Here is a 111,345-nt window from a genome sequence, read left to right as displayed (position 1 = left end):
TGAGAATGCCGGTGGCAATGCCGAGCAACAGCGGCGCCAGCGGCGAGATATAAAGGCCCGAGCGGTAGAAGCGCCACCGCAGCGGCAGGCTGGCGACAAGCGGATGGTGGCGGCGCTTGCGGGCAGGCAGCGGCTGGCCAGTCTTCTGCGCGCGCAGGGCGGTGATGCTTTCGTGCGCCATCAACCCGCCGATGCCGCCAAGCATCAGCACGTAGAGGATGTTGATCACCGTATCGATCTGGCCGAGCGACTGCAGCAGGCGGAACAGCAGCGAGCCAAGCCCGGTGCCGATCACCCCGCCCGCCACCAGCACTGCGCCGATGTGATAATCGATCCCGCCCCGCCGGGCCTGGGCGAACGCGCCGGAAACGCTGGCGCCGGTCACCTGGCTGGCAGCCGATGCGGCGGCGACGGTGGGGGGCACGCCATAGAAGATCAGCAACGGCGTGGTCAGAAACCCGCCGCCGACGCCGAACATGCCCGAAAGCAGCCCGGTCAGCGCGCCGAGGCCGACGATGACCAGCCCGTTGACCGACAGGTTCGCGATGGGGAGATAGACGTCCATTGCCGTGTCAACGCTAGGCCGGGCGGTGCGTGCCAGCAACCCCGCCGAGCCGGTTTGCGGCCAAAAAACTGTGGCTCAGAAGGCGGAGGTGACCGTCATGGTCGGGCCGCTGCCGGGCCGGGCGTTTCCGGCGATGCGGAAGCGCCAGTCGAGCGCGACGCGGGTCGGTCCGACAAGCTGCCCGCCTTCGAGCCGGAAGGCCACGCGCGGGCCCACATCAAGCCGCACGGCTCCTTCCTGCCCGCCTGACCACATGCCGACCCCGGCGCGCAGATCGCCATTGCGCGAAACGACGCGCCGGACCGGATGATCGAGCAGCGCCTGCGCATCGAAGAAGGCGGTGGCGCCCTTGCCACCGGCGTAACCGGCCTGCCCATAAGCCTCGAGCCGGAAGCCGTGCGGCAGGCGCTGCCAGGGCAGTTCGGTGATCAGTGTGGCGACCGGGCGCACCTGCATCGACGAGCGGGTGGTATCCTGAAGGCGCGCTTCGACGAGGGCGCGGACAGGCAGGCGGCCGACCGGGCGGATGCCGAGGCCCAGCGCGACCTCCTTGTCCTTGCCGGGGGCGTTGATGGCGAGCGAGGTGCGCAGATAGCCATAGGAATCCTGCGGCTCGCCCTTGCCGAAGCGGTAGCGGACGATGGCACCTGCCTGGCTGGCACCATACGACGCCGCACCGGGGGCCTGCGCCGCCGAACCGCTGCCGGCGCGCATCAGCAGCCAGTTCTCGCCGCTCCAGCGCGGATCGTCCTTGGGCACGAGAGGCTCGTAGAATTCCTGCGGATCGGCGGGTTGGCTTCGGGCTGGGGCGACGACGGCGGTGCGGGGCGGCAATGGTGCGAGCAGGGGGTGTCGAGGCAGGAACAACGGGACAGGCGCGGGGGACGGGAGCGATGGTCCTTGTGGCGACGCAGCAGCCGGCCGGACGGAAGCTGGCTGCGGGGAGATGCTTGTCATGGGTGGATGAGGGCGGGCACGGTGGGTGGGCAGCACCTGACGGGCATGCAAGGGCTGGCGCGGCAATGGCGGTGCGCTGGCGGTGATAGTGGGCGGTTCAGTCAGGGCATCGTGCCGCAGGGTCAAGGCGCGACCGGCGATCCAGCCGACAAGCACGAGGGCGAGCGCGAGCAGGGGCTGGCCCCGCCGCGTCGCCGCGGGACCTGCCATCATGCCGCAACCGGCAAAGGCCGCTGCTGCGGATCCGCGTCAAGCTTGGGAGCCTGGCTGACGTGGACGTGATGGACCGTGTGTTCCCAGCGCAGAACGCCGCCTGCCAGCACCCGCACGTAGGCAGTTATGGCGCGACGCGCGGCGAGGACGGCGATGATGTTGCCCACGGGAAACCGGAACACTGCGCGCACGGCTTCGGCGGGGCCGTACTCGCGCCCTGTGAAGAGCGCGCGCATCATCAGCCGCCAGATCAGGCTGGCGAGGTTGAAGGCAAGCAGGCCGCTGAGCAGCGGGCCATCCTCGACCGGGACAGCCAGGCCCGCAGCTTTTGCGAGCACGACCACTGGCCACAGCATGATCAGGAGATATGCGGCGGCCAGGACGAGCGCTACCAGCGGCCCGCGGCGATCGCGCAGACGCATCCAGATATCGCCGGGCGCGCATTTCCAGCCCAGTCGGTCCCAGCCCTGAAAGGCGATCCCGTGGACCCAGCGCGTCTTCTGCCGGACCGAGGCGACGAGATCTGCCGGAAAGAACTCCCGCGTGGCGACGAGCGCGCCAGAGCTGTCGCGCACGCGCAGGAATGCAGACCGCCCGCCGGTCTGATGGACGAGGAGACCGCTTTCGTAATCCTCGGTCAGGCATTCGGCGGCAAAAGGCTCGGTGCTGGAGCGGGCGATGAGGATGCGGTCAATCGCGCGGCGCGAAAAGGCGCATCCCACCCCTGCCGATGGCAGGGCAGCGCCGATGTGGTGTCGGACCACCATGTCGCGCGCGTGAGCCTCGGCAAATTCGTCGCAGTAGTGGCCCGCGATCCAGGGACTTGCGCGTTGTGGTTCCGGGCGGACAGGGAGTTGCACGAAATCCGCCTGATCGAGCGCGCGGTCCATCAGCGTGAGCGCGGCGGGGTGGACCATGTCCTCGGCATCGTGGAGTATCAGCGCGCGCACGCGCTGGGCGCTGCGCCGTTCATCCTCGCAGATCGCACGATAGATGCGATTGAGGCAGTCGGCCTTCGTCGTCGGGCCATCACGATCATGGATGATGACCCGCAGGCGAGGATCGGGCGCCAGCGCGACAAGCACGGAAATGGTGGCCAGGTCATTGCGATAGCAGCCGACGTAGAGGCGAAAGTTGCGCTGCGGCCAGCTTTGCAGGGTATGGCGCACCATCGGCCCGATCACGCGCGATTCCAGCCATGCGGGAACCAGAACCACGGCAAGGCCATTGAGTTCGGCATTGCAGGGGTGCGAGAGGCGCGGGGTGCGCAGCTTGCCGGTCAGGCGCAGGCGCAGCCACGCGAGGTCCACGGCCAGTTCGTCGATCGCGAAGAGCGCAAACCAGATTGCGGCAAACAGCAGCAATTCGTGCTCGACAACCGCGAGCCATTGCAGCGCGGGATAGGTCGGCCATGGTGACAAGAGCTTGCCCCTGTTTGACGTGCCAGACCCCCGTCGGCACAAGGGAATGCTAGGCCCAAGGCCTGAGTTTCGTGAACACGGGATGATTCGAGAATGGCAGGAAATTCAGGGCGCAAGCGGGCTTTGCACAAGCTGACGCACAGCGAGGCAGCGCCGGGCATAGTTCTGATGACCTGTGCTGCGATTGCCCTTGTCCTGGCCAATTCGCCCTTGGCTGATCCTTGGCACGAGCTGTTCCACCACACGTTGCCATGGACGCCCGTGCCCAAGCTCGACACGTTGCACCTGTGGATCAACGATGCGCTGATGGCGGTGTTCTTCTTTGTCGTCGGGCTGGAGATCAAGCGCGAGATCCTTGACGGCGAGCTTTCGAGTGCCAGTCGCCGCCGTCTGCCGGTGATTGCAGCCGTCGCCGGCATGGTGGTGCCCGCGCTGATCTACCTGGGCATAGCCGGTGGCGATCCGGCGCTGCATCGCGGCTGGGCGATTCCTTCCGCCACCGACATCGCCTTTGCCATCGGCGTGCTGGCACTGGCTGGAAAAGGACTGCCGTCGTCGCTGCGGCTGTTCCTGCTGACCGTGGCGATCGTCGATGATCTTGGCGCGGTTCTGGTCATCGCGTTTTTCTACACGACAGGGCTGGACCTGATGTGGCTGGGCATTGCCGCCGCCATCTTTCTGGCGCTGGTGGTCGTGAACCGAGCCGGTGTCAGCTCGCTGATTCCCTATATCCTCGGGGCCGTCGCGCTGTGGTTTGCTGTGCTCCATTCGGGCGTCCATGCAACCATTGCCGGCGTTCTCGCCGCGTTGACCGTGCCACTGGCACTCAACCGGGAGCATGACAGCCCGTTGCTGCGGCTCGAACATGCGCTGGTCGCGCCCAACGGCTTCCTGATCGTGCCACTGTTCGGCCTGGCCAATGCCGGAGTTGCGCTTGGCTCGATCGATGGAGGGCCGCTGGCGCTGCCGATTGCAATTGCCGCGGGCCTGCTGATCGGCAAGCAGGTGGGCATCCTTGGCAGCATCGTGGCAGCGGAAAAGCTGGGTATCGCCAAGCGGCCAGCCGGCGCCACGATTCGCCAGCTTTGGGGCCTCTCCCTGCTCTGCGGGATCGGCTTCACGATGAGCCTTTTCATCGCCAGCCTCGCTTTCCCGCAAAGCCCGCTGCTGGTCGAAGAGGCGAAGCTGGGTATTCTGGGCGGATCGATAATCTCCGCGCTGGCCGGACTGTTTCTGCTGAAAGGGAGCGTGAAGAGCCAAGCATGATTGACGAATTCGATCAATATTGCCGTATCATTGCATGAAACCTTTCAGTGGATCTGGCGTATAAGGGGCTCAATCCACCCGGACACGAAAGGGGAATGTCATGCCCGGCGACAATGCGAAGAAGGCCCTGATCGACAGCATGAACGGTCTGCTGGCCGATTACTTCACGCTCTACCTGAAGACCAAGAACTACCACTGGCACGTGGCTGGCCCGCAGTTCCGCGAACTGCACCTGCTGTTTGATGAACAGGCTGCCGAGCTGTTCGCGCTGACCGACGTGATTGCCGAGCGCGTGCGCAAGAACGGTGGCGACACGCTGACCGGCATCGGTGCCATTGCCGGCAAGGCTTCGATCAAGGACGACGACCGCAGCAAGGTTGACGCGATGGAAATGGTCAAGGCCTTGCGCGACGACAACGTGGCGCTGGTCAAGGCGATCCGCGCGGTCAAGGAAGCGGCCAGCGAGGCGGGCGACAATGCCACCGAGGGCATGGCCGACGACTGGACCGATCAGGCCGAACAGCGGGCCTGGTTCCTGACGCAGACGCTTGCCTGAGAGCCTTGCGGCCTGAGCCTCAGAAGGTTCCACCCGTCACGATGCCGACACCATCGGGACGGGTGTCGAACCCCGAGGACTTCAGCGCATCGGCAGTTTCCTGGGGCAGACCTGCCAGCGCAAGGTCTGCCTGCCAGCGTCCGTCGCCGCCGAGCTTGAGTGTCAGGCGTTCCATGCCCTGCAGACCGCGCATCGGTACGACCAGCGCACCCTTTTCACAACGTGCCTGGCCCGAGACAACCATCGCATCGGGCAGAAGCGGGCCAAGCGAAGCCAGAGTCAGGCTGAGGGTGCCTTGCGCCTCGCGGCACTGGCCATTGGCCATGACGACCGAGAAATCGCCGAAGCCAAGCGAGGTTACGGGCAGACCGCCGAGGCCATCGGGCAGGAGTACCGAGCCGTTTGCGCCGGTAAGGCGCGACGGTGCAATCCGCGCGGAAAAGCCTTCTCTCGAGAGGGCGAACTGAGCGCGGCCAATCAGCAATGGCAGCGGCTCCAACCCGGCATCGACGGTGCCGAGGGGCAGTGGACCTGCATTCAGATCGGCAATCCGCCCGCTCCAGACGCTGCCCTCGACGCTACGAGCGGAGATCGAATCAGGCAGCGCCATGCCTAGCACCAGCCGCAGCGGGAGCAGAACGAGCAGGGCAGCCACGAACAACGCGCCCAGCGCCAGCCAGCCACGGCGGCCCATCGCAGCGCCGCGGATGAATATCCACCGCCCGATCACGATGCCGCCTTTCGCACCGTGACGTTGACCGAGACCGTGCCGTCGGGGGCGGGCGTCAGGGTGAGCTGTTCCACCGCCAGCCCCTGACCACCCAGTGCATCGAGCCAGGCAAGCACGGCCGAAGGACGCGCGGTCGGGATGACCAGAACGGCCATGTCGGACCCGCGCCGTTCGTTCGACTGCACCACGAAACCGGCTTCCTGCGCACTTGCCCCGGCGATCTGTTCGACCGGCCCTGCCAGCACCGGGGCGCGGGCGGCGGGGGCACGCTTGAGCGCCTCGATGCCAGCGGTGATGCGGCCCGCCCGCTCGGTCGCCTCGCGATGGCGGGTGGCGGCCTCGTCCAGCGCGTTGCCGACAGGAAGCACGATCCCGTAGATCAGCAGGATCACCGCGGCGAGCGCGCCGGCCACGCCCACCAGAACGCGCTCGCGCTGGGTCAGGCCGATGTACCAGAGGGACACGCGCTGCATCATGGTGCCCTTACGGTGATGGCGGCGACGGTTGCGCCAGTGGGATCGGGGGCAAGGGCAGGCGGAACGGTGACTTTCCAGCCATTGTTCTGCAGCGCGATCAGCACGGCGTTGACGTCCTCTGCGCGGGGCGCGGCGGCGGTGAAGCGCAAGGTTCCGTCAGCGGCGTAGCCCAGATCGCGCAGCTTCACGCCGGGCACCGGACGCATCGCGTCGAGAACGGCGGCAGCCGGGGCGGCAAAGCTCGCAGCCCCTTCGCCGCGCTTGGCGAGTTCTGCGGCGAGCATGCGCTCGGCCGTGTCGAGATCGGTTGCAGCGGGAAAGCGCTTCTGCGCGAGGCCCAAGGCCCGGGCTTCCTCGGCGCTGCTGTCGAGGTTCCATTTCACGATCCATACCATCATCAGCAACAGGGCGAGCAAGGCCGCCACTGCAGCCATGCGGACTAGGCCAAGCCAATTGGCGGTGCGGAACACCGAGACGCGGCGCGGGGCATAGGCGCCTTGCCGCAGGTTCAGCGGCGGTGCGGCATGAATTTGCGCAAGCCGTTCTGTCAGCGCGTCGTCATCGAGCGCGGTCTGGTCCAGACCTTCTCCCAGCGCTTCGACCAGTGCCTCTTCTGCGGCAAAGGCGGCTGCCGGGGTGCGGGCGAGCAGCTGATCGCCCAAGGCACCAAGCACCAGGGCCCCGTCCTGCCGGGGAAGAACGAGGGCTGCGGGGACGATGGTTTGCGGATCGATTCCGGCCTGCGCCAGCGTGGCCAGCCAATGATCCATGTCGGAAGCGGAAAGGCGGCTGGAGAGCAGGCGGCCTTCCGCTGCGGCGACTGCGACGTGGCGCTCCGTGGCAAGGCCGCCTTGCGCGAGCGCGAGACGTTCAGCCGCAAGCGCCTGCGCCACCGGCATTGCGGGCAGGGGCTTGTCCACGACGGGGGCAAGGGAACTGGGAACAAGCACGGTGACGGCACCGTGGATCGGCAGGTCGGCCGAATATTCCTCCGGCCCGACGCCAGTCTCGTCCACGCGGCGCCAGCGCCAGGGATCACCCTGCGTGGGCGGCAGGAGCAGGATCAACCCGTCAGCAGGAGGAGAGCCGGTGGAGGCCATGGGCGAGCGTCAGTTCTGCCCGGCGTAGATGTCGGCGTTCAGATCGCTGCCGCCGGGCTGACCATCGGCGCCCAGGGAGAAGATCTCGAACGGCCTGCCGTCACGACCCGGCGTCTGGTACTGGTAGGGGCGGCCCCAGGGATCGTTCGGGATGTCCTTCACGTAGCCGCCGGAGCGATAGTTCTGCGGCTGGGCCAGATTTGCGGGGGGGGACTTCAGGGCGCCCAGTCCTTCGGCGAGGCCGGGATAGCTGGCCATGTCGAGGCGGTACATCTCCATACCCTGCTCGAGCGTGGCGATATCGCTGCGCGCCTTGACCACCATCGCCTTGTCCTGACTGGGCAGGACGTTGATCAGCACCACCGTGGCCAGCAGGCCGATGATGAAGATGACGACCATCAGTTCGACAAGGCTGAAGCCGTTGCGACGGCGCTCTTCCTCGGTCTCAGGCGTCTGGGCAGGCGTAGCTTCGGTCATGGTCATCACAGTCCGGTGAGGTTCTGGAGCTGCAGGATCGGCAGCAGGATGGCGAGGATGATCAGCGCGACGGCTGTGCCCATCACCACGATGATCGCGGGTTCGAGCAAGGCCATGGCGGCGGCGGTGAAAGCTTCGAACTCGCGTTCGAGATAGTCTGCGGCGCGTTCGAGCATGGTGCCAAGCTGGCCCGCCGCTTCGCCGCTGGCAGCAAGGTAGACAAGCAGCGGCGGAAAGGTGCCCGCTTCGCGCAGGGCGGTGGAGAGCGAGCCGCCGGCGCGGACCTTCTCGCTGATCTGGGCGAGCGATTGCGCCTGGACCGCGTTCGACACCGTGCGGGTGGACAGACGCAGGCCATCGACCAGCGGCAGGCGAGCCTCGATCATCGTGGCCAGCGTGCGCGCGAGGCTGGCGGCGTGGACATCGCGGATCAACTTGCCGACGAAGGGCAGGCGCAAGAGCGCGGCATCGAAGCGCAGTTTGAAGGCGGGATTGCGCAAGGCGCGGACGAAGCCGACCACCGCCAGCGCGATCAGCGCAAGCAGCGCCCACCACCACGTGCTGAGGAACTGCGAGATGCCGATGACCACGCGGGTCAGCACTGGCAGCTGGCGGCTGGCATTGTCGAACTGTTCGACCACCCGCGGCACGACCGAGATCATCAGGCCGGTGACCACCGCTATGGCGACGAACGAAAGCACGATGGGATAGGCAAGCGCGGCGATGATCTTGCCGCGCACCTGTGCCTGCCGTTCCAGCATGTCGGCCAGCCGGTCGGCGATGGCGGGAAGACTGCCGGAGTTTTCGCCGGCGGCAATCATGGCGCGATAGATCGGCGGGAAGCTCGGCTCCTCGCGGCGCATGGCTTCGGCCAGCGGCAGGCCTTCGATGATCCCGGCGTGAACGTTCGACAGGATCGCCTGTGCCTTGGGCTTTTCGGTCTGCCGCGCGATTGTCCGCAGCGTCTCCTCGAGCGGGCTGACGACCATCAGCGAGGAGAGCTGGCGGGTGAACAGGGCAAGCTGCTTGGCTGAAAGCTTGATGGCGAACAGCGCAAGGCCGGAGGTGGTGGTTGCGGCGTGACGGGCCGACGTGGCGGCATCGGCCTGCACGCTGACGACGAACCATTCCCGCGCGACCAGCTTGTCACGCGCTGCCGCTTCGCTGGCGGCTTCGATCGCGCCGCGGCGTTCCGTCCCCTGGGGGTCGATCGCGTGATAGGCAAAGCGCGCCATCAGCCGTCCCGCCGCATGATGCGGGCTGCCTCTTCGGGCGAGGTGGTGCCGTCCTTGACCATGCGCCGGACGGCCTTGGCCAGAGTGGGAGCATCCGCGAAGGCATGGCGGGCGACGGCCGCTTCATCCGCATTGTCGTGGATCATCTGGCGGATGGTGTCGTCCACCCGCAGCGCTTCGAACACGCCGACGCGGCCCTGATAGCCGGTCTGGCTGCATTCGCCGCAGCCCTTGGCGGAGAACACCGTCCGCCCCGCCTTCATGCCCAGCACCTCGGCCATGCCCTGATCGAGCACGCGCTCCTCGCGGCAATGCGGGCAGAGGCGGCGGACAAGGCGCTGGGCGATGACTGCGCGCAGGGTGGAGGCGAGGAGGAAGGGTTCGACCCCCATGTCGCGCATGCGCGTAATCGCGCCTGCGGCATCGTTGGTGTGGACGGTCGACAGTACGAGGTGGCCGGTGAGCGAGGCCTGCACGGCGATGTCGGCGGTTTCGCGGTCACGGATTTCGCCGACCATGACCACATCCGGGTCCTGACGCAGAATGGCGCGCAAGCCCGCAGCGAAGGTGAGGCCAACCTTTGCGTTGACCTGCGTTTGCCCCACGCCATCCACAGCGTATTCCACAGGGTCTTCCACAGTCAGGATGTTGCGCTGGCCATCGTTCAGCCCGCGCAGTGCGGCATAGAGCGTGGTCGTCTTGCCCGAGCCGGTCGGTCCGGTGACAAGGACGATGCCGTTGGGTTCGGCAATGGCCCGGCGCAGTGTGTCCCCGGCCTTGGCGTCGAGACCCAGCCCCGCGAGGTCGATCCCCGCGTTCTCCTTGTCGAGCAGGCGCATGACGACGCGCTCGCCCGCGCGGTTGGGCAGGGTGGAGACGCGCACGTCGACCAGCTTGCCGCCAAGGCTGAGCGAGATGCGGCCGTCCTGCGGCACGCGGCGCTCGGCAATGTCGAGCCGCGCCATGACCTTGATGCGACTGACCAGAACCGGCGCGACATGCGGCGGCATGCGCAGTTTCTCGGTCAACACGCCGTCGACGCGCATGCGCACGACCAGCGCGGTCTCGTAAGGCTCGATGTGGATGTCGGACACGCCCTGGCGCAGGCTCTCGGCGATCAGGCCGTTGATGAGGCGAATGGCCGGGGCATCGTCGGCGCTGTCGAGCAGGTCCTCGGCGGTGGGCAGGCCCAGCGCGAGCGGATCGAGCCCGTCACCCGCAATGCCCATGTCACCGGCCACGGCGGCGGCGGCGCCATCCATCGCATAGGCATCGGCGAGCAGCTTCTCGAATTCGGCAGGGGAGACCCGATGCAGTTCGAGCGGCAAGCCGAAGGTGCTGCGGATTTCCAGCAGGCTGAGCGGATCGCCGCCTTCGCGCAGCGCCACGATGACGCGCCCTGCTTCAACCGCTTCAACAAGAGCCCCCCGATCGCGGGCAAAGGCATAAGGCAGCGTCGGAGGCGTAGCCTCGGCTGGCGCAACGACGGTCACCGCCTCGACCAGCGGTTCCTCGGTGTCGTCGATGGGCCTGACGCTGTACATCGTTCAGTTCTGCGCGCTGCTCGGCGGAAGTTCGGTCTGTTCAAGCGGAACCGGCGTGGCGCGCGGGCGGATCAGCGTGTCGCCCGGAGCGACAACCGCGACTTGCGCCGAAGGTGCGGCGGGAAGCGTTGCGCCCATGTAGTCGACGATCAATTCGTCGATTGTCGGCTCCTGCTTGGCGTTGAATTCGATCTGCGCCTGGCGGACCACGCCATAGCGCCGCGCGGCAAGCGCAGCCCGGTCGGCCGCATTGCGCAGGATGGTCGGGCGAATGAAGACCATCAGGTTGGTCTTGACCCGGCTGCGCCCGCGCGACTTGAACAGTTCGCCCACCACTGGAATGTCGCCGAGCAGAGGCACCTTCTGCAGCGTGCGCTGCTCGTTGTCGTCAAGCAAACCGCCCAGTGCGACGATCTCGCGGTCGCCCACGGTCACGGTGGTCTTGATCTCGCGCTTGTTGATGATGAGCTCGTCCGACTTGCTCGAGACCGTGCCTGCGATCGAGCTGACTTCCTGGCGCAGATCGAGCCTTACCATGTTTCCGGCATTGATCTGCGGGGTCACGTCCAGCTCGATGCCGACGTTCTGCCGCTGCACGGTGCGGAAGGTATCGTTGAAATTGCCGTTCGAAAGCGCTTCGCCGGTGGTGATCGGCACGTCCTGCCCGAAGAGAATCGATGCGGGTACGTTGTTGTTGGTGGTGATGTGCGGGGTGGACAGGATGTTCGAGTTCTTGTCGGTCTGCACAGCGTTTATCAGCGCACCGAGATAGGTGTCCTTGGACAGCTCTGTAAGGAAGCCGGTGTAGGCACCGCTTGCGGAAAGCGCCTTCGTAGCGGCGTTCTCGCGCAGCAGGTCGCCGGCCGTGCTGTTGGTTGTCGTCGTGACGGTGTCGCCATTGATCACTGTGGTCGTCTGGTTGAGATTGTCGGCCAGAAGCCCGCCAGCGATGTCGATGATGTTGGGCGAGGAGTTGGAGAAATTGGTCACGGCGAAGGGCTTGTCCTTGCCGCCGAACAGCAGCTGGACGCCGAGTTCCTTCGCCACGTTGTTCGAAATCTCGACGATGATCGCTTCGACCAGCACCTGCTCCTGCGGCACGTCAAGCTGCCGGATCACCTCGCCGATGCGGCGCTGATCATCGGCAGGCGCGGCGATGATAATCGCGTTGGCACCGGGATAGCGGGTGATCGTGGCCGTGCCGCGCCCGTTGGCAAGCTTGATCGGACCATTGCCGAGCCCGCCCGAGGTTGCGCCGATCGGACTGGTCTGGCTGCCGCCGGTTGCAGCGGCCTGTCCGGTCGAACCTTGCGTGCCCGCGCTCGAGTTCTGGCTGCCGCCGACGCCGCCCAAGGATACGGGCGCGGCGCTGGCCGAAGCCACTTCGCCCCCGCCCTGGCCGCCGAGCAGGCGTTCGAGAACCGGCACGAGCGCGGCGGAATCGGCGTAGTCGAGCCAGACGACCTTGATCTCGCCCCCGGTCGCGGCCCTGGCGTCGAGCTGGCGGGCCATGGCCGCAAGCTTTGCCAGCGTTGCCGGTTCACCGCGCATCAGCACGGCATTGGAGCTGTCCACCGCGACGACCGTGGCCAGCGCACGCGCGCCTTCGCCCCCTGCCGGGACCAGCTGGCTCAACGCCGTGGCGATTTCACGAGCGCCGGCATGATCGAGAATCACGGTCTGCGTGGCGGCGTTGTCGCGGTCGATATCGGCGAGCAGCGCGCGGATGCGGCGCATGTTGTCGGCGTAATCGACGACGACCAGCGAATTGCCAGCCTTGTTCGCGGTGATCGCGCCTTCCTTGCTGATCAGCGGGCGCAGGGTCTCGACCGCTTGCGCAGCGTCGATGGCGCGCAGCCGGATGACCTCGGTCACCATCTGGCTGAGCGCGGCCCCCCGGCTGCCGATGCGCGAGGGATTGGCGGCTGCCCCTTCGGCAGGCTGAATGCGGAACGCGCCGTTGCCGGTCGGCACAGCGACCAGCCCGTTGGCGCGCAAGGTGGAGAGGAAGACCTCGAAGTATTCCGAGCGGCTGAGAGGCCGGTCGGAAACGACGCTGATCTTGGCCTGCACGCGGCTGTCGACGATGAAGGTGCGGCCCGTCACTTCGGCGGCATCGGCCACGAAAGCGCGAATGTCGGCTTCGCGCACGTTGAGCGTGTATTGCGCCAGCGCGGCCTGCGGCACGGCAAGGGCGAGCGCGGCGGCTCCGAGGAGCATTCGGGGGCTAAGGAGCTTGCGCAAGGTCATGGGGCCAATGTGATAGCAAGAGGAAGCTGGCGATCGCCGCGACGCACGGTGACCGCGACTGAAGTGCCGGCGCGAATGGCGCCGGACAGCGCGGCAGCATCCGCCGCGCTGGTGATTGGCTTGCCATCGACCGCCGTGATGACATCGCCGGGCTGGAAGCCCGCGGCACGGAAGGCTGCTCCGTCACCCGACGAGAGGACTTCCACGCCCACGACCTTGCCGCCCTCGGCGCGCGGACCGAAGTTGACCCCGCTGCGCAAGGCGGCGACGCTGACCCCGCCTCCGGGCGCGGCAGGGGGAGGCGCCGCTACGGGGTTCGCCGCGACCACGCCCTGTGCGCTGGGTGCAGGGCCGGACTGGTCGAGATAAAGCAGTTCCCTGGCGCCATTTCGCGACAATTCGACGTGATCGAAAGCGACCGCCGCCAGCGTCACGCCAGGCTGCACTTCGGCGCCGACGCGATAGACCTGCTGCAGGCCGTCGCCCCCGGCAATGATCGCTGTGCCGCCGCCACCGGGCGTAGCGCGCGTGGCGAACAGGGTCAGCGCGAGCGAGGTTACCGCGCCCGACTGTTCTGCCTGCGCCGCAGCGGCGGGCGTGCGGTTGAAAGGATCGACCGAAGCGAAAAGCGCTGCCCGCGCAGTGGGCGACATCATGCGAACGCTGTGCGGGGTCCAATCGCCGAGTGGCGAGACGGGCGTGACAATCGCCCAGAAAAGCGCTGCGGCAAGCCCGGCGATGAGGCTGGCAAGGGTCCACCACAGTATGTCATGCAGGGACGGCAAGGCGGGCCGCAACCCGGCGATCACCAGCCTCCTTTGCCCGAATCCCACGCCAGCGTTCCCCTTCCGAAGCAGCAGGAATAACCGCAAGGCTGCGATTCACAAATGCTTCCGGTTACTTGGTCCGTCAGATGCCAAGCAGTGCAATGCTACGGGAGTGTGACAAAGGCTTGGCAAACTCGCCAGATTGCAGAGCCCACGGCCGGCCCGGCACGGTACCGTGCTATTCGGACTCACGCTCTCGTGCGTTGAGCTTGTTCCACAGGTTCTCCGTGCCTGCCTCGATCGCCTTGTTCACGTACTGCGAGGCCACCAGCCAGCCCTTGAACGGGCGGAGCGTGGCAAGACATCCGATTGCCAGGATCGGCACGGAGGTAAGCACGTGCACCCACCATGGCGGCGCATGGGCAACTTCAAGCCAGACCGCAAAGAAGGTGAGCGGGAAAGCGGTGATGCACAGTGCGAAGAAGGCCGGACCGTCGTCCGCGTTGGCGAACTGGTAATCGAGCCCGCATTCCGGGCAGGTCTTCTGCAGCTTCAGCCAGCCTGCGAACATCGGCCCCTTGCCGCACTTCGGGCACAGCCCCTTCCACCCACAGTGAAGGATCCAGTCGAACTTCGGGTTCTTGGTGAAGATGGCCATGAAACGAATGCCCTGCAATTGCGCGGTTGCAGCCCCCTTAGGCCCCCCCGACGCAACCGCAAAGCAAGAACGCCTGCGATCTTCCCGACAATCAGTTCGCCGGATTATGCTTGTCGAGGAACGCCTCCATCTGCGTCAGGAAGGTCAGCCGGTCTTCCTCGCGGCTGAAAAAATGGTCGCCCTCGGGCTGGATGAAGAACTCATGTGCCTTGCCCGCCTTCTTCAGTCGGTCCACGTAGGTCTTCGACTGGGCGAACGGGACGCGGCGATCCTTCTTGCCGTGGATCACCAGGATGGGAATGCTAGTGCGCGAGGCGTGGTTGATCGGCGAGACATCGGACAGGTCCTCGGCACGGCTGCGCCAGTATTCGGTGGTGCCAAGGCCGCCGACGAAGTTGCGGTCGTACTTGATCATCTCGGGCAGATCCGCCACCCCGGCATAGCTGATCGCGCAGCGGTAGAGGTCCGGATTGCGCTCGGCCGCGCGCATGGCAACGTAGCCGCCGTAGGAACCGCCAACAACGCAGGCGCGCTTGACGTCGCCGATCCCTTCCTTGCCGAGATAGGCAAGGGCATCGTCGACATCGTCCTGCATCCTGTAGCCCCACTGGCCAGCCCCCGCCTGCTGAAAGGCGGTGCCAAAGCCGGAGGAGCCGCGGAAGTTGGGCTGGATGACGGCATAGCCCCGGTCGGCGAGGAACTGCGCCCACCAATCCCAGCTCTCGTCATCGCGCGCAGCGGGACCACCGTGGGGCATGACGATGACCGGCAGGTTCTTCGCGTCAACGCCTGCGGGCAGAGTTAGTACCGCCGTCAGGTCCATTCCGTCGCGGGCCTTGTAAGCCACCGTCTTGACCGGTGCGAGCGCTCGCGTCCCGAGCGTAGGGTTTTCGAGCGCAAGCCGGGTGAGTGGCTGGCCGGCTTCGAAGACATAGTAGGCGCCCGGTGCAGAGGGACTTTCAACCTTGAAAAGCAGCACCTTCTCGTCCCGACTGAGACTGACGATCCGCACCAGCTTGCCGGGGAAGTTTGCCTCCAGCTGCGCCTGGATCTTCTTTCGTCCCTCGTCGATCCACACGGTCCGATAGCGCGTGTCGGTGAAGCCATAGCCGAGCACGCGGGTCTGCTCCTTGTCGAGGTAGAGGTTCGACATGTCATAGGCACCGGCATCGAACAGCTTTTCGCCGACCTGCATCGTCTTGAGATCGAGCTTGTAGGCGGCGTTGGTCCCGCTGCGCGTGCTGAAGGCGATCGCGGAACCGTCGGCGAGGATGACGTCAGGGACGATCAGCTCCTCGGTCCGCCGGACATTGGCGAATTCGTCGAAGTTATCCTTGTTGCTCGCACGATAGAGCGCGCGATAGCGCAGGCCGTCCTTCTCGATCCCGATACCGAGACGCACGTTGCCGTCACGGTCCGCATACCAGTCCTGCACGCCCTCGCGCGGCCAGACCAGCTTGCTGAACGTGTTGGTGGCGACGTCGACCATCGATACGTTGGGCCAGAAACCCTCGTCGGAAAGGTAGAACGAGGTCTGCGAGGCGAGCAGGATGCGCGGCGAACCGTCGCGCGCAACCCAGAGCACGTCGGCCATGCTGAAGCCCGCGCCACCATCGCGGCGGTCGATCAGGAAGTGCGCGTCCGATCCGTCCGTGCGAAAGGCGATCAGCCGGGTGCCGAGGCCCATGCCGCCCGTCGCCGGGATCTCCACCCCGACCGTAGCGATCAGCCATTCGTCATTGACCCAGCGCACGTAGCGCACATCCACGTCCTTCACGGGCAGTCGCGCCTGCAGCCCGCCGCCATCGGCCTTGATGATAACCAGCTCCTGCTTGCCGGCGATCGAGGCCATCGCGACGACAAGCTTGCCGTTTGGCGAGATGCTCGGCGCTTCGATCATTGGCAGATGGGCGAAATCCGCGACAGGTCGCTCCGCCAACGCCGGGGAACTGCTCGTCGCAAAAGCCACAATAGCGACAAACAACACAGTAAATCGATGCAATATGGCCACTCCTGTTCAGCGCGACAGTGATTGACTAGTTCGAAATATCATTCAAGATCAAATTCATTCATATTACAGTCACTTTGCAGAGCGCCAGCATGTCACGATGCCCAAGGTCATCGAATCTCGCGTGATTGAATCTCCCGGTTTCTTGCGCCCCAAACCGGCGCAACGCTTCCGCGCTCGTTTCCTCGACGTCCTCGCGTCGATCTACATCTACAACGAGCATCGGGGCTACACTTCGCTCGACCGGGTACTCGAAGCGGTAAGGGTGCGTTGTCCGGATAACCCTGCCTTCATCGCCGCCATCGAGAAACACCGCGCCGACGAGCGCAAGCATTACGTGATGTTCAGGCGCTGGTTCGAATTGCAGGGGCGGATGCCGCTTGCCGTCGATTCCACTTGCGGGCACATCGATCGCTTCATTCAGAAAGTGTTCGGCTGCACGATCGACGAGCTCGACACGCAGGGCGTGATTGCCAGCCCCGAGGCATTCGAGAAGCTGTGCCGGGTCATCATGCTGACCGAACAGCGGGGCATGCGGCAGGTCGAAATTCTGCTGGAAAATCGCCATGTGCGTTCGGACAAGGCGTTGAAGCGCATATTCGAGGTCGTCGAGAAGGACGAGCCCGACCACTGGATGCCTTATGCGGCATGGCTCGACTCGCAGGGGCGTGAGAAGGCGAAATGGCAGGAGCGCTGGGCCGACTACTGGATCCACCAATCGCTGATGCTGGTGAAACTGCCGAGCATGTTCCTGCGCCGGTCGACGCCCCGGATGGCTGCCTGGCCTGATTCAGGGGAGCGTTAGACAGGGCACCGCTCCCGCGCTAGTCTCCCGGCGGGGAGAAGACGATGGACGGGGCAATCGAGGACCGCAGGCCCAGCCTGCTGTCGCGCGTGGTGCGAAAGCTGTTGGTGTGGTTTTACCGTAGCCAGGGGTGGAAGGCCGTAGGCGCGCCGCCCGAGGATGGGCGCTGCGTGATCATTGCCGCACCGCATACCTCCAACTGGGACTTCCTCTACTTCATCGGGCTGACCGAGGACTTGGGCCTCAAGCCCCATTTCATGGCCAAGGACAGCCTGTTCCGCTGGCCCTTGGGCGGCTTCATGCGCGACATGGGCGGGGTTTCGATTGATCGTTCGGCCCGCAAGAACGTCGTCGACGCCATGGTCGCCGAGTTTGCGCGCCGCGACCGCTTCATGCTGACCATCGCGCCCGAAGGCACGCGCAGCGCAGTCGGCCAGTGGCGCAGTGGCTTCTATCACATCGCCCTGAAGGCGAAGGTGCCGATGGTCGTGGGCATGATGGACTATGGCACCAAGACCGGCGGACTTGGCCCGGCCATCTGGCCATCTGGCGATTACGAGGCCGACATGCGCAAGATCTTCGACGTCTACCGCAAGGTCACGCCGAAGCATCCCGGCCGTGGGCTGACCGAACCGCCGGAGGTTACCGATGCCTGATGCGCTGCTCCACGCCCTGTTGATGAACGTGGTGATCCTCGTGGTCGGCATGGGCTTGCTGTGGCGCGTGGCGGTGCGCATCGGCGACGTCAGCTTTATCGACGCGGTGTGGGGCGGGGGCATGGGCGTTCTGGCGATGGCCTCGTGGCTGCACGTTAGCGGTGGCCCCGGCGCGCGGGCGAGCCTGATTGCGGCGATGGCGGTGATCTGGGCGGCGCGATTGGCGTGGCACCTCTACACCCGCTGGCGCGGCCATGGGGAAGACGCGCGCTATGCCAAGATGCTGGGCAAGGCCAAGGCGCAAGGCAATTTCGCCTCGGCTGCGCTGAAGTTCGTCTTCGCCCCGCAGGTGCTGCTGCTGTTCATCACCTGCCTGCCCGCACAACTCGGCGTGCTCGCCAGCGCGAGGCCTGCACCGCTGGGCGCGCTCGCCTTGGCCGGGGCCGTACTGTGGCTGGTCGGCATCGTGTTCGAGGCGGTGGGCGATGCGCAACTGCGCGCCTTCCGCGCCGATCCCGCCAACAAGGGCCGCGTGCTCCAGACCGGCCTGTGGCGCTACACCCGCCACCCCAACTACTTCGGCGACGCCTGCGTCTGGTGGGGCATCTGGCTCGCCGCCGCCGACGCCGGCCTGTGGGTCGCGCTGGCAAGCGTGATCGGGCCGGTGTTTCTGACGTTCACCCTGACGAAGTGGTCGGGCAAGCCGCTGCTGGAAAAGGGCATGGAAGAGCGGCGGCCGGGGTATCGGGAGTACGTGGAGCGGACTTCGGGGTTTGTGCCTTGGTGGCCGAAGCGGGGGTGAAATGAGCAAACCACGCTGGGTGAGCAAGCTTTTCGAGCGCAGACTGTTCTGGGTGGCGACCGGCGCGTTTGCTTCAGCCCTCACAATGCTTTCTGCGCAGGTGATCGACAGGTTCTATTTCAACCAACCGGAAGAGTTGGTGATACGAGGAGCAAACCTGAGTGATGAACTGAAAACTGAACTGATTGAGACAGTTGGAACGTGTTTGGGGCGTTTTGATCTCGATACTGGCCCGCATGACTACAGCGTGCATATTCCAACGAACCGCCTCGGGAAAAAGGACTATGAGTGTCTCCTGAGAAAGGGCACCGGGATCGGGGAATTCGTTAAGGCCGAAGAGTACTATCAAGTCGTTCCGGGTACCGTCTGGGAAGGATCGGGCTGGACCATTGAGAGGCCGCTCCCGTCACCCTGAACTTGTTTCAGGGTCCATCTTTCAGCACGAGCGGCGGCTTGATCGGCGAAATGGATCCTGAAACAAGTTCAGGATGACGGAAGACAGACGTCGGGCATCAATGAGGAACAGGCTATTCGACTGCCTCGCTCTTTCGCCACTCCCCAACCGTCGCCCCGGCGCAGGCCGGGGTCCATTCCGGTTAGGTCCGGCCTTGCTGACAGCGAGGTTTCGCAACGTTGACAGGTCATGGGCCCCGGCCTGCGCCGGGGTGACGGAGGTTGGAGCGGGTACGGCGGTTACCTCACCACCCCAGCCCGCACCTCCTGCGGCACCGTGCGCACGGGCACGGCCTTGATCCAGCCTTCCAGCGCATCGATGTCGGTCGGGCCGGTGACCGTATCGGGCTTACCGACGAAGCCCGAAAAGCCATCGCCGCCCATCCCGAGGAAGCCATTCACCGTCACGCGGTAGGTCTTCGCCATGTCCAGCGGCTTGCCGTCGAGCGTGATCGTCACGATGCGGTTCCCTGAAGGCCGCGCCGGGTCATAGCGGAACTCGAAACCCACGGACGGCGCCAGCGCTTGTTTCGGCCCGGTATCGTCCAGCCCCTCTTCCAGCACGGCCTTGATCTGCGCGCCGGTCATGCTCTCGGTCACCACGTTGTTGCCGAAGGGCTGGCACAGGTAGATGTCGCCGAAGGTCAGCGTGCCGTCCGCCGCAGGGACCAGCGGGGCGCGGATGCCGAAGGGGTTCATGAAGGCGATCTCAGCGCCCTTGTCCCGCGTCGCACCGAGTTGCGCGTCGGCGATGAGGTTGCCCAGTGGACCGCCCGCGCCGCCTTCTGCGCCCTCGTTCTTCGGCGCTGCGCGATCAATCCTGCCGATCGGGCGCTGGGTGTATTCCTTCGATGCCTCGACGTATTTCGCCACGTATTGCGCGATGTCGGCCCTCGGCTGGAATTGCGGGAACAGCGGCGTGTTGCCGAGCGGCCCGCGCGTCGAGGTGTAGGGCACCGACTGCACGATCACGTTTTCGGCCCGCTTCGAAACCACGCGCCCTGCCACCGGATCGATCTGCAGCGTGATGTCGGTGACGAGTTCGCCATAGACGCCCGCGCTGGTCAGCAGGAACGGCTTGGCCGGATTGAGCTGCGCGTAATCACAGACGTAGGCCCAGTGCGTATGGCCCGAGACGACCACGTCCACGCGGCTATCCAGCCGGTCGAGGATCGGGCGGATGTCTCCGGCGAAATCATTGCAGCCTTGCGGGTTCGGATCGCCCTTGGTCCGCCCGCCTTCGTGGATCAGCACGACGATGGCGTCCGCCCCTTGCGCCTTCAGTTGCGGCACGGCGGCGTTGATCGTGTCAGCCTCATCCTCGAAGGTCAGGCCCTGGATGCCGGTCGGGGTCACCAGATTGGGCGTGCCCTTCAGCGTCAACCCGATCACGCCCACGGTCACCGCCTGGTTGCCCGAGCCGAAGGTCTTGAGCCCGGTTGCCGGAAACAGCGTCGAGCCATCGGCGCGCTTCGTGCTGGCGGCGAGGTACTTGAAGGTTGCGCCGGTGAATTTCTCGAGTGCGCAGGGCACCTTTGCGGTGAACTTCTCGCAACCTCCATTCTGCATGCGCTGCAGTTCCTGCTGGCCGCGGTCGAATTCGTGATTGCCAACCGCGTTGAAGTCCACGCCGATGCGGTTCATCACGCCGATCGTGGGCTCGTCCAGATAGAGCGAGGAGGCGAGCTGCGAAGCCGAGATCATGTCTCCGGCCGAAACCGTCATTGACTGCGGATGCTTCGCCCGGATCGAATCGATTGCCGATGCCAGCCACGCCGCGCCGCCTGCGGGGACTGGCGTGATGCCACCCTTCCCATCGCCGACATTCACCGCCTGGCGCGGTGGTTCGAGGCTGCCGTGAAAGTCGTTGATCCCGACGATGCCGACCTCGACCGGCCCCGAGGCTCCGCCGCCCGCCATCGGCGCGACACAGGCGCCGAGAAGTCCGGACAGGGCAAAGGGCAGGACAAGACGAACGCGCTGATGCATCGGGAAAGCGACCTTATCGTAACGGGTGCAACCGGTTGAGGGCGACCTAGCCCATTGGTGTTGCGCTTTGAAGGCCGTTTATGTGGGGCAGGCCGAACAGCCTTCGTATGCGCAACCATTGTCTCGGGCGCCATGCCTCCCTACAATGCGCAAGAGGCCCAAGACTGAGGACGCACAGGGAACCATGGCTCCATCCGCAGCAGAGCAAGACGCCATGCGCGCCCGGCTTGTCGAACTGGCGCAATCCATGGTCGAGGAACGTGGCGGGGCCGGGCTAAACCTCTCGGAACTTGCCGCACGCGCCGGGATCAGCCAGGCCAACCTCTCGCGCTATTTCGAAAGCCGTGAAGAGCTGATGGAGGCGATTGCCGATCACTGGTTCAAGCCGATGGTCGACATCATGGAAGACGTTCTGGCGAGCGACCTGCCGCCGCGCCGCAAGATGTACGAATTCTTCGCCCGGCGCTTTCTGGTGATGAAGAAGAAGTGGGAAGCCGACCCGGCCAAGCTCCAGACCTACATCGAGGTCGGGAACGAGAACTTCGAACAGATCCGCAGCTACATCGACCTTGCCGATCACTACCTCGGCGAAATCATCGGCGAGGGGATGAGCGACGGGCATTTTGCCGGGCTCGAAGTCGATGAGACGATCAGCCTCGTCAACCAGATGTGTGCCCCCTACTGCGCGCTGAATACCATGACCACGTTCATGGAACGCCTGAACGAGGACAAGCTGGCGCGCATCGTCGACGCGGTGTTCGACGGACTTTCCGCCCAGGATCGCGGTGCAAAGGCGCTGACGGGCCTGCGTGCGGCCTGAAACTCCGGGTCAGGCGTGACCGATTATCGGGCTGTTTGCCGGAGCCGTAGCTTGGATCAGGCCTCGCACCAACTGCTGCGCCGGCCCTTCCAAAGTTCGGCGAGGCCTTCGGCCTCGAGAATTGCGCCGAGGCTGCGCCCGTTTCGCGTGACGACCCGCAGCGCGCGGCCATAGCGGTCAGTGCCGCGCCCCTGCACTTCCAGTTCGAACGGTCCGGCATTGAGTAATTCGACCAGTCGGTGTGTCGCCCGCATGCCGAGCCTGGCTTCCGCCACGCATGCAGGCTGGGAAGTTTCGGGCGTGTTGATGTCCGCGATGCGGATCTTGAGGCCGTTGAGCCAGAAGGTGTCGCCATCCACGACGCAGGTCACGCGCGGGCCCGGGGCGCACAATTCGAACCGGGCTTGCGCCGTGTCCGGCGGGGCCGCGCTGGCAAGGGCGTTATCGGCGAGCGACAATGCGGCAAGCGACGTGAGGCCGAGAGCCGTGGCGAGGAGGACTGTGATCTTGTGCATGGACGGGTTCTGGAAGGTCCGGCTCCGTCCCGCGCCTCCGTATGCCTTCGCTCAGTGATGAGGCTAAGGGGAGGGACTCAGGGCTTCCAGCTCAGGTATTTCTCTCAGTGGTAACCACTGGATAACCGGCTCGTGCCATAGTCGTTCCATGTTCGGACCACGGCTCACCACGATATTTGCAAGCCGCTGGAAAGCGCTGTGGTGGGCAGGCTCGATCCTGCTTCTCACCTGGTCGCTGGTGCCTGCTGCCGAGGACCGCGACTCTTCCGGGAGCGCAAGGCCCGCACACGTCGATCCCTGGGCGAAGGACGCGAAATAGCGCCCGCTATTTGCCGCCAAACAGGAACGCCACGGCGGCCATGATGCAGGCGAACGCGGCGAAGTGCCGCCAGTGCAGCGGCTCCTTCAGAAACACGACCATGAACACCCCGAACACGATCAGCGCGATCGCCTCCTGCGTGATCTTGAGCTGACCGGCGCTCCATCCGCTCAATGCGCCGATGCGATTGGCCGGCACGGCCAGGCAATATTCCAGCAAGGCAATGCCCCAGCTGATCAGGATGACCAGAAGCACCGGTCGCTGGGCGACAGCTGCGGGGCCGCCCTGGATGTGCCAGTACCAGGCAATCGTCATGAACAGGTTGGACAGGACAAGCAGGACGATCGTGGTCATTGGTCGGCAAATTCCGATGGGCAGGGGGCCGATGGGAAGGGAATGCGAAAGTTGTGCGAATCTTAACGGTTGAGCCCGCAATAATGCGTAGCCACATGCCAGAGGTAGCCGATGTCCGATGCCAGATCGACTTATCGCTATGCCGTACTTCTGCTGGGCGGAAGCGTGCTGGTCGTGGGTGCGCTGATCGCCAGCGGTCTCAGCAGCAAGGCAAGCGCTCCCGCACAGGCAGACATCGCCACTGCCGAGAATGCCGCAGCGCTTCAAAGACAGTCCGCTTTTGAAAAGTGGGCTGATGAAGGCGAGATGGCAGAGGGGAAAGGGCGACTGATCGGCGAGGTCGAACTGGACGGAAAGATGGTCGAACTTCGCCAGCTTCCTGACGGTGTCGAGCCTGGAGATCCAGATCACGACTTGCCCGCCGACGAGGTCGCGGCAGGGCGGGGTGAACCCGCGCCCTGATTTCGGCTTCAGGCTCCGCGCGGAGTCTCATCGTCTTCGGGCACGCCCTCGCCGTAGATCCCTGCCTCATCGTCGTCGTTGCGCTCGCCGCGATAGGCGCTCATGTCGATCCGGCCGGAGCTGACCATCTGCTTCATGTGGTCAACGAGGTCGGGTACGTCGGCGTCGTCACCACCAAGCCCCTGGCCGGTTACCTTCTCGCCCAGATCCTGCTCGCCCAGCACGCTGGTCGCCCGGGAAAGAGCCTCGTCGGCAACGGTCTGCGCCTGGGCATCGCCGTCTTCCTGCTCGGTATTCACCGCTTCGGGCGCTGGCGTCTTGTCGTCGATCATGGGCGTATCTCCTTTGCCGAAGACTACGCCCTGATCGCCTGCCTGTTCCTCAGAGCGATCCGTTCCGATTGCATCGTACGGATCGCTCTGGATTCTTGTTTTGCCGCGTTTTCCGAGTCACCAGATGATTCCATCTGGTTCGAAAACGCTCTAGCGCGTGGGGACCGGCACTTCGCCGGAATAGTCGTAGAAGCCGCGCCCGCTTTTGCGGCCGAGCCAGCCTGCCTCGACGTACTTCTGCAGCAATGGCGCCGGGCGGTACTTCGGGTCGCCGGTCGAGGCGAGGTAGATCTTCATGATCTCGAGCAGCGTGTCGAGGCCAATGAAGTCCGCCAGCTCCAGCGGGCCCATCGGATGGTTGAGGCCAAGCTTGACGCCCTTGTCGATGTCGACGACCGAACCCGTGCCGCTGCCCAGCACGAAGGCCGCCTCGTTGATGAACGGCACGAATATGCGGTTGACGATGAAGCCCGGCTCGTCCTGCGAGAGCACGATTTCCTTGCCGATGTTCGCCACGTAATCACGCACCGCCTCGATTGTGGAAACCGAAGTGGCAAGGCCAGGGATGACCTCCACCAGCTTCATCAGCGGTACGGGATTGAAGAAGTGGATTCCGATGAAGCGCTCCGGATCCGGCGAGGATACTGCCATGCGCGTGATCGGGATCGACGAGGTGTTCGACGCCATGATTGCATGGGCAGCAAGGTGCTTTCCAGCGGATTCGAAGATCTTGTGCTTGATGTCCTCGCGCTCGGTCGCCGCTTCGATCACCAGGTCGGCTTCAGCGAGGGCGGCGTGATCAGAGAAGGTGTGCAGGTTGGCGACGGTCGTTGCAGCGAGGGCGGCATCGACCTTGCCCTTCTCGACCAGCTTGGAGAGGCCCTTGGCGATCTTGTCCCTGGCCTTGTCAGCCAGTTCGATCGACACGTCGCCGAGCAGGACCTTGAGCCCCGCCTGCGCCGATACCTGGGCGATGCCTGAACCCATCTGGCCCGCACCGATCACTGCAACCGTCTTGATCATGAGGATGTCCCGCTCTGAATGAAATGCGGGAATGGCGGTTAGCGAGCGGCGGGACGTTAGTCCACCTGATGCTAGCGCGAGGCGCGTTCAGGGTTGGCGCGAGGCGCCAGGAACCCACAGCGGGTCGCTGCCCGCATTCGTCGCCCGAGCCAGCACGAACAGATAGTCCGAAAGCCGGTTGAGATAGGCGAGCGCCTGCGGGTTTACCGGCTCTGCATCGGCCAGTGCGACCGCGCTACGCTCTGCCCGGCGCACGGTAGCGCGGGCGACGTGAATTCGCGCGGCGGCTTCCGATCCACCGGGCAGGATGAAGCTGGTCAGCGGCGGCAAGCCTTCGTTCAGCGTATCCATCGCCGTCTCCAGCCACGCGACCTGGCTCTCTACCACGCGCAGGACCATCTCGGAAGGGGTGAAGTCATCGCCGGGCGTGGCAAGATCCGCGCCCAGATCGAACAGGTCGTTCTGGATGCGCTGCAGGTTCCGCGCCGTGGTTTCCGACGCGACGACTGCGGCAAGGCCGATCAGGCTGTTGGCCTCGTCCACCTCGCCGATGGCCTGCATGCGGACATCGTGCTTGGCGCGGCGGGAACCGTCGACAAGGCCGGTGGTGCCGTCATCACCGGTGCGCGTGTAGATCTTGTTGAGCTTGACCATTGCTGTGGTGTGCGCGCCTCAGCGCGAGAAGGCGAGCAGGATGGCGACCGTAACCACGGCGAGTCCCTGAAACTTGATGCGATTGAACATCATCTTGTTCTGCAGCAACTGGTTTGCCGTCGCGCCCGAGGCGGGATCGCGGTTGAGATCTTCCTTGGTGCTGTTCAGGAAGGCGATGATCCCGCGCACGAGCGAGACGACCGTCAGCGCGACGAAGATGATGATCAGCGGGATCAGGACGTAGTTCATGGACACTGATCTATGGCGTCGGACAGCGAAATACCAGTGTCAAATAGGGTAGCGCGGACCTCGGCTGCGACGGCGCGCCCGTCCTCGCCCGCCCGCCGCCGGTCCGCCAGGGCCGGGGCGTCGCGGCGCTTCGCCAGCTTGCGCCCATCGGCCTCCACCAGCAAGGGATGATGATGCCACACCGGCACCGGCAGGCCGAGCAGATGCTGGAGCAGGCGGTGGATGTGGGTCGCACGGAAAAGGTCCATGCCTCGCGTCACGTGCGTCACGCCGTCGGTTGCATCGTCAAGCGTTGCGGCAAGGTGGTAGCTGGCCGGCGCATCCTTGCGCCACAGGATCACATCGCCGAAGATTTCAGGCGTGGCGATCTGAACGCCGTGGCGCTCGTCAGTCCACTCGAGTTCGCCCGCGAGCAGCGTAGCCTGCTCCATGTCCAGCCGCCATGCGACTTGCGGGCCGGGCGTAGGCCCGCGGCGCAGGCAGGTGCCGGGGTAGAGCGGACCGTCAGGCCCATGCGCCACGGCGGCGGCGGCAACCTCGGCGCGAGTGCAGGTGCACGGGTACAGAATGCCCATCGCGCGCAGCTCGTTGGCGGCGGTGCGATAATCTCCAACTCTCGAGGACTGGGGAGCAACTTCCCGGTAACTCAGCCGCAACCAGTTGAGGTCTTCGCGGAACTCTGCGGCAAGTTCGGGGCGCGAGCGGGCGCCGTCGATGTCCTCGATGCGCAAAAGGAACTCGCCTTGATCGCGAATGGCTCGGTCATGAGCGACGATTGCGGAAAACGCATGCCCGAGATGGAGCGGTCCGTTGGGACTGGGGGCAAAGCGGGTGACTGTCATGGCCCGAGCCTAGCGCGGTGCGACGGAGGCCGGAAGTCTGTCAGAAAGGGCGCTGGCAGAAGGTGCGCTGGATAAACAAAACGTCTGCCCCGCCGGGGCAGCCGCTTTTGTCGTTTATCGCATTTCCCTGCCTGCTCAGGCGAGCGTGGCAGTCCACATCAGGCTGCTGAGGCCAGCAGCGAGGATGATCGGGAATGCAAAAGCCGTGATGGCGCGCATGGTGTTCCTCCTGTTGAGATCACCTTGCAGGACATCCTCCCAGTTCGTGTTCATCCGGCAGGGTGGGCTGGAAGCATCGGAACTGCGGCCCAAATACGCCGAATGACGTATGCTGCAAGTGCGAACAGGGCACTTGCAGTTGCATGTAACGCAACTGTCACATTTCGCCCGCCATCTGGACAGAAAAGCCCGCTGCCACTATCGGCCAGCCATGAGCATCCAGCCTTCAGAATCGATCCTGCCAGAGTCCGTCCTGATCGTCGACTTCGGCAGCCAGGTAACGCAGCTTATCGCCCGCCGCGTGCGCGAAGCGGGGGTCTATTCCGAAATCGCACCGTTCACGCAGGCCGAGGCCGCGTTCCACCGGATGAAGCCCAAGGGCATCATCCTCTCGGGATCGCCGGCCAGCGTGCCCGCCGATGGATCCCCTCGCGCTCCGCAAGTGCTGTTCGACAGCGGCCTGCCGATCCTCGGCATCTGCTACGGCCAGCAGGTGATGAGCCATCAGCTTGGCGGCAAGGTCGAGCCGGGCGATTCGGGCGAGTTCGGCCGTGCGTTCCTGACGGTGACCGAACCCTGCGTCCTGTTCGACGGGCTGTGGAAGGAAGGCGAACGTCACCAGGTGTGGATGAGCCACGGCGACAAGGTGACCCAGTTCGCTCCGGGCTTCCGCATCGTCGCGGTATCCGATGGCGCGCCCTTCGCGGTCATCGCCAACGACGAGAAGAAGTACTACGGTACCCAGTTCCACCCCGAAGTGGTCCACACGCCCGACGGGGGCAAGCTGATCGCCAACTTCGTGCGCCACGTCTGCGGCTGCACCGGCGATTGGACCATGGCGGAGTTCCGCAAGACCAAGATCGCCGAAATCCGCGAGCAGGTGGGAAGCAGCCGCGTGATCTGCGGCCTTTCCGGCGGTGTCGATTCGGCGGTGGCCGCAGTCCTGATCCACGAAGCCATCGGCGACCAGCTGACCTGCGTCTTTGTTGACCATGGCCTGATGCGCATGGGCGAGGCCGAGCAGGTCGTGTCGCTCTTCCGCAACCACTACAACATCCCGCTGGTCCACAAGGACGTATCGGCGCTGTTCCTTGGCGGCCTTGCCGGCGTGACCGATCCGGAAGCCAAGCGCAAGTTCATCGGCAAGACCTTCATCGACGTGTTCGAGGCCGAGGCCAGGCAGGTCGGGGGCGCCGACTTCCTGGCGCAAGGCACGCTTTACCCCGACGTGATCGAATCGGTCTCTTTCACCGGCGGCCCTTCGGTGACGATCAAGAGCCACCACAATGTCGGCGGCCTGCCAGAACGCATGAACATGAAGCTGGTCGAGCCGCTTCGCGAACTGTTCAAGGACGAAGTGCGCGCGCTGGGACGCGAACTGGGCCTGCCCGAGATCTTCGTCGGCCGGCACCCCTTCCCGGGTCCGGGCCTCGCCATCCGCATTCCCGGCGAGGTCACGCGCGAACGCTGCGACATCCTGCGCAAGGCCGACGCGATCTATCTCGAGGAAATCCGCAACGCCGGGCTCTACGATGCGATCTGGCAGGCCTTCGCCGTGCTGCTCCCGGTCAAGACCGTGGGTGTCATGGGCGATTTCCGCACCTACGACAGCGTCTGCGCCCTGCGCGCCGTGACCAGCACCGATGGCATGACCGCCGACATTTACCCGTTCGACGCCGGCTTCCTGTCGCGCGTGGCGACCCGCATCGTCAACGAGGTCAAGGGCATCAACCGCGTCGTCTATGACTACACCAGCAAGCCGCCGGGCACGATCGAGTGGGAGTGAGCGTCCGCGCAGCCACTGCGGCGGACCGTGAAGCCACGGTCGCGCTGTGGGAGGTTGCGGGGCTTACACGGCCGTGGAACGACCCCGGCGCCGACTTTGACCTTGCCATGGCGACGCCGACATCGACGATACTGCTGGCCGAAACCGGGGCAGAATTAGGCGGCAGCGTGATGGTCGGCTTCGACGGTCATCGCGGCTGGGTCTATTACCTCGCCACCGCGCCAGACCGCCGCGGGCAAGGCATCGGCCGCGCGCTGATAGGCGCCGCAGAGGACTGGCTAAAGGCGCTTGATAGCCCGAAGATCCAACTCATGGTGCGCGGCGATAACAGCGCCGCGCGCGGCTTCTATGACACCTTGGGTTACGAGCTGCAGGACGTCGTAGTTATCGGCAGGCGCATCTAGCGGAGCCTTATCTGCCGGAAGCGCGCCCTCCCTGCGCTCCGCTGGAACACACTGTTGGCTATCAGCCAGACACGCACGATCCGCTTCGGCATTGCCCCGCCCAACGCCGCCGCATAGTCTTCAGCGACGCGCCGTCGTTCCCGATGCCAATGACCCAAGCCTTGCGACCCGCTGCGCAAGGTCCAGTGCGTTTCTCGTTCACACCACCAGCCGAGCGGGCATCGGAAGACGTGCCCTTCAGGCAGGCCCGCGCTCCACATATACGTGAGATCCCGCCCATTATCGAACTCCACGGCTATGCTCAGGTAATCGTGGGTGAATGCGAGGTCTTCCGGCAGGGACGAAGGAAGTTGCTCCACAAGCCATTCCCAGCTCAGTTCCGTTTGGCCCGTCAGGGGGATGCCGACTTCTCTCTGAAGAATACCCACGTCACCCTCGGTCGAGACCGTGATGTCATCCGGATCGCCCATGTAGATGCGCCCATCGCCGATGCGCCATAGGTACTCCCACCCTGCGGGCTGGCCCGTAGCCGTCGCCTTCTCGTTCGATGGGATGACCCGCAGTCCGACGCCGGGGGCCTGGCGCGGCCGCTTCCCGGGCAAAAGCCCGCCACTCGTGTCAGCGAACTCGGACAGTCCCTTTGTCAGGAACGACAGTTCGCCGGTGCTCCATGCGGCGTAGACCGCGTCGTGGGATATCAGCTTGCGCACGGGGCCGTCGCCGATGCGCATGTAAACCGTCGAGCGCGGTTCGACCACAAGCCCCAGCGGCTTGGAGAGCCATTGATGGCCGGTGGCGATCACCTGGAAATGTTCGCCCATGACAAAGCTGTAGCCACTTGGCGTCCATCGTTGTTCAGAGCCATCGAGCAGGATGGTGGCCGAAGGGTCGGGACCGCCCAGGGTCGATCTGCGGGCGGCGGAATTGCGGCGCTGCTGCCTCAAGAAGGCGAGAAAGGTTGCGCTTCTCGCCAGAAGTGATCGCTTGGTCTCGCCCATTGCTCCAATCCCCTCTTGCCTTGGCCAGGAGTGTGGACCTTTTTCCGAAGTGGACAATCCCTGCCTTGGAACAATACGCCCGACCTTCAGCACGCTGGCTGGGCCAGTTGGCCATACTTCTTTGATAGCTTGAGCCGGGAATGCCCCGTTTATCGGCTTACGCATCGGGGAATTGCGCGATAGAGCTTTGCTTATGATGCTTCCCCGGATTGCCAACCAGCGCGCCATCATTGACCGTCGGCAGCTTGCCGATGCCATCGCGGCGGCGTTCGCCGAGAAGGGCGAGAAATCGCGGCAGGCCGTGGTGGAGCTGCTGCGTACCGCGCTGGAAGACGGCCGCGCCGAGATCGCCCGCAGGCTGGAAGCCAAGCCTTCCTCGGGCACGGAAAGCGCGCAGGCGCAGGCCTTCCTTGTCGATCAGCTGGTCCGCATCATCTACGACCATGTCGTCGGGCGCATCTATCGCGCGAGCAATCGCTCGATGGGCGAGCGTATCGCGGTGATCGCGGTTGGCGGCTACGGGCGCGGAGAAATGGCGCCGCATTCGGACGTCGACATCGCGTTCGTCACGCCGATCAAGCCGACATCGTGGTGCGAGCAGGTGATAGAGGCGCTGCTCTATTTCCTGTGGGACCTAGGCCTCAAGGTCGGCCATTCCAGCCGCTCGCTCGACGAGGTCGTGCGCATGGCCAAGAGTGACCTGACCATCCGCACCGCGCTGCTCGAAGGGCGCTATGTCTGGGGTGATCGTGACCTTTTCGACAGCGCGTCGGCCCGTTTCTGGGCGGAAGTCGTCAATGGCACCGAAAAGCAGTTCGTCGCCGAGAAACTGCAGGAGCGGAACGACCGGCACAAGCGGCTGGGCGACAGCCGCTATGTCGTCGAACCCAACGTGAAGGAGGGCAAGGGCGGTCTGCGCGACCTGCACACGCTCTACTGGATCGGCAAGTACATCCACAAGGTGCGCGACGCCTCGGAGCTGGTCGACGTCGGCCTGCTCACGGCAGAGGAATATCGCGCCTTCCGCCGTGCCGAGAACTTCTTCTGGGCGGTGCGATGCCATCTGCACACCATCACCAGGCGTGCGGAAGACCGGCTGACCTTCGACCTGCAGCGCGAAGTCGCCACCCGCATGAATTTCGCCGATCGCCCCGGCAAGAGCGCGGTCGAGCGGTTCATGCAGTACTTCTTCCTGCAGGCGAAACAGGTCGGCTCGTTGACCGGGGTGTTCCTGGCAGAGCTTGACGGGCAGTTCGCCAAGGAAAAGCGCGGCTTCCTCGCCGCCTTGCGCAGCCGCCGTCGCAAGAAGGTGGGGCCGTTCGTGATCGAGGCGGGCAAGCTGGCCGCGCCATCCGACACGACCTTCCAGGAAGATCCGGTCAGGCTGCTGGAGCTGTTTTCCTGTGCTGCATCGGAACAGGTCGAGATCCATCCGGAAACCATGCGCATCGCCCGGCGGGATTCGGGCCTGATCGACGCCGCGCTGCGCAAGGATCCGCGCGCCAATGCGCTGTTCATGGAGACGCTGACCAGCCGCAACGATCCCGAAACAGTGCTGCGCTGGATGAACGAGGCGGGCGTGTTCGGCCGTTTTGTGCCCGACTTCGGCCGGGTCGTCGCGCAGATGCAGTTCGACATGTATCATCACTACACGGTCGACGAGCATACCATCCGCGCGATCGGCCTGCTGGCGCGCATCGAGAAGGGTGAGGTCAAGGACGATCACCCGCTGGCCAGCGAAGTGGTCAGCAAGGTCGCCTCGCGCCGCGTGCTCTATGTCGCAACGCTGCTGCACGACATCGCCAAGGGCCGTCAGGGTGACCATTCGGTGCTTGGCGCGGAAGTGGCGATGAAGCTGTGCCCACGCCTCGGCCTGTCGGCTGCCGAGACCGAAGCGGTGGCCTGGCTGGTGCGCTGGCACCTCTTGATGAGCGCAACGGCGTTCAAGCGCGATCTGGCCGATTACAAGACCATCGCCGATTTCGTGAACACGGTGCAGAGCCAGGAGCGCCTGCGCCTGCTGCTGATCCTGACCGTGGTCGACATTCGTGCGGTGGGGCCGGGCGTGTGGAATTCGTGGAAGCGGCAGCTGCTGGGCGACCTGTTCGTTTCGGCAGAGGAAATGCTGCGGCTGGGCCACAAGACCCATGGCCGTGCCGAACGCATCGCCGCCAAGAAGAAGGCAGTCGCCACGATCCTGCGCGAGCGCGATGCGCTGATCGGGACGGTCGGCAAGCAGCTTGGCGATGCATACTGGATTGCCGAGCCGGAAGACATCATCGCGCTCAACCTCCAGCAGATGGACACCGCGCTGGGTGAGCCGCTTTCGGTGGAGGCGCACTGGTATCCGGCACGCGGGGCCACGCTAGTCACGGTGCTGGCGGCGGACCACCCCGGCCTGTTCTACCGCATCGCCGGGGGCATCCACCTTGCCGGTGGCAACATCATCGATGCGCGCATCCACACCGCCCGGAACGGCACTGCGGTCGACAATTTCCTCGTGCAGGACCCCTTGGGCCGCCCGCTCAACGAAGCCAGCCAGATCGCGCGGCTGAAGAATGCGATTGCCGATGCGCTGGCCAACCGGGTGAAGCTGGTGCCACAACTGGCCGCACGTCCGCTGGCGCGGCCACGTGCGGATGCGTTTGACGTGCGCCCGATCGTGATCTTCGATAACAAGGCCTCGAACCGCTTCACCGTGATCGAGGTGGGCGCGCGGGATCGCCCGGCGCTGCTCAACCAGCTTGCCCGCGCGCTTTTCGAGGCGCGGCTGGTGGTCCATTCGGCACACATCGCCACCTATGGCGAACGCGCGGTCGACACGTTCTACGTTACCGACGTGCTGGGCGAGAAGATCGACAGCGAGAGCCGGATGAAGACCGTCGAGAAGCGACTGCTCGAAGCGGCCGAGGATCGCAAGGTCAAGGCGGCGGCGTGATTGCCTGAGGCGATGACCGCACTCGCAATCGCCAAGCCGCGTCCCTATGTCATCAGGGATGAGTGAAGCCGAATATCTTTCCGGACGTCTGCTGCTGGCCATGCCGGGCATGGGCGATGCGCGATTCGATCATGCCGTGGTGGCGATGTGCGTGCATGACGAGCACGGGGCGCTGGGGATCGGCATCGGCCATGTGCGCGACGGGATCACCTTGCACGGGCTGCTGGAAGACGTTGACATCGATCCCGGCGTCGCGCCCGATGTGCCCATTCTCAACGGCGGCCCGGTAGAGACGGCGCGCGGCTTCGTGCTGCATTCGAACGACTGGGGCGGCGAGGGCAGCGTCACGGTCAATTCGCTGTGCGACCTGTCGGCTTCGATGGATGTGCTGCGTGCGATTGCTGAAGGGCGCGGGCCGAGCCGCTATCTTGTGGCCTTGGGCTACGCCGGATGGGGTGCAGGGCAGCTCGAAGGCGAAATGCGGCGCCATGGCTGGTACGCGGCGCAAGGGCGCCCGGAGATCCTGTTCGAGACGCCGACCGGGCGGCGCTGGCAGCAGGCGTGGAAGCGCGAGGGCATCGATCCTTCGCACCTCGTGGCGCAGACCGGCAGCGCCTGAACTCCGGCCAAACAAAAGAGCCGCCCCATCGCTGGAGCGGCTCTTCCGATTCTTGCCTCTGACTGCGATCAGCGCACGCGCACGGGCACGTATTGCGCCGGCGCGCCACGGCGCTGGATGCGAAGGAGCACGGCTTCGCGGCCTTCGGTCTTGGCTTGGCGGACGATACGTTCGAGATCCGCAATCGAGGCGACGTTGACGTAGTTTGCCGAAAGCACGATGTCGCCGCGCTGCAGGCCCTTGGCTCCGGCATCGGATGACGCATCGACGGCTGTGATGACCACGCCCTTTGCGTCCTCTCCCGCGCCCAACTGGCGGGCGATCTGCGGCGTGAGCGGAATTGCCGCTACGCCAAGCGAGGACTGCAGGACGCTTCCGCTCTGCTGCTGCTGCTTGCCGCCGAAGCCGCCATCTTCCTGCGCGTCGGGGTCGAAGCTCTGCTGGGCGAGTTCTTCCTCGGTCGGGCGCTTGCCGACCACGGTCTGGATGGTCAGGCGCTGCCCATTGCGGAGCAGTTCGATCGGGATACGCTTGCCGGGGGTGGTGTTGGCGACAATGAACGACAGGGTTTGGTCAGGCGTAACGTCCTTCCCATCGACCTTCACCACCACGTCACCGGCCTGCATGCCAGCCTTGGCAGCAGCTTGGCCTGGCTCTACCGCCTGAATGAACTCGCCACGGTTCTTCGGCAGACCGAGCGAGGCTGCAAGGTCTTCCGACAGTGGCTGGATACGCACGCCGAGATAGCCTCGATCGATTGCCTGGCCTGCGCGCAGCTTGTCGACGATGGGCGCGGCGATCTCTGCCGGAATGGCAAAGCCGATGCCGACCGATCCGCCGGTGGGCGAGAAGATGGCGTTGTTGATGCCGATGACGTTGCCGGCCATGTCGAACATCGGGCCACCCGAGTTGCCCCGGTTGATCGAGGCATCGGTCTGCAGATAGCGGTCATAGGCCGAGCCCGAACCGGTGTTGCGATAGACCGCCGAGATAATGCCCTGCGTGACGGTGCCGCCGAGGCCGAAGGGATTGCCGATGGCGATCACCCAGTCACCCACGCGCGCCTTTCGCGAATCGCCGAACTTGACGAAGGGGAAGGGCGTCGGCCGGCTGATCTTGAGCACGGCGAGGTCCGATGCGGCATCCTTGCCGATCAGCTTGGCGGGGTATTCAGTACCGTCGGGAGTGGTCACGGTGATCGATTCGACTTCGCCCTGCCCATCTGCGGTGATGACGTGGTTGTTAGTCACCACGTAGCCATCGGCCGAAATGATGAAGCCCGAGCCCAGCGACTGGGCTTCTCGCGTCTGCGGGCCACCCTGACCGCCACCGAACAGGTCGCCAAAGGGCGTTCCGGCAAACGGGTTGTTGTTCTGCACCTTCACGCGCTGGCGAGTGGAGATGTTCACCACCGCCGGCTGGAGTTGCTGCGTGAGGTCGGCAAAGCTCGACGGCGCGCCAGCGCGGGGAACGACGCTGCGCATTTCCGACTGGTCGTTCTGCGCGACTTGCGCGCCTGCCGGGAAGCCTGTCACCAGGGTCAGTGCGCTGCCTGCGAGCAGCAGCGCCGAAGTCACACCATAAGCGTATCGCACGTGGCCTGGTCCTCTTTGTCTATCATGCGCCGGGGGCGGCGCGGCTGACTTGTGCCAAAGTCGATTCACCCCCCTTGCGATGAACGGACTTTGAATGACGATGTTCCGTACCGTTCAGCTTGGGGATTACTTGCCCTTAAACTGCTTGAGGTACTCGTTGTCGGGCGAAAGCACGATGGAGGTGCTTGATCCCTTCTGCGCGAAAGTTGCGTCGTAGCTCTGCATTGCACGGTAGAAATCGTAGAATGCCGGGTCCTTGTTGAAGGCATCGGCATAGGTCTTGGCAGCGGTTGCCTCGGCGGTGGCGCGTATGATCTGCGCCTGCTTCTGGCCTTGCGCGCGGATCGTGGCGGCTTCCTGCTGGCGCGCGGTGGCCATCCGGGTGAACGCGGATTCGAGCGGGGTGCCTTCTGGAAGGTCAGCCCGCTTGATGCGCACGTCGATCACCTGTGCGCCATACTCGCGCGCCTCGCGGTCGAGCCCCTCGCGGATCTGCTCCATCGCGCGGCCACGGTCGGCAGTGAGCAGCGAGCCGAACGTGCGCTTGCCCAGTTCCTGACGCAAGGCGGAGTTGAGGATCGGCTGGAGCTGTTCGGCGACGCGTTCGGTCGTCCCGGCGGTCTGTACCATGCGCACCGGATCGATGATGCGGAAGCGGGCAAACGCGTCCACTTCGAGGCGGCGCTGGTCGGCCGAGAGCACCTGCTGGCGCTCCATGTCGAGATCAAGGATCCGCTTGTCGACATTGACCACCTTTTCCATGAACGGAATCCGCAGGACGATACCCGCGCCGGTCTGGCCGAAATCGGTCTTGGGTTCGAACCTGTTGACCACGCGGTTGGGCTGGCCGAGGCGGATGATCACCGCCTGCGTTTTCTCATCGACCACGGTAAGGCAGCTGGCGGCCGCCAGCAGGGCAACGCCTGCGGCGATGACGACGGCCTTGCGTTCGGCCCAAAAGGTCTGGATCGCGCTCATCTTACTGACCCCCTTCCTGCGGCTTCTGGCTGCGCTTCATTTCGGGCAGAGGCAGGTAGGCCTGGGTATTGGGCGTCTCGACGATCACCTTGTCGGTCTGGCTCAGCACACGCTCCATTGTTTCGTAGTACATGCGGCGACGGGTGACTTCGGGGGCGAGTTTGTACTGCTCGTAGACCTTGTCGAACGCGGTCGCTTCACCGCCAGCGCGGGCGGTGAGCTGTTGCGCCCAGGCTTGCGCCCGGTTGATCTCGCTCTGCGCGTCCTGCTGGGCGGCGAGCACTTCTTTGAAGGCATCGACGACCTTGGCCGGCGGATCGGTCTTCTTGATGTCGACGCCCTGGATGACGACCCCCGAGCGATAGGCATCGAGCACGCGCTGCATGCGCTCGCGCACGTTGAGTTCGATCTGCGCGCGGCCCGAGCCCATCACGTCGTTGAGGTTAACCTCGGCGATGGACTGGCGCATCGCGGCCTCGGCCACTTCGCGCACGGTCTGGTCAGGGTCGGCCAGCTGGAACATGTAGAGCTTCAGGTCCTTGATGTTCCAGCGGACGAGATAGGTGAGGTCAACCAGGTTCTGGTCGGCGGTGAGCATCAGCTTCTCGCCATCGCCCTCGGGGATCGATTCGCGGCGGATCGAGGTCACGTCCTCGACCTTGACCGACTGGATCGGCCAGGGAAGCGTGACCGCAGTCCCGGAATCCAGCGTGCGCGAATAGGAACCGAAAGTGGTGACCACGCCCTTTTCCTGCGGGGCGATCAGGTGGACCATCGAGGTGCCGAGGAATGCCAGCACGATGAGGCCGACCACGACCGGAGCCCACGACTTGCCATCGGGGCGCTGCGGCAGGCGCGGGATGTTGGGGCCACGGCCGCCGCCACCGTTGCCGCCACCCTTGCGGTTGCGGAAGATGTCTTCGATGTTCGGGCCACGCCGTCCGCTGTCCTTCGGACCATCGCCGGATTGCGGCGGGAGCCAGGGATTGCGCGGGCCTTCGGCACCCGGCGCCGCCGGCGGTGGTGTGGTGTCAGGAGCGTCACCGGAGGACCCGGCGCTCGATGTGGGCGCGTCGTTGCCGCCGCCCGAACCCCAGGGGCTTTTCTTGCCTGTCATGAAAAGGCCCGTCTCCCGGCCAAAGCGCGCGATCATTCCGCCCAAGTCTGTCATGACTTAGGTTATAGGAACCCTGCTCGTGAAAAACAGTGTCCATTCCCGAAAATTCATCTGCTAGGGCCGAACGAACAGCTCCGGGATGGAGCGGAACACGGGAAATGGCGTGAGCATCGACGAACAGGCACTGCGCAATGCGCTCGGGGAAGTGGCAGGGGACCGCCTGCAGACGGTGAAAGTGGCGGACGATACTGCAACTGTCATGCTTGAAGTCGGCGGGCTGGAGCGGCTCGATCGCGACAAGCTGGAAATGGCGGTGCGCGACGCGGCGCGCAAAGCGGGCGTTGGCGATTTGCGCCTTGGCATGACGGCAGAGCGCAAGTCGCGCGTGATCATCGCGGTGGGATCGGGCAAGGGGGGCGTGGGCAAGTCGACGCTGTCGGCCAATCTGGCGGTCGCCTTGCACCGGCTCGGGCGCAAGGTCGGTCTGGTCGATGCCGATATCTATGGCCCATCGCAGCCGCGCCTGCTGCTGACCGAGGGACGCAAGCCGGAGGCCGAGGACAACAAGATCCATCCGATCCCCTCGCCCTATGGCGTGCCGATGCTGTCGATGGGACATCTGGTGCAGCCGGGGCAAGCAATCGCTTGGCGCGGGCCGATGGCGGGCAATGCGCTGGGCCAGCTGATCGACGCGCACTGGGGCGAGGTGGAGATCATCGTCGTCGACCTGCCGCCGGGCACTGGTGACGTGCAACTGACCATGCTTTCGAAGCATAAGCCGGCCGGTGCGGTGATCGTCTCTACCCCGCAGGACCTGGCGCTGATGGATGCGACCCGCGCGATCGGCCTGTTCGAGCAGGGCAAGGTCCCGATCATCGGCATGGTCGAGAACATGGCCGGCTACATTTGCCCCCATTGCGGCGAAGAGAGCGATCCGTTCGGCGTGGGCGGAGCAGAAGCGGCAGCAAAGACGATGGGCCTGCCGTTTCTCGGTCGCGTCCCGCTCGATATGGCGATCCGGCGCGAGAGCGATGCAGGCAATCCCCCTGCCGCAGGTGACAGCCCGCAGGCCGAGGCATTCCTGTCGATCGCGCGCTCGGTCCTCGCCTGGCTCGACGGGAAGCGCTGAACTTCATGCGCCTGACGCGGCGAGGGATGCTGGTGGGAGCAGGAGTGGGCGGCGCCCTGCTCATCGCCTTCCCGCTGATCCCGCGCCGCCATCCCGTGCCGCTACAGGCGGGCAAGGGCGAGCATGTCGTCGATGCTTTCCTGAAGGTCGGCAGGGTCAAGGGTGGAAAGGACTGCGTGCTCACCGTCGCCGTTCCGTTCTGCGAGATGGGGCAGGGCATCACCACGCTGGTCGCGCAGATCGTGGCGGACGAGGCCGGAGCCGACTGGCGCAAGGTGGCGGTGGAAGCCGCGCCGATCGACCCCGCCTATGCCGATCCGGTCCTTTCGGCAAAGTGGGCACCGTTGTGGATGCCCGCCTTTGCCTCGCTGGGACAGGACGCAGACGGGATGCTGGCGCGGCTCCATGCCGAGCGCGGGCCGTTGATGATCACGGCCGACGGTACGGCGCTGGCGGCTTTCGAAACGCCCTTGCGCGAGGCTGGTGCGGCGCTGCGGGCGATGATGGCACAGGCGGCGGCAGACAAGTGGGGCGTCGGCTGGGAGGAGTGCGAGACGAAAGGCAGCTTCGTTTCGCATCAGAACACGCGCCTGTCGTTTGCCGAACTGCTTGATGCAGCAGTGGACTACGATCCCCCGGACGTGCCCGTTCTGCGCGCCGAGCCGCCGCGCGAGAAGCCAGGGCAGTTTCCTGAAGGATCGCCGCCCAGCCATCCCCGGCTCGACCTGCCTGCCAAGGTCGATGGGAGCTTCACCTTCGCCGGGGACGTTCGCCTGCCCGGGATGGTCTACGCGGCGATTGCGCATGGGCCGCAAGGGGCAAGCGTGCTGTCGAGCTATGACAAGCAGGCTGCAGTGGCGGTTCGGGGCCTTGTCGGCGTGGTCCATGCCAAGCGCTGGCTGGCCGCCGTGGCGACCGACTGGTTTAGTGCCGACAAGGCGGTGCGGGCGATGGAGCCGCGCTTCAAGGCCGACGGCCCGATTGCCGATGCCGAGAAAGTGCTGGTTGCGCTCGACAAGGCGCTGACCAAGGGGGAGCCGCAGCGGCTTCTGGCCGAGGGCGATCCCGACGCGCTGCTCGCCAGACCATCGCTTACGGCGCGCTATGATGTCGAACCGGCGTTCCATGCGCCGCTGGAGACCGCCAGCGCCACGGCGCGGATGCGGCATGGGTTGCTTGAGCTGTGGATCGCGACGCAGGCCCCGGAATGGGCAAGACGTGCGGCGGCCCGGGCGGCAGGTCTCTCGCGCCGGGACGTGATCGTCTATCCGATGCACGCCGGCGGCAGTTTCGATGCACGGCTCGACGTGCGCATTGCCGCAGAAGTGGCGGCGATCTGCAAGGTCATCGGCAAACCGGTGCAGCTGACGTACTCGCGCTGGCAGGAATCGTTGGCGGGCATCCCGCGCACGCCGGTTTCGGCGCAGCTCGACGGGGCGTTGAGTCCGGACAAGACGCAGGTGCTCGGCTGGCGGGCGCGGCTTGCGGTGCCGGCAACAGCAGTTGAATCCGGCGCGCGTCTGCTTGATGGCTGGGGGGTGAGCCAAGCGCTCGAGCTGCAGGATCGGGTTGATCCGATGGCGTGCGAAGGCGCGATGCCACTCTATCGCATTCCGGAAAAGGCGGTGGAGCAGGTGCCGCTGGCGCTGCGCCAGCCAACGGCGCGCTTCCGCGGGCAGGCGCACGGCTATACCGCGTTCTTCACCGAAAGCTTCGTTGACGAGCTGGCGCATGCGGCGGGCAAGGAACCGCTGTCGTTCCGCGTCGGCATGCTCGAGGGTGAGCCGCGGCTGGTGGCCTGCCTGCAAGGTGCCGGACGCCTGGCGCAATGGGGCGGAGGCATCGAGGCCTCGGGGCAGGGGATTGCCTGCCACCAGATGGAACTGGCCACGGGCGGTGGGGCCGTGCGCAAGGGACTGATCGCGGTCGTCGCCACCGCGCGCAGCGAAGCCGGCGTCGTGCGGGTGGACCGCTTGAGTGCGTATGTCGACATCGGGCGCATCGTCAACGTGAGCCTTGCCCGGCAACAGATTGAAGGCGGGTTGATGTTCGGCCTTGCCCACGCGGTCGGCGGGGCGAGCGGCTATGCCAGGGGGCGGCCCTTGGCGGGCAGACTCTCGCAATTGGGGCTACCCCTGCTTGCCGATTGCCCCAAGGTTGATATTGCCTTTGCCGACAGCAACGAAGACCCGTTCGACCCCGGCGAGCTGGGCATGGTCGCGGTGGCTCCTGCCATTGCCAATGCCCTGTTCTCCGCCACGGGCGTGCGCTTCCGCCGCCTGCCCCTGATTTCCGAAGGCCTTTGAGCCTCTTCCCAAGGATTGCAATGGAACGTCCTGCCGATCACCCCAATGTGCTTACCGGCAAGGTCGGCGTGCTTGTCGTCAACCTCGGCACGCCCGACGCGCCCGATGTCGATTCGGTCAAGCGCTACCTCAAGGAGTTCCTGTCCGATCCGCGCGTGGTGGAGATCCCCAGGCTGATCTGGCAGCCGATCCTGCGCGGCATCATCCTCAACACGCGGCCGAAGAAGTCGGCACATGCCTATTCGCAGGTGTGGAGCGAGGACGGCTCGCCGCTGGCTGCGATCACCAAGGCGCAGGCCGGTGCGCTGCAGGAACGTCTGGGCGATGCGGCGATCGTGCGCCATGCGATGCGCTATCAGTCGCCGTCGATGGCCAAGGAGCTCGACGCGCTGGTGGCAGCGGGGTGCGAGCGCATTCTGGTGGCCCCGCTCTATCCGCACTATTCGGGCGCGACGACCGCATCGGCGCTGGACGCCCTGGCCGACTGGATCAAGCTGCGTCGTCGTCTGCCCGCGCTGCGCACGCTACCGCCCTATCACGATGATCCAGCCTTTATCGGTGCGCTTCATGCCGACATGACGCGGCAGATGGCCGCGCTGGACTTTGCGCCGGAACTGTTGCTGCTGAGCTATCACGGCATGCCCGAGCGCACGCTCTACCTTGGCGATCCATACCACTGCCACTGCCAGAAGACTTCGCGCCTGCTGTCGGAGCGGTTCGCGCAGAGCCATCCTGGTTTGCGGCTGGTCACGACGTTCCAATCACGCTTCGGGCGGGCCAAGTGGCTCGAGCCTGCAACCGATGCCGTGCTGGCGGTTGAGGCCGAGAAGGGAACGAAGCGCGTGGTCATCGCCGCGCCGGGCTTTTCGGCGGACTGTCTGGAGACGCTGGAAGAGCTGGCGATTCGCGGCAAGGAAGACTTCGAGGCGGCGGGCGGTACGCACTTCGCCGCGCTCGAGTGCCTCAACGCCGGGCAGGCCGGCATGGACCTGCTGGAGACGATGGCACGGCGCGAGCTGGCGGGCTGGATCGAATAAGGCTCTTGGCCGCTGCTGACAGGCGTGTTAATTGACCGGTTAAACCAGAACGCCGGGAGACACCATGGCCAGCATCGCACCCGAGGCTGCTGCTAACCTGCATACAGAACGCGCCAATCCGCACTGGGTACGGCTGGGCGGCGATCACAAGCTTGACCATATTCCTGGCGACGACGGCTGGCCCGTGCTCGGCACCACGCTGAAGCAACTGGCCGATCCGCTGGGCTTCCAGAAGCGCATGGTCGAAGCTTACGGCCCGGTTTTCCGCACGCGCAGCTTCGGTCGGCGCGGGGTCAACCTGATCGGGGCCGATGCCAACGAACTGGTGCTGTTCGATCGCGACAAGCTGTTCTCGAACGAGCAGGGCTGGGGGCCGGTGCTGAACCTGCTGTTCCCGCGCGGGCTGATGCTGATGGATTTCGAGGCACACCGGGTTGACCGGCGGGCCTTGTCGATCGCGTTCAAGCCCGAGCCGATGCGGGCCTATTGCGGGGTACTGAATACCGGGATTGCCTCGGCGATGGAGCAGTGGGCCAAGAGCACTGGGAATGGCTCGATGCGCTTTTACGACGCGATCAAGGCGCTCACGCTGGACACGGCGGCATCGAGCTTCCTCGGCCTGCCGCTGGGGCCTGAGGCAGACCGGCTGAACAAGGCCTTCGTCGACATGGTGCAGGCCTCGGTCGGCGTGGTGCGCAAGCCGCTGCCCTTCACCAAGATGGGCAAGGGCGTGGCCGGGCGACGGCTGATGGTCGACTACTTCGGGCGGCTGGTGCGCGAGCGTCGGGCCAATCCGGGGCAGGACATGTTCAGCCAGTTCGCGCTCGCGACCCGAGACGACGGCTCGTTGCTGCCGGAGGACGTGGTGGTCGATCACATGATCTTCCTGATGATGGCGGCGCACGACACGATCACCTCTTCAGCAACGGTGCTGTTCTGGCAGCTGGCCAGGAACCCCGGGTGGCAGGACCGCCTGCGGGCCGAGGCGCGCGCGGTGACGGGAGGGGATGGCCTGCCCTTGGCCTACGAGGACCTTGGGCGGATGGAACTGACCGAGATGGCCTTCAAGGAAGCGCTGCGCTTCATGCCGCCGGTGCCGAACATGCCGCGCCGGGCGCTGCGGGACTTCCGCTTCGGCGGCTATGACATTCCGGCCGGGACCCCGATCGGGATCAGTCCGGCAGCGGTTCATGCCGATCCGGCTCACTGGGAATCGCCCGAGATCTTCGATCCCATGCGCTTTACCGCGGACAAGGTGGCGGCGCGGCACAAGTATGCCTGGGTGCCGTTCGGCGGCGGCGCGCACATGTGCCTGGGGCTGCATTTTGCCTATATGCAGGTCAAGCTTCTGGCCAATCACATCCTCACGCGATTCGAGGTGCGGATGGCCGCCGGTGCCGAGCCGCTGTGGCAGGCCTGGCCGATCCCGAAGCCGCGTGACGGCCTGAGGGTGGAGATGCGCCGAATCTGTTGACGATTCGGGTGTCCACAGTTATGGGGCGCGCTTTCCGGCGGGACATCCCGCCACTGGATGAGATTCACGCGGTCGCTCCTGGCGCCCGCCAAGGCACGAGAAACAGGAAGACCATGGCCAACACGCCGCAAGCCCGCAAGCGTATCCGTCGCAATGAACGTCGCGCCGAAATCAACGGCAACCGCCTTTCGCGCATCCGCACCTTCGTGAAGAAGGTCGAGACTGCACTGGCTGGCGGCGACAAGACGGCTGCTGCTGCGGCGCTGAAGGAAGCCCAGCCCGAGCTGGCGCGTGGCGTTGCCCGTGGCGTGCTCCACAAGAACACCGTCGCGCGCAAGATGTCGCGCCTGTCGAAGCGCGTCGCCGCGCTCTGACTTTGGCAGGATGATTCGCTGCTCGAAGCGGCGGACATTCTTCCAGAGCGGCACAAATAAAGAACATGGTCGGCGATGATTTCGCCGGCCATTTTCATTTGTGTGCCTACTGATCCGCAGTCTTCCGCATTGTTACATTGTGCAGTCGCAACAAGTCACGGAATCTACGCGATTCGCATGACCGTGCATGACTGCATAAGTAAAAAGCCTTAGTTTTCAGCTATTTGATGCATCTCTGCGGGTTAGGGCGAGTCAAGGGCATTTATTTCAGTTTTTTTGCTCCCTGCCCGCTTGCGCGAAGGGGGCGAACCCCAATAGACAATGCGGACCGGGGGCGGGAATCACTGCCACTTGGTGTCACTTGAAATTTCATCGAACAGGGTCTGCTGCGCCTTGTGCGGCAGAGCAGGGGCATTTTGTGTCTGCGTGCCGGGGAAGCGCGCGGGCCAATTCAGTCGAGGCAGCGAAGCGTGAAAGTAGACGATTTCGCAGGGGGAAGCGCGGTCAGCGCCATGGCGACCACTGCCAAGGGCGAAGGCGAGCGTAGCATGACGGGCAAGAAGGGACGTGACAGCACAATGATCGAGGACCAGGAAGCGCTGGATCTGGCAGCAGACTGGGCCGACATCAGCCAGGGTCTGAAGAAGGACCTTGGGCCGCAACTCCACGCGCAGTGGATCAAGCCGATCCAGCTCGGTTCGTTCTGCAAGGAAACCGGGACGCTCGACCTGTTCCTGCCGACCGAATTCTCGGCGAACTGGGTGGCCGATCGGTTCGCCGATCGCCTCAGCCTTGCCTGGAAGATCGCACGCTCTGAAGTGCGCCAGGTGCGCATCACCGTCCACCCGCGCCGCCGCTCGATGCCGGAGCTGCGTGTCGGTGGCGAAGCGCCGATCGCGCCGCGCGCTCCGGTTCACGCTGCTCCGGCGATGCTCGATTCGGCGCTGTCCGGTCTCGACCCTTCGCTGACTTTCGCCGAGTTCGTCTCCGGCTCCGCCAACGTGCTGGCGGTCAACGCGGCGCAGCGCATGGCCGCGGTCGAGACCCCGCAGTTCTCGCCGCTCTACCTCAAGGGCTCGACCGGACAGGGCAAGACCCACCTGCTCCACGCCATCGGCCACGCCTTTGCCGCCAACAAGCCGGGCGCGCGCATCTTCTACTGCTCGGCAGAGCGGTTCATGATCGAATTCGTCCAGGCCATGCGCTCGAACGAGATGATCGAGTTCAAGGCCCGTCTGCGCGGCTTCGACATGCTGCTGGTGGACGACATCCAGTTCATCATCGGGAAAGCCAGCACGCAGGAGGAATTCCTCCACACGATCGATGCGCTGATGAGCGCAGGCAAGCGCCTCGTCGTCGCCGCTGACCGTGCGCCCCAAGCGCTGGACGGCGTCGAGCAGCGCCTGCTCTCGCGCCTGTCCATGGGTCTGGTGGCGGACATCCAGCCGGCCGACATCGAACTGCGCCGCAAGATTCTCGAGCATCGCCTGGGCCGCTTCGGCAACACGCAAGTGCCGGCGGACGTGATCGAGTTCCTCGCTCGCACCATCAACCGCAACGTGCGCGAGCTTGTCGGCGGTCTCAACAAGCTGATCGCCTATGCCCAGCTGACCGGGCAGCCGGTTTCGCTGCAGCTTGCTGAAGAGCAGCTGACCGACATCCTCTCGGCCAACCGCCGTCGCATTACCATCGACGAGATCCAGCGCACGGTCTGCCAGTTCTACCGCGTCGACCGCACGGAAATGGCCTCGAAGCGTCGTGCCCGTGCCGTGGTGCGTCCGCGCCAGGTTGCGATGTACCTCGCCAAGGTGCTGACGCCCCGCTCCTACCCGGAAATCGGCCGCAAGTTCGGCGGACGCGATCACTCGACCGTGATCCACGCCGTGCGCCTGATCGAGGAACTGCGCACCCGCGACGCCGACATGGACGGTGACGTGCGCACGCTGCTGCGGCAGCTGGAGGACTAAGAGAAAGGGAAATGCGAGGGTGATGACCCTCGCATTTCCCCTTCTTCTTCCCTAATTGCGTCGCATGACGCCAGACCGCTTAGACCGCTTCGCCCGCCATATCGTCCTGCCCGAAGTGGGTGCGATGGGGCAGGCGAAACTGGCGCAGAGCCATGCCGTGCTGATCGGCATGGGCGGCATTGGCTCGCCTGCGCTGCAGTACCTCGCGGGAGCAGGAGTTGGCCGCTTGACGCTGGTGGATGACGACGTGGTCGAGGCGAGCAACCTGCAGCGGCAGACCATCTATACCGAAGCCGACATCGGCAAGGCCAAGGCCGAGGCGGCAGCAGCGTGGGTCAAGGCCTTCGATCCAGCGCTGGAGGTTTCGGTGCATGTCCTGCGCATCAATCGCGACAACGCTGAAAGCCTGATCACCGGGGCGGATGTGGTGCTCGACGGCTGCGACAACTTCGCCACGCGGCTTGCCGTTTCGGACGCCTGCGTCAAGGCGGGTGTGCCGCTGACCAGTGCTGCGCTCGGGCGGTTCCAGGGGCAGGTGGCGAACTTTGCCGGTCATCGAGAGGACCATGCCTGCTACCGCTGTTTCGTTGGCGATGCCTTCGATGCCGAGGATTGCGATAGCTGCGCCGATCTTGGCGTGCTGGGCGCGATGGTCGGCATGGTCGGTGCGTTTGGCGCGATGGCGGCGATGCGGGTGCTGCTCGAGGGCGTATCGGCGCTCGGCGATCCCCAGTGGGGGCAATTGCACGTCATGGACGGCCTGAAGCCCTCGCTGCGCACGATGCGCATTGCGCGGGACCCCGAGTGCAAAGGCTGCGGCGTGCCTGCCTGAACGCCTCCTGAAGGCAAAGAAAAGGGCGCGAGGACCGAAGTCCCCGCGCCCTTTCTGTCTGGCCTGAAGCCGCTGCTTACGAGGCGAGCTTGCGCAGCACGTAGTGCAGGATGCCACCGTTCATGAAGTACTCGACTTCGTTGGCGGTATCGATGCGGCACAGCGCCGTGAAGGTCAGCTTGGTGCCGTCCTTGCGCGTCACTTCGACTTCCACGTCCTGGCGCGGCTGCAGGTTGGCAACGCCCTTGATGGTGAAGGTGTCGTCGCCCGAGAGCGCCAGCGAGTGGCGGTTCTGGCCTTCCTTGAACTGCAGCGGCAGCACGCCCATGCCGACGAGGTTCGAGCGGTGGATGCGCTCGAAGCTTTCGACGATCACGGCGCGAACGCCGAGCAGGTTGGTGCCCTTGGCCGCCCAGTCACGGCTGGAGCCAGTGCCGTATTCCTTGCCCGCGATGACCACGGTCGGCGTTCCGGCAGCCTTGTGCTTCATGGCCACGTCGTAGACCGAGCCGACCTCGTCGCCATAGCGCGAGAAGCCGCCTTCGACGCCGGGGACCATTTCGTTCTTGATGCGGATGTTGGCGAAAGTGCCGCGCATCATGACTTCGTGGTGGCCACGGCGCGCGCCGTAGGAGTTGAAGTCCGCCTTCGAGACCTGATGCTCCATCAGCCACTGGCCGGCGGGGCTGTCAGCCTTGATCGAACCGGCCGGCGAGATGTGGTCGGTGGTGATCGAATCGCCAAGGATCAGCAGCGGCTTGGCCTCGATGATGTCGCTGACCGGAGCCGGCGTCATCGACATGCCTTCGAAGTACGGCGGATTGGCGACATAGGTCGACCCGGCGCGCCACGAGTAGGTTTCCGAACCGGTAACGTTGATCGCCTGCCAGTGGGCATCGCCCTTGTAGACGTCGGCATAGCGCGCCTGGAACATGGCGCGGTCCATGCAGCCGGCCATGGTGGTGGCGACTTCGCTGTTCGAGGGCCAGATGTCCTTGAGATAGACATCAACGCCGTCCTTGCTCTTGCCGATCGGGGTGGTGGTGAAGTCTTCGACCACGGTGCCCTTGAGCGCATAGGCAACAACCAGCGGCGGCGAGGCGAGGAAGTTGGCGCGCACGTCGGGGCTCACGCGGCCTTCGAAGTTGCGGTTGCCAGAGATCACGGCAGCGGCAACCAGGCCGTTGTCGTTGATCGCCTTGCTGATCGGCTCGGCGAGCGGGCCCGAGTTGCCTATGCAGGTGGTGCAGCCATAGCCGACGAGGTTGAAGCCAACCGCGTCGAGGTGTTCCTGCAGGCCAGCCTTGTTGAGGTAGTCAGTGACCACCTGCGAGCCGGGTGCCAGCGAGGTCTTGACCCAGGGCTTGGGCTTGAGGCCGAGTTCGTTGGCCTTCTTGGCGACGAGACCGGCAGCCACCAGCACGCCCGGATTCGAGGTGTTGGTGCACGAAGTGATCGCGGCGATGGTCACGTCACCGTCGCCGATGTCGAAGTCCTTGCCTTCGACGGGGACGCGGGCCGGGGTCTTCTTGTAGGTGTTGGCCATGTCGGCATTGAACACGTCGTCGACTTCGGGAAGCGACACGCGGTCCTGCGGACGCTTGGGGCCGGCGAGCGAGGGCACGACGGTGCCGAGGTCGAGTTCGAGGGTCGAGGAGAAGATTGGCTCGACGGCAGGATCGATCCAGAAGCCCTGCTCCTTGGCATAGGCTTCGACGAGCGCGATCTGCGCTTCCTCGCGGCCGGTCAGGCGCATGTAGTCGAGCGTCTTGTCGTCAATGCCGAAGAAGCCGCAGGTGGCGCCGTATTCCGGAGCCATGTTCGCGAGCGTCGCGCGATCAGCCAGCGACAGGGCGGCAAGGCCGGGGCCGTAGTATTCGACGAAGCGGCCGACCACGCCATGCTTGCGCAGCATGTTGGTGCAGGTCAGTACGAGGTCGGTCGCGGTGACGCCTTCCTTGAGCTCGCCGGTGAACTTGAAGCCCACGACTTCGGGGATGAGCATCGAGACCGGCTGGCCGAGCATCGCGGCTTCTGCCTCGATACCGCCCACGCCCCAGCCGAGCACGCCGAGGCCGTTGACCATGGTGGTGTGGCTGTCGGTGCCGACGCAGGTATCAGGGTAGGCAACCGTGACGCCGTTCTGGTCGGTCGAGGTCCACACGGTCTGGGCGATGTTCTCGAGGTTGACCTGGTGGCAGATCCCGGTGCCGGGAGGCACGGCGTAGAAGTTGTTGAGGCTCTTCGAACCCCACTTGAGGAAATCGTAGCGCTCCATGTTGCGCTGGTATTCGATTTCCATGTTCTCTTCGAAGGCCTTGGGGTGGCCGAATTCGTCCACCATGACCGAGTGGTCGATGACGAGGTTGACCGGCACCAGCGGGTTGATCTTGCTGGTGTCACCGCCGAGCGTGGCGATGGCATCGCGCATCGCGGCAAGGTCGACCACGCAGGGCACGCCGGTGAAATCCTGCAGCAGCACGCGCGCGGGGCGGTACTGGATCTCGCTGTTCGATTCGGTGGGGCTCTTCTGCCAGTCGACGATTGCCTTCACGTCATCGGTGGAGACGGTAAAGCCGCCATCCTCGAAGCGGAGAAGGTTTTCGAGAAGGACCTTCATCGAGAAGGGCAGGCGCGAAACGTCGCCGAACTTCTCCGAAGCCTTCTTGAGCGAATAATAGGCATAGTCCTTGCCGCCCACGTTCATCGTGCTGCGGGTGCCGAGCGTATCCTGTCCGACCTGGGTCATGGCTGTGCGTCTTCCCTCCTGTCGCGGCCGTTGCTGTACGGTGCCACGCGGGGAATCGCTCTTGGACCAAAGGCCCGTGGCGGCGCGGCGAGTTACGGCCTGAAAGCGAGAGGGCGATGCGCGCAAAGCGCGGGCACGTCAAGGGCGAGAGGGGCGCAAATCTCGCATGTGCAGCGCGATTTATCCTGGAGGAACACTTATTGATTTGCAATTGCAAGAACGGCCAGCATTGCGCCCGCTTCAGGTGTGCGCGATCGCCTCGGCCGGGGGCTTTCTGGTGGCATAGAGGCACCCTGCGACAATCAGAGTGACCCCGGCGAGCATAGGCACTGTCACCTGTTCCGAGAAGGCGATCCATCCGACAATCGCAGCCCAGATGAACGCCGTATATTCCAGGGGCACCAGAAACTGCGCTTCTGCTCGGCCATAAGCCCAGCTCAAAAGCATGATCGATGCGGCAGACAGGATCGCCGACCCGACGATCAGCCACCAGACCTCACCAGTGGGAAATGGCGCGAACCACCATGCTCCCATACCCAGAAAGCCGAACTGGACGAGAGCCTGGAAGAAGGCCACTTCCTCGGGCTTGGCGAGAAGCGCCTGTTGACGCTGCAGGACCAGATTCCATGCGTAGAGCACCGCGGACACCAGTGTTGCGACAAGCCCCTTCATGGCTTCGGCGTCCGAGGGGCCATCGAACTTGCCGCCAGCAATGACGACCACCCCTGCAAGCGCCAGAAGCGAGCCGCCTATGGCTGCGGGCCTTACCTTCTCTCCCAGCATGATTGCAGCGAGATAGAGCGCGATCAGCGGCGCGATGAAGGACAGCGCAATGCCCTCTGCCAGTGGAAGCCGCACGATGCCATAGAAGAACAGCGTTGCCATGACAGAGGCAACCGACCCGCGCAGGAGGTGTACCTTGAGCACGGTCCAGGCAGGCCAGCCCTGCCCGCGCCAGAGCCACAGCGGAAACGTCAGCAACGATCCGGCAAGGCCTCGCCAGCACATCGCAGCATAGGCGCCGATTGCCAGTGAAGCGGCCTTCATCACCCCGTCCATCACCGAGAACAACGCAAGCCCGAGCATCGTGGCAAGGACAGGGAGCAGTAGCGGGCGATGAGCGTTCATCGCTCAGGCCATAGGCAAACTGGTTGCGATTTGAAACGATCATCTGGCCGCCGGGCGCGATTCAGGCTCCAGACAGGCGCGATACTTGATAGTCCCCCGCTTGATAGTCCAGTGGCCTTGGGGCAGGACATTGGCGGTGGTGCGGCCGCCCGCGACGGCGCAATTGAACAGGGAAGTGCGGAACGTGAAGCTTGCGAAATTCGGTATCGGGACCTCGGGCAAGTTTGGCGTGGCCCTTGTGGCGCTGACGTTCGCGGCACAGCCGCTTGTTGCCCAGACGGCGCCAGCATCCGGTCCGATCGACGTGACCAAGCAAGCCAAGCCGCCAGTGGTCGCGCCAACCGTCGCAGCTCCGGTCGTAACCGCGGCCCCGTCGGCGCCCGTCGCTGCGCCGCATTGGACACAAGCGGATGCTAAGGCCCTACTGGCAGCAATAAAGGGGATCGGAGCAGAAGGGCTGTTCCCCAAAGACTACCAGCCGGAAGCGTTGTCTGCGGCAATCGTGAAGGGCGAAGGTCCGGAGCTCGATGAAACGGCGACGAAGCTCTTCACATGGCTGGCCGAGGATTTGCGCGATGGCCGCACGCCGATGACGGCGCGCGTGCAGTGGTTCGCGGTTGATCCCGACCAGGACGTCAATCCAACCTCGTTGATCCTCGCCGAAGCGCTCGACAAGCATGATGTCAAGGGCGCGCTGATGGCCCTCCTTCCGACGGTGCCGGATTACGCTGCGCTGAAGGCGGCTTTGCCCAAGGCGCAGACCCAGAAGCAGGCGGCGCTGATTCGGGCGAACATGGACCGCTGGCGCTGGCTCGCCCGCGATCTCGGTTCGCAGTACCTGCTGACCAATGTGCCCGAGCAGATGCTGCGCCTGACGGTCAAGAACAAGATCATCAGCACCTATAAGGTCATCGTCGGCAAGCCCGGCAAGACTGCGACGCCCCAGCTTGCCGAGACGGTCGAAGGCGTCATCTTCAACCCGACTTGGACCGTGCCGCAGTCGATCGTCGTCGGCGAAGGGCTGGGAGCACGTCTGGTGAACAATCCCAGGCAGGCCGAGCGCGAAGGCTACAAGGTGACCAAGGCGGCTGATGGCACGATCTATGTCGTCCAGCAGCCCGGAGACAACAATTCGCTGGGCCGCATGAAGCTCGATATGCCCAACGAGCATGCGATCTTCCTGCATGATACGCCGAACCGGAACCTGTTCAATCTGACAGCGCGCGCGCTGAGCCACGGCTGCGTGCGCGTCGAACGGGCGACGGAGCTGGCCATGACGATGGCGATCCTCGGCGCGAGCATGACGCCGGACGATGCGGTCGCCGCCCATACTTCGAAGGTCTACACCAAGGTGCCTATGACCAAGACCTTCCCGGTCTATCTGACCTATTTCACCGTCGCGCGCGACGTGAACGGCATGCTGCGGTCATTCCCCGACATCTATAACCGAGACGCGCCGGTGCTGGCGAGTTTTGCCCAGCCGCGCCAGCAGCATACCACGCAGCGCAAGAGCAACGAGGAAGTGATCAAGCTCGACAATCCGCTGTAATTCGACGGTGCCGAGGACAAGGTTCAGCATCTGCCAGCGCAAGCGGCGGTTCGGTGGCGCGGATGAAGCGGCTGTTGCTGCGCAGGCAAGCGAGCTTGTCCTGCATCCCTACCATTGCGACCGGTGTTTTGGCTGGCACTTGACGAGCAGGACGAAGGGGCGGCGCGTCCCTCGTCCCCGATCCGGTATTCAGCCCAGGCCCAACCTGTCGGCGTAGAGCAGGCGCCCGCCGGAAAGGTGCCACAAGGCTTCGTTGAAGTCCGCCTCGCTCATGGCGAAGCAGCCGTCAGAGCGGCCCAGCTTGCCCCACTTCTCGAGCATTGCGGGATTGGCGTACCACGCGGAATGCAGCACGATTGCGCGGTCAAGCACGTTGGAGTTGTCCGGTTCCAGGCCGCCCAGGCGAATCGAGGTTCCGTACTTGCCCTTGTACCACTCCCAGGTGACGTAGGCGCCACGCGAGGTGGCAAGGCTGCCGACTTCGTTGGAAAAGGTCTTCAGGAAGCCATCGTGCTCAGGGTCGGAACCGCGGCCGTGCGCGACGAGGAAAGACCTGACTTCGCCGCGTTCCAGATTGGCAAAGTGGAAGCGGGGCAAGGACGAGGGCATCGCAAAGTCCGCAATGCCGACGATATCGGTCCGCCACAGCGACGCGCGGTGCTTCTCCACCTGCTCGGCGGCAATGCGCAGGACTTCGCGGTGCTGCTGGTTGGGATAGTAGGTTGCTGCCGCCACGCGCGGCGGGAACACGGCAGCGACGGCGCTTGCCGCAGCGCCTGCCAGTACCGTTCGCCTGTCGACTTTGTCTGTCATGTCCGGTCCCGTAACACGCTTTCGCCTTATCAAGCGTGAACGGCGAGCATTCTATGCATTTGCGACCGGATTTCCAGCATCTGAGCCAGGCTGTGCCGCGAACTGGCTTCCCAGCTGGCTCAGGGCTTCGCCGTCCACGCGCATGACCGTCCATTCGTCCATGAACCTGGCGCCGAGCGACTTGTAGAAACCGATCGCCGGCTCGTTCCAATCGAGCACCGACCATTCCAGACGCGCACAGTCCCGCTCGACCGCCAAGGCGGCCAGATGCGAGAGCAGCGCCTTGCCGAGGCCGGAGCCGCGGGCCTCAGGTTGCACGAACAGGTCTTCGAGGTAGATCCCCGGCTTGCCTTCGAACGTCGAGAAATTGTGGAAGAACAAGGCAAACCCTTGCGGCTCGCCATCCAGCTCTCCGATGACGACTTCGGCATAAGGGCGCGGGCCGAAGAGCTTGGCTGCCAGCACCGCCTCGTCGAAGCGGACTTCGTGCGCCAGCTTTTCATACTCGGCGAGAGCGCGGATGAGTTCGGCGATCAGGGGTGTGTCGGCCTGGGTCGCCGCGCGGATGGAGATGGTCATGAACGACGACTAGCGATTCGCCAGGAACCTTGCCAGCCCCGCAGAATTGCGAAAGGCATGAACACCATGATCCGCGCCGCGCTTGCCTCGGTACCAGTGCTTCTGGCGCTTGCCGGCTGTTCGCCCGACGGTGGGAGGCCGACGGCTTCGCTACCCGCTCCCGCATCGCAAGCTTCAACGCCGCCAGTTCCGACGCCTTCGGCAGCCGTTACGCGGATCCTTGATCGGGTTGCGGCGGATCAGTTGCTGCGTAATTCCGGCGTGACCTTGCAATGGATCAACTGGAATACGCGCGGCACTGCCAATGCGCGGGACGATGCCGGGGTGATAAGGCTCACGGCAAGTCAGGCTTCGTCGAATGGCCCCGGCCGCCTGTGGCTCGATGGCCGTGTGACGGAGATCGGCGCAGATTACTTCGTCTTTTCAGGCACGATCCGCATTACAGACACGCCCGACGCGGGCCGCAGATGCGAGGCGACCCGCGAAGACTGGCGCTTTGCCGTGACGCAGAATCGCCCATATTGGCGCTTGCGCACCTTCGAATGGTGCGATGAACTCACCGACTACATAGACATCTACAAACCCGCCGCGGGGCGCTGACGGGTCATTCAGCCGCTTCGGTGACGTTCCCCGCGTCGGTCGTCGCCGCTTCGATCTCGGCGGCTTTCTTCTCTACCAGCGATACAATGTGGTCCAGCATCTCTTCGGACTGGATAGTGTGGTCGGTCACGCCCGAGAGGTAGACCATGTGCTTGCCGTTGCCGCCGCCGGTGAGGCCGATATCGGTCTCGCGCGCTTCGCCGGGGCCGTTCACGACGCAGCCGAGCACTGACAGCGAGATCGGCGTCTTGATGTGGGAAAGGCGGCTCTCCAGCGCCTCTACCGTGCGGATCACGTCAAAGCCCTGACGCGCACAGGATGGGCACGAGACCACGCGGACACCGCGCGTGCGCAGGCCGAGGCTCTTGAGGATCTCGAAGCCGACGCGGACTTCCTCTTCCGGTTCCGCCGAAAGCGATACGCGCAAGGTATCGCCAATGCCCGCCCAGAGCAGGTTGCCGATGCCGATCGAGGACTTGACCGTGCCGCCGATCAACCCGCCAGCCTCGGTAATGCCAAGGTGCAGCGGGCAATCGACCGCTTCGGCAAGTCCCATGTAGGCAGCGACCGCGAGGAATACGTCAGAGGCCTTCACCGCCACTTTGTATTCGTGAAAATCGTGGTCCTGCAGCAGCTTGATATGATCGAGCGCGCTTTCGACGAGGGCCTCGGGGCAGGGCTCGCCGTACTTTTCCAGCAGGTCCTTCTCGAGGCTGCCGGCGTTGACGCCGATACGGATCGCGCAGCCATTGGCCTTGGCGGCCCGGACCACTTCCGCCACGCGGTCGTTGCTGCCGATGTTTCCGGGATTGATGCGCAGGCAGGCAGCGCCAGCATCGGCAGCTTCAAGCGCGCGCTTGTAGTGAAAGTGGATATCCGCAACGATCGGGACGCGGGCGGCTTTGGTGATCTGGCGCAGCGCCGTGGTGCTTTCGACGTCCGGGCACGAGACGCGGATGATGTCGGCACCGGCATCCTCGCAGCGGCGGATCTGGTCGATCGTGGCCACGGCATCGGACGTCAGGGTGTTGGTCATCGTCTGCACGGTGATCGGAGCGTCCCCGCCAACGGGAACACTGCCGACCATGATCTGGCGGCTCTTGCGACGCGCGATATCGCGCCAGGGACGGATCGAGGACATGGGCACTCTATAGGGATTAAGGAGCCGGTCCGGAAGGCGTCTAAACCGGCCCGGCAAACATGAATTCGGGATCGCAGTGGTCACCCACCCAGAATTCGATGTCGGCCACCTTGTCGAGGCCATAGCGCCGGTAGAAGCGCTGCGCATCGGGATTGTGAGCATAGACCGAAAGCTGCATCTCGTCCGCGCCCCAGGCCCGCGCTTCGGCCAGGGCCCAGTCCATCAGCCGCGCACCGTGGCCACGCCCGATCAGGTCAGGGTCGGTGTAGAGCTGCTTGAGTTCCATCGGTGAGCTTGCTGGTGTCTTCTGCGGAAGCGAACTCTTGCGGACGATCTTGCAGAAGCTGGTCAGAACGCCCTTGTCCTCGATCACCGCAATCTTCATCTCTAGATCTGCCAGCTGCGACAAAACCGTCGCTTCCGAATGTGATTCCTCAAGGAAGCGTGAGAGGTTTTCGGGGCTGTAAAGGTCGCCAAACTTGGCAATGAAGGCGCGGCGGCCGAGATCGGCAACGGCGGGCGCATCTGCAGTGTTGGCAAGGCGGAGCGTCATGCTCCGCCTTTAGCGCCATGGCGCTGCCAATTCCAACCCGGTCAGCCGGTCTTTTCAGCCTTCACCTTCGTGTAGGGCACGAACTTGCCGAGACCGACCGATCCGCGCCAGAAGCCGACGTTGCGATCGACCATCCGCACGATATCGACACTGCACAACTGTGCTCCGAACGGTGTCGTAACCATGATGTCGTTGTCGGACAGCGAGCTTGCGCCAGAATCGGGACGGTTCACCCAGATGGTGCTGCCAGTATCGTAGACGATGGCCGTCTTGTCATAGATCCGCGTATTGACGACGCGCGGCAGATACAGGCAGTCTTGCGGCTTGCCCGCCACGCGCCCTTCGAGCGCCTTGGCGAGTTCCTGTTCCGGGGTGAGACGCGGCTTGGCATCGGCAGCGGCTCCGGCAAGAAGCAGCGATCCGGCGGCCAGTGCCGCAGCGAATTTGCTGGCGGTATTGATCATCTGGCACTTCCCTTTCGATTCGGTCCCCGACCGTTAGCGCGAAACGGCTTAACCCGCGCTGACCACATCACGCCGCAGCGCCAGCAATCCTTCGATCAGGCCGTGCCGCCGACGGTGAGGCCTTCGACCAGCAAGGTTGGCTGCCCAACGCCTGCCGGAACGCTCTGCCCGCCCTTGCCGCAAACGCCGACACCTTCATCGAGCGCAAGATCGTTGCCGATGCCGATGACCTTGGTGAGGCAGGTCGGCCCGTCGCCGATCAACGTCGCACCCTTGATCGGTGCGCCGAGCTTGCCGTTCTCGATACGGTAGGCCTCGGTGCACGAGAACACGAACTTGCCGCTCGTGATGTCGACCTGTCCGCCGCCAAAGGACTTGGCGAAGATGCCATTTTTCACGCGGGAAAGCAGTTCGGCCGGATCATCATTGCCGCCGCGCATGAAGGTATTGGTCATGCGCGGCATCGGGGCATGGGCGAAGCTTTCGCGGCGACCGTTGCCGGTAGGGGCCACGCCCATCAGGCGGGCGTTGAGCCGGTCCTGGATGTAGCCCTTGAGGATGCCGTCCTCGATCAGGATGTTCTCCTGAGTCGGCGTGCCTTCGTCGTCAATCGAAAGCGAGCCGCGACGGCCCTGGCCATTGACGCCGAGCAGGGTGCCATCGTCGATCACGGTAACGCCTCGCGCAGCGACGCGTTCGCCGATCCGACCAGAGAAGGCGCTGGTGCCCTTGCGGTTGAAATCACCTTCGAGACCATGGCCGACCGCTTCGTGCAGCAGCACGCCGGGCCAGCCGGGGCCAAGCAGCACGGTCATTTCACCCGCCGGCGCGGCCACCGATTCGAGATTGACCAGCGCCTGGTTCAGCGCTTCGTCGATCGCGCGATTCCACGTTTCGGCCGAGAACAGATCGTCGTAAAGGCGACGGCCGCCGATGCCGAACGAACCCGTTTCACGGCGGCCGTTCTGTTCCGCGACGATCGAGACGTTCAGGCGGACCAGCGGGCGGACGTCATGGGCGACGAATCCATCGGCGCGGACGATTTCCACCACCGACCACGAACCCGAAAGCGACGCCGAAACCTGCGCCACGCGAGGATCGCGAGCCCGGGCCGCCGCATCGATGGTTTCCAGCAGCTTGACCTTGGCCTCGAACGGAACGGCATCGAGCGGCGAGGCTTCGGTGTAGAGGTGGCGGTTGTTGTTGCGGGGCGGCGGGGCAGGTTGGCCCTTCGCCGGATCGAGCAGATTCAGCGTCTCGCCGGCACGGGCAATGGCAGCCGCCGAAATTTCGTTGGCGTGGGCGAAACCGGTCATCTCGCCGGAGACGCCGCGCAAGCCGAAGCCGGCATCGCGCGAATAGTCTGCCGTCTTCAGGCGACCGTCATCGAAACCGAAGCTCTCACTGGCGATGAACTGGAGATAGAGTTCGCCGTCGTCGCAGGATTTCAGCGCATTCGCGGTGAGGTTTTGCGCCTCTTCAGGCGACAGAAGGCCAGAGCGATAGAGCAGCGAGCGGGTGTCGAGATCGGTCATGCTGACCGATATAGGCGCTCAAGACACAAAGGCCATAGAGCGAAGCTGCTTAAGCGGCTTGGGCGTTATCCGCTGGGCCGCCCTTGAGGACGAAGCGCTTGTCGCAATAGCCGCACTCGACATAGCCCTTCTCGTCGATCTCGAGCCAGACGCGCGGATGGCCAAGGGCAACGCCGCCGCGAATGTCGGACGCGCCGTCGCACTTTACGCGATGATGGTCGGTGTAAACGGTTTCGGGTGCCTGAATCATGGGCTGCGGCTAGCAAATCGGCGGGCTTCAGACAATTGCGTTTTCGCTGGCGCTGGTGCAGGCAGCGGCCATGGCAAGCACCAATGAAACTCCCCCCGCAATCCGCATTCGCGATCTGGTGAAACGCTATGCGCCGACGGGCAAGGCACCCGGCAAGCTGGCGCTGGACGGGGTCAGCTTCGACGTGCCGCAAGGCCAGATTTTCGGACTCCTCGGGCCGAACGGCGCCGGCAAGTCAACCTTGATCAATACATTGGCCGGGTTGGTAATGAAGACGTCGGGCAGCGTCGAGATCTGGGGGCATGACATCGATCACGATGTGCGCAATGCCAAGGCCTCGATCGGGATCGTGCCTCAGGAAATCGTATTCGATCCCTTCTTCACGCCGGCCGAAGTGCTCGACAACCAGGCCGGACTCTACGGCGTGCCCAAGACGATGCGGCGCACCATGGAACTTCTCCGCGCGGTCCACCTGGCCGACAAGGCGGACGCTTATGCGCGATCGCTGTCCGGCGGTATGAAGCGGCGCCTGCTTATCGCCAAGGCGATGGTCCACGCGCCGCCCGTGCTGGTGCTCGATGAGCCAACGGCTGGCGTCGACGTCGAACTGCGTCGCCAGCTGTGGGAACTGGTCGGCGAACTCAATCGCGACGGTGTGACCGTAGTGCTGACGACTCACTACCTCGAGGAGGCCGAAGAGCTTTGCGATCGCATCGCGATCATCAATCATGGCAAGCTGATCGCCAACAAGCCGACGCGCGAACTTGTCGACATGGCGCGAGAAAAGATTGTCGTGCTCACACTGGATCATGATCTCGATGCTGCGCCGCAGCATCCAGCGTTTCTCAAGAGTCACCTTTCTGGCGAGCGTCAGTTAGAGATCAGTTACGACAAGGATCGCACGACCGCCGGCGAAGTCATGTCCCTTGTGCAGGGGCAGGGTTACGCGATCGTCGACGTTTCGACTCGAGAAGCGGATCTGGAAGACGTGTTCGTCAGCTTGACCAGCATGCCAAAAGAAACAGCGTGATGCGCTGTCCGGGCCGACTAGGTCGATTCGACATCCTTGGCGGCGCGCCAACCTCCGCGTTCCAGCCTGCGAATCGGCGCATTGCAGTTCCGGCACGTGCCGACGAACGTCCGGCCGTCCCATTCCACGGCTGAGCGCTTGGGGCGATGGCGATTGAGCATGCAAAGGAACTTGGTCTCAAGCATGTGCGGTCAATCTGCGCGAGGGCTTTACGTGAGAATACCTATCATGCTGCACCTGCGAAGCAAGTGACCAACATGGTTAACGGCATTAAAAGCCGGTTACACTTGTCCGGAACCAGCGTCAGGCGCACTTTCGCATCGTGGCATGAGCCGTTACGGCAAGGCCGAGGCAAGATTGGGAGTTAACCGCTTGAGCGGCAATGCAGCAGCAGACGACGGCGCGCCAGCCCAGACCATTCACGACGTGCTGGTGGTCGGTTCAGGTGCCGCGGGCTTGACGGCCGCCCTGGTTCTTGCCGAGACTTGCCGCGTGCTGGTGTTGGCGAAGGGATCGCTGGACGGCGGGTCCACGAACTGGGCGCAGGGCGGCATCGCAGCGGTTCTCGATGAAGGCGACACGTTCGAGGACCACATTCGCGACACGATGATCGCTGGAGCCGGTCTCAATCGTCGCGAGACGGTCGAGTTCGTCGTCGAGAATGCACCAGCAGCGATCCGGCGCCTTGTTGAACTCGGCGTGCCTTTCAACGCAGCACAAGGCGCCTTGCACTTGACACGCGAGGGCGGCCATTCGCACCGCCGCATCGTCCATGTCGACGACGCGACCGGTGCCGCCGTGCAGAAGGCATTGCTCGATGCTGCGCGGGCGCATTCGAATATCACGCTCTTGCCCGGGCGGACGTGCATCGACCTGATAACCGGGCGGCACGAAGCGGCCCGTTACTCGGGCTCCGGCAGGGTCTGGGGCGTCTATGCGCTCGATGAGGCCAGCGGGAAGGTCGAGGCGCATACGGCCAGTGCAACGATCCTGGCAACCGGTGGCGCAGGGCGCGTCTACCAGTTCAGCACAGCCCCACGCGGTGCGACCGGCGATGGCATCGCCATGGCGTGGCGGGCCGGGGCGCGTGTTTCCAACATGGAAATGATGCAGTTCCATCCCACCTGTCTCTACAACCTCGAGGTCAAGAACTTCCTCATCACCGAAGCGGTGCGTGGCGAGGGTGGTCGCCTTGTGAACCCGCGGACGGGCAAGCGCTTCATGGAGTTCTATGACGCCGAACGGCTCGAACTTGCACCCCGCGATGTCGTGGCCCGCGCGATCGACGCCGAGATCAAGAAGTTCGGCCTGGATTACGTCCATCTCGATATCAGCCACATGCCAGCTGATTTCGTCCGCGAACACTTCCCTAACATCTACGAAAAGCTAATGGGGCTGGGCATCGACATGACAACCAGCCCCATTCCGGTCGTGCCGGCCCAGCATTACACCTGCGGCGGCATTCTCATCGATCTTGACGGGCGGACGGATCTGCCCGGCCTCTACGCTGCGGGCGAGTGCACCGAAAGCGGCTTGCATGGGGCCAATCGCCTGGCGTCGAACTCCCTGCTGGAATGCTTCGTGTTCGGCGATGCCGCCGCGCGCGATATCCTGCGCCGGCGCGACAGCTTCGACGCACCTCCCGAAGTGCGCGCGTGGGACGAAAGCCGTGTGACCGATTCTGACGAGGAAGTCGTGATCAAGCAGAACTGGACCGAAATCCGCCGGTTCATGTGGAACTATGTCGGCATCGTGCGCACCAACAAGCGGCTTGAACGCGCGGCCCATCGCATCCAGATGCTCAGCGGTGAGGTCAACGACTATTACGGGCACTTCCGCGTGACCACAGACCTTATCGAGTTGCGCAACCTGTTGCAGAGCGCCGAACTTATCGTCCGCTCGGCTAGGGCGAGGCACGAAAGCCGGGGCCTGCATTACACGCTGGATTATCCCCAGACAGACGCCGTTGCGCGCGATACCGTGCTGGTGCCCTAGAAACCGCTCTAGGCGGCTTCGGCTTCGACGAACTCAGGATAAAACACCGGTTCGCGCAGCGACCAGCCGTGCGCCGTTGCGGCAGCCTCGCTGATCGATTGCAGCAGCGCGCGACGGCGGTCGGGACGGATGACCGGCAGGGCTGCCGCTCCGCAGAAGGCCCCGGGAAGCCAGGGGCGGGCCGCGGCGCCAAGCAGTCGCTCGTACAGGAAGCGATAGGCTGAGAAGCCGGTGATCCTGTTCTGCGCCAGGTCAAAAGCCGTCAACCGTACCAGCGGGCCCATGAACGGCTCGAGCGCGTCGATCCCGTCAACATGAGGGAGCAACTGGCGCAGCAGCGGCAATTCGCGATAGAGATCCGCCTGTTCCTGGATCGACGCGGTTTCATCAGTACTGCGGCCCCAGCGGCGAACGGTTTCGTTACGGCCGCGGGCGACGTCGAGACTGCGGCGGATATAGCGCTGCTCGGCAGCAGTGAAACTGGCGAACTCTCTTATTTCGGCAATGGTAATGCCGCTTGCGCCCAAGTTCGCCATGAAGACCTGCCCTCCAGCCGTGGCGGAGTCGCGCTCGACCCGCCCCCCTTTATTGCATGTCATGGTTAATGCGGAGTAATCTTCAGGCAAGGGCGGGCCCGCACATCAAGATGCGCAAGCCCGCAACGCCTCAGGAAAATGCCTTGTACGCGCCGTAGAGGCTGGTCAGGGTGAGGACGGTGCCGACCATGATCAGCATCGTCTTGGCCGGAATGTGCTTGGCCGCCCAAGCGCCGAACGGCGCCGCTGCAAGCCCCCCGATCAGGAACCCGAGCGTTGCACCGGCAACATCGGCCACGCCGAGGTGCCAGATGAACGCCGCAGATACCGTCAGCGTCAGGAAGAACTCGACGGTATTCACCGTGCCGATCACCTTGCGCGGATCGGCACCCTGGATCAGCAGGTTGGACGTGACGACAGGCCCCCACCCGCCACCGCCTGCGGCATCAAGGAAGCCACCGACGAGCCCGAGCGGCGCAACCCACCCGGCCTCCTTGATCTTGGGCGGATAGAGAATCCCCCGCACCAGCAGGTAGATGCCGATCGCAGAAAGATAGAGCAGCACCCACGGCTTCACCAGCGATGCGTCGATCGACGACAGGACGTAGGCACCGAGTATGCCGCCGGCCATCCCGGGCAGCAGCAGGCGGAAGAACAGCTTCTTGTCGACATTGCCGTGCAGGAGATGGCTTATGCCCGAAGTGGCAGTGGTGAAGCATTCGACGATGTGCACCCGCTGCGACGCCAGGGCGGGGGGAATGCCCAGCACGCCGACCATCAGGGTATTCGAGATCACACCGAATGCCATGCCCAGCGCGCCATCGACCATCTGCGCGGCGAAGCCGACGGCGATGAACGGCAGCAACGCGGCAAAATCGATGCCTGCGAGAAAGTCCATGTGATTCGGTCCCCCATCTGCCGTTGTCGGCCGGGACGAACCGCTACTCCGGATTAATCTCTACCAAAATGCAAGAAATTATACTCTACCGTAAAGGGAGAGTTTTTTGCGACGAAGCGTTAACCGCGTCTGCGGTAGCGGAAATACCACACCTCATGGCCATATACCGTCCGCGCCTTGTGCTCATAGCGCGTTTCAGGCCAGCCGCCGGGGCGGATCTGGAAATCCTTCGCTTCGCTCGCCAGCCATTCGAACTGGTGCTTGTGGCGGCGCATGACCATCAAGGCGTGGCGCAGATAGATCGCGTGGTCCGTGCCGAAGCGGAATTCCCCGCCGGGCTTGAGCTTCGCCGCGAACATGTCGACGGGTCCGTCGTTCATCATGCGCCGCTTGGCATGGCGTGCCTTTGGCCAGGGGTCGGGGTGCAGAAGATAGAGAAATGAAAGCGAGCCGTCCGGAATGCGCCGGAGCACTTCCAACGCATCGCCATGATGAATACGCACGTTGGGGATGGGCGGATGCTCGCCGTTGTCCCCTGAAACGTGCGTAAGCGCCTGGGCCACGCCATTCAGGAACGGCTCCGCACCGATGAAGCCGTGATCGGGCAGCATGTCGGCGCGGAACGCCATGTGTTCGCCCCCACCGAAGCCGATCTCGAAGTGGAGTGGGCGAGGCTCGCCAAACAGCGCCTCGGCAGTGATCGGACCTTCTGCAGGCATCGAGATCTGCGGCAGCAGTTCATCGACCAGCGCCTGCTGGCCCTGCCGCAAGGGCTTGCCCTTGGCACGGCCATAGAGGCGGTTGATCGTCGTCGGATCGCCGGGTTTGTAGGCTGTCATGGCGGCGGCGTTTGGCAGGGCGGCCCGCAGGGGTCAATATCATCAGCCTCCCGCGTCCGAGTACAAGAAAATTGGATGGACGGTGCGCGCCTGCTGTGGTGATCAAAGAGCCATGTCTGCAACCGATCATGGCTGCCCCGCGATCGCCGAACTTACCGACAAGGAGTTGGAAGTCCTTCGCCTGCTCACCGCTGGGCACACGATAAAGTCGATCGCCACCGTACTCGACCGTAGCGAGGCCTCGATCAACGAGCGCTTGCGCGATGCCAGGCGCAAGACCGGGATCGGCAGCAGTCGCGAACTGGCGCGGCTGGTGGCGGGACAGGAAAACTGTCCCAGAAAAACTGATCTATCTCCGCCCGGCTTCCGGGAAGACGCCGATGAACAGCCCGCACTCGCGGTGCGTCTCTGGCCGAAAGGAAAGATCGCCATGATTACTCTGATACCCCTCGCTGCCGGTCTCATGCTGGTTGCCACCGGCTCGCAACAGGTTGCGCAGGCACCGGCTGCACATTCGGCCGGTGCAATTGCCTCGCCGCTCATCGGCAAGTGGTCGCTCGACACAGCGCGTCTTCCGGCCGACGAGCGGCCTCGCAGCGTCATGATCGCGTTCAGGGTTTCGCCCGATCGGCAGTGGACGACGCAGGTCGAAATCGTCACGCCCGACGGCAGCCGGATGACCGCAGGCTCAACAGCGAAACTCGATGGCGTGGCCGTACCGATCTCCGGCAACATTCCGATCTACGATGCCGCATCGCTGCGTCAGCCGGCGCCTAACACGCTGGTGATGACACTCGGCAAGGAGGGCAGGCAGGTCGCAACGCGAGTCTACACCGTTGCCAAGGACGGCAAGTCGATGACCGAGACGATTGTCTGGGCCGACAAGAGCATGCCGGAGATGGAAACGACGCACTTCACCCGGGTCGGGTGACCGGCATTCGCTTGGCCGTCAGTCGCGTCTTAGCGCCCCCGGCTTGTGCGCCGCGCGCTTGCCCTCTTCGGTCTCGACGAGAAACTCGGGGTTGTCCTTTGACGCGGCGACCTTGTGGCCCTTGATCGTGGTTGGCTTCTCCAGTTTGCGCACCACCTTGCCATGGGCTTCGCCGCCATGGCTTTTCCACGAAACCTTGTCGCCTGCTTTCAATCCCTTGGCCATGTCCTGCTCATCCTCGTTGCATGTCGCATAAGGCAGCGGGCGAGGCGCGCGGCGGTTCCCCTCCATGCCCGCAAGTGCATGGCCCGAATGCCAAACGGCCCGCCGTTTCCGGCGGGCCGTCTCAGGGATGGCTATGGCAAACACGCGGTCAGGCCGCTTCGATCGCGCTCATGTCATCAGGATCGCGCAGCACGTAGCCACGGCCCCAGACGGTTTCGATGTAATTCTCGCCACCGCAGGCATGTGCCAGCTTCTTGCGGAGCTTGCAGATGAACACGTCGATGATCTTGAGTTCCGGTTCGTCCATGCCGCCATAAAGGTGGTTGAGGAACATTTCCTTGGTCAGCGTGGTGCCCTTGCGCAGCGAAAGCAGCTCGAGCATTGCGTATTCCTTGCCGGTCAGATGCACGCGGGCACCATCGACCTCGACCGTCTTGGCATCGAGGTTGACCGAAAGCTTGCCGGTGCGGATGACCGACTGCGAATGGCCCTTGGAGCGACGCACCACCGCATGGATGCGGGCGATCAGCTCTTCGCGGTGGAAGGGCTTGGTCACGTAATCGTCGGCGCCGAAGCCGAACGAGCGGACCTTGCTGTCCATTTCCGAAATGCCCGAAAGGATCAGGACCGGCGTCTGCACCTTGGCGACGCGGAGCTTCTTGAGCACGTCGTAGCCGTGCATGTCAGGCAGGTTGAGGTCGAGCAGGATGATGTCGTAATCATACAGCTTGCCGAGATCGAGGCCTTCTTCGCCAAGGTCGGTAGAGTAGACATTGAAGCCCTCGGTCGTGAGCATGAGCTCGATCGCCTTGGCCGTTGTAGGTTCGTCCTCGATCAGCAGTACGCGCATTGAACCGCCCCTCTATTGCCATGTCCCTGAGGCAATTAACCCGCCTTCAATTCGGGTTGCCCGCCATTAACCATAGGAGGAATGAACATGAAAGGTTAATTTGTTGTAAAGCGACGAAGCGGTTTCGCGCGGGTTAACGCCCAAGTCTCGGAAAAGTGATTCAATTCGGCGCAGCACTGATTCGATTTGGCACGAAAAGCCTTGATTTCCGGGTGTGCCGAAACGAATCACCTTGGCCGAAACGCATGCCGCAAGGTTAATGCCGAACGCGCGCCTTTGCCCAATGGCCGGGTTCGCAGGGCCGAATCAGGCCCCGGCTACACCAAGGCTCGAAGCAGCTTCACGCAGTTTGCGTGAGCTCGCACTGTCGTTGCGGAAGGCGGCAAGCCCCCTCTGCAAAGCCTCTGCCGCCTTCCGCGGTTCGCCCAGCTGCATGCGGCTGCGCAGCAGCATGATCCAGCGGTCGACATCGCCGGGATTGGCCTGAAGTTTCGCCTCCAGTCCGTCCACCATGCCGCGAATCATGGCTTCCTGCTGACCCTTGGGCATCCTCTGGGCAGCTTTCATCTGCTCGCTGGTGGGGCCGGGAATTCCTGCCGCAGCCTTGTGCGGACCATCGGTAATCACGCCATTGGCAGGGGCCGCAAACTTTGCTTCGGCAAGGCGCTTCTCGACATCGATCTTGTACTTCTCGCCGACATTGCGAATTACCTCGCGAATGTCTTCGGCGTACGGGGCGTCAGCGGGCGTATCCTCGAGCAGGGCAAACCAGGCGTTGATGGCCTGCCTATGCCGACCGGCCAGGTCCATTGCCACCGCCTGGAAATAGCGCGCACGGGCATCCTTCGGGTCAAGCTTGATCGCCTTATCGAACGCTGCCTTTGCGTCACGGGGCATCCGCCCCTCTTCCTTGCTGGCAAGCACGAGTGCCTCGCCCAGGAACGACCATGTTTCGGCATGATCTGGGTCGAGCTTCGTCGCCTTCTTCAGCGCGGTGGCAGCTTCGGCGTAGCGTTCGGTCTGGAAATAGGACCAGCCCAGCATCCGCCAGCCCTCGGCATCGTCCGGTTTCTCCGCCAGCTTTGCCTCGAGCTTGGCGATCACGTCATCCACCGAAGGCTGCTGGCTGGGGGCGGCGGGCGGTGGCACGGCCGGAGGAGGGGGCGTGTCCGGGCCGCGAAGCATGGCAACACCGCCAGCGCCCAGCGCGATCAGTCCTGCGGCAATCAGGGCATAGCGGCCGACGCGCGACGTCCCTTGCGCCGGATCACGCGGTGCAGGCTCCCGCGGGTCGCTGGCGGGCTGGGGATCGGTCATCGCTCACTCCTGTCGGGCACCATCCTCGGCGTCCGTGTTATGTGGCGCATATCGTGCCGGTAGGGTCGCTTGCAAGCGTCACCGGCGCACAAGCCGCCTCCCACGTCCGGATGCGCAAATTGCGGGTGGCAATGCGCGGCGCATCGGCTAATGTCATGCCACAGGGGTCGCAAATCGGTTTTTTGAACAGGCAGGTGCGGGAACAGCGCCGTCGGTTCGCGATGCGGGGGACGCATACCGGTGGGCGAGGTTTTCAAGGTTGCGATCATCGGCTCGGGCCCGGCGGGCATGAGTGCTGCCGGCCGTGCGGCGCAGCTCGGCATGAGCCACGTGCTGCTTGAAAAGACCGATCACCTTTCGGACACGATCTACAAGTACCAGAAGGGCAAGCACGTGATGGCCACGCCATCGCAGCTTATCCTGCGATCGGATCAGGAGTTCGACGCGGGCAAGAAGGAAGACATCCTCGACAAGTGGAACCGCCGCACCGCTGAGCTCGGCGTGAACGTGAAGTACAATGCCGAGGTGAAATCCATCAAGGGAACCGGCGCCCCGATTCCCGGCTCGGTACAGAAGATTGTCACGAGAGCGCGCGACGGGTCGACCACCACGACCGAGCTCCAGCGCTTCGCACCCCCCTATGCCATCGAGCTGACCAACGGCGAGACGGTCATGGCAGAAACCGTGGTCCTTGCCATCGGCACGCAGGGCAACCCGAACCTCATGCGCTGCCCCGGCGGCGATCTGCCGCATGTGACCTACCAGCTGGACGATCCCTACGCCGTGCTCGACCAGCATATCGTTGTGGTCGGTACCGGTGACGCCGGGATCGAGAACGCGCGTGGCCTCGTCGAGGATCCGGCACAGGGCAACGTCGTCACGGTGCTCAACCGCAGTCCGAAATCGACCAACGTCCGCGAGAGCTTCGCCACCGCCAAGGAGCCCAATGCCAAGGCTCTGGTCGAGGATGACGCGGCAGGCAAGCTGACGATCCGCTACGAGACCGAGACCAAGTCGATCGAGCCCGGCTGGATCACCCTGTCGACCCGCGACGGCGAGGAGCGCATCCGCTGCGACCGCATCATCGCGCGTATCGGTTCGGCGCCACCGCGCGCTTTCGTGGAAGGCTGCGGCATCGAGTTCGCCAGTGCCGACCGCCTCGCCTTCCCGACGCTGTCACCACAGTTCGAATCGACGGCGCCCGGCATTTTCGTGATCGGCGCGCTGGCGGGCTATCCGCTGATCAAGCACTGCATGAACCAGGGCTACGATGTCGTCGAGTTCATCAACGGCAATACCGAACTGAAACCGGCGGACGAGCCACTGCTCGAAGCCAAGTTTGCAGGCTTGCCGGGTAACCGTTCGGTCAATGACTGGCTCGAGTTCCTGCGGACGAATGTCACGATCCTCGATGGCATGACCACGTTGCAGCTGCGCGAATTCATGCTCGATTCGGCCGCGCGCGCCTACGCCAAGGGCGAGACGATCTTCGAGAAGAACGATCCCGGGTCCTCCCTCTTCGCGATTGCCTCGGGCTCGGTTCACGTGCGGCTTGACCCGAACGATCCTTCAAAGGTCGTGCCGATTCCCGCCGGCACGATCTTCGGCGAAGTCGGCCTGATTTCCGGGCGCAAGCGTGGCGCCACGATTGTGGCGGCGGAAGACACCATCTGCGTTGAGATCAGCCGCAACGCCGCGCTCAAGCTGCAAAGCCAGGTGCCGACAGCCAAGCGCGCGATAGAGCGCATCTCGACCGAACGTCAGATCCTCCAGATGTTCGGTTCCGGGCTGACGAGCGCCGACATTGCGGAAGTGGTCGAGACCTCGAAGATCCTGCAGGTGCGCGCCGGTGACGCGATCATCCGGGAAGGCGAGGAAGACAAGGACATCTTTGTCATCCGTGTCGGCTCAATGGTCGTGGAAAAGGAAGTTGGCGGCAAGCCGGTGTTCCTGTCCTACCTGCCGGCCGGTTCCTACGTAGGCGAAATGGCGCTGATCGATGGCGGGCGGCGCACGGCAACGGTGCGCGCTGCAATAAAGAGCGAGGTCATCAGAATCGATGGCGAGGCCTTCAGCCGCGTCCTTGCAGCCAAGCCCGCCCTGCTCGAACGCGCGCGCAAGGACATGGAAGTGCGCCGCGCCACGAATGCCTTCATCGAATCCAAGAAGGACAGCTTCTCGGGCGTGGTCGACCTCTATTCCGAACAGGCCAAGTTCCTCGTCAGTCAGGGGTTGGGCGAAGCGACCGACGTCCTGCTGATCGATGAACGGCTCTGCGTCGGCTGTGACAACTGCGAAAAGGCCTGCGCCGACAGTCATGACGGGCTCTCGCGCCTCGATCGCGAGGCAGGCAAGAGCTTTGCTCATCTCCACGTGCCGACATCGTGCCGCCACTGCGAACATCCGCATTGCATGGCGGATTGCCCGCCCAACGCGATCCATCGCGGACCTGATGGCGAGGTGTTCATCAACGATACCTGCATCGGCTGCGGCAACTGTCAGCGTAACTGCCCCTACGGCGTGATCCGCATGGACAAGGTGCCGCCAATGAAGCCCTCGCTGCTGTCATGGCTGTTCTTCGGCTCGGGCCCGGGGCCGGGCGAGCCACCTTACAAGTGGTCGAAGAAGAACACCAAGTACACTGGCGATCCCGCAGTCGACGAACTGCTCGACCGCAAGAAAGCGATCAAGTGCGACATGTGCGCCGGGATCGAAGGCGGCCCGAGCTGCGTCCGCGCCTGCCCGACCGGCGCTGCCATCCGCGTATCGCCCGACGAATTCCTGACCGTCGCGCGGCTCGAGAACGAGGGGGTCTGAGCCGATGGCATCCGTTGCACCACGCAAGCGTACCGGCGCCACCCGCCAGCGCACATCCACGCACGAAGGCTTTCTTACGCACCGGAACCTGTTCTGGGGCAAGCTTTCGGCCCTGCTGGCGGTCGCTCTGATCGCCCTTTACATCTTCGTGCCGCTTCCGGGCACGCACTTCGGTTCAAGCTGGCTGGGCTATACGCTCGGCACGATCGGTGCGCTGCTAATCTTGTGGCTGACGATGCTCGGCATGCGAAAGCGCGCAATTACCCCGGGGCGCTGGAGCCTGAAGGGATGGACTTCAGCCCATGTCTACCTCGGCCTGTGCCTGACAGTGATCGGTACGCTCCATTCGGGCTTTCACCTTGGCTGGAACGTCCATACTCTGGCCTGGGCGCTGATGCTGATCGTGATCGGATCGGGCATCTTCGGCATCTGGGTCTATGCCACGCTGCCTCAGGCGCTGTCAGCCAACCGCTATGACGAAGAAGGCGCGATCACAGAAAAGCAGATGATCGAAGCGCTGCGCTCGCTTGATCGCCAGATCCACGATGCTGCCCAGCCGCTCGACCCTGAAACGGCGACGCTCGTCGGCAAGAGCCTTGATGAAGATCCGTTCGCTGGCAGTTTCTGGAACCGCATCACCGGCAAATACCCCCGATGCGCCACGCGTAGCACGGCAGCGGAACTGCGGCGGCTGCGGGCCTATCGCCCGCGCATTGCCAACGATCCGCTCGACAAGATCGATGCCCTGCTGACGCGCAAGGAGGCGATGCTCGGTCGAATGCGACGGCACCTGAAGCTGAAATCCTGGCTGCAGGCATGGCTCTACATTCACGTGCCCGTGACATTTGCGCTGATCGCGGCGCTTTCCGCCCATATCGTCAGCGTCTTCTTCTACTGGTGAGCGCAAGATGAGCTTTCTAGTCCGCCAGATCGCGCTCAAGTCCAGTGGCGAGGAGATCGTCCGGCCGTCCACGGTCGAAGGCGATGTTCTCACCATCGGCCGTGATGCCGCATGCGACATCCACCTGCCCGACCTTGCCGTCGATCCGCGCCATGCACAGGTCACGCGCGCCGCGGACGGCAGCCTGATTATCGCCTCGATCGGAGCGCAGCCGTTCGAGGTCAACGGCCGCAGCACGACGCAATGTCCGCTGGATCCGCTGGCGGGCGCGGAACTGACCTTTGGTGGTCACCGCATTGCCGTTTCGGTTGATCCTGAGTCGGGGGCGGCAACCTTCACCGTTCGCCGCGTCGAGGCAGTTTCGGACTCGGCCGAGGACAAGGACATCGCCACCGTCTACACGCTCAAGGGCCTGCTGCCCGGCAAGCGCATGTCGGCGTGGACCTTTGCCATACTGGTCCTGGTTTCGTTCCTCGCCTTCCCGATCTACAGCTACATGACCTACAAGCCGCTGGCGATGCAGGAGAAGGCGCGCCGGCCCGATGGCTTCCATGCCGACCAGACCTGGTCCTCGGGGCCGTTGAGCCTTGCCCACAAGAACCTGGGTGGAGATTGCCAGGCCTGCCACACGCAGGCCTTTGTCGCGGTGACTGACAACGCATGCCTGACCTGCCACACCAAGGACGCGCACGATCACATCGCGGACAAGGGGCGGCTGCTGAAGGCGCGCGGCGAACCATCCGGCATGGCCGCGATCCAGCGTGCGGTGGCCAGTGCCTTCAATCGCCCGGCTGGCAGGTGTGTGGATTGTCACACCGAGCATGAGGGGGCGGGTGCTATGCCAGCCACCCAGCAGAAGTTCTGCGCGGACTGCCACAACGGAATGAAGGGTCGCTTGCCGGACACGAAGATCGCCGATGCCGCCGATTTCGGAACGGCCCATCCCCAGTTCAAGCCGATGATCATCAGCGGCATGAACGGCAGGAAGCCCCTTTTCCAGCGTGCCGGCTGGACGCCGGGGCTGACCGAGAACAACGGCCTGAAATTCACCCATGGCCAGCATCTGTCGAAGACCAACGGCATCGCGCAGATGGTGCGCCGCATGCCAGGACGCTTCGCCGCCGGCGATGCGCTGCAGTGCAAGGATTGCCACAAGGCCGATGCCACCGGCACCCGCTTCAAGCCGGTAGTGATGGAAGATTCCTGCCAGTCCTGCCATTCGTTGAGCTTCGACCAGGTCGGCGGCACCTTCCGAACCTTGCGGCATGGCGAGCCTGAACTGGTGGTCGCCGATCTGCGCGCATTCTATCGTGGCGGCGCTCCGGCGCGTCCGGCCAACCTGTCGGGCCTCGCTCGCCGCGTGCCGGGCGACGCTGCGCTGCGTTCCACTGCGGCCGACTATGCCCGCGCGGTGAGGTTCTATCCGACGCGCGCCGAACAGGCGGTGGCGCAAGTCTTCTCAAATGGCGGCATGTGCTACGATTGCCATACCGTCACGCGCGGCGGTTCTGCGGCAAGCGGGGGCTTTGCCGTCCAGCCGGTCGCACAGAACGATCGCTATTACCACAAGGGCTGGTTCGACCATAAGCCGCACAGCAAGAGCGCTTGCGCCGATTGCCACGTCAATGCCGTCACTTCGAACAAGGCGAGCGATCTGCTCGTCCCGGGGATTGACGGGAAGGGCGGCTGCCGTTCCTGCCATGTCGGCGGCGAGGGAGCGAAGCTTGCATCCGTATCCGTGAAAGACCCGGTCGATTCCTCCTGCGCCATGTGCCACTCCTACCACATGGATGCGGGCGCTCCCTGGGCGCCCAAGAAGGACCGCAAGAAGGACGTGGCGCAAACCGTGGCCGTGGCTGAAAGGCCCCGTTTCCCGGTGAAGCTGCGCTAGCGCGCCGGAACGGGGGGAAGATGCTGATCGCACAGGTCACCGATATTCACCTGGGGTTCGAGCCTGACTCGCCCGGTGAATTCAACCGGCAGCGGCTTGACCGCGTGCTGGGGGAGCTGGCCGCGATGCAGCCGCGCCCGGATTTGCTGCTGGCGACCGGTGACCTGATCGATCGCGGCGACAAGGCCAGCTACGAACGCTTGCGCGAAGCCTTCTCGGGCCTGCCATTCCCGGTCCACTATGCGCTTGGCAACCATGATGAGCGTGCCACTTTCCGCGAGGTTTTCCCCGAGATCACCTTTGACGGTGGCTTTCTCCAATATGTCGTGGAAGCCGGACCGCTACGCCTGATCGTGCTCGATACGCTCGAGGAAGGTCGCCACGGTGGAGCCTTCTGCGAGGCTCGGGCCGACTGGCTCAGAGCGCGGCTCGACGAGGCGCCAGAGGCGCGCACGCTGATCGTCCAGCACCACCCCCCGGTAGAGGTCGGCATTCCCTGGATGAACACCGATCCTGCCGAACCATGGGTCGAACGACTGGCGGCATGCCTGCGCGGCAGAAGCAACATCATCGGTATCGTCTGTGGCCATATCCATCGCGCCATCAGCACGGCGTGGGAGGGCACGATTGTCGCCACATGCCCGTCGACGGCGCCGCAAGTCGCGCTGGACCTGCGCCCGATCGATCCAGATTGCCCGGATGAGCGCAACCTGATCATTGCCGATCCACCGGGTTATGCGCTGCACTGGTTCAACGGCCGTGAACTGGTGACGCACTGGGACACGGCAGAGGACCATCAGGTTCTCGCGCGCTATGATGCCAACCTGCAGGGCATGATCCAGCACATGCTGGCCGAGCGTCCCGGCGCTTGAGCGCCTAGCGGACCGCCGCCAGCGCTTTCTGGCGCCGCCGTTGCACCGAACTGCCGAGCCCAATTGCCTCGCGATACTTCGCCACGGTGCGCCGGGCGAGGTCGAAACCCTTGGCTTTCAAGAGATCGACAAGGGCATCGTCCGAAAGGATCGCCTTGGGATCTTCGGCATCGATCAGTTGCCGGATCGCGGCCTTGACCGCTTCGGCCGAAGCGCCTTCGCCGTCCGAAGAGCCTACGCCGGATGTGAAGAAATACTTCAGCTCGAATGTGCCACGCTCGCAATGCAGGTACTTGTTCGAGGTGACGCGGCTGACAGTCGATTCGTGCATCGAGATCGCTTCGGCCACGGTCTTGAGCGTGAGCGGGCGCAAGTGCGCCACGCCATGCCGGAAGAAGCCGTCCTGTTGCTTTACCAGTTCCGATGCCACCTTGAGGATCGTCTTCTGACGCTGGTCGAGCGCTTTCAGCAGCCAGTTGGCGTCCGCCAGCTTGTCGCCCAACCAAGCCTTGGCGTCCTTGCTGATGCAGGCCCCTCGCATCTCGACATAGTAGCTGCGGTTGACGACCAGGCGCGGCAGGGTCGCCTGGTTGAGCGCGATGTTCCACCCGTCCCTTGTCGCGCGCACCAGGATGTCCGGCACGACGGCTTCTGCAGCGCCACCACCGAAGCGCAGGCCGGGGCGGGGATCGTAGCTGCGCAACTCGGCCAGCATGTCGGCGAAATCTTCGTCATCGACCTGGCACAACCGCTTGAGCCGCGCGATCTCGCCGCGCGCGACGAGGTCTAGGTTGTCTATCAGCCGGGCCATGCAGGGATCGTAGCGATCGGCCTCCTTGGCTTGCAGCGCGATGCACTCGGCAAGGTTGCGCGCGCCGACGCCAGTGGGGTCGAGCGTCTGCACCAGCGTCAATGCGCGTTCGACGACGACGAGTGAAAGCCCGAGCGCTTCGGCAATTTCGCCAAGTGGAATGCCGATGTAGCCTGCCTCGTCCAGCTGATCGATCAGCCAGCGTGCGACGAACAGCATTTGCGGGTCCGAAGTGATCGCGCCAATCTGTGCATGCAGATGCTCGGCCAGCGTCTGCTCGAAGCGGCCATGCTCGTCGATATCCGGGCCTTCGCCGCCTGCCGATAAGTCGCGCGAGGAGGAAAGCTCGAATGCGCCAGCATCGCCAGTGTCGCGGTCGCGGTCGAGCGCGGAGACGTCGATGTCGAGAGGTCGATCTTCCTCGACCCGACCTTCAGAGACCAGCTGGTCAACCGGCGAGGATTCCAGATGCGTCCGCCGCAGCTCCTCGGGCAGGGTCTCCACCGGTTCTGTTGGAGAAGACTCGCCAATCTCCAACAGCGGATTGGCTTCGAGCGCCTCGCCGATGAAGGTTTCCACCTCGAGGTTCGATAACGCCAGCAGCTTGATCGCCTGCTGGAGTTGCGGCGTCATCACCAGCGACTGGGTCTGCCTGATGTCCAGCCGAGGCCCGAGCGCCATCTCTCAGACTCCCCCCGAGTCCCGCATCAGTTGCGGCTCTGTCTCACAGGGTGAAACCCTCGCCCAGATAGAGCCTGCGGACGTTGGCGTCGGCAACAAGCGCTTCGGGGCTGCCTGCAAAAAGTACCTGCCCGCCGTAGATGATACAGGCGCGATCCACGATATCGAGTGTTTCGCGCACGTTGTGGTCGGTGATCAGGACGCCGATACCGCGCCCCTTGAGGTCCTTTACCAGATGGCGGATGTCGCTGATCGAAAGCGGGTCAATCCCGGCGAAGGGCTCGTCCAGCAGGATGATCGACGGGCGCGCCGCCAAGGCGCGGGCGATCTCGCAGCGCCTGCGCTCCCCGCCTGAAAGCGCCATGGCCGGGCTGGAGCGCAGCCGGGTCAGCCCGAATTCGTCGAGCAGACGTTCAAGCTCGGAGTCGCGGGTCGCCTTGTCCGGCTCGATCAGTTCGAGCACGGTTGAAATGTTCTGCTCGACAGTCATGCCGCGGAAAATCGAGGTTTCCTGCGGCAGGTACCCGAGGCCGAGGATTGAGCGCCGGTACATCGGCAGCTTGGTGATATCGACACCATCGAGCAGGATGCGGCCCGAATCAGGGCGCACGAGACCCATGATCGAATAGAAGCAGGTGGTCTTTCCCGCGCCGTTGGGGCCCAGCAGGCCCAGCACCTCGCCCTTGCCAACGGAAAGGGAGATGTCGGTGAGAACCGCGCGCTTGTCATAGGATTTGGCGATCGACACGACTTCGAGCCCGCCCTGCGGGATCGGCGGGGCGGCATTCGCGGGTGCGGCAGTCTTTTCGATCACGGTCATCGCTTCGGCTCTGCAGTTTCAGGCGCTTGGTCCTTCCATTAACGCCTCATCGCGATGCGGCAAACCCCGCGCCGCGCATTTGGCAGGATTTATGCATGGTCTGCCTTGTCGAGACGTGAACGCGCAAGTCGTGCCTCGGCGGAACACTCCAGATTGGAATTGATCTTGCAGGTTCGCCTGCCGCATGATCTACTGCTTTCGGAGCAGGGTAGCACAAGGAACGGAGCCATGAACAAGGCCCTCCATTCGCATGCGGCAAAGTCCGCGGCGATCGACTGGCGCAAGAAGATGAGCAACAATGTTGCCTACGGGCTGCTGGTCTACACCGCGTTGCAGATCTTCGTCACCATGCACGAGCTGCAGGACCAGAGCGCCTCGATCCTTCCAGTCTTCGTGCTGGTGGTGCTGGTTGCGGCCATCATCCCGCTGTTCCGCCATTTCGAGCGCCGCTGGGAGCATCTGAGCGACGACCAGGCGCATGACATGGCGTTCGCCGCGGCATTCAAGCGAGACCAGATCAAGGTTTGGGCGCTTGCGGCGCTGTTGCCATTCCTGATTACTGGCATCTTCAAGGCGCTTGCCGCATTCTTCTGAACCGAAGTCGGCTTCCTGACCTATAGATTGCCCCCGCCCGTTGAGGGCGCTAGACCCCGCAGCCTTCCCGCTTGCGAAAAGGTCTGTTCATGCTGTCACCCGCCGAAGCCCAGGAGCGCTGCGAAGCGCTGATCGCGCGTGCGCGCCGTGCCGGGGCCGATGCGGGCGATGCCGTCTACCTTGGCAACTCTTCGGAATCGGTCTCGGTCCGTCTTGGCGCGCTCGAGGATGTGGAACGGTCCGAGTCCGAAAACATCGGCCTGCGCGTCTTTGTCGGCGGAGCATCGGCCTCGATCGGCTCAACCGATCTAGGCGACGGTGCGCTCGATGAACTGGCCAGCCGGGCCGTTGCCATGGCAAGGCTCGCTCCGGCAGACCCGTTTGCAGGTCTCGCCCCCGAAGAACTCTTGCTGCAGGGTCTCGCCCCCGACCTCGATCTTGATGACGGGACCGAACCCAGCCCCGCAGACCTTCGCCGCCTCGCCGAAGAAGCCGAAGAAGCCGCCCGCGCCATCCCCGGGGTGACCAACAGCGAGGGCGGCGGGGCCAGCGCTGGCCGCGGGCTGTTCGCACTGGCCACCAGCCACGGCTTCTCCGGTGCCTATGCCGCCTCCAGCCACAGCATTTCTGCAAGTGTCGTCGCGGGAGAGGGCGGCAACATGCAGCGCGATTACTCCTGGCGCAGCACCCGCTATGCCGCGGACCTCAAAGGCCCTGCCGAGATCGGTCGCGAAGCGGGTGAGAGGGCCGTACGCCGCCTGAATCCAGGACGGGTCAAGTCCGGCCCGATGCCGGTCGTGTTCGACCCGCGCGTCGCCAATTCGTTGGTCGGCCATCTGCTGGGAGCAATGAGCGGAGCCTCGATTGCCCGTCGCGCCAGCTTCCTGCTCGATCGCGATGGCCAGAAGTTGTTCGACAGTGCGATCACCATCTCGGACAATCCGCTGGCGCTACGCGGTATGCGCTCGCGCCCGTTCGATGGCGAAGGACTGCCCACCGCACCGCGCAAGCTGATCGATGCAGGGCGACTGACCGGCTGGCTCATGGATTCGGCCGCAGCACGCCAGCTGGGTGCAATGCCGACCGGCCATGCCTCGCGCGGGTCTTCGGGCGCGCCGCACGTGACGTCCAGCAATGTCGTGCTAGAAGCCGGCACCGTCACGCCAGCCCAGCTGATGGCCGACATTGCCGATGGCGTTTATGTTACCGAACTGATCGGGCAGGGCGTCAACGGCGTAACTGGCGGCTACAGCCGCGGGGCTTCGGGCTTCCGCATCGTGAATGGCGAACTGGCGGGGCCAATTGCAGAATTTACGGTGGCGGGGAATCTCATCGATATGTTCGCTGCATTGACCGCAGCTGACGACCTCGACGTTTATCGCGGCATCGATACGCCAACCCTGCGTGTCGACGGCATGAGCGTGGCGGGCGATTGAAACGAGAGAGGGCGCAAGGTCGGCAGACCCCGCGCCCTCCATCTTGCGCAAGCTTGTAAAGCTCAGCCCTTGGCCGACTTTGCGCGTTCGATCGCTTCGATCGTGATGCGCCTTGCATCATCGGCACCACCCCAGGTGCCAACGCGTACCCACTTGTCCTTTTCCAGGTCCTTGTAGTGGGTGAAGAAGTGCTCGATCTGCTGCATGACGATCTCGGGCAGATCTTCGCGTTCCTTCACGTCCGAATAGTACGGGAAGGTTGAATCGACCGGAACGCAAACCAGCTTTTCGTCGCCGCCATGTTCGTCCTCGAGGTTGAGTACGGCGATTGGACGGGCGCGGACGACGGAGCCTGCGAGGAACGGAGAGCGCGCGATCACCAGTGCGTCGAGCGGATCGCCATCGGGTGAAAGGGTGTGCGGCACGAAGCCGTAGTTGGCAGGATAGCGCATCGGCGTGTGCAGGATGCGGTCGACGAACAACGCGCCCGATGCCTTGTCGAATTCGTACTTGACCGGCTCGCCGCCGACGGGAACCTCGATGATGACGTTGAGGCTTTCCGGCGGATTGTCACCGGTGGGAATCATGTCGATGCGCATCTTTGGCCCTGTTCATTGGGTGGAGAGAATGCGCCGCCACTAGCGAAGCCGCTTTTGCACCGCAACAAGACTTATGGCGAAACCCCTATCCTAGGGCGTTTATGGTGAAGGCAATCACGCCGATGTTGAACACGAACGCCGCGAACGAGTGCAGCGTGGCAATGCGGCGCACCGTCTTGCTGGTGATCTCGGTGTCCGATGTCTGGAAAGTCATGCCGAGCGTGAAGCTTAAATAGGCAAAGTCCAGGTAGTCGGGCGTCTTCGTGCCCGGAAAGTCGATCCCACCGGCGTCCTTGCCATCGCGGCTGGTGTAGAACAGGTGCGCATAGTGCAGGGCATAGACCGAGTTGGCGAACAGCCAGGTCAGCAGCAGCGTGCCGACGAGCTTGACCATGGCCAACCGGTCTCCGCCCGAGGCGCGTGGCAACTCGCCGGAAATGGCGGCAAGGACCACCATGGTCACGATCGTGGTGATCGCCAGCACGAGCACACGATTGGCATCGTTCGCCGTGGCGTGGGCGCGCATCTGCGTTACGCCGCTGTCCCGCAGCAGCGGCAGCAAGGAAAGCAGGAAGACGCCTGCTGCAAGATCGAAACTCAATGCTGCCGCGTCGGCAATCTGCTTTGCGCCGGGGATCTGCAAGTAGCCGCAGAAAGCGGCCAGGAGCAGGACAAGAAACAGGACGAAGCGCGGCGGCGCCAGCCGGTTTCCCAGCGTGACGCCGTCACGGCTCACAGGCTTACTTCTTCTTCGCCGCAGCCGCGCCCGGACGCTTCGGCGTCAGCAGCAGGTCGAGGCCGGTGGGCGCCTTGCCCGGTGCAACACGTTCGAGCCAAGGGTAGCGCAGGCCATCCTTGTAATCGATCTTCACCGTTTCGAACCGGTTGCCGCGCTTGACCAGCAGTTCGAGGGGCTGACCCTTTTCGCCCTTTGCCGCAGTGACCGCCTTTTTCATGTCATCAGCGCTGTAGGCCGTGCCATTGATTGCCATGATCTGCGTGCCGGTCACGATGCCGGCGTTGAACGCCGGACTGTCCCAGCGGGTGCCGGTAACCTTGCCGTCCTTGTCAAGCGAGATGCCGACCGAGTTGGCAAGGCTCAGGCCCTTCCCGAAGTCCATTGCGGCCTTCATGTAGGGGTTCGGCTCCTCCTTCCAGACAAGCTTGTAGCCCCCCTTCTCGATTCCGTTCAGCGGCGCGGGCTGGCCCGGCTGATTGATGCGGGTGTCGATCAGCTTGGCCCAGTCATAGGGGTAGAGCGCGTTCAGCTTGGTCACGATCTCGTCCACCTCGAACGGGATCTGGCCATAGTCGCCCGGATTCATGCCGAAGAACGCCTTGGCGAAATCGTCGATCGACTTCTTGCCGCCGGTGCCTTCACGCAGGATCTGGTCGATCTCGAGCCAGACCAGCGCGCCTTCGGTGTAGTAGTCCTCATTGCGGGCGAGCGAGGAGTAAGGCTTGGGCTTGCGCGAGGCGAACACGGGATCGAAGCCGGTATCCTCGACCGAACGCCAGTCACGGCCCGGCTGCTGGGTATAGCCGCCAGCCCACGATGCCAGCATGCCGAGCACCGTATCCTTGCCCTGCATGCCCGAACGCGCGGCAAGCACTGCCCCCCAGAACTGGTCCTGGCCTTCGTAGGTCCACAGCAGGTCACCCTGCATCGGCTGACGATAATCGGGCGTCCACAGGCGCGCCGGGCGACGGAACTTGCCCGACCACGAGTGAGCATATTCGTGCGGCAGCAGGTTGCGGTCCCACTCCTGCTTGTCCCACTGGGTGAAGGCTTCCGGCTCCAGTTGGTTCTCGCTCGAACGGTGATGTTCAAGCCCGATGCCGCCGATCTTGTCGGACAGGGCGAGCAGGAACTCGTAATGATCGAAGTGGTTGGCGCCGAACGCCAGCTTTGCTTCCTGCACCAGAGCGCTGTGGGCGGCGATGTGTTCCGGCTTGGCTTCGAGCTGCTCAGGCTTGTCGGCCACGACGTTGAGCGTGACGTTCTGCCCGAGGTCCCACTTCTTGAAGTACTTGCCGGCGAAGATCGGCGAATCGACCAGCGTCTCGTAGTCGGTCTCGGCCCAGGTCACGCGGTTGCCGCTCATGCTCATGCCGTCGAGAGCGGTGGCGGGCGTCCAGCCTTGCGGCAGGGTTACGGTGGGCTTCACGCGGATGCGGCGGACATAGTGTCCTGCCGGATAAAGGCTCATCTTCTCCCACTGCAGGTTGAGCATTTCGGGCGTCATCGTGATGCGCCCTTCTGCCGGTTGCAGCGGCGAGGTGTGGATCAGCCTGGCGACGACTTCCTTGGCGCCGGCCGGCAGCATGACGTGGAAGGCATAGACCTCGACCCGGTCACGCTTCCATTCCACCGGCTTGCCATCGACGAAGAACTGCACGCCGACCAGTTCGGCCAGCGGCCCGCGCGGGCCATGATTGCCGGGCAGCCACTGCGGGTAGAGCAGGATCACTTCCTTCGCGCCCGAGGCGACGGGGATCGTCTGCGTAACCTTGTAGGCACCGCGCGCCACGTCGCTCGCGTCGATATCGAGCGTCATCACGCCGGGGTAGGCCACATCCTGTGCGTCCGGCACGGTCTGCTGGATCGGCACGGCCATGGGCGCAGAATTTGCCGCAAGCGCCTGAGTTGATACGGAAAGGGCGAGGAGGAGCGGGGCTGCCGCGAGCGTCGTCTTCATGGACCGGTTAATGGCGCGAAGCCGTCACATTCGCAACCATTGTTGCCCACCTTTTTCTGACCGCTTTCCGTTTTCGCGCTTTCGGGCTAATCGCGCGCTCCATGAGCACACAGACACCGCAGGCCATCCGTGGCACCCAGGACATCTTCGGCCCCGACGCCGAGGCCTTTGCCTTCGTCGTCGAGACGTTCGAGCGCGTGCGCAAGCTCTACCGTTTCCGCCGCGTGGAAATGCCAGTGTTCGAAAAGACGGCCGTTTTCAGCCGCTCGCTGGGCGAGACAACCGACGTCGTCTCCAAGGAGATGTACAGCTTCGAGGATCGCGGTGGGGAATCGCTGACGCTGCGTCCCGAATTCACCGCCGGCATCGCCCGCGCCTACCTCACCGATGGCTGGCAGCAGTACGCGCCGCTCAAGGTCGCCACCCACGGGCCACTGTTCCGCTACGAACGCCCCCAGAAGGGCCGCTACCGCCAGTTTCACCAGATCGACGCCGAGGTGATCGGCGCGGGTGAGCCGCAGGCGGACGTCGAACTTCTCGTCATGGCCGACCAACTCCTCAAGGAACTGGGCATTGCGGACGGTGTGACGCTGCAGCTGAACACGCTGGGCGATGGCGCCAGCCGCGAGGCTTGGCGCACGGCGCTGATCGACTACTTCCGCGCCGTGAAGGGCGAGCTGTCTGAGGACTCGCAGGACCGCCTCGAACGCAACCCCTTGCGCATCCTCGACAGCAAGGACCCGCGCGACAAGCCGTTCACCGCCGACGCGCCGAAAATCGACGATTTCCTGAGTGCCGAGGCGCAGGACTTCTTCGCGAAGGTCACCTCAGGTCTCGATGCCGCGGGCGTCGCATGGACCCGCGCTCCGGCGCTGGTGCGCGGGCTGGATTACTACCGCCACACCGCGTTCGAGTTCGTGACCGACCGCCTTGGCGCGCAGGGCACCGTCCTTGGAGGCGGCCGCTATGATGGCCTGATGGAAGCCTTGGGCGGCGCGGCCACACCAGCCGTCGGTTGGGCGGCCGGGATTGAGCGGCTGGCGATGCTGGTGGGGGATCGGTATCCATCCATCGATACAGAAGTTGTAGTTTTTACTGAGCTTAAAGAGCTTGAAAACCTTGCGATTGCGGTCGCCAGCGCCATTCGAGCAGGCTTGCCTTCTGATCGGGCAGTACATTCTGATTTGCTGATCTCTGGATCGCCGAAGAAGCGATATCAAAAAGCAAAGGCGTCCGGTGCTTGGCGTGCTCTGTCAATCGAAGGTCTTGGAGGTGCTTTAGGGATCGCGCGACTTCGAGATCTCAACGTTGAAAATGCTTCGCCAGTCAGAAGTCGGATAAACGCTGCGCTTGAGGCGAGATTCAACATTCAAGAAACGGAGGTAGCAAACGCACATGCGTGGGTGTTGGTGAGTAAGAAGTGAGCGTATCCGACTCACGCCTTTCGCAGATCGCCCACCGCTTCGCCGAGCTTGAAGCGCGGCTTGGTTCGGGCACGCTCGAAGGCGCAGACTTCATTGCCGCCAGCCGTGACTATGCCGAGTTGGAACCGGTGGCCCGCGCAGCAGGACTGGTCGAGGCGATGCGTACCGAAATGGCGGCTCTTGCGGCCATGGCCGATCTTGATGATCCCGAAATGCGCGAGATGGCCGAGGAGGAATCCCGCGTTCTCAAGGCTGATCTGGAAGCGGCGGAGCACGAACTCGCCATCGCCATGCTGCCGCGCGATGCGGCGGACAGCCGCCCGGCCATGCTCGAAATCCGCGCTGGCACCGGCGGCGACGAGGCCGCGCTCTTCGCTGCGGACCTGTTCCGTATGTACGAACGCTATGCCGCCGAGCAGGGCTGGCGGGTCGAGGTCGTCTCGGTCAACGCCAATGACCTCGGCGGCTACAAGGAAGTGGTCGCCAACGTCACGGGCAGCGGGGTCTTCGCCAAGCTCAAGTTCGAAAGCGGCGTGCACCGGGTGCAGCGCGTGCCGGTGACCGAAAGCGGCGGCCGCATCCACACGTCTGCCGCGACGGTCGCCGTGTTGCCCGAACCGGACGAAGTGGACATTCGCATCGAGGACAAGGATCTCAAGATCGACGTCTACCGGGCGAGCGGCGCAGGCGGCCAGCACGTCAACACCACCGATTCCGCCGTGCGCATCACCCACCTGCCCACCGGCACGGTCGTCACCTGTCAGGACGGACGCAGCCAGCACAAGAACAAGGACAAGGCAATGCAGGTCCTGCGCGCCCGCCTGTTCGAGGCGCAGCGCGATGCTGCCCAGGGCGAAGAGGCCGAGGCGCGCAAGGCGATGGTCGGTTCGGGCGACCGCTCCGAGCGCATCCGCACCTACAACTTCCCGCAAGGCCGAGTGACCGACCACCGCATCAACCTGACGCTGCACCGCCTGCCCGAAATCCTCGAAGGCCCTGGCCTTGCCGAACTGATCGATGCGCTGATCGCCGAGGACCAGGCCAAGCGGCTGGCGGCGATGGATGGGTAACAGCGCCAAGTGAAGGTTGCCGAGGCCCTGCGCGCCGCCGCCGACCGGCTTTCCGCCACATCGGACACGGCCCGCCTCGATGCCGAAGTGCTGATGGCGCATGCGCTGGGCTGTTCGCGGACCGATCTGCTGCTGCGGCACATGGCGGCGGCGGTGCCCGATGGCTTCGATGCGCTGGTCGAGCGGCGGACGGGCCATGAGCCGGTTGCTTATATTACCGGCACTGCCGAGTTCTATGGCATCGAGCTTGCCGTAAGCCCCGCCGTCCTGATCCCGCGCGGCGATACCGAAACGCTGATCGAGGCGGCACGTGAGGCGTTTGCCGGCGAGGCGCCACCCGAGCGAATTCTCGATCTCGGAACAGGCTCGGGCGCTCTGCTGCTGGCGGCGCTGTCGCTATGGCCGGACGCCGAAGGCATCGCGATCGAGCGCTCTCCCGAAGCATCGGCGGTGGCGAAAGCGAACGCCAGACGCCATGCGCCGTCTGCGCGAATCCTCGAAGGCGACTGGACACAGACGGATTGGGCGCAGGGACTGGGCAGGTTTGACCTGGTCCTCTCGAACCCGCCTTATGTCGAGGAACACGCGAATCTCGATGCATCGGTCCGCCAGTACGAGCCAGCATCCGCGCTGTTTTCCGGCCTCGACGGGCTGGACGATTACCGCATTCTGGTGCCGCAGCTTCCTGCCCTCTTCACCGCGCGGGGTATTGCCTTGGTCGAGATAGGCTGGACACAAGCCGACGCCGTTACAGACATCGCGCGTGGGGCCGGGATGTCTGCGCGGGTCCATTGCGATCTGGCAGGGCGAAAAAGGGCGGTCGAAATGGCGGTTTCTGCCAATATTCCTCTTGGCAAGGGACCTGCGGATCACTAATTGTGTTCTTAGGCAGGGGACGGACGAAGGCTTCCCGTCCCGGCCAAATCCACCATTTGCAGGGAATATCGGCCAAAGGGGCCGAGACGAGCGCAGATGCTGGGAACCCCGATTCGCATGACGCGAACCGGTGGCGGAGGGTTGCGCGGCATTACGGGTTGCTCAAGCTTTACGAGAGGCCGCCCCATTTAAGGAAGTGCCTGAGTTGAATAACAATCGTGGTAACAACCGCCGTCGCGGTCGGGGCAACAACAATCGCCCCCAGAACGGTGGTCAGCAGCTCAACCGGATCGACAGCCGTGCGCGGGGCAATGCGCCCCAGATGCTGGAGAAGTATCGCAAGCTCGCGCAGGACGCCCACCTGAATGGCGACCGCGTGCAGGCCGAATACTATCTGCAATTTGCCGACCACTATTTCCGCGTGATCGCCGACACCCGCCTCCGTCAGGAAGAGCAGCGCGCCCGCCAGAACGGCGGCGAGCGCTGGCAGGATCACGACGCGGAGGAAGGCGCGGACGAATTCAGCGTCGAAGGTGATTTTCCCGCGTTCGACCGTCCGGTTTCCACGCGGCGCGAGCGTGAAGACCGCGAAGATCGTGGTGAACGTCAGGACCGGGGTGACCGCTATGAAGGTCGCCGCGATCGCGAGGATCGCCCCCGAGACGACCGCCAGCGTGACGATCGGCCCCGTGAAGATCGCCAGCGTGAAGAGCGCCCCCGTGAAGACCGGCAGCGTGAAGACCGGCAGCGCGACGATCGCGGTTCCGAAGAGCGCGGCACGCGTCGTGAGGGCGCCCGCCGGTTCGAGCGCAATCGCAGCCGCGATGCCGATGCGGAAGCGGCACCTGCCGAGGCTCTGCCCGGTGAAGGTGTTCCGGCCATCGAGGGTGAGCCAATTGCCGATGCCAACGACAATCCGTTCGTGACCCGGGCTACACGTGGGCTTCGCCCGCGCACCGAGCGGCGTCCGCGCGGCGTCAAAGCTGCGGCTGACGAAGCACCGGCGACGCTGGACGCCTCGTTCCTGCCGCCATCGATCAGCGCCAAGGCCGAGGCCGAGCCTGCTCCGGTTGCAGCACCGGCCCCAGAACCCATTGCCCCCGAGCCCGTTGCCGAAGAAGCCACTGCTCCTGCACCCAAGAAGCGCGGCCGTCCGCGCAAGACTCCGGTCGCCGAAGCGACCGAGCCTGCAGAGGGTTGATTGGTGACGCCGGGATGGGCCGCTTGCGGTCTCTCCCGGCGCACCCCATAGCAGGAAGGCATGACAGCTTCCCGCTTTTCCTCCCGCTTTCGGCCTCGCCTTCCATCGCGTGACAGCCTGCTGACAATTGCCGCTGGTGGCCTTGCTGCCTGCGGTTTTCAGCCGTTGGGCCTGTGGCCGCTGACGCTGGCTGCCCTCGCGTTCCTGATCCACCGCCTCCATGTGGTAAAGACCTGGCGGCAGGCATTGCTCATCGGATGGCTGTTCGGCGTCGGGCATTTCACCGTTGGCAATGGCTGGATCGCCACGGCTTTCACCTATCAGGCGGAAATGCCAACCTGGCTTGGCTGGATCGCGGTATTCCTGCTTGCGCTCTACCTCGCGGTATTCCCGGCCTTGGCAACGTGGGGTGGCTGGTGGCTGGCAAACACCCGCAGGGCCATGCTCTTGCCAGCCTTTGCCGCGGCGTGGATCGTGTCTGAATGGCTGCGCTCGTGGGTTTTCACCGGGTTTGCGTGGAACCCGCTGGCGATGGTGACACTGGGCGGTTTCGAGCGCCCCGGGCTCGCCCTCGCTGCACAATGGTTGGGAACTTACGCCCTGTCCGGGCTTGTCGTCCTGCTGGCCGGATGGTGGCTCTTTGCGCTCCGGTCCTTCCGAAAGGGGCAAAGGTGGGCTGCGGGTGCATACTTGCTCGGCCCGGCTGTGCTCATGGTTCTGCCACTTCATGGCGAGCGGCTTGAAGGGACCTTGCCGTTTACGCTGGTCCAGCCGGATGTGCGCCAGGACCTGCTCAACGATCCCGCCAATTTCGAGAATCAGTTCCAGAAGACGGCGAGGCTCTCTCTGACTCGCAAGCCCGGCGAGAACCGCCTTTTGCTCTGGCCTGAAAGCGGCGTGCCGGACTTTCTGCGCGAGGGCTATTCCCAGTTCTGGTACGACGAGACGACTTATGCCGGCGACCCGGTGCTGGCGCGAGAGCGGCTCGGCAAGGTCGCCGGCAAAGGTGGCCTGCTGCTGACCGGAACGACCGATCTTGCCATCGAGGGGCGCAAGGTGGCGGGCGCCTGGAATGTGGTGACGGCGCTTGATTCTGACGGGGCCATCAAGGGTTCGTACGCCAAGGCGCATCTCGTTCCTTATGGCGAGTACCTGCCGATGCGCTCACTCCTCGAACCGCTCGGTCTGTCGCGACTGGTTGCGGGCAGCCTTGATTTCTTCGCCGGGCCTGGGCCTCGCACACTCGATCTGGGCCGATATGGCAAGGCCGGGGTGCAGATCTGTTACGAGATCATCTTCTCGGGACAGGTGGTGGATCGCGCGCATCGGCCGGATTACCTGTTCAATCCGTCCAATGATGGCTGGTTCGGCGCCTGGGGGCCGCCGCAGCATCTGGCGCAGGCGCGGATGCGCGCCATAGAGGAGGGGTTGCCGGTCTTGCGGGCAACCACGACCGGCATAAGTGCGGTCGTGGATGCCGATGGCGTCGTCCGTCAGTTCGTGCCGCAACATCGCGCCGGCCGGCTGGACGGCGTGATCCCTCCCGCCCATGCGGCGACACTGTTTGCGCGCACCGGGAACATGCTCGCCCTTTTGTGGGCAGTAGCGCTTCTTTTCGTTGCACTGGTTGCAAGTGCCACGCGGAAACGCTAAGCGGGCAGGGACATAAAGCTTTCTTTATATCGCTTGTCTCAAGCACAGGCCCTCTTGGCATAGGACTCTCGATGCGCACCGATTACCTGTTCACTTCCGAATCCGTATCCGAAGGCCATCCGGACAAGGTTTCCGACCAGATCAGCGACGCGATCGTCGACCTGTTCCTGTCAAAGGACCCCGAAGCGCGCATCGCCTGCGAAACCCTGACCACCACGCAGCTTGTCGTTCTTGCCGGCGAAATCCGCTGCAAGGGCGTGTATGAGAACGGTGAATGGGCTCCGGGCGCGCAGGAAGAGATTGAGCGGACCGTGCGCGAGACGGTCAAGCGCATCGGCTATGCGCAGGACGGCTTCCACTGGGAGAAGTTCGAGTTCATCAACCGTCTGCATGGCCAGTCGGCCCACATCGCGCAGGGCGTCGATGCTGGCGAGAACAAGGACGAGGGCGCGGGCGACCAAGGCATCATGTTCGGCTATGCCACGGATGAAACGCCGGGCCTGATGCCGGCGACGCTCTACTACAGCCACAAGATTCTCGAACGCATGGCCGCCGATCGCCATTCCGGCGCCGCGCCGTTCCTCGAACCCGACGCCAAGAGTCAGGTCACTCTGCGCTATGAAGGCTCGCTGCCGGTTGCAGCCACCGCCATCGTCGTCTCGACGCAACACAAGGCAGGCTACGACGAGAACGACCCGGCCAAGCAGGCCGAACTCGAAGCCTATGTGAAGAGCGTGATTGCCGACGTGATCCCGCCGGTGCTGCTGCGCGAAACCGAATACTTCATCAACCCGACCGGCAGCTTCGAGATCGGCGGTCCTGACGGCGATGCCGGTTTGACGGGCCGCAAGATCATCGTCGACACCTATGGCGGTGCGGCTCCCCACGGCGGCGGCGCATTCTCGGGCAAGGACCCGACCAAGGTTGACCGTTCGGCTGCCTACATCACGCGCTACCTTGCCAAGAACGTGGTTGCCGCCGGCCTTGCCACGCGCTGCACCATCCAGATCGCCTATGCCATCGGCGTGTCGAAGCCGCTGTCGCTCTATGTCGACACGCACGAGACGGGCACCGTCGGCGACGACAAGATCGAGCAGGCGATCCTGGGTATTGCCAAGCTCGGGGGCCTGACCCCGCGCGCGATCCGCACGCACCTGGGGCTCAACAAGCCGATTTACCAGCCGACCGCAGCCTATGGCCATTTCGGTCGCAAGGCCGAAGGCGACTTCTTCCCGTGGGAGCGCACCGACCTCGTCGACGATCTCAAGGCGGCGCTTGCCTGAAGTGTCGGCCGGGGGAGCTGCTGACGGCTCCCCCGCCTGTCAGAACTGGCCCTTCCTCGGCCCGAGATAGCCGAACAGGAAGGCGCCGACCTTCCGCATCTGGATCTCTTCCGCGCCTTCGGTGATGCGGTAGCGGCGGTGATGCCGGAATATGTGCTCGAACGGCTTGTGGCGCGAATAGCCGATGCCCCCGTGGACCTGCATGGCACGGTCGGCGGCTTCGCAGACCAGCCGGTTCGCCCAGTAATTGCACATCGAGACCTTGTCCGAAAGTTCACGCTCGATGCGCTTGTGGCCACCCTCTTCGGCCTCGAGGCGGTCCATCTCCCAGGCCGTCTTGCGGATCAGAAGGCGCAGCATCTCGCACTGCGTGGCAAGCTCCACGAGCGGGAACTGGATCGCCTGGTTGCGGGCAAGCTCCTCGCCGAAAGGCTTGCGTTCCCGCGCATAGCGCACCGACTCCTCGACGCAGAAGGTAGCCGCGCCCAGCGATGATGCTGCCTGGCGGATGCGGTTCTGGTGAACGAAGCTCTGCGCAATGGCCAGGCCTCCGCCAACGGGGCCGAGAATCGCGCTGTCCGGCACCCAGACGTTGGTGAACGAAACGCGCGGGTGGTCGGTCGGCATATTGAAGGTCCACAGGTACTCTTCGATGACCAGCCCCTCGGTCGGGTTGGGCACGAGGAAGCAGGTGATGCCGCGCGCATCGCCCGCATCGCTACTCGTCCGTGCGAAAGTGGCGCAGTGGGTGGCAACGTGCATGCCGGTGGTCCACATCTTCTCGCCATCGATGCGCCAGCCAGATACCCCGTCGCGCGTTTCCGGCACTGCGCGGGTTTCCATGTGGGTGGCGTCGGAGCCGTGATCGGGTTCGGTAAGGCCGAAGGCGGTGCGGCGCGTGCGGGCAAAGCCCCCTTCGATAAACTCCGCTTGCTGTTCCGGTGTGCCGAAATGCTCGAACATGTTCACGAACGGGAAGTTGCCGACGATCGAGTGCTCGTTCTGCAGGTCATTGTGGAGCCCCAGGCCCTTCGCCGCGAAGTGTTCGCGGATCACTGCCATCCACAGGTTCTTGCCGTCCTTGCCGCCGTACTTCTTCGGCGCGGAAAAGCGCCAGTGCCCCGCCGCATCGGCACGGCGGGTGGCTTCGACCAATAGCGCTTCCCATTCATGGCGCGGCAGGCCGCCGTTGTCGAAATCGGTGCGCGCCCATTCGCGGCGGTGGTCGAAGAAGCGGATATTGTCGTCCGCCTGTTCAAGCGGTTTGATCTCTGCCTCGATGAAGGCATCGAGTTCGGCGATGTAGGCGACGAGGTCTTGGGGAAGGTTGAAGTCCATCAGACTTGGCTCCAGAGGGGGCGGGCGGACGCCAGCGCGGGATACTTGGGCATGTCGGCGGAAAGGGTGGACAGCGTCCGGGAGCGGAGCGTGGCAAGGAGCCCTTCCGTCTGAAGCGACTGGCGCCCGGCAAGAATGTTCTCGGCAAGGACCTTGTCCGCCGGATCTGCACGCCCGGCCAATTCGCGGCGCACGATACCCAGCGCGTTCTGGGCGACGGCTAGCTCCCAGCGCTCACGGCCGTCGAGCTTGCCCTTGACCGTGGCGGCGAGCCATTCCGAGACAGCGGTCAGGATTTCCGCCGCCGTTGGCTCGCCCAGGCTTTCGGATGCGCGCCCCGGCGCTGCAGGCAGGAGTCGCTCGCGCTCCGCCTGTGGTGCTTCGCTTTCGAGCAGCAGCAGCAGGTCGAGTTCCTGTTCCGCGCAGCGGCGGGCGACGACGACTCGCTCAAGTGACCGATCGGTGCCGGATCGCCATGATTGGCCCATCGATAGGCAGCCAAGCGCCCACCATACCGTTCGATAGACCAGCCAGAAGCGGAAGCGGACTGCATCAAACTGCTCACCGCCGGCGTCTTCATAGGCCCGGGCCAGGGTAGCCACATCGGTCAGGCCGAACCCTTGCTTGTCGAGCCTTCCGAATCGCCACACAGTCATGCAGCCATAGGCCAGGTCCTCATGCCCGTCGCCAAGATGGGCCAGTTCCCAATCGAGCACGCCGGACAGGCGCCCTGCGTCAACCATGAGGTTGCCGATGCGGAAATCGCCATGGACGACGACGGGCGATGTCGGCGAGGGCAGGTTGGTGCGAAGCCAGGCGAGGCCCAGCGCAATTACCGGTCGGTCGCCACCGGCTTCCTCGAACTGGCGGGCGAGCCCCTCCACGCCTTCCGCAGGGTTCAGCATCGGAAGGAAAGGCAGGCCTTCGGGCGAAAGGGCGTGAATGCCTGCCATTGCCGCTGCGAGATCGGATGCAAGCTCCGGAGAGGATGAGAGTGCAACTTCCGGATCGGCCGTGCCCGGCAGGCAACGCATGATGAAGCCGATGCCAAGGCCATCCGCGCTCGCAAGTTCGGCGACGACTTCCGGCGCTTTCACGCCGGACGCGTGTGCCTGCCGGATCAGTTCGGCTTCACCATCCATCCCGAGCGGACGCGCCGCGATCCATTCAGCCGAGGGCGCGCGGCGCAACACGAACCGTCCATCTCCACAGGCAAACGCCCATGATTCCATGTTTGCGCCGCCGGAGAGCCGCTGCAGGCCGGTAATCCTGCCGCCGTGCCCCGCCCTTGCCATGACTGCTTCGAGCAGCGTTTCCATTGCCTCTCCACGTCCGGCTTTGCCGCCGGTGCGAGGGTACTATCCTTAACCGATCGATTAAAGTCCAGCGCGAATCGCCACTCGAGATTGGTTCCCGCAGCTTGCGCCCATCCGCGCGATGGATGCGCCGAGATGGTCCGAAAGGCACTTTGCCTTAGAATCACAACGCGATACTTGTGTTAAAGACGGATAAACCGGGGTCGGGGTACAAGAAGGCATGAAGTTCCGCACCGCACGAATCATCGCCGCATTGATGGTGGCGGCCCCTGCGCTGGTCGCCACGGTCCCCGCAGTGCAGAGCCGCGCTACGGTTTCGCTTCAGGATCAGCGCGATCAGGCGATCCAGCAGCAGGTGGCCGCGATTGCCGCAGAGGGGCGGGGGCGCATCGGCGTGGCCGCCATGGACCTCGATGGGGGCGGTCAGATTTTCGTGAATGCCGACATGCCGTTCCCGATGGCCAGCACGGCCAAGATTGCGGTCGCGGCCACGTTCCTCGATCTTGTCGAGAAGGGCAATGCGCGGCTCGACCAGCAATTTCCCATGATGATGCCGGTGCGCGAAACCGGCGCGCGCAGTGCCGAAGCGCCGCTTCGCTCAGGCCAGATCATGACCGCGCAGAGCCTGATGGAGCTTTCCATCACGCGCAGCCACAACGAGGCTACCGACGGATTGATCCAGGCGGTTGGCGGTTACGACAAGATCAATCGTTGGCTCACGTCCAAGGGCATTACCGGCCAGCGGCTCGACCATACAATGGCAACGCTGGTTCGCGACGATGGCAAGGTCGACGCCGCGCGGGTGATTGATGTGCGCACCTCGAGCACGCCGCGCGCCATGCTTGCGTTGCTGGCCGCCATCGATCGGGGCAATGCCTTGAGTCCGGAAAGCCGAGCCGTGCTGCTCGATACCATGACCCGGACCAGCACGGGCAAGAACCGGATTCGTGCCGGACTGCCTGCGGGTACGCTCGTCGCCCACAAGACGGGCACGCTGTTCGGAGTGACGGACGATGTTGGTATCGTGCGTTTGCCTGATGGCAGGCACCTTGCCGTGGTATTCTTTGTGACCGGGCCCGAAGGTCACACTGCTCACGCCGGTCTGATCGCCCGCATGATGCGCACGATATATGATGGCTACAGCACACCGGTGGCCAAGAGCACGCAGGACCTTGTTCGCCGCCGCTAGGCTCTAAGCCTGAAACACCTACCAAACGCAAAAACGAGGGGCGGCAAGGCGATCTTGCCGCCCCCGTTTTTTGCGCGCCATCAGCCCGGCATACCGCAAAGAGAAAGGGGCGCGATCCGAAGACCACGCCCCTTCTATCTCATGTAACCTGCCCTTGCGGGCGGGGATTACATCGAAGCAGCTTCGCTCGCTTCAGCCGAAGCGTCGGCAGCAGGAGCCGAAGCGTCAGCAGCGACTTCCGAAGCAGCTTCCGAAGCAGCAGCGGTTTCGGTGGCTTCAGCAGCCGGCTTTTCCGAGCAGCCAGCGAGAGCGAAGGCGGTGCCGGCGACAGCGGCGAGGATGAGCTTGCGCATGCGTTACAATCCCTGGATTGAAGTGACCAGCGCCGGGCAAGCAGCCCGCCGCAAAGCCTACTCAAGCGGTAGACTTCGCGACCCAATTAATCGGCAATTCATCGCGTTGCAAGCACAAGACGTATGCATTGTGTCACAGTTTAGCCCGTGTTTGGGCCGAACCGCCTTTTTTTTGCCCGATTTCCGTGCGTTGAGCCGAGGCTTGCATGCGCCGGGTTGAGTTCTGACCACCCTGCAGCAAGGCGATGACGCGGGCATCGCGCCCTGCTAACACCCCCCGATGAGCGAAAAGCAGCATCTCTATCTGGTCGACGGGTCGGCCTATATTTTCCGCGCCTATCATCGCCTCCCGCCGCTGACGAATCCGCAAGGAACGCCGGTTGGCGCGGTCTACGGCTATACGACGATGCTGTGGAAACTGGCCGAGGACCTGCACAAGGCGGATGGGCCGACGCACCTTGCTGTCATTCTCGACAAGGCCGGCACGTCGTTCCGGAACGACCTCTACGACCAGTACAAGGCCAACCGCCCGCCCCCGCCCGAAGATCTCGTCCCGCAGTTCCCGCTGATCCGCGATGCAACACGTGCGTTCAGCCTCGCCTGCATTGAGGAGGACGCGCTTGAGGCCGATGACCTGATTGCTTCCTACGCGCGGGCAGCGACATTGCGCGGTTGGGACGTGACGATCGTTTCCTCCGACAAGGATCTGATGCAACTGGTCGGCAAGTGCGCCACCGGTGGTGGCTGCATCGACATGCTGGACACGATGAAGAACCAGCGCATCGACATCCCCGAAGTTGTCGAGAAGTTCGGCGTGCCGCCGGAAAAGGTCGGTGACGTCCTGGCGCTTATGGGCGATTCGGTCGACAACGTGCCCGGCATTCGCGGCATCGGCCCGAAGACCGCCACCAAGCTGATCCAGGAATACGGCGATCTCGAATCCGCGCTGGCTGCGGCCCCTGCGATGAAGGCGAGCAAGCTGCGCGAGAGCCTGATCGAGCAGGCCGAGATGGCCCGCCTTTCCCGCGTGCTGGTGCAACTCAAGGAAGATTGCCCGCTGCCGATTCCGATCGAGGACTTTGCCCTCGGCCAGATCCCCCGCGATCCGCTTGCAGCGTTTCTGGAGGAGCACGGTTTCACCAGCCTGCTGCGTCGTCTTGACGACGGCAAGGGCAGCCCGGGGCCAAAGACCCAGCTCAATCCCGCCAAGCCCGAAAACATGGCGGCTCCGGCCGCACCTGCGGGCAACCGGCAGTCGCTGCCGTCATGGCCGGCGGTGGATCTTGGCGCCTACGCCTGCATCCAGTCGATGGGCGAGCTGCAGCAGTGGATTGCGCGGGCGTTCGAAGCGCGGGTGGTGGCGATCGATACGGAAACGAGCGCGCTTGACGCAATGCGCGCCAGCCTGGTCGGCGTGAGCCTTGCGCTCGGGCCGAACGATGCCTGCTACATTCCGCTCGGCCACGGCGGCGCAGACATGTTTGCGGAAAGGCCGGTGCAGATCGATCGCGCAGAGGCATTGGCCGCACTGAAGCCGCTCCTGGAAAGTGACGCGGTGTTGAAGGTCGGCCAGAACATCAAATACGACATCAACATCCTTGCGCGCCAGGGCGTCCATGTCGCGCCGATCGACGATACCATGGTGATGAGCTTCTGCCTTGATGCCGGACGCAGCGAGACCGGCCTTGCCGGCCACGGCATGGACGAACTGGCAGAGCGGCACCTGCTGCACACCACGATGAAGTTCAAGGACCTGTGCGGCACCGGCAAGAAGGCGATCTCGTTCGCCGAAGTGCCGCTGGCCGACGCCACGCGCTATGCCGCAGAGGACGCCGACGTCACGTGGCGCCTGCATCGCCTGTTCCAGCCGCGGCTGGTCGACGAGGCGGGCATGCGAATCTACCAGAAGGTCGATCGTCCGCTCGTGCCGGTCGTCGCGATGATGGAACGCAATGGCATCAAGGTGGACCGCGAGCGGTTGTCCAGCCTCTCCACCGAGTTTGCCGCGCAGATCGCGCGCCTCGAAAGCGTGATCTTCGAGAAGTGCGGACAGAGCTTCACCATCGGGAGCCCCAAGCAACTGGGCGAGATCCTGTTCGACAAGCTCGGCTACAAGGGTGGCAAGAAGGGCAAGACCGGGCAGTACTCCACCGACCAGTCGGTGCTCGAAGGTCTGGCCGGGCAAGGCGCGGAAGTGGCAACGCTCGTGCTGGAATGGCGCCAGCTGTCGAAGCTCAAGTCGACCTATACCGATGCGCTGCAGGCCGCGATCAACCCCGAGACCGGGCGCGTGCACACCAGCTACAGTCTCGTCGGTGCGCAGACCGGGCGTCTCTCGTCAAACGAACCCAACCTGCAGAACATCCCGATCCGAACCGAGATCGGCCGCCAGATCCGCGATGCCTTCGTTGCCGAGCCCGGCAATGTGCTGCTGGCCGCGGACTACAGCCAGATCGAACTGCGCCTTGCCGCGCACATGGCCGATGTGCCGGCGCTGAAGGAAGCCTTCGCTGCCGGAGAGGACATCCACGCGCGCACCGCAATGGAAATGTTCGGCACCGTCGATCGTGACACCCGAGGACGGGCCAAGACGATCAACTTCGCCATCCTCTACGGCATCAGCCGCTGGGGCCTGGGGGGGCGTCTGGGCGTTAGCGCGGACGAGGCGCAGGCCATGATCGACCGCTACTTCGAACGCTTCCCCGGCATCCAGCGCTACATCCACGAAACATTGGAGAGCGTGCGCGAGTGTGGCTATTCGCAGACGCTGTTCGGCCGCAAGACGTGGTTCCCGCGCATCGGCTCTAAGAACCAGGCCGAACGCCAGGGCAGCGAGCGTGCCGCAATCAACGCTCCGATCCAGGGCACCAGCGCCGACATCATCAAGCGCGCCATGGCCCGGATGATGCCGGCCCTTGCCCAAGCAGGCTTGCCCCGCGTGAAGATGCTGCTGCAGGTCCACGACGAACTCGTCTTCGAGCTGCCGGAAGGCGATGTGGAGGAAGCCAGGCCGGTGATCGAGCGGGTCATGGCGACGGCGGCCGAGCCTGCGGTGAAGCTCAGTGTGCCGCTTGGCGTGGAGATCGGAACCGGCCTGTCATGGGGCGCGGCGCACTGATCGTCAGTTGAGCGCTGCGTATTGCGCCAGATCGGCGGTGCCGAGCGTCAGGATCTGATCGTTCGGCACCGAGTTGGTCAGCGCGTAGAACGCCGAGGCCTTGTCCGGCCCAAGGCCCATTTCGCGGTAGTAGTCGAGGTACGCGCGGTTGACCGGGTCGGACGCACTGAAATCGTCCGGCTCGAGACCCTCATCGTCGATCCAGGAATGGACCACGAACTCGGCATCGGGCGCAGCGCTGCGGCTCGCTCCCGCAAGGAACAGCTCGACCGCGCCCGAGCGGACCGAGCCGTGTTCCGGCACGCGCGTGGCAATGCCGCGGGCGCGGATCATGCGGCCGAGGCGCAGATTCGCGTGATCGTCGACCGTGCCGGGGCAGTCCGGCATTTCGAGCATGCGAATGCCGGGGAAGGCGCGCAGCATCTTCTGGAAGTCGGCAGGCGAATAGCTGTCGGTTTCGGCGACGAGTGCGGCCCGGCTGCCGTCCAACACCTCGAACGGCCCGAAGCTGGCGACGCCCTTCACATCGGCGCGGGGCAGCCCGGCGATGCGTTCGGAGCCCGGCTCCTCGACTTCGACGACCGTCGTCTCGGTCCATGTGACGCCGTTCTCCACCCAGGTCCGTGTCGTTACCTCGCGCGTCGTCACCTCGCGCGCCAGCACCGGCTGGCAGGCGAGAATGGCGAAGATCGCGGAAAGAAGCGCGCGGCGGAGCATGGTCAGCCTTTTCCGCGCGCGCGGATTGCCGAATTGCCAAGGGACGCGGTTAAGATCGCCTCACCATGACCCGCGACTGGCTACGAATGCCTCGAAAATGGCCGCATCCCGCCACCGTACTGGCCGCACCGCTGCTAGGCTAAGTAGCATTGCGGATGGAGTGCAGTATCGATGGTCGCGCTGGTGTCGACGGTGGCCTATCTCGGGCTCGAGGCGCGCGCCGTCGAAGTGCAGTGCCAGGTGGCGCCCGGTTTGCCCGCGTTCCGGCTCGTCGGCCTGCCCGACAAGGCGGTGGGCGAAAGCCGGGAGCGGGTTTCCTCGGCGCTTTCCGCACTCGGTCTCGCATTGCCGCCCAAACGGATCACGGTGAATCTTTCGCCGGCTGATCTGCCCAAGGAAGGCTCGCACTACGATCTCCCGATCGCGCTCGCTTTGCTCGCCGCGATGGGGGTAGTCGATCTCGAACAGATCGCTGACTATGTGGCGGTGGGAGAGCTGGCATTGGATGGCCGCGTGCTGCCATCACCTGGCGTGCTGCTCGCCGCGCTTCATGCCAGCGGTGAAGAGAAGGGCCTGATCTGTCCTGCCGCGCAAGGGCCCGAGGCGCGCTGGGCCAGCGGGATCGACGTGATCGCCGCACCGGACCTCATCGGCCTGCTCAATCACCTGAAGGGGCAGCACCGCCTCCCCCAGCCTTCTCAGGGCGTGGCCGATCCACCGCGTCGCATGGCCGATCTCAAGCAGGTCAAGGGCCAGGAAACCGCCAAGCGGGCGCTGGAGATTGCGGCGGCTGGCGGGCATAACCTGCTGATGATCGGGCCGCCGGGCGCGGGCAAGTCGCTGATGGCCTCGTGCCTGCCCGGCATCCTGCCTGAGCTGACCCCGTCCGAGGCGCTCGAGGTGTCAATGGTGGCGTCGGTGGCCGGCACGCTCGAGGACGGTCGCATCAGCCGCGCCCGGCCGTTCCGGGCTCCCCACCATTCCGCTTCCATGGCCGCCTTGACCGGGGGCGGGCTGAAAGTGCGTCCCGGCGAAGTGAGCCTTGCGCACCTCGGCGTCCTGTTCCTCGACGAACTGCCCGAGTTTCAGCGCGCCGTGCTCGATTCCCTGCGCCAGCCGCTGGAGACGGGCGAGGTGACCGTGGCCCGCGCCAACGCGCACGTGACCTTCCCGGCGCGCGTGCAACTGATCGCGGCGATGAACCCGTGCCGCTGCGGCCATCTGGGCGATCCGGCGCTTGGGTGCAGCCGTGCCCCCCGCTGTGCCGGCGACTATCAGTCCAAGGTGTCAGGCCCGCTGCTTGATCGCATAGACCTCCATGTCGAGGTCGATCCGGTCTCCGCGGCGGATCTGGCGCTTCCGCCGCCTGCAGAAGGTTCCGACCAGGTGGCCGCGCGGGTGGCGCGGGCGAGGGCGCTGCAAGTTGCCCGGCTCGAGGGCACCAACGCCCGCAGCAACGCCGAGCTTAACGGCGATCTGCTGGACATCCACGCAACTCCGGACGAACCCGGGCGCAAGCTGCTCGCACAGGCTGCCGAAGCGATGCGCCTCTCCGCGCGCGGCTATACCCGCATGCTGCGCGTGGCGCGGACTATCGCCGATCTGGCCGGGGCGGACACAGTGGGTCGCATCCATGTGGCCGAAGCGCTCAGCTATCGCCGCATTGCGCCTCGGGCTTAGGCTTAAAGATTGCGCCCAAGGAAGATGAGCAGCATCGCTCCGATGACCGAGGCGAGGCAGCCTGCGCGGTTGACGCCTTCGCCGAACGTCCGGCCGCTGCGCCAACTGGCGAACAGGCCTGCGACAAGCGCGCCGCCTACCCCCAGCAGCACGGTCTTGAGCATGCCGATGTCGACGTCGCCGGGATAGAAGAACCGCGCCAGCACGCCGACCACCAGACCGGTGAAGACAATCGAGATCAGATTCAGCACACCTGCACTCCGTTCCTGTGGACACCACATATGGTGCCGGTTGACGCTCTCTTGTCCACAAGTTGGTGGCCAACCCGAAAAATATTTCGACCAGCGTCGTTTCGCCCTTGAAGTGCAGGAAAGTCCACGCGTCGCTGCACTGCACAATAGCTCTTCTGGCGACGAAGCGAATCGCACGTGCGACGAATCGAGTCTCCCTGCGGATGTTTACCCTCTTGTGTCTGAATCCGGTTGAGGCACTATGGGTTGTGGTCGGGCTTCAGGGGGACCTCTAAACCTAGTTTAGAGCGCTTGGGCGTGTTTTGCGCGCAATGGCAACGCATTGCCTGCGCGCAGGGCACACGGGGCCGTGATCGGGAATTCTGGAGCCGAGCGCCTGCGGAACAACATGTTCCACTTTCGTTCCGTCTCTTGTAGGATTGGGCCACTCGCCCGATTCGAGTGTCGATTGATCGCCCGGGCCTTGGCTGCGGGGTGCGAACGGGGGTTGAACGTGGATTTCAGAACTGGAGACGGCTCCGTGGTTGCGCAGGACGAACTGGCGCTTGCAGGCGCTCCGGCTGCGGCCGGTGAAGCAAAGGCGATGGATATGGACGCCAAGGACGCAGGCAGCGAAGCACTTGTCGCAGGCATGGCCGCCACCGTCGCAGCGGCTGCCGTTGCGGCCGCGCCGGTCAGCGATTCCAAGAAGGTCAATCCGCGCCGCTTTACCATCGTGACGGATGACAGCCGCGATGCGCGCCTGACCGATTTCGGCAAGGACACGCTGGACGACCGCTACCTGCTCCCCGGCGAGAAGTATCAGGACCTGTTCGCGCGCGTGGCCGATGCCTATGCCGACGATCAGGAGCACGCCCAGCGTCTCTACGACTACATCTCGAAGCTGTGGTTCATGCCAGCCACGCCGGTTCTGTCGAACGGCGGCACCGGGCGCGGCCTTCCGATCTCGTGCTACCTCAACTCGGTCGATGACAGCCTCGAAGGCATTGTCGCGACGTGGAACGAGAACGTCTGGCTCGCCTCGCGCGGCGGCGGCATCGGCACCTATTGGGGCAAGGTCCGCGGCATCGGCGAGAGCGTCGGCCTCAACGGCAAGACCAGCGGCATCATCCCCTTCGTGCGCGTGATGGATTCGCTGACGCTGGCGATCAGCCAGGGTTCGCTGCGGCGCGGTTCGGCGGCCTGCTATCTCGACGTTTCGCACCCGGAAATCGAGGAGTTCCTCGAGATCCGCAAACCTTCGGGTGACTTCAACCGCAAGGCGCTGAACCTCCATCATGGCGTGCTGCTGACCGACGAATTCATGGAAGCCGTGCGCGATGGCACGGAATTCCACCTGCGCAGCCCCAAGGACGGCTCGATCCGCAGCACGGTCGATGCGCGTTCGCTGTTCCAGAAGCTCGTTGAAACCCGCCTTGCCACGGGCGAGCCCTACATCGTGTTCAACGACACGGTGAACCGCATGATGCCCAAGCATCACCGCGACCTGGGGCTGAAGGTCTCGACCTCGAACCTCTGCTCGGAAATCACCCTGCCGACGGGCCGCGATCACCTCGGCAACGATCGTACCGCGGTATGCTGCCTGTCCTCGCTCAACCTTGAAACCTGGGACGAGTGGAACGGCGACAAGCGCTTCATCGAGGACGTGCTGCGCTTCCTCGACAACGTGCTGCAGGACTACATCGACCGCGCGCCCAGCGAGATGGCCCGTGCCAAGTACTCGGCCCTGCGCGAACGCTCGGTCGGCATGGGCGTGATGGGCTTCCACTCCTTCCTCCAGCTCAAGGGCATCGCCTTTGAATCTGCGATGGCCAAGGCGTGGAACCTCAAGATGTTCAAGCACGTCGCCGCCAAGGCGGACGAGGCTTCGATCCTGCTCGCGCAGGAACGCGGTGCATGTCCGGATGCTGCCGAAATGGGCGTGATGCAGCGCTTCTCCTGCAAGATGGCGATTGCGCCGACCGCGTCGATCTCGATCATCTGCGGCGGCACCTCTGCCTGCATCGAGCCGATCCCGGCCAACATCTACACGCACAAGACCCTGTCGGGCTCGTTCGTGGTCAAGAACCCCTATCTGCAGAAGCTGCTGGCCGAAAAGAGCAAGGATTCCACCAACGTGTGGAACTCGATCCTCGAACAGGGTGGCTCGGTCCAGCATCTCGATTTCCTCAGTCCTGAGGAAAAGGCGATCTACAAGACCAGCTTCGAGATCGACCAGCGCTGGCTGGTCGAATTCGCGGCAGACCGCACGCCCTACATCGACCAGGCCCAGTCGCTGAACCTCTACATCCCGGCCGATGTCGACAAGTGGGACCTCATGATGCTCCACTTCCAGGCGTGGGAGAAGGGCATCAAGAGCCTCTATTACCTCCGCTCCAAGTCGGTCCAGCGCGCAGGCTTCGCCGGCGGCGTCGAGGCAGACAACACCGCGCAGGCCCCCAAGATCGAACTGTCGGCCGGCCAGACCGACTACGAGGAATGCCTGGCCTGCCAGTGATGGCGTGAGGGAGCCTGCGGGCCATGTCCGTGACGACTGACGTTGTAGCGAAATGGCCCACACTGCTCATCGCTCTTCCATGGGTCATCGCCGGCTTGGCGATGACTCTTCGGCCTGCCGTGTTCGCGCAATGGCAGTCCGACTTTTGGCGGAAGCGATATGGCATCGTGGCGGGGCCAATCGGCTCGGGCACTAAACTGTTCTACCGATTGCAGGGCATTTTCGTCGCGACCGTCGGTTTGCTCGTTGTGGGCAATTCGGTGCTCGGGTGAAATACGAACTGCTAACATCCCCGTTACACCCCGCGACACTTTGCGGCTGGCGCATCTGTGCGACAATCCGCGACAAGACTTGTGCTTGCACGATCCCGGTCAGGCCCGCTAAGGCGGCTTTGTCTAATCTTGCGATCAATTCGCATTATCAAAGGGGTTCGTTTCATGCGCAAGTGGCACCGCTGGATCACGGTGTTCTTCGGGGTCTTCATGATCTGGATGGCCTTCACCGGCGTCGCCAGCCACGTGACGGCGCTCTGGCCAGCTGGGGAGCAGGCCGGACCTCCGCCCGTTCCGCAGGGTTTCGTCTGTCCCGAAACCATGATGTGCCGCCCCAAGGCGCCTCCGGGCGGGATGAAGTCGCTGGTCGGCTGGTTCCACCACCTGCATTCGGGCGAGGAATTCGGTCCTGTCGGCACCGCAATCTCGCTGATGACCGGTCTGGCGCTGCTGTTCTTCAGCATCTCGGGCCTGTGGATGTACTTCTCGATGTGGAAGAACCGCAAGGACCGCAGCCTCAAGCCCGGCTGGTTCTGGAAGTAAGCGAGTCTTCGCTGGTTGCGCCCCTGACGTCCGTCAGGGGCTTGCGGCACCGGCCCTCTCCCCCGCCCGGCCACCCATTCAGGGTACTCTCGTGGGTAGCGGGGCGGGGGAGCGGGCAGGTGCCGCTAGGAAAGCCCGGATGGGCTTTTCGCACCCCGCAAATAAAGAAAAACGCCCCGCCTTTCGGCGGAGCGCTCTCCGGTCGCGTGGCACGACCTGGTCCCGAAGGGGGCGGGACGTTCTTGCGATCCGGCACCCGGCGATCCGCCGGGACAGGACAGCGGGAAGGCCTCGCTGCCTTTCCGGACTTATTCTTCCTCGAGCATGCCCCAGGCCACATCGCCGTTCGCCGACAGGCGAACCTTGTCGCCTTCGATTTCGGCGACGAGCCCGGTGGAGAGGTAATGATGGTGGCCGGAATGGGTTCCACCTTCGAAACCCGCGCCGGAGTCCTTCTTGGTCAGCTTGATCCGGTCGCCATCGACGCCATCGACCGTGCCGATGTGCACGCCATCGGCGCCGATCACTTCCATATGCTCTCGGATGCCCGAAGTGCGTTCGGTGCTGTTGCCGTAGCCCATCTGTTCGCCCGACTGCCCCCCGCCCATCTGGCGCTGGCCCGCGTCGAACTGGACCTGTTGGCCCTCGGTGCCGGAATTGTCGGAACGCGAGCTGTTGGGGCCCTGGTTCTGCCGTTCGGACTGCTGGCCCATCTGGCCACCGGTGTAGTCGCCGCTCCAGCGGTCGCCGCCGGTCTGCTGGTCGGCACCTCCGGGGCTGCGGATGCCTTCCTGACGGTCGGCCTGGCCGGTTCCGCCCTGCTGTTGCTGCTGCCGCTCGCCGGCATTGGCGCCGGTGACGTTGCGGGAATCGTTCGGCTCGTACTCGCCCATGGCAATTCTCCTGCGAATTCTATGAAGTTTCACGGGCGCTGCCGATCGCGCGCCCTTGCCTTCACAACCGTGCGCCGGGTCCGCCGTTCCGCTTCGAAACCGGGCGCAGCGCCAGTCCGATGGCCCCTGTCGCCGGGCCGAGGGTTCCTGCCCCAAAGGGCACGATTCAATCGCGTGGAAAACCCCGCCACTATCCCCCGCAAAGGCCGCGCCCGCGCTTTTGCCTGACCGCATCAGACCTTACATTCAAAGAATCAGCACAGGACACCGCCATGCCCCTTCTTGAAGCCCGCCCGACCTACAAGCCCTTCGAATATCCCTGGGCCTACGAATTCTGGAAGCGCCAGCAGCAGATCCACTGGATGCCCGAAGAGGTGCCGCTGGGCGAGGATTGCCGCGACTGGGCGCAGAAGATCTCGGATCACGAGCGCAACCTGCTCACGCAGATCTTCCGCTTCTTCACCCAGGCCGACGTGGAAGTGCAGAACTGCTACCACGAACAATACGGCCGCGTGTTCAAGCCGACCGAGATCAAGATGATGCTCGCCGCCTTCTCCAACATGGAGACGGTGCACATCGCCGCCTATTCGCACCTGCTCGACACCATCGGCATGCCTGAAAGCGAATACGGCATGTTCCTCGAATACGAGGAGCTGAAGGCCAAGCACGATTACCTGCAGACCTTCGGCGTCGACAACGACGAGGACATCGCCCGCACGCTGGCCATGTTCGGCGGCTTCACCGAGGGCCTGCAGCTCTTCGCCAGCTTCGCCATGCTGATGAACTTCCCGCGCTTCAACAAGATGAAGGGCATGGGCCAGATCGTTTCGTGGTCGGTCCGCGATGAATCGCTCCACTGCGAAGGCATCACCCGCCTGTTCCACGCCTTCGTGAAAGAGCGCGGCTGCCTGACCAAGGCGGTGAAGGAAGACATCATCGACTGCTGCCAGAAGACAGTGCGCCTCGAAGACGCCTTCATCGATCTCGCCTTCGAACAAGGCCCGGTCCCGGGCATGAGCGCCAAGGAAATCAAGCGCTACATCCGCTACATCGCCGACTGGCGCCTGTCGCAGCTCGGCCTGCCCGCAATCTACATGATCGAAGACCACCCGCTGCCCTGGCTCGCCCCGCTCCTCAACGGCGTCGAACACGCCAACTTCTTCGAAACCCGCGCCACGGAATACTCGAAGGCGGCGACCAAGGGCGACTGGAACACGGTGTGGTCGAGCTTCGACAAGCGCCGCACGGCGAAGTCGGCGGCGAATGTCGAAGCGCCGGTCGAGGTGGACGTCGACATGTTCGGCGCTGCGGGGATTGCGGCGGAGTAAAGCAACGCAAAGCGAAGGATAAACAGTGGAGCAGTCGCTGGGCTGCTCCATTTTCATTTAAAATCATGATCTTAAAGAGAGCTGTTATATTAGATTGTTGCCGCCATTTGTCAAAATAACGCTTGATCATTTTCTATCTTGTGTTATTTTTCAGATGAGGAGTGATGACATGAGCGACCTTTTGCGCGAAACGATGGTCTTGCGAGAGAAAGCATGGAGCGCGGTTGTTGCGTCACCTGCGTATGCTCAATTTGCTGCTCTGGATGCCGCAGTGCAGGCAATGGGTGGGGCCCCGGCTGATGCTGCCAATTCAACAACTCATGTCAATCCGCCACTTCGAGCGAGAGTTGGCGTCGCACCTACTTACATTGGCAGGGCCGTTCATCATTTTGTCTCAGGCCAAAGAATGTCCCATTCGGAGCGAAAGATTTCGCATGCTGAAGCAGCTATGCAGGCGCTTTTAAAGGCGGGGCGGCCCATGCAATCTCCAGAATTGCTTGAAGCCGCCCGCGCGGAGGGCGCTTTGATTGGTGGGGATAAACCAATCATCAATTTAACATCGTCGTTATCGCGCAGTAGCGAAATTGAAAGTTTGCGGATTAACGGCATACCCCACTGGTGGCTTTCAGGAAGGCCACTTCCTGAAGGTTATGCAGCAAGCGAGAACGCAAGTGATCGCTTCCAACAAAGTGTTTTTGATAATGAGGAGGGAATTGATGGAACCGCCATAGACAAGCTTGACCTTTGAACGAAAGAAAGGCCGACCACTCGGCCGACCTTTCCGTTCGATAATCGGCGTCACGAAAACGCAGATTGCCGTCTAAGCAGCAGCAATTTCGCAATTCGCGACGCCGTCGTCAACCGATTTCACAGGAGGCATCCATGCCCAGTGATGACGGCTATATCTACCGCCAGTGCATTACGTTGCGCAACGGACAGCGGCTTTGCAAGCCCAAGGGGCAGGCATTCCGCATTCCGATCAGCAAGAAGCCTGTGTCGGTAGATCGCCCCGATAACGACAACTGAGTTGCAAGGAGGGTGGTCAAACGACCACCCTCCGTCTCTGCGGAGGCAAAATCATGGAATATATCCGCTCGTCTGCCATCTGGGCGGTAAGCCATAATCCAGCCACCCTGACTTTGACGGTCTGGTTCACGCACGGAGGCCATCCCTACGATTACTTTGGGGTGCCAACGTCTGTTTATCAGGGTCTGCTTAATGCCAGTTCTGCTGGGCGTTATTTCAACCAGCATATCCGGGATCAGTACGCCGCATAACCATGGCCCATGATGGTCCGAGTTCAATGTGTGGCTTCTGGCGCTGGTTCGCCTGACGGCGAATCCCCACCCCCGGCCCCTCCCGCTTGCGGGAGGGGGAAGAAGGGGGTCCTGTTTGTGCGGGTGGCGGGGCGCTCTTTGTGGAGGACGGTTGACCATCGTTGCTGCATAAACCTCACCTCATCGCGCAGCCTCTTGCCCCCCTCCCGCAGGCGGGAGGGGTTGGGGGTGGGCATCCGGCGTAAGCCGGACCGGTCCTGACGCCGCACTTCGATGGCAAGCTGGATCGCAGTGGCCACGCCTTCGACGTTGCTCTGCACATCGGCATTGGTGAAGCGCAGCACCTTGTAGCCGGTCTCGGCCATGAAGCGGTCCCGCGCCGCGTCGTGGGCAAGGCGCAGGTCGTGGCTGTGACCGTCCAGTTCGACCACGAACATCAGTTCCCGGCACAGGAAATCCGCGAAGTATGGTCCGACCGGCATTTGGCGGCTGAACCTGGCGCCTAGCGCTCCGCCTGACAGATAGCGCCAGAGCTTGCGTTCTAGCGGCGTCGCTTCGCGGCGCAGTTCGCGGGCGCGGGTTGTGTTGCGAGGTTTGAATTCGCGCATTGGTTCACGGTGGCTTGAGTGGGTGGCGGATCAATTGGAGATGGCGCGGGAATGGTGGGGTTTGTTCGCCTGGCGGCGAATGCCCACCCCTGACCCCTCCCGCTTGCGGGAGGGGGATGCAGGCCTCGTGCCACGTTGCGGGATGGGAGCAGGATTTGGATCACTTTCTCCCCCCTCCCGCAAGCGGGAGGGGCTGGGGGTGGGCATCCGCCGTCAGCCGGACCGCAGCACCGCGCTTGCACCCCCAACGCCACTCCCCTAACCGCACCCTATGGAACTCGACGACCAGCTCCGCCGCTATTTCGGCAGCGATGACTTTGCCGCCATCACCCCTGCCGCGATGGAGGCGGGTATCGAGAAGATGCTCGTCGATTTCGGCCTGGAAAAGGATCGCGCGCGCCGCTTCGGGCTGTGGTCGCTGCTGCACATGCTTGGCAGCGCGCCCGATCTCGACGTGGCGTTCAAGCACGCTGAGGACCGTGATGCGGCGCGCAACTTCATGGACATCATGGCCAAGGCTCACGATGGATTCGATGCCGGAAGCGCTGGCTGATCTGCCGCTGCTCAAGATCGCCGCTGGCTGGCTCCTGCTCGTCAACCTGCAGATGTTCACAGCCTTCTGGTTCGACAAGCGCGCGGCGCTGCGCGGGTTCTGGCGTACGTCCGAAGCAAGCCTGCTGATGGGGGCATTCCTTGGCGGTACGCCCGGCGCGTTCCTGGCGCGGCGGGTGTTCCGGCACAAGACGCGCAAGCAGCCTTTCGTCAGCCGGCTCAAGACGATTGCCTTCCTGCAGATCATGGCGATCGGCGGGGCGATGGGCTGGCATGCTGCCGGCATCCTTCAGGTTTGAGGCAATCGCCGTTTGACGGCGCCGGTCGAAGCGCGCACTCTCCGATCGGGAGAGAGGATCGAGCTATGCCGGCACTGTTCTGGGGGTTTGTCGCAATCGTGGTGCTCGTGCTGGGGCTGGCGCTTATTGCGCTCAAGCCGCAGGCAGATACGCCGGAACGGCGCCGGAAATCCGGCGACAGCTCGGGCGGCATGTGGTGGGCGACCGACGCCGGAAGCGGCGATTGCGGTGATGGCGGCTGCGATTAGCCTACGCGAATAGCGCACAGGAAAAAGGGCGGCTTCCCCCCGGACGCCGCCCTTCCCGTAACCCGCTGACGCGGGCCGAATAGTGTGCCTCAGGCCTTCTTCGGCTTGCCGTAGCGACGGCGGGCGACCAGGCCCGCGGCAGCCGCGCCGAACAGGATCACCATCGAAGGCTCGGGCACTTCGGTGCCGCTGCTGGTCGACGAGGTCGTCGTCGTGGTGCCGCCGTTCGAACTGGACGAGGACGTCGAGGACGAGGTTGACGACGAGGTCGAGGAAGACGTCGACGAGGACGTGGAGCTTGAAGTCGAACTGGACGTGGACGACGAGGTTGACGAGCTCGAGGTGACGTTGCCCGAGGACGTCGAGGTTGACGAACTGGTGCTCACGTTGCCCGACGAGGTGCTGACGTTCCCGCTCGAGGTGGAAACGTTGCCGCTGCTGGTGCTGACGTTGCCGGAGCTGGTGCTGACCGATCCGCTCGACGTGCTGACATTGCCAGACGACGTCGAGGTCGAGGTGGAAACGCCACCGGTCGAAGTCGAGACGCCGCCGGTGGTGGTTGAACTGGTGATGCCGCCCGAACTGGTCGAGGTCGATCCCCCCGACGTTGACGATGAAGTGGAGCCGCCCGAGGTGGAGGTGGAACCGGTGCTGGTCGACGAGACGACTACGCTGCCACCGCCGCCGCTGCTGCCGCCGAAGAACCCGCCAAAGAAGCCGCCGCCGAAGCCGCCAATGCCGCCCCCGCCGATCACCACCGGCACCCCGCCGCCGCTCGATCCGGTCGGCTGCGGCGGCATCGGTGGCATGTAGGGAACCGGCGCCATCGCCATCTGCGGCGCGGGCTCGCAAGTCTTGGTGGTGGTCGTCGTCACGATCCGGCGGGCGCGGTGGATTTCGCGCTTGGCCGGGCGCTTCGCGATCCGCTTGGCGGGCTTGGTCGTCTTGACCTTCACGGGCTTGACGTGGTGGATCTCGCCCTTCGAGGGCGCTTCCGAAACGTGCACGGCGCCGCCGCCGAGCATCGCCCCGCCCGCTGCAGCCGCCGCCAGTTTTGCCAATGCCATCCGAACCGACATGATCGTTGCTTCCGTTTCGTATCTTTGCGGAAGGGGCTACCAGACGCGGGTTAATGCTCTGCTGACCCTTCCTTACCGATCGAAGAACGCAGATGGGGCGCGCGGGGGCAATGGCGTTAACCGTGTTGTCAGCCTTGAATCTGCCCGAAAACGGGACCGGAGCGGGGGGACGGTTAACTCTGTGCCAGAATGGGACCGAATGGCCTGCGAGGATGAAGCTTTGAATCCAACTCTACGGCAACTCCCCCACAACTCACCCCTAACTCTCCTGCAACTTTCGCGCGTGGAGGGCAGACTCGGGCGCTAGTCTGCCTGGTCGAAAAGCGAGGGTGTCGAGCCGGTCGGCGGAGTGAGGCCAAGGTGCTGCCATCCCCGGTCGTTGAGGCAGCGCCCCCGCGCCGTGCGCGCGATCATGCCGAGCTGGATCAGATAGGGTTCGATCACTTCCTCGATCGTGTCGCGCGGCTCGGACAGGCCGGCGGCGAGCGTCTCGACGCCGACCGGCCCGCCCTTGTAGATGTCGGCGATCATCGTCAGGTAGCGGCGGTCCTGCAGGTCGAGGCCGATCTTGTCGACCTCGAGCCGGGTCAGCGCGTTGTCGGCAATGGATTGCGTGATCTTGTCCGCGCCTGCCACCTGCGCGAAGTCGCGGACACGGCGCAGCAGGCGGCCGGCGACGCGGGGGGTGCCGCGCGAGCGGCGGGCGATTTCGGTGGCGCCGCCCTTGTCGATGCCGATGCCCATGAGGCTGGCCCCGCGCGCCACGACGCGCTCCAGTTCCTCGACCGAGTAGAACTGCAGGCGCACCGGGATGCCGAAGCGGTCGCGCAAGGGGGTCTGCAGCAGGCCCTGCCGCGTCGTCGCGCCGATCAGGGTAAAGGGCGGCAGGTCGATCCGCACCGAGCGGGCCGAAGGGCCTTCGCCGATCATCAGATCAAGCGCGCGGTCCTCCATTGCCGGATAGAGCACTTCCTCGACCACGGGGTTTAAGCGGTGGATCTCGTCGATGAACAGGACGTCGCCATGTTCGAGATTGGTCAGCAGCGCCGCCAGATCGCCTGCCTTGGCGATGACCGGGCCGGAGGTGGCGCGGAAATTGACGCCGAGTTCGCGCGCGATGATCTGCGCCAGCGTCGTCTTGCCGAGGCCCGGCGGGCCGAAGAACAGCACGTGATCCATCGCCTCGCGCCGCATCTTGGCGCTTTCGATGAAGACCTGCAGATTGTCTTTGGCAGCCGCCTGCCCGACGAATTCGGCCAGCGTCTTGGGCCGCAGCGCGGCGTCCTGGTCCTCGATCTGCGAGGCGGCGGAAAGGAGGGGGTTATCAGTCATGCCTGGAGGTGCTTCTGAACATCGCGGGAGTGATGCAGGATGCGAATGATCCGCACGGTATTGCCAAGGACGCGGTAGATGATGCGATGCCGGTTGCAGGGCAATTGGCGAACGCCTTCGCCCCAGCTGTCCTTTGCCTCGCCAATCAGCGGATGATCGACAAGGCGGTCGAAGCGTTCCTCGATTGCATCGCTATAAGCATCTGCCGCAGCCGCACCGAACTCTGCTTCGCCATACTCGAAGATTTCGACCAGGTCACGGCGGGCGGCCCTGCTCAGAACAATCCTAGGCACGCCGGGCGCGGCGCTCTTCGGCGATTTCCCGCAGCACTTCGCGCGCATCACGCTCGATGTACCCCGAAGCTTCTCCCTCTTCGATCATCTGGCGGACCCACGCCGTGTCCGCCGCCTCATCGAGATCGCGCTGGATCAAATCGCGCAGATAGGCTCCGGCATCGGCATAACCGCCATCGGCTATCCGCTGCTGGACGCGGCTTTCGAGAGACGAGGGGATGGAAAAGCTGAGGTCGGTCATGGCTGGATCATACCGGGTCGGGGGTGGGATGGCAAAGCCAGGAGCCGCGTCATGAGCGCTGGCAGTTCTGCGAAGCATAATCCCAGGCTCCGCCGCTATCCAGACAAGAGTCGATGGCGAACTCGGAACTGCCAAAGTGCCATACCAGCGCCAACGCGCTCACGATTGCGCCGATGATCAGAATGCGCTTCACCCCGCGGCCCTCTTCAGCGCCACGCGCACCAGATCGTTCAGCCCCGCATCCTCGCCCAGTTCCTTGACCGCAGCGGCGACGGCGCTGCTTGCCACGGCGGGCTTGAAGCCGAGGTTCTGCAGGGCGGAGACGGCGTCGGCGCTGGCGTTGCCGGGGGGTGGGGCGAAGACCTCGCCGCTGGCCATGCCAACTGGCGAAGCGTAGCCTGCGAGGCCGCCGGCCTTGTCCTTCAGCTCGTTGACGATGCGACTGGCGAGCTTTGGGCCGACGCCGTTGGCGCGGGCGACCATGGCGCTGTCGCCATGGGCACAGGCACGCTGGAGTTCTTCGATCGACAGGGCCGAGAGGATGGCCAGTGCCACCTTGCTGCCGACGCCCTGCACCGCGGTGAGCAGGCGGAACCAGGCGCGTTCGCCGGCGCTGGTGAAGCCAATCAGGCGCTGGTCGGTTTCGCTCACCTGCATTTCGGTGTGGACGACGACCTTGTCCCCCCGGATGCCGAGATGGGTCAGCGTCTTGGCCGAGCATTGCACGAGATAGCCGACGCCGTTCACGTCGATCACGGCCCAATCGGGCCCGGTATCATCAAGAATGCCGGTCAGCTTGGCGATCATGGTTTGTTCCTATGGCAGGAACTTTTTGCCGTGGCCAGAGGATACCCGCGCCAAATGCGTGGAGTGGCGGCGGGTGTTGGCGCTAAATGTCCACCTCCAACCCCTCCCGCCTGCGGGAGGGGAGAAGAAAGGGGTGCCCTAAGCCCCTAGCGAAGGGGGCGCTAGTCGTTGGCTTGCTGGTCCTCTGGCACGTCGTCCCATGGGCGGTAGTAGAGCGTGGCGCAGTCGTGGGCGAGGATGCCGCCGGTCAGCGTCAGGTCGTCCTTCCAGGCATCGGCCACGTAATCGAGGGTAGAAAGATGGCGGTCCTCGAAGTACATCTCGTGGACGTCATCACGCCCCGCGCCATAGACGATGCGCGAGATCCCCGCCCAGATCGAGGCCATGGTGCACATGCCGCAGGGCTGGAGCGTGGAATAGAGCGTGGCACCGGGAAATCGCATTTCGCCGGAGGACTTGCCTGCAGCGCGGATCGCCATGACTTCGGCATGGGCGGTGGCGTCGCAATGTTCGGCCGTGCGGTTGACGCCGTGCGAGAGGAGTTGCCCATCGCGCACGATGATTGCGGCGATGGGGGTGTTGGCGGGATCGGTGCCCTTGCGGGAGATGGCGAGATCGCGCGCGCGCGCCATCCAGTCTTCGTCGCTCAATCTGTCGTTCAGTGCGTCCATCCGGTGCATACGCCGGATCGTGGCAGTCGTTCCGGCCTATCGATGGCTGCCGAGCATGTTGGCGTGGGTTATCGCCACGGCCAAGGCGTCGGAGGCGTCCTCGCCCGCAAGCTGGACGCCGGGGAGCAGGATCTTGAGCATGTGCTGGATCTGCTGCTTTTCCGCACCGCCGGTGCCGACCAGCGCCTTCTTGATGACCTTGGTGGGATACTCGGCCACGGGGATTCCCGCCCGTGCGACCGCGACCATGGCAACGCCGCGCGCTTGCCCGAGCTTGAGGGTGGACTGCGGGTTGACGTTGACGAAGACTTCCTCGACCGCGCCGCTATCAGGCTTGTAGATGTCGATCACGGCGGCAAGCGCGGAATCGAGTTCGACCAGACGTGAAGCCATGGTGGCCTTGTTGTCGGTGCGGATCTGGCCGTTGGCGACGTGGCTGAGGCGGCTGCCCGACTTAGCGACGACGCCCCAGCCGGTGACGGTGAGGCCGGGGTCGATACCGAGGATTATCATCTTACAGCTTGAGTCCGAAGCGGGGGCCGATCTGCATCATGGCCAGATA

The 111,345-nt window shown here is 64.2% G+C and carries 112 protein-coding genes (2 of these 112 cut by a window edge); 50 read left to right on the top strand and 62 right to left on the bottom strand.

Annotation, left to right across the window (positions count from 1 at the left end):
• From AC1Q5P_RS07115 to AC1Q5P_RS07105, 3 genes are all read right to left on the bottom strand, one after another.
• On the bottom strand, positions 1-565 hold the 5' portion of the coding sequence (locus tag AC1Q5P_RS07115; RefSeq protein WP_039333460.1) for a sulfite exporter TauE/SafE family protein. Its footprint begins 350 nt before the window's first position; only the first 565 of its 915 coding nucleotides appear in the window; the start codon lies at positions 563-565; its stop codon lies off the left edge, out of view.
• A gap of 75 nt (positions 566-640) precedes the next feature.
• Entirely contained in the window at positions 641-1,732 is a 1,092-nt protein-coding gene (locus tag AC1Q5P_RS07110; RefSeq protein ID WP_492518563.1) for a hypothetical protein, read from the bottom strand.
• Positions 1,732-3,156: a glycosyl transferase family protein gene (locus AC1Q5P_RS07105; RefSeq protein WP_492518562.1), complete on the bottom strand. Its 1,425-nt coding sequence runs from the start codon at positions 3,154-3,156 to the stop codon at positions 1,732-1,734. The genes AC1Q5P_RS07110 and AC1Q5P_RS07105 overlap by 1 nt, the downstream gene beginning before the upstream one ends.
• Positions 3,157-3,249: 93 nt before the next feature.
• Between AC1Q5P_RS07105 and nhaA the strand changes: the two genes are divergently transcribed.
• Both nhaA and AC1Q5P_RS07095 read left to right on the top strand, forming a co-directional pair.
• On the top strand, positions 3,250-4,422 hold the full coding sequence (nhaA, locus tag AC1Q5P_RS07100; protein ID WP_492518561.1) for a Na+/H+ antiporter NhaA: 1,173 nt from the start codon (positions 3,250-3,252) through the stop codon (positions 4,420-4,422).
• A 100-nt stretch (positions 4,423-4,522) separates the two neighbouring features.
• Complete coding sequence (locus AC1Q5P_RS07095; RefSeq protein ID WP_062343374.1) at positions 4,523-4,978, top strand: Dps family protein; 456 nt, start codon at positions 4,523-4,525, stop codon at positions 4,976-4,978.
• 19 nt (positions 4,979-4,997) lie between these two features.
• Here AC1Q5P_RS07095 and gspN read toward each other — a convergent pair whose 3' ends face one another.
• From gspN to AC1Q5P_RS07045, 10 genes are all read right to left on the bottom strand, one after another.
• On the bottom strand, positions 4,998-5,708 hold the full coding sequence (gspN, locus tag AC1Q5P_RS07090) for a type II secretion system protein N (RefSeq protein WP_193827311.1): 711 nt from the start codon (positions 5,706-5,708) through the stop codon (positions 4,998-5,000).
• Positions 5,705-6,181 carry a type II secretion system protein GspM gene (gene gspM, locus AC1Q5P_RS07085; protein WP_492518560.1) on the bottom strand — a complete coding sequence of 159 codons (477 nt, stop codon included), beginning with the start codon at positions 6,179-6,181 and terminating at the stop codon, positions 5,705-5,707. Before gspM ends, gspN begins: the two co-directional genes overlap by 4 nt.
• On the bottom strand, positions 6,181-7,284 hold the full coding sequence (gene gspL / locus AC1Q5P_RS07080; RefSeq protein ID WP_492518559.1) for a type II secretion system protein GspL: 1,104 nt from the start codon (positions 7,282-7,284) through the stop codon (positions 6,181-6,183). Before gspL ends, gspM begins: the two co-directional genes overlap by 1 nt.
• Positions 7,285-7,293: 9 nt before the next feature.
• The gene (gspG, locus tag AC1Q5P_RS07075; RefSeq protein WP_062343378.1) at positions 7,294-7,761 is read right to left on the bottom strand and encodes a type II secretion system major pseudopilin GspG; all 468 of its coding nucleotides are present in this window, start codon (positions 7,759-7,761) and stop codon (positions 7,294-7,296) included.
• 5 nt (positions 7,762-7,766) lie between these two features.
• A complete protein-coding gene (gspF, locus tag AC1Q5P_RS07070) occupies positions 7,767-8,996 on the bottom strand; it encodes a type II secretion system inner membrane protein GspF (protein WP_492518558.1) in 1,230 nt (409 codons plus the stop codon).
• Complete coding sequence (gspE, locus tag AC1Q5P_RS07065; RefSeq protein ID WP_492518557.1) at positions 8,996-10,540, bottom strand: type II secretion system ATPase GspE; 1,545 nt, start codon at positions 10,538-10,540, stop codon at positions 8,996-8,998. The genes gspF and gspE overlap by 1 nt, the downstream gene beginning before the upstream one ends.
• 3 nt (positions 10,541-10,543) lie before the next feature.
• Complete coding sequence (gene gspD / locus AC1Q5P_RS07060; protein ID WP_230487722.1) at positions 10,544-12,760, bottom strand: type II secretion system secretin GspD; 2,217 nt, start codon at positions 12,758-12,760, stop codon at positions 10,544-10,546.
• A gap of 26 nt (positions 12,761-12,786) precedes the next feature.
• Positions 12,787-13,599, bottom strand: a complete 813-nt coding sequence (locus AC1Q5P_RS07055) for a type II secretion system protein N (RefSeq protein WP_492518556.1) — start codon at positions 13,597-13,599, stop codon at positions 12,787-12,789.
• Between the two features lie 196 nt (positions 13,600-13,795).
• On the bottom strand, positions 13,796-14,215 hold the full coding sequence (locus tag AC1Q5P_RS07050; protein WP_039333473.1) for a DUF983 domain-containing protein: 420 nt from the start codon (positions 14,213-14,215) through the stop codon (positions 13,796-13,798).
• 91 nt (positions 14,216-14,306) lie between these two features.
• On the bottom strand, positions 14,307-16,115 hold the full coding sequence (locus tag AC1Q5P_RS07045) for an alpha/beta hydrolase family protein (RefSeq protein ID WP_052242229.1): 1,809 nt from the start codon (positions 16,113-16,115) through the stop codon (positions 14,307-14,309).
• A gap of 208 nt (positions 16,116-16,323) precedes the next feature.
• Here AC1Q5P_RS07045 and AC1Q5P_RS07040 point away from each other — a divergent pair, with 208 nt between their 5' ends.
• From AC1Q5P_RS07040 to AC1Q5P_RS07025, 4 genes are read left to right on the top strand one after another with little or no spacing between them, the layout of a single operon-like run.
• Positions 16,324-17,028 (top strand): ferritin-like domain-containing protein, encoded by a 705-nt coding sequence (locus tag AC1Q5P_RS07040; protein ID WP_492518555.1) that lies wholly within the window; start codon positions 16,324-16,326, stop codon positions 17,026-17,028.
• Between the two features lie 44 nt (positions 17,029-17,072).
• Positions 17,073-17,684 (top strand): lysophospholipid acyltransferase family protein, encoded by a 612-nt coding sequence (locus AC1Q5P_RS07035; RefSeq protein WP_039333475.1) that lies wholly within the window; start codon positions 17,073-17,075, stop codon positions 17,682-17,684.
• Positions 17,677-18,486: a DUF1295 domain-containing protein gene (locus AC1Q5P_RS07030; protein ID WP_492518554.1), complete on the top strand. Its 810-nt coding sequence runs from the start codon at positions 17,677-17,679 to the stop codon at positions 18,484-18,486. Before AC1Q5P_RS07035 ends, AC1Q5P_RS07030 begins: the two co-directional genes overlap by 8 nt.
• Positions 18,487-18,505: 19 nt before the next feature.
• On the top strand, positions 18,506-18,901 hold the full coding sequence (locus AC1Q5P_RS07025; RefSeq protein ID WP_156452091.1) for a hypothetical protein: 396 nt from the start codon (positions 18,506-18,508) through the stop codon (positions 18,899-18,901).
• Positions 18,902-19,179: 278 nt separating this feature from the next.
• On the opposite strand, the gene AC1Q5P_RS07020 is transcribed toward AC1Q5P_RS07025, so the two are convergent.
• Entirely contained in the window at positions 19,180-20,928 is a 1,749-nt protein-coding gene (locus tag AC1Q5P_RS07020; RefSeq protein ID WP_492518553.1) for a bifunctional metallophosphatase/5'-nucleotidase, read from the bottom strand.
• Between the two features lie 184 nt (positions 20,929-21,112).
• On the opposite strand from AC1Q5P_RS07020, the gene AC1Q5P_RS07015 reads away from it, so the two are divergent.
• Positions 21,113-21,748 (top strand): TetR/AcrR family transcriptional regulator, encoded by a 636-nt coding sequence (locus AC1Q5P_RS07015; RefSeq protein ID WP_062345449.1) that lies wholly within the window; start codon positions 21,113-21,115, stop codon positions 21,746-21,748.
• Between the two features lie 56 nt (positions 21,749-21,804).
• On the opposite strand, the gene AC1Q5P_RS07010 is transcribed toward AC1Q5P_RS07015, so the two are convergent.
• Positions 21,805-22,263 carry a thermonuclease family protein gene (locus AC1Q5P_RS07010; protein ID WP_062780469.1) on the bottom strand — a complete coding sequence of 153 codons (459 nt, stop codon included), beginning with the start codon at positions 22,261-22,263 and terminating at the stop codon, positions 21,805-21,807.
• 325 nt (positions 22,264-22,588) lie between these two features.
• Positions 22,589-22,936, bottom strand: a complete 348-nt coding sequence (locus AC1Q5P_RS07005) for a DMT family protein (RefSeq protein ID WP_039333480.1) — start codon at positions 22,934-22,936, stop codon at positions 22,589-22,591.
• Positions 22,937-23,047: 111 nt separating this feature from the next.
• Here AC1Q5P_RS07005 and AC1Q5P_RS07000 point away from each other — a divergent pair, with 111 nt between their 5' ends.
• Positions 23,048-23,398: a hypothetical protein gene (locus AC1Q5P_RS07000; RefSeq protein ID WP_492477043.1), complete on the top strand. Its 351-nt coding sequence runs from the start codon at positions 23,048-23,050 to the stop codon at positions 23,396-23,398.
• A gap of 8 nt (positions 23,399-23,406) precedes the next feature.
• Here AC1Q5P_RS07000 and AC1Q5P_RS06995 read toward each other — a convergent pair whose 3' ends face one another.
• The 6 genes from AC1Q5P_RS06995 to AC1Q5P_RS06970 form a co-directional block, all read right to left on the bottom strand.
• Complete coding sequence (locus tag AC1Q5P_RS06995; RefSeq protein WP_062345379.1) at positions 23,407-23,730, bottom strand: hypothetical protein; 324 nt, start codon at positions 23,728-23,730, stop codon at positions 23,407-23,409.
• 150 nt (positions 23,731-23,880) lie between these two features.
• Positions 23,881-24,750 carry a 3-hydroxyacyl-CoA dehydrogenase NAD-binding domain-containing protein gene (locus AC1Q5P_RS06990; protein WP_492518589.1) on the bottom strand — a complete coding sequence of 290 codons (870 nt, stop codon included), beginning with the start codon at positions 24,748-24,750 and terminating at the stop codon, positions 23,881-23,883.
• 90 nt (positions 24,751-24,840) lie between these two features.
• Positions 24,841-25,407 carry a cob(I)yrinic acid a,c-diamide adenosyltransferase gene (locus AC1Q5P_RS06985; protein WP_492518552.1) on the bottom strand — a complete coding sequence of 189 codons (567 nt, stop codon included), beginning with the start codon at positions 25,405-25,407 and terminating at the stop codon, positions 24,841-24,843.
• 18 nt (positions 25,408-25,425) lie between these two features.
• A complete protein-coding gene (locus tag AC1Q5P_RS06980; RefSeq protein ID WP_039333487.1) occupies positions 25,426-25,656 on the bottom strand; it encodes an HIG1 domain-containing protein in 231 nt (76 codons plus the stop codon).
• Positions 25,653-26,498: a tRNA glutamyl-Q(34) synthetase GluQRS gene (gluQRS, locus tag AC1Q5P_RS06975; RefSeq protein WP_492518551.1), complete on the bottom strand. Its 846-nt coding sequence runs from the start codon at positions 26,496-26,498 to the stop codon at positions 25,653-25,655. Before gluQRS ends, AC1Q5P_RS06980 begins: the two co-directional genes overlap by 4 nt.
• A gap of 135 nt (positions 26,499-26,633) precedes the next feature.
• On the bottom strand, positions 26,634-26,771 hold the full coding sequence (locus tag AC1Q5P_RS06970; protein ID WP_156135743.1) for a hypothetical protein: 138 nt from the start codon (positions 26,769-26,771) through the stop codon (positions 26,634-26,636).
• A 157-nt stretch (positions 26,772-26,928) separates the two neighbouring features.
• On the opposite strand from AC1Q5P_RS06970, the gene guaA reads away from it, so the two are divergent.
• Positions 26,929-28,503 (top strand): glutamine-hydrolyzing GMP synthase, encoded by a 1,575-nt coding sequence (guaA, locus tag AC1Q5P_RS06965; RefSeq protein WP_492518550.1) that lies wholly within the window; start codon positions 26,929-26,931, stop codon positions 28,501-28,503.
• A complete protein-coding gene (locus AC1Q5P_RS06960; RefSeq protein ID WP_407668275.1) occupies positions 28,500-28,907 on the top strand; it encodes a GNAT family acetyltransferase in 408 nt (135 codons plus the stop codon). The genes guaA and AC1Q5P_RS06960 overlap by 4 nt, the downstream gene beginning before the upstream one ends.
• Here AC1Q5P_RS06960 and AC1Q5P_RS06955 read toward each other — a convergent pair.
• Entirely contained in the window at positions 28,904-29,905 is a 1,002-nt protein-coding gene (locus AC1Q5P_RS06955) for a DUF3047 domain-containing protein (RefSeq protein WP_492518549.1), read from the bottom strand. The two genes, AC1Q5P_RS06960 and AC1Q5P_RS06955, sit on opposite strands and share 4 nt — an antisense overlap.
• Positions 29,906-30,098: 193 nt before the next feature.
• Between AC1Q5P_RS06955 and AC1Q5P_RS06950 the strand changes: the two genes are divergently transcribed.
• Together AC1Q5P_RS06950 and AC1Q5P_RS06945 are read left to right on the top strand one after the other, a co-directional pair.
• Positions 30,099-32,843 (top strand): [protein-PII] uridylyltransferase, encoded by a 2,745-nt coding sequence (locus AC1Q5P_RS06950; RefSeq protein WP_492518548.1) that lies wholly within the window; start codon positions 30,099-30,101, stop codon positions 32,841-32,843.
• 58 nt (positions 32,844-32,901) lie between these two features.
• Positions 32,902-33,462: a YqgE/AlgH family protein gene (locus tag AC1Q5P_RS06945; protein ID WP_492518547.1), complete on the top strand. Its 561-nt coding sequence runs from the start codon at positions 32,902-32,904 to the stop codon at positions 33,460-33,462.
• A 68-nt stretch (positions 33,463-33,530) separates the two neighbouring features.
• On the opposite strand, the gene AC1Q5P_RS06940 is transcribed toward AC1Q5P_RS06945, so the two are convergent.
• The 3 genes from AC1Q5P_RS06940 to hflK form a co-directional block, all read right to left on the bottom strand.
• Positions 33,531-35,057, bottom strand: a complete 1,527-nt coding sequence (locus AC1Q5P_RS06940; RefSeq protein WP_492518546.1) for a Do family serine endopeptidase — start codon at positions 35,055-35,057, stop codon at positions 33,531-33,533.
• Positions 35,058-35,183: 126 nt separating this feature from the next.
• Positions 35,184-36,035, bottom strand: a complete 852-nt coding sequence (gene hflC, locus AC1Q5P_RS06935) for a protease modulator HflC (RefSeq protein ID WP_039333500.1) — start codon at positions 36,033-36,035, stop codon at positions 35,184-35,186.
• Position 36,036: 1 nt separating this feature from the next.
• Positions 36,037-37,152 (bottom strand): protease modulator HflK, encoded by a 1,116-nt coding sequence (hflK, locus tag AC1Q5P_RS06930; RefSeq protein ID WP_039333728.1) that lies wholly within the window; start codon positions 37,150-37,152, stop codon positions 36,037-36,039.
• A gap of 361 nt (positions 37,153-37,513) precedes the next feature.
• Between hflK and AC1Q5P_RS06925 the strand changes: the two genes are divergently transcribed.
• From AC1Q5P_RS06925 to AC1Q5P_RS06895, 7 genes are all read left to right on the top strand, one after another.
• Positions 37,514-38,281: an Mrp/NBP35 family ATP-binding protein gene (locus AC1Q5P_RS06925; protein WP_236727106.1), complete on the top strand. Its 768-nt coding sequence runs from the start codon at positions 37,514-37,516 to the stop codon at positions 38,279-38,281.
• A 5-nt stretch (positions 38,282-38,286) separates the two neighbouring features.
• Positions 38,287-40,587 (top strand): xanthine dehydrogenase family protein molybdopterin-binding subunit, encoded by a 2,301-nt coding sequence (locus AC1Q5P_RS06920; RefSeq protein ID WP_492518545.1) that lies wholly within the window; start codon positions 38,287-38,289, stop codon positions 40,585-40,587.
• 20 nt (positions 40,588-40,607) lie between these two features.
• A complete protein-coding gene (gene hemH, locus AC1Q5P_RS06915; RefSeq protein ID WP_492477038.1) occupies positions 40,608-41,624 on the top strand; it encodes a ferrochelatase in 1,017 nt (338 codons plus the stop codon).
• Positions 41,625-41,688: 64 nt separating this feature from the next.
• A complete protein-coding gene (locus AC1Q5P_RS06910; protein ID WP_039333507.1) occupies positions 41,689-43,098 on the top strand; it encodes a cytochrome P450 in 1,410 nt (469 codons plus the stop codon).
• Between the two features lie 113 nt (positions 43,099-43,211).
• Positions 43,212-43,472, top strand: coding sequence for a 30S ribosomal protein S20 (gene rpsT / locus AC1Q5P_RS06905; protein WP_039333732.1), 261 nt, complete (start codon positions 43,212-43,214; stop codon positions 43,470-43,472).
• A gap of 548 nt (positions 43,473-44,020) precedes the next feature.
• The gene (gene dnaA, locus AC1Q5P_RS06900; protein ID WP_369821032.1) at positions 44,021-45,439 is read left to right on the top strand and encodes a chromosomal replication initiator protein DnaA; all 1,419 of its coding nucleotides are present in this window, start codon (positions 44,021-44,023) and stop codon (positions 45,437-45,439) included.
• A gap of 64 nt (positions 45,440-45,503) precedes the next feature.
• Positions 45,504-46,271, top strand: a complete 768-nt coding sequence (locus AC1Q5P_RS06895; RefSeq protein ID WP_039333510.1) for a HesA/MoeB/ThiF family protein — start codon at positions 45,504-45,506, stop codon at positions 46,269-46,271.
• 76 nt (positions 46,272-46,347) lie between these two features.
• On the opposite strand, the gene acnA is transcribed toward AC1Q5P_RS06895, so the two are convergent.
• A complete protein-coding gene (gene acnA, locus AC1Q5P_RS06890) occupies positions 46,348-49,020 on the bottom strand; it encodes an aconitate hydratase AcnA (RefSeq protein WP_039333512.1) in 2,673 nt (890 codons plus the stop codon).
• A 240-nt stretch (positions 49,021-49,260) separates the two neighbouring features.
• Positions 49,261-50,148, bottom strand: a complete 888-nt coding sequence (locus tag AC1Q5P_RS06885; protein WP_039333514.1) for a DMT family transporter — start codon at positions 50,146-50,148, stop codon at positions 49,261-49,263.
• A 238-nt stretch (positions 50,149-50,386) separates the two neighbouring features.
• On the opposite strand from AC1Q5P_RS06885, the gene AC1Q5P_RS06880 reads away from it, so the two are divergent.
• Positions 50,387-51,697, top strand: coding sequence for a L,D-transpeptidase family protein (locus AC1Q5P_RS06880; protein ID WP_492518588.1), 1,311 nt, complete (start codon positions 50,387-50,389; stop codon positions 51,695-51,697).
• Between the two features lie 189 nt (positions 51,698-51,886).
• Here the strand turns inward: AC1Q5P_RS06880 and AC1Q5P_RS06875 are convergent, their stop codons facing one another.
• The gene (locus AC1Q5P_RS06875) at positions 51,887-52,510 is read right to left on the bottom strand and encodes a murein L,D-transpeptidase catalytic domain-containing protein (protein WP_039333517.1); all 624 of its coding nucleotides are present in this window, start codon (positions 52,508-52,510) and stop codon (positions 51,887-51,889) included.
• Between the two features lie 51 nt (positions 52,511-52,561).
• The gene (locus tag AC1Q5P_RS06870) at positions 52,562-53,089 is read right to left on the bottom strand and encodes a GNAT family N-acetyltransferase (protein ID WP_492518544.1); all 528 of its coding nucleotides are present in this window, start codon (positions 53,087-53,089) and stop codon (positions 52,562-52,564) included.
• Between the two features lie 57 nt (positions 53,090-53,146).
• Between AC1Q5P_RS06870 and AC1Q5P_RS06865 the strand changes: the two genes are divergently transcribed.
• A complete protein-coding gene (locus AC1Q5P_RS06865; RefSeq protein ID WP_156135745.1) occupies positions 53,147-53,689 on the top strand; it encodes a hypothetical protein in 543 nt (180 codons plus the stop codon).
• A 4-nt stretch (positions 53,690-53,693) separates the two neighbouring features.
• On the opposite strand, the gene ispG is transcribed toward AC1Q5P_RS06865, so the two are convergent.
• The 5 genes from ispG to AC1Q5P_RS06840 form a co-directional block, all read right to left on the bottom strand.
• On the bottom strand, positions 53,694-54,830 hold the full coding sequence (gene ispG / locus AC1Q5P_RS06860; protein WP_193827289.1) for a flavodoxin-dependent (E)-4-hydroxy-3-methylbut-2-enyl-diphosphate synthase: 1,137 nt from the start codon (positions 54,828-54,830) through the stop codon (positions 53,694-53,696).
• A gap of 40 nt (positions 54,831-54,870) precedes the next feature.
• Positions 54,871-55,383 (bottom strand): GNAT family N-acetyltransferase, encoded by a 513-nt coding sequence (locus AC1Q5P_RS06855; RefSeq protein WP_193827288.1) that lies wholly within the window; start codon positions 55,381-55,383, stop codon positions 54,871-54,873.
• A 41-nt stretch (positions 55,384-55,424) separates the two neighbouring features.
• Positions 55,425-55,847 (bottom strand): hypothetical protein, encoded by a 423-nt coding sequence (locus AC1Q5P_RS06850; RefSeq protein WP_039333524.1) that lies wholly within the window; start codon positions 55,845-55,847, stop codon positions 55,425-55,427.
• Positions 55,848-55,942: 95 nt separating this feature from the next.
• Positions 55,943-57,382: a metalloprotease TldD gene (tldD, locus tag AC1Q5P_RS06845; RefSeq protein ID WP_193827287.1), complete on the bottom strand. Its 1,440-nt coding sequence runs from the start codon at positions 57,380-57,382 to the stop codon at positions 55,943-55,945.
• 49 nt (positions 57,383-57,431) lie between these two features.
• On the bottom strand, positions 57,432-57,632 hold the full coding sequence (locus AC1Q5P_RS06840) for a zinc-finger domain-containing protein (protein ID WP_039333527.1): 201 nt from the start codon (positions 57,630-57,632) through the stop codon (positions 57,432-57,434).
• A gap of 70 nt (positions 57,633-57,702) precedes the next feature.
• Between AC1Q5P_RS06840 and AC1Q5P_RS06835 the strand changes: the two genes are divergently transcribed.
• Positions 57,703-58,662, top strand: coding sequence for an ABC transporter ATP-binding protein (locus AC1Q5P_RS06835; protein WP_492518543.1), 960 nt, complete (start codon positions 57,703-57,705; stop codon positions 58,660-58,662).
• A 17-nt stretch (positions 58,663-58,679) separates the two neighbouring features.
• Here the strand turns inward: AC1Q5P_RS06835 and AC1Q5P_RS06830 are convergent, their stop codons facing one another.
• A complete protein-coding gene (locus AC1Q5P_RS06830; RefSeq protein WP_156135746.1) occupies positions 58,680-58,823 on the bottom strand; it encodes a hypothetical protein in 144 nt (47 codons plus the stop codon).
• A gap of 211 nt (positions 58,824-59,034) precedes the next feature.
• Here AC1Q5P_RS06830 and nadB point away from each other — a divergent pair, with 211 nt between their 5' ends.
• Positions 59,035-60,657 (top strand): L-aspartate oxidase, encoded by a 1,623-nt coding sequence (nadB, locus tag AC1Q5P_RS06825; RefSeq protein ID WP_052242237.1) that lies wholly within the window; start codon positions 59,035-59,037, stop codon positions 60,655-60,657.
• Between the two features lie 8 nt (positions 60,658-60,665).
• Here nadB and AC1Q5P_RS06820 read toward each other — a convergent pair whose 3' ends face one another.
• The 3 genes from AC1Q5P_RS06820 to trmB all read right to left on the bottom strand — a co-directional run bounded on the left by AC1Q5P_RS06820 (position 60,666) and on the right by trmB (position 62,930).
• On the bottom strand, positions 60,666-61,193 hold the full coding sequence (locus AC1Q5P_RS06820; RefSeq protein WP_193828461.1) for a hypothetical protein: 528 nt from the start codon (positions 61,191-61,193) through the stop codon (positions 60,666-60,668).
• Positions 61,194-61,323: 130 nt separating this feature from the next.
• Positions 61,324-62,091 (bottom strand): sulfite exporter TauE/SafE family protein, encoded by a 768-nt coding sequence (locus AC1Q5P_RS06815; RefSeq protein ID WP_062345416.1) that lies wholly within the window; start codon positions 62,089-62,091, stop codon positions 61,324-61,326.
• 119 nt (positions 62,092-62,210) lie between these two features.
• Entirely contained in the window at positions 62,211-62,930 is a 720-nt protein-coding gene (trmB, locus tag AC1Q5P_RS06810) for a tRNA (guanine(46)-N(7))-methyltransferase TrmB (protein ID WP_492477033.1), read from the bottom strand.
• A 112-nt stretch (positions 62,931-63,042) separates the two neighbouring features.
• Here trmB and AC1Q5P_RS06805 point away from each other — a divergent pair, with 112 nt between their 5' ends.
• Positions 63,043-63,861, top strand: coding sequence for a helix-turn-helix domain-containing protein (locus tag AC1Q5P_RS06805; RefSeq protein WP_492477032.1), 819 nt, complete (start codon positions 63,043-63,045; stop codon positions 63,859-63,861).
• 18 nt (positions 63,862-63,879) lie between these two features.
• Here AC1Q5P_RS06805 and AC1Q5P_RS06800 read toward each other — a convergent pair whose 3' ends face one another.
• The 3 genes from AC1Q5P_RS06800 to AC1Q5P_RS06790 all read right to left on the bottom strand — a co-directional run bounded on the left by AC1Q5P_RS06800 (position 63,880) and on the right by AC1Q5P_RS06790 (position 66,253).
• A complete protein-coding gene (locus AC1Q5P_RS06800; protein WP_236727099.1) occupies positions 63,880-64,152 on the bottom strand; it encodes a hypervirulence associated TUDOR domain-containing protein in 273 nt (90 codons plus the stop codon).
• Positions 64,153-64,234: 82 nt separating this feature from the next.
• Positions 64,235-64,936, bottom strand: a complete 702-nt coding sequence (gene ctrA, locus AC1Q5P_RS06795) for a response regulator transcription factor CtrA (RefSeq protein ID WP_011443965.1) — start codon at positions 64,934-64,936, stop codon at positions 64,235-64,237.
• Positions 64,937-65,242: 306 nt separating this feature from the next.
• Complete coding sequence (locus tag AC1Q5P_RS06790; protein WP_492518542.1) at positions 65,243-66,253, bottom strand: tetratricopeptide repeat protein; 1,011 nt, start codon at positions 66,251-66,253, stop codon at positions 65,243-65,245.
• A gap of 240 nt (positions 66,254-66,493) precedes the next feature.
• Here AC1Q5P_RS06790 and AC1Q5P_RS06785 point away from each other — a divergent pair, with 240 nt between their 5' ends.
• From AC1Q5P_RS06785 to AC1Q5P_RS06770, 4 genes are read left to right on the top strand one after another with little or no spacing between them, the layout of a single operon-like run.
• Positions 66,494-69,070, top strand: a complete 2,577-nt coding sequence (locus AC1Q5P_RS06785) for a cyclic nucleotide-binding domain-containing protein (RefSeq protein ID WP_492518541.1) — start codon at positions 66,494-66,496, stop codon at positions 69,068-69,070.
• A 4-nt stretch (positions 69,071-69,074) separates the two neighbouring features.
• On the top strand, positions 69,075-69,971 hold the full coding sequence (locus tag AC1Q5P_RS06780; RefSeq protein ID WP_492518540.1) for a hypothetical protein: 897 nt from the start codon (positions 69,075-69,077) through the stop codon (positions 69,969-69,971).
• A gap of 7 nt (positions 69,972-69,978) precedes the next feature.
• Complete coding sequence (locus tag AC1Q5P_RS06775; RefSeq protein ID WP_492518539.1) at positions 69,979-71,862, top strand: cytochrome c3 family protein; 1,884 nt, start codon at positions 69,979-69,981, stop codon at positions 71,860-71,862.
• Positions 71,863-71,882: 20 nt separating this feature from the next.
• A complete protein-coding gene (locus AC1Q5P_RS06770; protein ID WP_039333542.1) occupies positions 71,883-72,734 on the top strand; it encodes a phosphodiesterase in 852 nt (283 codons plus the stop codon).
• A gap of 4 nt (positions 72,735-72,738) precedes the next feature.
• On the opposite strand, the gene rpoN is transcribed toward AC1Q5P_RS06770, so the two are convergent.
• Both rpoN and lptB read right to left on the bottom strand, forming a co-directional pair.
• Positions 72,739-74,226 (bottom strand): RNA polymerase factor sigma-54, encoded by a 1,488-nt coding sequence (rpoN, locus tag AC1Q5P_RS06765; RefSeq protein WP_492518538.1) that lies wholly within the window; start codon positions 74,224-74,226, stop codon positions 72,739-72,741.
• Between the two features lie 43 nt (positions 74,227-74,269).
• Positions 74,270-75,046, bottom strand: a complete 777-nt coding sequence (gene lptB / locus AC1Q5P_RS06760; RefSeq protein WP_039333545.1) for an LPS export ABC transporter ATP-binding protein — start codon at positions 75,044-75,046, stop codon at positions 74,270-74,272.
• A 228-nt stretch (positions 75,047-75,274) separates the two neighbouring features.
• Between lptB and AC1Q5P_RS06755 the strand changes: the two genes are divergently transcribed.
• Entirely contained in the window at positions 75,275-75,640 is a 366-nt protein-coding gene (locus tag AC1Q5P_RS06755) for a hypothetical protein (protein WP_492518537.1), read from the top strand.
• A gap of 89 nt (positions 75,641-75,729) precedes the next feature.
• Positions 75,730-77,076: a TldD/PmbA family protein gene (locus AC1Q5P_RS06750; protein WP_492518536.1), complete on the top strand. Its 1,347-nt coding sequence runs from the start codon at positions 75,730-75,732 to the stop codon at positions 77,074-77,076.
• 62 nt (positions 77,077-77,138) lie between these two features.
• Here the strand turns inward: AC1Q5P_RS06750 and ppa are convergent, their stop codons facing one another.
• From ppa to AC1Q5P_RS06735, 3 genes are all read right to left on the bottom strand, one after another.
• Positions 77,139-77,675, bottom strand: coding sequence for an inorganic diphosphatase (ppa, locus tag AC1Q5P_RS06745; protein WP_039333549.1), 537 nt, complete (start codon positions 77,673-77,675; stop codon positions 77,139-77,141).
• Positions 77,676-77,760: 85 nt separating this feature from the next.
• The gene (locus AC1Q5P_RS06740) at positions 77,761-78,411 is read right to left on the bottom strand and encodes a DUF1345 domain-containing protein (protein ID WP_492518535.1); all 651 of its coding nucleotides are present in this window, start codon (positions 78,409-78,411) and stop codon (positions 77,761-77,763) included.
• A gap of 4 nt (positions 78,412-78,415) precedes the next feature.
• The gene (locus AC1Q5P_RS06735) at positions 78,416-80,374 is read right to left on the bottom strand and encodes a M61 family metallopeptidase (RefSeq protein WP_492518534.1); all 1,959 of its coding nucleotides are present in this window, start codon (positions 80,372-80,374) and stop codon (positions 78,416-78,418) included.
• Positions 80,375-80,475: 101 nt separating this feature from the next.
• Between AC1Q5P_RS06735 and hisS the strand changes: the two genes are divergently transcribed.
• From hisS to metK, 6 genes are all read left to right on the top strand, one after another.
• Positions 80,476-81,798: a histidine--tRNA ligase gene (gene hisS, locus AC1Q5P_RS06730; protein ID WP_492518533.1), complete on the top strand. Its 1,323-nt coding sequence runs from the start codon at positions 80,476-80,478 to the stop codon at positions 81,796-81,798.
• On the top strand, positions 81,795-82,868 hold the full coding sequence (gene prfA / locus AC1Q5P_RS06725) for a peptide chain release factor 1 (protein WP_492518532.1): 1,074 nt from the start codon (positions 81,795-81,797) through the stop codon (positions 82,866-82,868). The genes hisS and prfA overlap by 4 nt, the downstream gene beginning before the upstream one ends.
• A 9-nt stretch (positions 82,869-82,877) precedes the next feature.
• The gene (prmC, locus tag AC1Q5P_RS06720) at positions 82,878-83,744 is read left to right on the top strand and encodes a peptide chain release factor N(5)-glutamine methyltransferase (protein WP_193827276.1); all 867 of its coding nucleotides are present in this window, start codon (positions 82,878-82,880) and stop codon (positions 83,742-83,744) included.
• A gap of 205 nt (positions 83,745-83,949) precedes the next feature.
• Positions 83,950-84,945, top strand: coding sequence for a DUF4167 domain-containing protein (locus AC1Q5P_RS06715; RefSeq protein WP_492518531.1), 996 nt, complete (start codon positions 83,950-83,952; stop codon positions 84,943-84,945).
• A 60-nt stretch (positions 84,946-85,005) separates the two neighbouring features.
• Positions 85,006-86,598, top strand: a complete 1,593-nt coding sequence (gene lnt / locus AC1Q5P_RS06710) for an apolipoprotein N-acyltransferase (protein ID WP_492518530.1) — start codon at positions 85,006-85,008, stop codon at positions 86,596-86,598.
• Between the two features lie 71 nt (positions 86,599-86,669).
• Positions 86,670-87,881 carry a methionine adenosyltransferase gene (metK, locus tag AC1Q5P_RS06705; protein WP_039333563.1) on the top strand — a complete coding sequence of 404 codons (1,212 nt, stop codon included), beginning with the start codon at positions 86,670-86,672 and terminating at the stop codon, positions 87,879-87,881.
• 39 nt (positions 87,882-87,920) lie between these two features.
• Here metK and AC1Q5P_RS06700 read toward each other — a convergent pair whose 3' ends face one another.
• Both AC1Q5P_RS06700 and AC1Q5P_RS06695 read right to left on the bottom strand, forming a co-directional pair.
• A complete protein-coding gene (locus AC1Q5P_RS06700) occupies positions 87,921-89,219 on the bottom strand; it encodes an acyl-CoA dehydrogenase family protein (protein WP_492518529.1) in 1,299 nt (432 codons plus the stop codon).
• The gene (locus AC1Q5P_RS06695) at positions 89,219-90,538 is read right to left on the bottom strand and encodes a phosphotransferase (RefSeq protein ID WP_492518528.1); all 1,320 of its coding nucleotides are present in this window, start codon (positions 90,536-90,538) and stop codon (positions 89,219-89,221) included. The genes AC1Q5P_RS06700 and AC1Q5P_RS06695 overlap by 1 nt, the downstream gene beginning before the upstream one ends.
• A 217-nt stretch (positions 90,539-90,755) precedes the next feature.
• On the opposite strand from AC1Q5P_RS06695, the gene AC1Q5P_RS06690 reads away from it, so the two are divergent.
• On the top strand, positions 90,756-91,724 hold the full coding sequence (locus tag AC1Q5P_RS06690) for a serine hydrolase (RefSeq protein WP_492518527.1): 969 nt from the start codon (positions 90,756-90,758) through the stop codon (positions 91,722-91,724).
• A 167-nt stretch (positions 91,725-91,891) separates the two neighbouring features.
• Here AC1Q5P_RS06690 and AC1Q5P_RS06685 read toward each other — a convergent pair whose 3' ends face one another.
• The gene (locus tag AC1Q5P_RS06685; RefSeq protein ID WP_039333570.1) at positions 91,892-92,077 is read right to left on the bottom strand and encodes a hypothetical protein; all 186 of its coding nucleotides are present in this window, start codon (positions 92,075-92,077) and stop codon (positions 91,892-91,894) included.
• Positions 92,078-92,357: 280 nt separating this feature from the next.
• On the opposite strand from AC1Q5P_RS06685, the gene polA reads away from it, so the two are divergent.
• Positions 92,358-95,195, top strand: coding sequence for a DNA polymerase I (gene polA, locus AC1Q5P_RS06680; RefSeq protein WP_492518526.1), 2,838 nt, complete (start codon positions 92,358-92,360; stop codon positions 95,193-95,195).
• A 3-nt stretch (positions 95,196-95,198) separates the two neighbouring features.
• Here polA and AC1Q5P_RS06675 read toward each other — a convergent pair whose 3' ends face one another.
• The gene (locus tag AC1Q5P_RS06675) at positions 95,199-95,912 is read right to left on the bottom strand and encodes a hypothetical protein (protein WP_492518525.1); all 714 of its coding nucleotides are present in this window, start codon (positions 95,910-95,912) and stop codon (positions 95,199-95,201) included.
• Between the two features lie 171 nt (positions 95,913-96,083).
• Between AC1Q5P_RS06675 and AC1Q5P_RS06670 the strand changes: the two genes are divergently transcribed.
• Positions 96,084-97,592, top strand: a complete 1,509-nt coding sequence (locus AC1Q5P_RS06670; protein ID WP_492518524.1) for a YifB family Mg chelatase-like AAA ATPase — start codon at positions 96,084-96,086, stop codon at positions 97,590-97,592.
• A 2-nt stretch (positions 97,593-97,594) separates the two neighbouring features.
• Here the strand turns inward: AC1Q5P_RS06670 and AC1Q5P_RS06665 are convergent, their stop codons facing one another.
• On the bottom strand, positions 97,595-97,843 hold the full coding sequence (locus AC1Q5P_RS06665) for a GlsB/YeaQ/YmgE family stress response membrane protein (protein ID WP_039333578.1): 249 nt from the start codon (positions 97,841-97,843) through the stop codon (positions 97,595-97,597).
• A gap of 493 nt (positions 97,844-98,336) precedes the next feature.
• Between AC1Q5P_RS06665 and AC1Q5P_RS06660 the strand changes: the two genes are divergently transcribed.
• Genes AC1Q5P_RS06660 through AC1Q5P_RS06650 form a run of 3 tightly spaced genes read left to right on the top strand, consistent with a single transcriptional unit; the run spans position 98,337 to position 101,155 of the window.
• Positions 98,337-100,340 carry a ribonucleoside-diphosphate reductase subunit alpha gene (locus AC1Q5P_RS06660; RefSeq protein ID WP_492518523.1) on the top strand — a complete coding sequence of 668 codons (2,004 nt, stop codon included), beginning with the start codon at positions 98,337-98,339 and terminating at the stop codon, positions 100,338-100,340.
• A gap of 23 nt (positions 100,341-100,363) precedes the next feature.
• Complete coding sequence (locus tag AC1Q5P_RS06655; protein ID WP_039333580.1) at positions 100,364-100,612, top strand: hypothetical protein; 249 nt, start codon at positions 100,364-100,366, stop codon at positions 100,610-100,612.
• 57 nt (positions 100,613-100,669) lie between these two features.
• Positions 100,670-101,155, top strand: coding sequence for a PepSY domain-containing protein (locus AC1Q5P_RS06650; RefSeq protein WP_492518522.1), 486 nt, complete (start codon positions 100,670-100,672; stop codon positions 101,153-101,155).
• A 308-nt stretch (positions 101,156-101,463) separates the two neighbouring features.
• Here the strand turns inward: AC1Q5P_RS06650 and AC1Q5P_RS06645 are convergent, their stop codons facing one another.
• Positions 101,464-101,736, bottom strand: coding sequence for a DUF2171 domain-containing protein (locus AC1Q5P_RS06645; RefSeq protein ID WP_039333750.1), 273 nt, complete (start codon positions 101,734-101,736; stop codon positions 101,464-101,466).
• Positions 101,737-102,320: 584 nt separating this feature from the next.
• Here AC1Q5P_RS06645 and AC1Q5P_RS06640 point away from each other — a divergent pair.
• The 4 genes from AC1Q5P_RS06640 (at position 102,321) to AC1Q5P_RS06625 (ending at position 104,653) form a co-directional block, all read left to right on the top strand.
• Entirely contained in the window at positions 102,321-103,376 is a 1,056-nt protein-coding gene (locus tag AC1Q5P_RS06640; RefSeq protein ID WP_039333582.1) for a ribonucleotide-diphosphate reductase subunit beta, read from the top strand.
• A gap of 169 nt (positions 103,377-103,545) precedes the next feature.
• Entirely contained in the window at positions 103,546-104,124 is a 579-nt protein-coding gene (locus tag AC1Q5P_RS06635) for a hypothetical protein (protein WP_492518521.1), read from the top strand.
• A gap of 134 nt (positions 104,125-104,258) precedes the next feature.
• Complete coding sequence (locus AC1Q5P_RS06630; protein ID WP_492518520.1) at positions 104,259-104,402, top strand: hypothetical protein; 144 nt, start codon at positions 104,259-104,261, stop codon at positions 104,400-104,402.
• Between the two features lie 53 nt (positions 104,403-104,455).
• Positions 104,456-104,653 carry a KTSC domain-containing protein gene (locus tag AC1Q5P_RS06625; RefSeq protein ID WP_492518519.1) on the top strand — a complete coding sequence of 66 codons (198 nt, stop codon included), beginning with the start codon at positions 104,456-104,458 and terminating at the stop codon, positions 104,651-104,653.
• Positions 104,654-104,676: 23 nt separating this feature from the next.
• On the opposite strand, the gene AC1Q5P_RS06620 is transcribed toward AC1Q5P_RS06625, so the two are convergent.
• Positions 104,677-105,261 carry an endonuclease domain-containing protein gene (locus AC1Q5P_RS06620; protein WP_492518518.1) on the bottom strand — a complete coding sequence of 195 codons (585 nt, stop codon included), beginning with the start codon at positions 105,259-105,261 and terminating at the stop codon, positions 104,677-104,679.
• Positions 105,262-105,532: 271 nt separating this feature from the next.
• Between AC1Q5P_RS06620 and AC1Q5P_RS06615 the strand changes: the two genes are divergently transcribed.
• The 3 genes from AC1Q5P_RS06615 to AC1Q5P_RS06605 all read left to right on the top strand — a co-directional run bounded on the left by AC1Q5P_RS06615 (position 105,533) and on the right by AC1Q5P_RS06605 (position 106,360).
• Entirely contained in the window at positions 105,533-105,814 is a 282-nt protein-coding gene (locus AC1Q5P_RS06615; RefSeq protein ID WP_492518517.1) for a hypothetical protein, read from the top strand.
• Entirely contained in the window at positions 105,786-106,112 is a 327-nt protein-coding gene (locus tag AC1Q5P_RS06610) for a DUF1294 domain-containing protein (protein WP_492518516.1), read from the top strand. The genes AC1Q5P_RS06615 and AC1Q5P_RS06610 overlap by 29 nt, the downstream gene beginning before the upstream one ends.
• Positions 106,113-106,177: 65 nt before the next feature.
• Positions 106,178-106,360, top strand: coding sequence for a hypothetical protein (locus AC1Q5P_RS06605; protein ID WP_039333589.1), 183 nt, complete (start codon positions 106,178-106,180; stop codon positions 106,358-106,360).
• Between the two features lie 89 nt (positions 106,361-106,449).
• Here the strand turns inward: AC1Q5P_RS06605 and AC1Q5P_RS06600 are convergent, their stop codons facing one another.
• Positions 106,450-106,539: a PEP-CTERM sorting domain-containing protein gene (locus AC1Q5P_RS06600; RefSeq protein WP_230487715.1), complete on the bottom strand. Its 90-nt coding sequence runs from the start codon at positions 106,537-106,539 to the stop codon at positions 106,450-106,452.
• Between the two features lie 4 nt (positions 106,540-106,543).
• Here AC1Q5P_RS06600 and AC1Q5P_RS06595 point away from each other — a divergent pair, with 4 nt between their 5' ends.
• Positions 106,544-107,173: a hypothetical protein gene (locus AC1Q5P_RS06595; protein WP_236727103.1), complete on the top strand. Its 630-nt coding sequence runs from the start codon at positions 106,544-106,546 to the stop codon at positions 107,171-107,173.
• A gap of 569 nt (positions 107,174-107,742) precedes the next feature.
• Here the strand turns inward: AC1Q5P_RS06595 and ruvB are convergent.
• The 7 genes from ruvB to AC1Q5P_RS06560 all read right to left on the bottom strand — a co-directional run.
• On the bottom strand, positions 107,743-108,771 hold the full coding sequence (ruvB, locus tag AC1Q5P_RS06590) for a Holliday junction branch migration DNA helicase RuvB (protein WP_039333591.1): 1,029 nt from the start codon (positions 108,769-108,771) through the stop codon (positions 107,743-107,745).
• Positions 108,768-109,064, bottom strand: a complete 297-nt coding sequence (locus tag AC1Q5P_RS06585) for a type II toxin-antitoxin system RelE/ParE family toxin (protein ID WP_492518515.1) — start codon at positions 109,062-109,064, stop codon at positions 108,768-108,770. The genes ruvB and AC1Q5P_RS06585 overlap by 4 nt, the downstream gene beginning before the upstream one ends.
• Positions 109,057-109,305: a ribbon-helix-helix domain-containing protein gene (locus AC1Q5P_RS06580; RefSeq protein ID WP_492518514.1), complete on the bottom strand. Its 249-nt coding sequence runs from the start codon at positions 109,303-109,305 to the stop codon at positions 109,057-109,059. The genes AC1Q5P_RS06585 and AC1Q5P_RS06580 overlap by 8 nt, the downstream gene beginning before the upstream one ends.
• A 189-nt stretch (positions 109,306-109,494) precedes the next feature.
• Complete coding sequence (gene ruvA / locus AC1Q5P_RS06575; protein ID WP_492518513.1) at positions 109,495-110,112, bottom strand: Holliday junction branch migration protein RuvA; 618 nt, start codon at positions 110,110-110,112, stop codon at positions 109,495-109,497.
• Positions 110,113-110,273: 161 nt separating this feature from the next.
• Positions 110,274-110,783 carry a nucleoside deaminase gene (locus AC1Q5P_RS06570; RefSeq protein WP_492476982.1) on the bottom strand — a complete coding sequence of 170 codons (510 nt, stop codon included), beginning with the start codon at positions 110,781-110,783 and terminating at the stop codon, positions 110,274-110,276.
• A gap of 36 nt (positions 110,784-110,819) precedes the next feature.
• The gene (gene ruvC, locus AC1Q5P_RS06565) at positions 110,820-111,296 is read right to left on the bottom strand and encodes a crossover junction endodeoxyribonuclease RuvC (RefSeq protein ID WP_039333600.1); all 477 of its coding nucleotides are present in this window, start codon (positions 111,294-111,296) and stop codon (positions 110,820-110,822) included.
• Between the two features lies 1 nt (position 111,297).
• Positions 111,298-111,345: the end of a DUF3147 family protein gene (locus AC1Q5P_RS06560; RefSeq protein WP_492476981.1), read on the bottom strand. It continues 303 nt past the right edge of the window; only the last 48 of its 351 coding nucleotides appear in the window; the start codon falls outside the window, past its right edge — the gene reads right to left on this strand; it ends in the stop codon at positions 111,298-111,300.

The sequence above is a fragment of the Novosphingobium sp. GW835-FHT14H07 genome, from assembly GCF_058793515.1.
This window is presented reverse-complemented; position numbering and strand designations above follow the sequence as displayed.

Bases quoted from the DNA above. Each gene is read 5' to 3' on its own strand.
- AC1Q5P_RS07110 (WP_492518563.1), bottom strand. From the start codon at position 1,732: ATGGCAGGTCCCGCGGCGACGCGGCGGGGCCAGCCCCTGCTCGCGCTC.
- nhaA (WP_492518561.1), top strand. From the start codon at position 3,250: ATGGCAGGAAATTCAGGGCGCAAGCGGGCTTTGCACAAGCTGACGCAC.
- AC1Q5P_RS07095 (WP_062343374.1), top strand. From the start codon at position 4,523: ATGCCCGGCGACAATGCGAAGAAGGCCCTGATCGACAGCATGAACGGT.
- gspM (WP_492518560.1), bottom strand. From the start codon at position 6,181: ATGCAGCGCGTGTCCCTCTGGTACATCGGCCTGACCCAGCGCGAGCGC.
- gspL (WP_492518559.1), bottom strand. From the start codon at position 7,284: ATGGCCTCCACCGGCTCTCCTCCTGCTGACGGGTTGATCCTGCTCCTG.
- gspG (WP_062343378.1), bottom strand. From the start codon at position 7,761: ATGACCGAAGCTACGCCTGCCCAGACGCCTGAGACCGAGGAAGAGCGC.
- gspF (WP_492518558.1), bottom strand. From the start codon at position 8,996: ATGGCGCGCTTTGCCTATCACGCGATCGACCCCCAGGGGACGGAACGC.
- gspE (WP_492518557.1), bottom strand. From the start codon at position 10,540: ATGTACAGCGTCAGGCCCATCGACGACACCGAGGAACCGCTGGTCGAG.
- gspD (WP_230487722.1), bottom strand. From the start codon at position 12,760: ATGCTCCTCGGAGCCGCCGCGCTCGCCCTTGCCGTGCCGCAGGCCGCG.
- AC1Q5P_RS07050 (WP_039333473.1), bottom strand. From the start codon at position 14,215: ATGGCCATCTTCACCAAGAACCCGAAGTTCGACTGGATCCTTCACTGT.
- AC1Q5P_RS07045 (WP_052242229.1), bottom strand. From the start codon at position 16,115: ATGATCGAAGCGCCGAGCATCTCGCCAAACGGCAAGCTTGTCGTCGCG.
- AC1Q5P_RS07040 (WP_492518555.1), top strand. From the start codon at position 16,324: ATGCCCAAGGTCATCGAATCTCGCGTGATTGAATCTCCCGGTTTCTTG.
- AC1Q5P_RS07035 (WP_039333475.1), top strand. From the start codon at position 17,073: ATGGACGGGGCAATCGAGGACCGCAGGCCCAGCCTGCTGTCGCGCGTG.
- AC1Q5P_RS07030 (WP_492518554.1), top strand. From the start codon at position 17,677: ATGCCTGATGCGCTGCTCCACGCCCTGTTGATGAACGTGGTGATCCTC.
- AC1Q5P_RS07020 (WP_492518553.1), bottom strand. From the start codon at position 20,928: ATGCATCAGCGCGTTCGTCTTGTCCTGCCCTTTGCCCTGTCCGGACTT.
- AC1Q5P_RS07015 (WP_062345449.1), top strand. From the start codon at position 21,113: ATGGCTCCATCCGCAGCAGAGCAAGACGCCATGCGCGCCCGGCTTGTC.
- AC1Q5P_RS07010 (WP_062780469.1), bottom strand. From the start codon at position 22,263: ATGCACAAGATCACAGTCCTCCTCGCCACGGCTCTCGGCCTCACGTCG.
- AC1Q5P_RS07005 (WP_039333480.1), bottom strand. From the start codon at position 22,936: ATGACCACGATCGTCCTGCTTGTCCTGTCCAACCTGTTCATGACGATT.
- AC1Q5P_RS07000 (WP_492477043.1), top strand. From the start codon at position 23,048: ATGTCCGATGCCAGATCGACTTATCGCTATGCCGTACTTCTGCTGGGC.
- AC1Q5P_RS06995 (WP_062345379.1), bottom strand. From the start codon at position 23,730: ATGATCGACGACAAGACGCCAGCGCCCGAAGCGGTGAATACCGAGCAG.
- AC1Q5P_RS06985 (WP_492518552.1), bottom strand. From the start codon at position 25,407: ATGGTCAAGCTCAACAAGATCTACACGCGCACCGGTGATGACGGCACC.
- AC1Q5P_RS06980 (WP_039333487.1), bottom strand. From the start codon at position 25,656: ATGAACTACGTCCTGATCCCGCTGATCATCATCTTCGTCGCGCTGACG.
- gluQRS (WP_492518551.1), bottom strand. From the start codon at position 26,498: ATGACAGTCACCCGCTTTGCCCCCAGTCCCAACGGACCGCTCCATCTC.
- AC1Q5P_RS06970 (WP_156135743.1), bottom strand. From the start codon at position 26,771: ATGAACACGAACTGGGAGGATGTCCTGCAAGGTGATCTCAACAGGAGG.
- guaA (WP_492518550.1), top strand. From the start codon at position 26,929: ATGAGCATCCAGCCTTCAGAATCGATCCTGCCAGAGTCCGTCCTGATC.
- AC1Q5P_RS06955 (WP_492518549.1), bottom strand. From the start codon at position 29,905: ATGGGCGAGACCAAGCGATCACTTCTGGCGAGAAGCGCAACCTTTCTC.
- AC1Q5P_RS06950 (WP_492518548.1), top strand. From the start codon at position 30,099: ATGATGCTTCCCCGGATTGCCAACCAGCGCGCCATCATTGACCGTCGG.
- AC1Q5P_RS06945 (WP_492518547.1), top strand. From the start codon at position 32,902: ATGAGTGAAGCCGAATATCTTTCCGGACGTCTGCTGCTGGCCATGCCG.
- hflC (WP_039333500.1), bottom strand. From the start codon at position 36,035: ATGAGCGCGATCCAGACCTTTTGGGCCGAACGCAAGGCCGTCGTCATC.
- hflK (WP_039333728.1), bottom strand. From the start codon at position 37,152: ATGACAGGCAAGAAAAGCCCCTGGGGTTCGGGCGGCGGCAACGACGCG.
- AC1Q5P_RS06925 (WP_236727106.1), top strand. From the start codon at position 37,514: ATGACGGCAGAGCGCAAGTCGCGCGTGATCATCGCGGTGGGATCGGGC.
- AC1Q5P_RS06920 (WP_492518545.1), top strand. From the start codon at position 38,287: ATGCGCCTGACGCGGCGAGGGATGCTGGTGGGAGCAGGAGTGGGCGGC.
- hemH (WP_492477038.1), top strand. From the start codon at position 40,608: ATGGAACGTCCTGCCGATCACCCCAATGTGCTTACCGGCAAGGTCGGC.
- AC1Q5P_RS06910 (WP_039333507.1), top strand. From the start codon at position 41,689: ATGGCCAGCATCGCACCCGAGGCTGCTGCTAACCTGCATACAGAACGC.
- rpsT (WP_039333732.1), top strand. From the start codon at position 43,212: ATGGCCAACACGCCGCAAGCCCGCAAGCGTATCCGTCGCAATGAACGT.
- dnaA (WP_369821032.1), top strand. From the start codon at position 44,021: ATGACGGGCAAGAAGGGACGTGACAGCACAATGATCGAGGACCAGGAA.
- AC1Q5P_RS06895 (WP_039333510.1), top strand. From the start codon at position 45,504: ATGACGCCAGACCGCTTAGACCGCTTCGCCCGCCATATCGTCCTGCCC.
- acnA (WP_039333512.1), bottom strand. From the start codon at position 49,020: ATGACCCAGGTCGGACAGGATACGCTCGGCACCCGCAGCACGATGAAC.
- AC1Q5P_RS06885 (WP_039333514.1), bottom strand. From the start codon at position 50,148: ATGAACGCTCATCGCCCGCTACTGCTCCCTGTCCTTGCCACGATGCTC.
- AC1Q5P_RS06875 (WP_039333517.1), bottom strand. From the start codon at position 52,510: ATGACAGACAAAGTCGACAGGCGAACGGTACTGGCAGGCGCTGCGGCA.
- AC1Q5P_RS06870 (WP_492518544.1), bottom strand. From the start codon at position 53,089: ATGACCATCTCCATCCGCGCGGCGACCCAGGCCGACACACCCCTGATC.
- AC1Q5P_RS06865 (WP_156135745.1), top strand. From the start codon at position 53,147: ATGAACACCATGATCCGCGCCGCGCTTGCCTCGGTACCAGTGCTTCTG.
- ispG (WP_193827289.1), bottom strand. From the start codon at position 54,830: ATGTCCTCGATCCGTCCCTGGCGCGATATCGCGCGTCGCAAGAGCCGC.
- AC1Q5P_RS06855 (WP_193827288.1), bottom strand. From the start codon at position 55,383: ATGACGCTCCGCCTTGCCAACACTGCAGATGCGCCCGCCGTTGCCGAT.
- AC1Q5P_RS06850 (WP_039333524.1), bottom strand. From the start codon at position 55,847: ATGATCAATACCGCCAGCAAATTCGCTGCGGCACTGGCCGCCGGATCG.
- tldD (WP_193827287.1), bottom strand. From the start codon at position 57,382: ATGACCGATCTCGACACCCGCTCGCTGCTCTATCGCTCTGGCCTTCTG.
- AC1Q5P_RS06840 (WP_039333527.1), bottom strand. From the start codon at position 57,632: ATGATTCAGGCACCCGAAACCGTTTACACCGACCATCATCGCGTAAAG.
- AC1Q5P_RS06835 (WP_492518543.1), top strand. From the start codon at position 57,703: ATGGCAAGCACCAATGAAACTCCCCCCGCAATCCGCATTCGCGATCTG.
- AC1Q5P_RS06830 (WP_156135746.1), bottom strand. From the start codon at position 58,823: ATGCTCAATCGCCATCGCCCCAAGCGCTCAGCCGTGGAATGGGACGGC.
- AC1Q5P_RS06820 (WP_193828461.1), bottom strand. From the start codon at position 61,193: ATGGCGAACTTGGGCGCAAGCGGCATTACCATTGCCGAAATAAGAGAG.
- AC1Q5P_RS06815 (WP_062345416.1), bottom strand. From the start codon at position 62,091: ATGGACTTTCTCGCAGGCATCGATTTTGCCGCGTTGCTGCCGTTCATC.
- trmB (WP_492477033.1), bottom strand. From the start codon at position 62,930: ATGACAGCCTACAAACCCGGCGATCCGACGACGATCAACCGCCTCTAT.
- AC1Q5P_RS06805 (WP_492477032.1), top strand. From the start codon at position 63,043: ATGTCTGCAACCGATCATGGCTGCCCCGCGATCGCCGAACTTACCGAC.
- AC1Q5P_RS06800 (WP_236727099.1), bottom strand. From the start codon at position 64,152: ATGGAGGGGAACCGCCGCGCGCCTCGCCCGCTGCCTTATGCGACATGC.
- ctrA (WP_011443965.1), bottom strand. From the start codon at position 64,936: ATGCGCGTACTGCTGATCGAGGACGAACCTACAACGGCCAAGGCGATC.
- AC1Q5P_RS06790 (WP_492518542.1), bottom strand. From the start codon at position 66,253: ATGACCGATCCCCAGCCCGCCAGCGACCCGCGGGAGCCTGCACCGCGT.
- AC1Q5P_RS06780 (WP_492518540.1), top strand. From the start codon at position 69,075: ATGGCATCCGTTGCACCACGCAAGCGTACCGGCGCCACCCGCCAGCGC.
- AC1Q5P_RS06775 (WP_492518539.1), top strand. From the start codon at position 69,979: ATGAGCTTTCTAGTCCGCCAGATCGCGCTCAAGTCCAGTGGCGAGGAG.
- AC1Q5P_RS06770 (WP_039333542.1), top strand. From the start codon at position 71,883: ATGCTGATCGCACAGGTCACCGATATTCACCTGGGGTTCGAGCCTGAC.
- rpoN (WP_492518538.1), bottom strand. From the start codon at position 74,226: ATGGCGCTCGGGCCTCGGCTGGACATCAGGCAGACCCAGTCGCTGGTG.
- lptB (WP_039333545.1), bottom strand. From the start codon at position 75,046: ATGACCGTGATCGAAAAGACTGCCGCACCCGCGAATGCCGCCCCGCCG.
- AC1Q5P_RS06755 (WP_492518537.1), top strand. From the start codon at position 75,275: ATGAACAAGGCCCTCCATTCGCATGCGGCAAAGTCCGCGGCGATCGAC.
- AC1Q5P_RS06750 (WP_492518536.1), top strand. From the start codon at position 75,730: ATGCTGTCACCCGCCGAAGCCCAGGAGCGCTGCGAAGCGCTGATCGCG.
- ppa (WP_039333549.1), bottom strand. From the start codon at position 77,675: ATGCGCATCGACATGATTCCCACCGGTGACAATCCGCCGGAAAGCCTC.
- AC1Q5P_RS06735 (WP_492518534.1), bottom strand. From the start codon at position 80,374: ATGAAGACGACGCTCGCGGCAGCCCCGCTCCTCCTCGCCCTTTCCGTA.
- hisS (WP_492518533.1), top strand. From the start codon at position 80,476: ATGAGCACACAGACACCGCAGGCCATCCGTGGCACCCAGGACATCTTC.
- lnt (WP_492518530.1), top strand. From the start codon at position 85,006: ATGACAGCTTCCCGCTTTTCCTCCCGCTTTCGGCCTCGCCTTCCATCG.
- metK (WP_039333563.1), top strand. From the start codon at position 86,670: ATGCGCACCGATTACCTGTTCACTTCCGAATCCGTATCCGAAGGCCAT.
- AC1Q5P_RS06700 (WP_492518529.1), bottom strand. From the start codon at position 89,219: ATGGACTTCAACCTTCCCCAAGACCTCGTCGCCTACATCGCCGAACTC.
- AC1Q5P_RS06695 (WP_492518528.1), bottom strand. From the start codon at position 90,538: ATGGAAACGCTGCTCGAAGCAGTCATGGCAAGGGCGGGGCACGGCGGC.
- AC1Q5P_RS06690 (WP_492518527.1), top strand. From the start codon at position 90,756: ATGAAGTTCCGCACCGCACGAATCATCGCCGCATTGATGGTGGCGGCC.
- AC1Q5P_RS06685 (WP_039333570.1), bottom strand. From the start codon at position 92,077: ATGCGCAAGCTCATCCTCGCCGCTGTCGCCGGCACCGCCTTCGCTCTC.
- polA (WP_492518526.1), top strand. From the start codon at position 92,358: ATGAGCGAAAAGCAGCATCTCTATCTGGTCGACGGGTCGGCCTATATT.
- AC1Q5P_RS06675 (WP_492518525.1), bottom strand. From the start codon at position 95,912: ATGCTCCGCCGCGCGCTTCTTTCCGCGATCTTCGCCATTCTCGCCTGC.
- AC1Q5P_RS06670 (WP_492518524.1), top strand. From the start codon at position 96,084: ATGGTCGCGCTGGTGTCGACGGTGGCCTATCTCGGGCTCGAGGCGCGC.
- AC1Q5P_RS06655 (WP_039333580.1), top strand. From the start codon at position 100,364: ATGTCCGTGACGACTGACGTTGTAGCGAAATGGCCCACACTGCTCATC.
- AC1Q5P_RS06645 (WP_039333750.1), bottom strand. From the start codon at position 101,736: ATGGGCTACGGCAACAGCACCGAACGCACTTCGGGCATCCGAGAGCAT.
- AC1Q5P_RS06640 (WP_039333582.1), top strand. From the start codon at position 102,321: ATGCCCCTTCTTGAAGCCCGCCCGACCTACAAGCCCTTCGAATATCCC.
- AC1Q5P_RS06635 (WP_492518521.1), top strand. From the start codon at position 103,546: ATGAGCGACCTTTTGCGCGAAACGATGGTCTTGCGAGAGAAAGCATGG.
- AC1Q5P_RS06630 (WP_492518520.1), top strand. From the start codon at position 104,259: ATGCCCAGTGATGACGGCTATATCTACCGCCAGTGCATTACGTTGCGC.
- AC1Q5P_RS06625 (WP_492518519.1), top strand. From the start codon at position 104,456: ATGGAATATATCCGCTCGTCTGCCATCTGGGCGGTAAGCCATAATCCA.
- AC1Q5P_RS06620 (WP_492518518.1), bottom strand. From the start codon at position 105,261: ATGCGCGAATTCAAACCTCGCAACACAACCCGCGCCCGCGAACTGCGC.
- AC1Q5P_RS06615 (WP_492518517.1), top strand. From the start codon at position 105,533: ATGGAACTCGACGACCAGCTCCGCCGCTATTTCGGCAGCGATGACTTT.
- AC1Q5P_RS06610 (WP_492518516.1), top strand. From the start codon at position 105,786: ATGGATTCGATGCCGGAAGCGCTGGCTGATCTGCCGCTGCTCAAGATC.
- AC1Q5P_RS06605 (WP_039333589.1), top strand. From the start codon at position 106,178: ATGCCGGCACTGTTCTGGGGGTTTGTCGCAATCGTGGTGCTCGTGCTG.
- ruvB (WP_039333591.1), bottom strand. From the start codon at position 108,771: ATGACTGATAACCCCCTCCTTTCCGCCGCCTCGCAGATCGAGGACCAG.
- AC1Q5P_RS06580 (WP_492518514.1), bottom strand. From the start codon at position 109,305: ATGACCGACCTCAGCTTTTCCATCCCCTCGTCTCTCGAAAGCCGCGTC.
- ruvA (WP_492518513.1), bottom strand. From the start codon at position 110,112: ATGATCGCCAAGCTGACCGGCATTCTTGATGATACCGGGCCCGATTGG.
- AC1Q5P_RS06570 (WP_492476982.1), bottom strand. From the start codon at position 110,783: ATGGACGCACTGAACGACAGATTGAGCGACGAAGACTGGATGGCGCGC.
- ruvC (WP_039333600.1), bottom strand. From the start codon at position 111,296: ATGATAATCCTCGGTATCGACCCCGGCCTCACCGTCACCGGCTGGGGC.